85 protein-coding genes and 2 pseudogenes are annotated in these 95,043 nt (G+C 69.7%); 55 read left to right on the forward strand and 32 right to left on the reverse strand.

Annotated features, from left to right (window positions below; genetic code table 11):
* The 6 genes and pseudogenes from ABZS58_RS35395 to ABZS58_RS35420 form a co-directional block, all read left to right on the forward strand.
* Positions 1–171, forward strand: a pseudogene (locus ABZS58_RS35395) (ATPase); the annotation flags it as partial.
* Positions 172–323: 152 nt separating this feature from the next.
* Positions 324–1,304, forward strand: a complete 981-nt coding sequence (locus ABZS58_RS35400; RefSeq protein WP_354787624.1) for a sugar ABC transporter permease — start codon at positions 324–326, stop codon at positions 1,302–1,304.
* Positions 1,305–1,492: 188 nt separating this feature from the next.
* Positions 1,493–2,152, forward strand: a pseudogene (locus ABZS58_RS35405) (transposase); the annotation flags it as partial.
* 341 nt (positions 2,153–2,493) lie between these two features.
* Entirely contained in the window at positions 2,494–2,823 is a 330-nt protein-coding gene (locus tag ABZS58_RS35410) for a tyrosine-type recombinase/integrase (RefSeq protein WP_354787625.1), read from the forward strand.
* A gap of 1,393 nt (positions 2,824–4,216) precedes the next feature.
* Complete coding sequence (locus tag ABZS58_RS35415) at positions 4,217–5,344, forward strand: tryptophan dimethylallyltransferase family protein (RefSeq protein ID WP_354787626.1); 1,128 nt, start codon at positions 4,217–4,219, stop codon at positions 5,342–5,344.
* A gap of 17 nt (positions 5,345–5,361) precedes the next feature.
* Positions 5,362–6,750 carry a tryptophanase gene (locus ABZS58_RS35420; protein WP_354787627.1) on the forward strand — a complete coding sequence of 463 codons (1,389 nt, stop codon included), beginning with the start codon at positions 5,362–5,364 and terminating at the stop codon, positions 6,748–6,750.
* A gap of 19 nt (positions 6,751–6,769) precedes the next feature.
* Here the strand turns inward: ABZS58_RS35420 and ABZS58_RS35425 are convergent, their stop codons facing one another.
* The 7 genes from ABZS58_RS35425 to ABZS58_RS35455 all read right to left on the reverse strand — a co-directional run bounded on the left by ABZS58_RS35425 (position 6,770) and on the right by ABZS58_RS35455 (position 13,282).
* On the reverse strand, positions 6,770–7,345 hold the full coding sequence (locus tag ABZS58_RS35425; protein ID WP_354787628.1) for an ATP/GTP-binding protein: 576 nt from the start codon (positions 7,343–7,345) through the stop codon (positions 6,770–6,772).
* Between the two features lie 20 nt (positions 7,346–7,365).
* Entirely contained in the window at positions 7,366–7,731 is a 366-nt protein-coding gene (locus ABZS58_RS35430) for a DUF742 domain-containing protein (protein ID WP_354787629.1), read from the reverse strand.
* On the reverse strand, positions 7,721–8,158 hold the full coding sequence (locus ABZS58_RS35435; RefSeq protein WP_354787630.1) for a roadblock/LC7 domain-containing protein: 438 nt from the start codon (positions 8,156–8,158) through the stop codon (positions 7,721–7,723). Before ABZS58_RS35435 ends, ABZS58_RS35430 begins: the two co-directional genes overlap by 11 nt.
* Positions 8,155–10,701 carry a nitrate- and nitrite sensing domain-containing protein gene (locus tag ABZS58_RS35440; RefSeq protein WP_354787631.1) on the reverse strand — a complete coding sequence of 849 codons (2,547 nt, stop codon included), beginning with the start codon at positions 10,699–10,701 and terminating at the stop codon, positions 8,155–8,157. Before ABZS58_RS35440 ends, ABZS58_RS35435 begins: the two co-directional genes overlap by 4 nt.
* A 1,206-nt stretch (positions 10,702–11,907) precedes the next feature.
* Positions 11,908–12,042: a hypothetical protein gene (locus tag ABZS58_RS35445; protein ID WP_354787632.1), complete on the reverse strand. Its 135-nt coding sequence runs from the start codon at positions 12,040–12,042 to the stop codon at positions 11,908–11,910.
* A 5-nt stretch (positions 12,043–12,047) separates the two neighbouring features.
* Complete coding sequence (locus ABZS58_RS35450) at positions 12,048–12,968, reverse strand: hypothetical protein (RefSeq protein ID WP_354787633.1); 921 nt, start codon at positions 12,966–12,968, stop codon at positions 12,048–12,050.
* Positions 12,968–13,282: a PadR family transcriptional regulator gene (locus ABZS58_RS35455; RefSeq protein WP_354787634.1), complete on the reverse strand. Its 315-nt coding sequence runs from the start codon at positions 13,280–13,282 to the stop codon at positions 12,968–12,970. Before ABZS58_RS35455 ends, ABZS58_RS35450 begins: the two co-directional genes overlap by 1 nt.
* Positions 13,283–13,458: 176 nt before the next feature.
* On the opposite strand from ABZS58_RS35455, the gene ABZS58_RS35460 reads away from it, so the two are divergent.
* Entirely contained in the window at positions 13,459–13,659 is a 201-nt protein-coding gene (locus tag ABZS58_RS35460; protein ID WP_354787635.1) for a hypothetical protein, read from the forward strand.
* The gene (locus ABZS58_RS35465) at positions 13,602–14,834 is read left to right on the forward strand and encodes a hypothetical protein (protein WP_354787636.1); all 1,233 of its coding nucleotides are present in this window, start codon (positions 13,602–13,604) and stop codon (positions 14,832–14,834) included. Before ABZS58_RS35460 ends, ABZS58_RS35465 begins: the two co-directional genes overlap by 58 nt.
* A 244-nt stretch (positions 14,835–15,078) precedes the next feature.
* Here the strand turns inward: ABZS58_RS35465 and ABZS58_RS35470 are convergent, their stop codons facing one another.
* Entirely contained in the window at positions 15,079–15,726 is a 648-nt protein-coding gene (locus ABZS58_RS35470; RefSeq protein ID WP_354787637.1) for a hypothetical protein, read from the reverse strand.
* Between the two features lie 692 nt (positions 15,727–16,418).
* Between ABZS58_RS35470 and ABZS58_RS35475 the strand changes: the two genes are divergently transcribed.
* Positions 16,419–18,341, forward strand: coding sequence for an amino acid transporter (locus tag ABZS58_RS35475; RefSeq protein ID WP_354787638.1), 1,923 nt, complete (start codon positions 16,419–16,421; stop codon positions 18,339–18,341).
* Positions 18,342–18,350: 9 nt separating this feature from the next.
* Here ABZS58_RS35475 and ABZS58_RS35480 read toward each other — a convergent pair whose 3' ends face one another.
* Entirely contained in the window at positions 18,351–20,273 is a 1,923-nt protein-coding gene (locus ABZS58_RS35480) for an acyltransferase family protein (protein WP_354787639.1), read from the reverse strand.
* A 216-nt stretch (positions 20,274–20,489) separates the two neighbouring features.
* On the opposite strand from ABZS58_RS35480, the gene ABZS58_RS35485 reads away from it, so the two are divergent.
* From ABZS58_RS35485 to ABZS58_RS35515, 7 genes are all read left to right on the forward strand, one after another.
* Positions 20,490–22,382 carry a GAF domain-containing protein gene (locus ABZS58_RS35485; RefSeq protein ID WP_354787640.1) on the forward strand — a complete coding sequence of 631 codons (1,893 nt, stop codon included), beginning with the start codon at positions 20,490–20,492 and terminating at the stop codon, positions 22,380–22,382.
* Between the two features lie 236 nt (positions 22,383–22,618).
* Positions 22,619–23,599 (forward strand): hypothetical protein, encoded by a 981-nt coding sequence (locus ABZS58_RS35490; RefSeq protein ID WP_354787641.1) that lies wholly within the window; start codon positions 22,619–22,621, stop codon positions 23,597–23,599.
* A 479-nt stretch (positions 23,600–24,078) separates the two neighbouring features.
* Positions 24,079–25,116, forward strand: a complete 1,038-nt coding sequence (locus ABZS58_RS35495; RefSeq protein ID WP_354787642.1) for a membrane dipeptidase — start codon at positions 24,079–24,081, stop codon at positions 25,114–25,116.
* A gap of 31 nt (positions 25,117–25,147) precedes the next feature.
* Positions 25,148–26,761, forward strand: coding sequence for an ABC transporter substrate-binding protein (locus tag ABZS58_RS35500; RefSeq protein WP_354787643.1), 1,614 nt, complete (start codon positions 25,148–25,150; stop codon positions 26,759–26,761).
* Between the two features lie 64 nt (positions 26,762–26,825).
* Entirely contained in the window at positions 26,826–27,692 is an 867-nt protein-coding gene (locus tag ABZS58_RS35505) for a hypothetical protein (protein ID WP_354787644.1), read from the forward strand.
* Between the two features lie 5 nt (positions 27,693–27,697).
* Positions 27,698–27,901 carry a tautomerase family protein gene (locus tag ABZS58_RS35510; protein WP_190253310.1) on the forward strand — a complete coding sequence of 68 codons (204 nt, stop codon included), beginning with the start codon at positions 27,698–27,700 and terminating at the stop codon, positions 27,899–27,901.
* A complete protein-coding gene (locus ABZS58_RS35515; protein ID WP_354787645.1) occupies positions 27,898–28,866 on the forward strand; it encodes a D-2-hydroxyacid dehydrogenase in 969 nt (322 codons plus the stop codon). The genes ABZS58_RS35510 and ABZS58_RS35515 overlap by 4 nt, the downstream gene beginning before the upstream one ends.
* A gap of 65 nt (positions 28,867–28,931) precedes the next feature.
* On the opposite strand, the gene ABZS58_RS35520 is transcribed toward ABZS58_RS35515, so the two are convergent.
* From ABZS58_RS35520 to ABZS58_RS35535, 4 genes are all read right to left on the reverse strand, one after another.
* Positions 28,932–29,366 carry a hypothetical protein gene (locus tag ABZS58_RS35520; RefSeq protein WP_354787646.1) on the reverse strand — a complete coding sequence of 145 codons (435 nt, stop codon included), beginning with the start codon at positions 29,364–29,366 and terminating at the stop codon, positions 28,932–28,934.
* Between the two features lie 366 nt (positions 29,367–29,732).
* Positions 29,733–29,855 (reverse strand): hypothetical protein, encoded by a 123-nt coding sequence (locus tag ABZS58_RS35525; RefSeq protein WP_354787647.1) that lies wholly within the window; start codon positions 29,853–29,855, stop codon positions 29,733–29,735.
* Positions 29,856–29,942: 87 nt separating this feature from the next.
* Positions 29,943–30,803, reverse strand: coding sequence for a helix-turn-helix transcriptional regulator (locus ABZS58_RS35530; RefSeq protein WP_354787648.1), 861 nt, complete (start codon positions 30,801–30,803; stop codon positions 29,943–29,945).
* 5 nt (positions 30,804–30,808) lie between these two features.
* On the reverse strand, positions 30,809–31,375 hold the full coding sequence (locus ABZS58_RS35535; RefSeq protein ID WP_354787649.1) for a DUF6879 family protein: 567 nt from the start codon (positions 31,373–31,375) through the stop codon (positions 30,809–30,811).
* An 88-nt stretch (positions 31,376–31,463) separates the two neighbouring features.
* Between ABZS58_RS35535 and ABZS58_RS35540 the strand changes: the two genes are divergently transcribed.
* Positions 31,464–31,664 carry a DUF397 domain-containing protein gene (locus ABZS58_RS35540; protein WP_354787650.1) on the forward strand — a complete coding sequence of 67 codons (201 nt, stop codon included), beginning with the start codon at positions 31,464–31,466 and terminating at the stop codon, positions 31,662–31,664.
* A gap of 115 nt (positions 31,665–31,779) precedes the next feature.
* On the opposite strand, the gene ABZS58_RS35545 is transcribed toward ABZS58_RS35540, so the two are convergent.
* Both ABZS58_RS35545 and ABZS58_RS35550 read right to left on the reverse strand, forming a co-directional pair.
* On the reverse strand, positions 31,780–31,983 hold the full coding sequence (locus ABZS58_RS35545) for a DUF397 domain-containing protein (protein ID WP_354787651.1): 204 nt from the start codon (positions 31,981–31,983) through the stop codon (positions 31,780–31,782).
* The gene (locus ABZS58_RS35550) at positions 31,980–32,876 is read right to left on the reverse strand and encodes a helix-turn-helix transcriptional regulator (RefSeq protein ID WP_354787652.1); all 897 of its coding nucleotides are present in this window, start codon (positions 32,874–32,876) and stop codon (positions 31,980–31,982) included. The genes ABZS58_RS35545 and ABZS58_RS35550 overlap by 4 nt, the downstream gene beginning before the upstream one ends.
* A gap of 405 nt (positions 32,877–33,281) precedes the next feature.
* Here ABZS58_RS35550 and ABZS58_RS35555 point away from each other — a divergent pair, with 405 nt between their 5' ends.
* From ABZS58_RS35555 to ABZS58_RS35610, 12 genes are all read left to right on the forward strand, one after another.
* Positions 33,282–33,872, forward strand: coding sequence for a hypothetical protein (locus ABZS58_RS35555; RefSeq protein ID WP_354787653.1), 591 nt, complete (start codon positions 33,282–33,284; stop codon positions 33,870–33,872).
* 223 nt (positions 33,873–34,095) lie between these two features.
* Positions 34,096–35,463, forward strand: a complete 1,368-nt coding sequence (locus ABZS58_RS35560) for an APC family permease (RefSeq protein ID WP_354787654.1) — start codon at positions 34,096–34,098, stop codon at positions 35,461–35,463.
* Positions 35,460–36,464 (forward strand): acetamidase/formamidase family protein, encoded by a 1,005-nt coding sequence (locus ABZS58_RS35565; RefSeq protein ID WP_354787655.1) that lies wholly within the window; start codon positions 35,460–35,462, stop codon positions 36,462–36,464. Before ABZS58_RS35560 ends, ABZS58_RS35565 begins: the two co-directional genes overlap by 4 nt.
* Positions 36,465–36,470: 6 nt before the next feature.
* The gene (locus ABZS58_RS35570) at positions 36,471–37,208 is read left to right on the forward strand and encodes a GPP34 family phosphoprotein (protein ID WP_354787656.1); all 738 of its coding nucleotides are present in this window, start codon (positions 36,471–36,473) and stop codon (positions 37,206–37,208) included.
* 213 nt (positions 37,209–37,421) lie between these two features.
* Complete coding sequence (locus ABZS58_RS35575; RefSeq protein WP_354787657.1) at positions 37,422–37,652, forward strand: helix-turn-helix domain-containing protein; 231 nt, start codon at positions 37,422–37,424, stop codon at positions 37,650–37,652.
* 654 nt (positions 37,653–38,306) lie between these two features.
* Positions 38,307–38,630: a hypothetical protein gene (locus ABZS58_RS35580; protein ID WP_354787658.1), complete on the forward strand. Its 324-nt coding sequence runs from the start codon at positions 38,307–38,309 to the stop codon at positions 38,628–38,630.
* The gene (locus ABZS58_RS35585; protein ID WP_354787659.1) at positions 38,624–38,896 is read left to right on the forward strand and encodes a hypothetical protein; all 273 of its coding nucleotides are present in this window, start codon (positions 38,624–38,626) and stop codon (positions 38,894–38,896) included. Before ABZS58_RS35580 ends, ABZS58_RS35585 begins: the two co-directional genes overlap by 7 nt.
* Complete coding sequence (locus ABZS58_RS35590; protein WP_354787660.1) at positions 38,893–39,111, forward strand: hypothetical protein; 219 nt, start codon at positions 38,893–38,895, stop codon at positions 39,109–39,111. Before ABZS58_RS35585 ends, ABZS58_RS35590 begins: the two co-directional genes overlap by 4 nt.
* Before the next feature lie 56 nt (positions 39,112–39,167).
* Complete coding sequence (locus tag ABZS58_RS35595) at positions 39,168–40,289, forward strand: radical SAM protein (protein ID WP_354787661.1); 1,122 nt, start codon at positions 39,168–39,170, stop codon at positions 40,287–40,289.
* Positions 40,286–40,453 carry a hypothetical protein gene (locus tag ABZS58_RS35600; RefSeq protein ID WP_354787662.1) on the forward strand — a complete coding sequence of 56 codons (168 nt, stop codon included), beginning with the start codon at positions 40,286–40,288 and terminating at the stop codon, positions 40,451–40,453. Before ABZS58_RS35595 ends, ABZS58_RS35600 begins: the two co-directional genes overlap by 4 nt.
* 86 nt (positions 40,454–40,539) lie before the next feature.
* Positions 40,540–41,364, forward strand: coding sequence for a hypothetical protein (locus tag ABZS58_RS35605; protein ID WP_354787663.1), 825 nt, complete (start codon positions 40,540–40,542; stop codon positions 41,362–41,364).
* 135 nt (positions 41,365–41,499) lie between these two features.
* Positions 41,500–42,123: an inositol monophosphatase family protein gene (locus ABZS58_RS35610; RefSeq protein ID WP_354787705.1), complete on the forward strand. Its 624-nt coding sequence runs from the start codon at positions 41,500–41,502 to the stop codon at positions 42,121–42,123.
* A 302-nt stretch (positions 42,124–42,425) separates the two neighbouring features.
* Here the strand turns inward: ABZS58_RS35610 and ABZS58_RS35615 are convergent, their stop codons facing one another.
* From ABZS58_RS35615 to ABZS58_RS35630, 4 genes are read right to left on the reverse strand one after another with little or no spacing between them, the layout of a single operon-like run.
* Positions 42,426–44,621 (reverse strand): thiamine pyrophosphate-dependent enzyme, encoded by a 2,196-nt coding sequence (locus tag ABZS58_RS35615; RefSeq protein WP_354787664.1) that lies wholly within the window; start codon positions 44,619–44,621, stop codon positions 42,426–42,428.
* Positions 44,622–44,637: 16 nt separating this feature from the next.
* Positions 44,638–45,552, reverse strand: a complete 915-nt coding sequence (locus ABZS58_RS35620; protein WP_354787665.1) for an ABC transporter permease — start codon at positions 45,550–45,552, stop codon at positions 44,638–44,640.
* Entirely contained in the window at positions 45,542–46,489 is a 948-nt protein-coding gene (nikB, locus tag ABZS58_RS35625; RefSeq protein WP_354787666.1) for a nickel ABC transporter permease, read from the reverse strand. The genes ABZS58_RS35620 and nikB overlap by 11 nt, the downstream gene beginning before the upstream one ends.
* Before the next feature lie 18 nt (positions 46,490–46,507).
* The gene (locus tag ABZS58_RS35630) at positions 46,508–47,041 is read right to left on the reverse strand and encodes an Lrp/AsnC family transcriptional regulator (protein ID WP_354787667.1); all 534 of its coding nucleotides are present in this window, start codon (positions 47,039–47,041) and stop codon (positions 46,508–46,510) included.
* A gap of 123 nt (positions 47,042–47,164) precedes the next feature.
* Between ABZS58_RS35630 and ABZS58_RS35635 the strand changes: the two genes are divergently transcribed.
* Genes ABZS58_RS35635 through ABZS58_RS35655 form a run of 5 tightly spaced genes read left to right on the forward strand, consistent with a single transcriptional unit; the run spans position 47,165 to position 52,762 of the window.
* Complete coding sequence (locus ABZS58_RS35635) at positions 47,165–48,208, forward strand: ABC transporter ATP-binding protein (RefSeq protein WP_354787668.1); 1,044 nt, start codon at positions 47,165–47,167, stop codon at positions 48,206–48,208.
* Positions 48,205–49,212 carry an oligopeptide/dipeptide ABC transporter ATP-binding protein gene (locus ABZS58_RS35640; protein WP_354787669.1) on the forward strand — a complete coding sequence of 336 codons (1,008 nt, stop codon included), beginning with the start codon at positions 48,205–48,207 and terminating at the stop codon, positions 49,210–49,212. The genes ABZS58_RS35635 and ABZS58_RS35640 overlap by 4 nt, the downstream gene beginning before the upstream one ends.
* A gap of 2 nt (positions 49,213–49,214) precedes the next feature.
* The gene (locus tag ABZS58_RS35645) at positions 49,215–50,633 is read left to right on the forward strand and encodes an aldehyde dehydrogenase family protein (protein ID WP_354787670.1); all 1,419 of its coding nucleotides are present in this window, start codon (positions 49,215–49,217) and stop codon (positions 50,631–50,633) included.
* Positions 50,634–50,639: 6 nt separating this feature from the next.
* A complete protein-coding gene (locus ABZS58_RS35650; RefSeq protein ID WP_354787671.1) occupies positions 50,640–51,587 on the forward strand; it encodes an NAD(P)-dependent oxidoreductase in 948 nt (315 codons plus the stop codon).
* Positions 51,578–52,762: an acyl-CoA dehydrogenase family protein gene (locus ABZS58_RS35655; protein WP_354787706.1), complete on the forward strand. Its 1,185-nt coding sequence runs from the start codon at positions 51,578–51,580 to the stop codon at positions 52,760–52,762. The genes ABZS58_RS35650 and ABZS58_RS35655 overlap by 10 nt, the downstream gene beginning before the upstream one ends.
* A 69-nt stretch (positions 52,763–52,831) precedes the next feature.
* Here ABZS58_RS35655 and ABZS58_RS35660 read toward each other — a convergent pair whose 3' ends face one another.
* The 3 genes from ABZS58_RS35660 to ABZS58_RS35670 all read right to left on the reverse strand — a co-directional run bounded on the left by ABZS58_RS35660 (position 52,832) and on the right by ABZS58_RS35670 (position 54,277).
* Entirely contained in the window at positions 52,832–53,128 is a 297-nt protein-coding gene (locus ABZS58_RS35660; RefSeq protein ID WP_354787672.1) for a DUF1540 domain-containing protein, read from the reverse strand.
* Between the two features lie 296 nt (positions 53,129–53,424).
* Positions 53,425–53,580 (reverse strand): DUF6131 family protein, encoded by a 156-nt coding sequence (locus ABZS58_RS35665; RefSeq protein ID WP_354787673.1) that lies wholly within the window; start codon positions 53,578–53,580, stop codon positions 53,425–53,427.
* Between the two features lie 127 nt (positions 53,581–53,707).
* A complete protein-coding gene (locus ABZS58_RS35670; RefSeq protein ID WP_354787674.1) occupies positions 53,708–54,277 on the reverse strand; it encodes a hypothetical protein in 570 nt (189 codons plus the stop codon).
* A 326-nt stretch (positions 54,278–54,603) separates the two neighbouring features.
* Here ABZS58_RS35670 and ABZS58_RS35675 point away from each other — a divergent pair, with 326 nt between their 5' ends.
* The gene (locus ABZS58_RS35675) at positions 54,604–55,536 is read left to right on the forward strand and encodes a hypothetical protein (protein WP_354787675.1); all 933 of its coding nucleotides are present in this window, start codon (positions 54,604–54,606) and stop codon (positions 55,534–55,536) included.
* Between the two features lie 123 nt (positions 55,537–55,659).
* Positions 55,660–56,232, forward strand: coding sequence for a hypothetical protein (locus ABZS58_RS35680; RefSeq protein WP_354787676.1), 573 nt, complete (start codon positions 55,660–55,662; stop codon positions 56,230–56,232).
* A gap of 97 nt (positions 56,233–56,329) precedes the next feature.
* Here the strand turns inward: ABZS58_RS35680 and ABZS58_RS35685 are convergent, their stop codons facing one another.
* The 3 genes from ABZS58_RS35685 to ABZS58_RS35695 all read right to left on the reverse strand — a co-directional run bounded on the left by ABZS58_RS35685 (position 56,330) and on the right by ABZS58_RS35695 (position 58,970).
* Positions 56,330–57,535 (reverse strand): cation:proton antiporter, encoded by a 1,206-nt coding sequence (locus ABZS58_RS35685; protein ID WP_354787677.1) that lies wholly within the window; start codon positions 57,533–57,535, stop codon positions 56,330–56,332.
* Between the two features lie 7 nt (positions 57,536–57,542).
* The gene (locus ABZS58_RS35690; protein WP_354787678.1) at positions 57,543–58,043 is read right to left on the reverse strand and encodes a cation:proton antiporter regulatory subunit; all 501 of its coding nucleotides are present in this window, start codon (positions 58,041–58,043) and stop codon (positions 57,543–57,545) included.
* Positions 58,044–58,133: 90 nt separating this feature from the next.
* Positions 58,134–58,970, reverse strand: a complete 837-nt coding sequence (locus tag ABZS58_RS35695; protein ID WP_354787679.1) for a DeoR/GlpR family DNA-binding transcription regulator — start codon at positions 58,968–58,970, stop codon at positions 58,134–58,136.
* Between the two features lie 296 nt (positions 58,971–59,266).
* On the opposite strand from ABZS58_RS35695, the gene ABZS58_RS35700 reads away from it, so the two are divergent.
* From ABZS58_RS35700 to ABZS58_RS35725, 6 genes are read left to right on the forward strand one after another with little or no spacing between them, the layout of a single operon-like run.
* Positions 59,267–60,559 (forward strand): sugar ABC transporter substrate-binding protein, encoded by a 1,293-nt coding sequence (locus ABZS58_RS35700; RefSeq protein WP_354787680.1) that lies wholly within the window; start codon positions 59,267–59,269, stop codon positions 60,557–60,559.
* 55 nt (positions 60,560–60,614) lie between these two features.
* Positions 60,615–61,556: a sugar ABC transporter permease gene (locus ABZS58_RS35705; RefSeq protein WP_354787681.1), complete on the forward strand. Its 942-nt coding sequence runs from the start codon at positions 60,615–60,617 to the stop codon at positions 61,554–61,556.
* A gap of 5 nt (positions 61,557–61,561) precedes the next feature.
* Complete coding sequence (locus ABZS58_RS35710) at positions 61,562–62,407, forward strand: carbohydrate ABC transporter permease (protein ID WP_354787682.1); 846 nt, start codon at positions 61,562–61,564, stop codon at positions 62,405–62,407.
* Between the two features lie 48 nt (positions 62,408–62,455).
* Entirely contained in the window at positions 62,456–63,319 is an 864-nt protein-coding gene (locus tag ABZS58_RS35715; RefSeq protein WP_354787683.1) for a ketose-bisphosphate aldolase, read from the forward strand.
* Between the two features lies 1 nt (position 63,320).
* Entirely contained in the window at positions 63,321–64,517 is a 1,197-nt protein-coding gene (locus ABZS58_RS35720; RefSeq protein WP_354787684.1) for an ADP-dependent glucokinase/phosphofructokinase, read from the forward strand.
* Positions 64,514–65,464: a class I mannose-6-phosphate isomerase gene (locus ABZS58_RS35725; protein ID WP_354787685.1), complete on the forward strand. Its 951-nt coding sequence runs from the start codon at positions 64,514–64,516 to the stop codon at positions 65,462–65,464. Before ABZS58_RS35720 ends, ABZS58_RS35725 begins: the two co-directional genes overlap by 4 nt.
* A 13-nt stretch (positions 65,465–65,477) precedes the next feature.
* Here the strand turns inward: ABZS58_RS35725 and ABZS58_RS35730 are convergent, their stop codons facing one another.
* From ABZS58_RS35730 to ABZS58_RS35745, 4 genes are read right to left on the reverse strand one after another with little or no spacing between them, the layout of a single operon-like run.
* Entirely contained in the window at positions 65,478–65,807 is a 330-nt protein-coding gene (locus ABZS58_RS35730; protein ID WP_354787686.1) for a hypothetical protein, read from the reverse strand.
* The gene (locus ABZS58_RS35735; protein WP_354787687.1) at positions 65,798–68,308 is read right to left on the reverse strand and encodes a thiopeptide maturation pyridine synthase; all 2,511 of its coding nucleotides are present in this window, start codon (positions 68,306–68,308) and stop codon (positions 65,798–65,800) included. The genes ABZS58_RS35730 and ABZS58_RS35735 overlap by 10 nt, the downstream gene beginning before the upstream one ends.
* On the reverse strand, positions 68,305–69,249 hold the full coding sequence (locus tag ABZS58_RS35740; protein WP_354787688.1) for a lantibiotic dehydratase C-terminal domain-containing protein: 945 nt from the start codon (positions 69,247–69,249) through the stop codon (positions 68,305–68,307). Before ABZS58_RS35740 ends, ABZS58_RS35735 begins: the two co-directional genes overlap by 4 nt.
* Positions 69,246–71,579, reverse strand: a complete 2,334-nt coding sequence (locus ABZS58_RS35745; protein ID WP_354787689.1) for a lantibiotic dehydratase — start codon at positions 71,577–71,579, stop codon at positions 69,246–69,248. Before ABZS58_RS35745 ends, ABZS58_RS35740 begins: the two co-directional genes overlap by 4 nt.
* A 4-nt stretch (positions 71,580–71,583) precedes the next feature.
* Between ABZS58_RS35745 and ABZS58_RS35750 the strand changes: the two genes are divergently transcribed.
* The 4 genes from ABZS58_RS35750 (at position 71,584) to ABZS58_RS35765 (ending at position 77,562) form a co-directional block, all read left to right on the forward strand.
* A complete protein-coding gene (locus tag ABZS58_RS35750) occupies positions 71,584–73,068 on the forward strand; it encodes a TOMM precursor leader peptide-binding protein (protein WP_354787690.1) in 1,485 nt (494 codons plus the stop codon).
* Between the two features lie 88 nt (positions 73,069–73,156).
* Positions 73,157–73,966 carry an SAM-dependent methyltransferase gene (locus tag ABZS58_RS35755; RefSeq protein WP_354787691.1) on the forward strand — a complete coding sequence of 270 codons (810 nt, stop codon included), beginning with the start codon at positions 73,157–73,159 and terminating at the stop codon, positions 73,964–73,966.
* Between the two features lie 531 nt (positions 73,967–74,497).
* Positions 74,498–76,042: a bifunctional diguanylate cyclase/phosphodiesterase gene (locus tag ABZS58_RS35760; protein WP_354787692.1), complete on the forward strand. Its 1,545-nt coding sequence runs from the start codon at positions 74,498–74,500 to the stop codon at positions 76,040–76,042.
* Between the two features lie 272 nt (positions 76,043–76,314).
* On the forward strand, positions 76,315–77,562 hold the full coding sequence (locus tag ABZS58_RS35765) for an AI-2E family transporter (protein WP_354787693.1): 1,248 nt from the start codon (positions 76,315–76,317) through the stop codon (positions 77,560–77,562).
* Between the two features lie 69 nt (positions 77,563–77,631).
* Here the strand turns inward: ABZS58_RS35765 and ABZS58_RS35770 are convergent, their stop codons facing one another.
* Positions 77,632–79,116, reverse strand: coding sequence for a GAF domain-containing protein (locus tag ABZS58_RS35770; RefSeq protein WP_354787694.1), 1,485 nt, complete (start codon positions 79,114–79,116; stop codon positions 77,632–77,634).
* 453 nt (positions 79,117–79,569) lie between these two features.
* Between ABZS58_RS35770 and ABZS58_RS35775 the strand changes: the two genes are divergently transcribed.
* Positions 79,570–81,867 carry a LuxR C-terminal-related transcriptional regulator gene (locus tag ABZS58_RS35775; protein ID WP_354787695.1) on the forward strand — a complete coding sequence of 766 codons (2,298 nt, stop codon included), beginning with the start codon at positions 79,570–79,572 and terminating at the stop codon, positions 81,865–81,867.
* A 220-nt stretch (positions 81,868–82,087) separates the two neighbouring features.
* On the forward strand, positions 82,088–82,435 hold the full coding sequence (locus ABZS58_RS35780) for a hypothetical protein (protein ID WP_354787696.1): 348 nt from the start codon (positions 82,088–82,090) through the stop codon (positions 82,433–82,435).
* 73 nt (positions 82,436–82,508) lie between these two features.
* On the opposite strand, the gene ABZS58_RS35785 is transcribed toward ABZS58_RS35780, so the two are convergent.
* Entirely contained in the window at positions 82,509–83,390 is an 882-nt protein-coding gene (locus ABZS58_RS35785) for a LysR family transcriptional regulator (protein WP_354787697.1), read from the reverse strand.
* Between the two features lie 93 nt (positions 83,391–83,483).
* Here ABZS58_RS35785 and ABZS58_RS35790 point away from each other — a divergent pair, with 93 nt between their 5' ends.
* From ABZS58_RS35790 to ABZS58_RS35810, 5 genes are all read left to right on the forward strand, one after another.
* Positions 83,484–84,218 carry an SDR family oxidoreductase gene (locus ABZS58_RS35790; RefSeq protein ID WP_354787698.1) on the forward strand — a complete coding sequence of 245 codons (735 nt, stop codon included), beginning with the start codon at positions 83,484–83,486 and terminating at the stop codon, positions 84,216–84,218.
* Between the two features lie 128 nt (positions 84,219–84,346).
* On the forward strand, positions 84,347–84,787 hold the full coding sequence (locus ABZS58_RS35795; RefSeq protein ID WP_354787699.1) for an epoxide hydrolase N-terminal domain-containing protein: 441 nt from the start codon (positions 84,347–84,349) through the stop codon (positions 84,785–84,787).
* Between the two features lie 319 nt (positions 84,788–85,106).
* Entirely contained in the window at positions 85,107–85,643 is a 537-nt protein-coding gene (locus ABZS58_RS35800; protein ID WP_354787700.1) for a GAF domain-containing protein, read from the forward strand.
* Positions 85,644–85,820: 177 nt separating this feature from the next.
* On the forward strand, positions 85,821–87,632 hold the full coding sequence (locus tag ABZS58_RS35805) for a DUF4118 domain-containing protein (RefSeq protein ID WP_354787701.1): 1,812 nt from the start codon (positions 85,821–85,823) through the stop codon (positions 87,630–87,632).
* 382 nt (positions 87,633–88,014) lie between these two features.
* Positions 88,015–89,886 (forward strand): DUF4118 domain-containing protein, encoded by a 1,872-nt coding sequence (locus ABZS58_RS35810; RefSeq protein WP_354787702.1) that lies wholly within the window; start codon positions 88,015–88,017, stop codon positions 89,884–89,886.
* 251 nt (positions 89,887–90,137) lie between these two features.
* Here ABZS58_RS35810 and ABZS58_RS35815 read toward each other — a convergent pair whose 3' ends face one another.
* The gene (locus tag ABZS58_RS35815; protein ID WP_354787703.1) at positions 90,138–91,697 is read right to left on the reverse strand and encodes an alpha-L-arabinofuranosidase B; all 1,560 of its coding nucleotides are present in this window, start codon (positions 91,695–91,697) and stop codon (positions 90,138–90,140) included.
* A gap of 445 nt (positions 91,698–92,142) precedes the next feature.
* Here ABZS58_RS35815 and ABZS58_RS35820 point away from each other — a divergent pair, with 445 nt between their 5' ends.
* Positions 92,143–93,180: a LacI family DNA-binding transcriptional regulator gene (locus ABZS58_RS35820; protein WP_354787707.1), complete on the forward strand. Its 1,038-nt coding sequence runs from the start codon at positions 92,143–92,145 to the stop codon at positions 93,178–93,180.
* Positions 93,181–93,624: 444 nt separating this feature from the next.
* Positions 93,625–95,043, forward strand: a 1,419-nt coding sequence (locus ABZS58_RS35825; RefSeq protein ID WP_354787704.1) for an endo-1,4-beta-xylanase, incomplete at its 3' end; no start/stop codon positions are given.

Raw genomic sequence — 95,043 nt, forward strand, 5'->3', positions numbered from 1 at the left:
TACGGGCAGATCCTGTCGGCGCTCGGTGTGCTCACCTCCGGCCAGCTGGTCGAGGCGTCCCGGGCGGACCTCGTCGCGGAACACATCGGCGGGACGGCGGTGAAGACGACGCAGAAGTTCACGGAGGCGCTCGGCGGGGTGCTGTTCATCGACGAGGCGTACACGCTCAACCCGATCGAAGAGGGCGGCGGCGGGTCTGCGGCCACGTACGGAACTCGTCGATGTTCGCTCCGAACGGACCTGTCCCCAGGCGACGCCCAACACCTACCCTCGACGGATCCAAGTACGCCTGCCGACATTCCATCCGAGGACGGGTGACAACCATGCTCGACGTCGTCTTCACCGGCGAGCTGCGCAAGGTCGGGACCGCCCTGCTGTACGTGCTCGTCTTCCTGCTGGTCCTCGCCGTGGTCATGCACCGGCTCGACGCGGTGCTGGCGCACGGCCGCCGGTCACGGCGGTGGCACGTCGCGGTCTTCCTCGGCCCCGCGCTGCTGCTGCTGTGCCTGGGCCTGGCGTATCCGATGCTGCGAACGCTCTACCTGTCGTTCTTCGATGCGGCCGACCAACGGTTCGTCGCCCTGGACAACTACATCTGGATCTTCACCGACCCTGACACGCTGCTCATGCTGCGCAACACGCTGTTATGGGTCGTGTGCGTGCCGCTGGCGTCCACGGCGATCGGCATCGTGTACGCGGTGCTGGTCGACAACGCCCGCCATGAACGGATCGCCAACTCGCTGATTTTCCTGCCGATGGCGATCTCGTTCGTCGGCGCGGCCATCATCTGGAAGTTCATCTACGCCTACCGCGCCGCCGGGGAGGAGCAGATCGGCCTGCTCAACCAGGTGATCGTCGCGCTGGGCGGCGAGCCGCAGCAGTTCCTGAGCAACTCGCCGGGCAACACGTTCTACATGATCGTGATGCTGGTCTGGATCCAGGCCGGTTTCGCCGCGGTGGTCATCTCGGCCGCGATCAAGGGGATCCCGTCCGATGTCGCCGAGGCGGCCCGCCTCGACGGGGCCGACCCGCGGCAGATGTTCTGGTGGGTGACCATGCCCACGATCCGCCCGACCGTCGTGGTGGTGGTCATGACCATCACCGTCGCCACCCTGAAGGTCTTCGACATCGTCCGCACGTCGACCGGTGGACAGTTCACGAGCAGCGTGCTCGCCCTGGAGGTCTACAACCAGTCCTTCCGGGCCGACAACATCGGCCGGGGAGCAGCCCTCGCCGTGCTGCTGTTCGCGCTCGTGGTGCCGATCGCGGCGCTCCAGCTGCGCCGCCTGCGCCGCAACGCCTGACGGCGCGGGTGGCGCCCGCACGGGAGGCCGCCGCGTGGCACGACGGCAGGCAGCGGCCCGGGAGTTCTCATATAGCTTGTTGTTTAACCTGCGGCGTCCGGTGGTGACCCCGGTCGGTCGTGGAAACAGCCCTTGGTTGATCCTTCTTCTTGTCGAGGGAAGAAGATCAATGACCAAGGGCTGTCTCTGTGATCAGTGTGCCTGATGCTGCTGTGGCGGACGCGTTCGGGGAGTTGGGCAGGTTCCGGCTGGAGTTCTACCGGTGTCTGACGGGGCGGGCGGACGCGTTGTTCGAGCTGACTGACGCGCTGCTGTGTACCGATGCGCCGGTCAAGACCCTGGTGGGTCTGACGCTGGCGCCGGAGCATCAGCGTGGATACGGCGCCATGTATGACGGCCTCAACCAGGGCCGGATCGAGGTGCAACAGCTCCGGACCGCTGTGGCCGGTCTGCCGCTTGCCCGTTCGAGCGAAGGACGGCTCATGCTGGCGGTCGATGTCAGCCCATGGCTGCGTCCGGACGCGGTCACCAGCCCGGACCGGCTGTTCTGCCACGTCCACGGCCGTGGCCGTCATCAGGATCAGCTCATCCCGGGCTGGCCGTATTCCTTCGTAGCCGCGCTGGAACCCGGCCGGACCTCCTGGACCGCGGTGCTCGACGCGGTCCGGCTCGGACCCGACGATGACGTGGCAGAGGTGACCGCCGTGCAGGTCCGCGGGGTGCTGGCACGTCTGGTGCAGGCGGGGCAGTGGCGCCACGGCGACCCCGATGTGCTGGTCGTCTTCGACGCCGGCTACGACCTGGCCCGGTTGGCGTTCCTCCTCGTCGACCTGCCGGTCGAGATATTGAGCTCCACAGGTTGCCGGAGGCGTCCTGGACTTCCTTCTGCTGGCCGGTCGGGTAATACCGTAGATGGTCTCGTCGGCTGGGACGGTCGGGTTGTTACCGCGGTACTCCAGCATTCGGGTGGTTCGGCCGTCGAGGTCGGTGTAGATGGTGGTGGGGGTACCACCGCGGGGCGGGGTCATGTCGACGTGGTCGCCGTCGTAGGCCGTCTTGGTCCGCCACTGTTCGATGTCCTTGGCGTAGAAGACGGTGTCGGTGACCCGGCCGGCGCTGTCGAACTCGATGGTCGTGATCCCGGACCCGCTATGGGTGCGCCTCGAGCGGTACCTGCAACAGCGCTCGGATGTACGTCTCGGCCGGCTCCCGGTGCGAGCCGGCCGTGCCGGGGCGCGCGACCGCCGGCCGCTGTTCGTCACCTCGTCCGGAGCGGGGCGCGGTGGCGCGCCTGCTGTGCCGGTTCGGCCCCGGGATCGGTGTCGACGCGTGGCTGGGACTGCACGTGCTACGGCACACCTGCGCCACCCTCGCGCGCACCGCGGGCGTACCGCTGGAGGACATCCAAGACCAGCTCGGTCACGCCGACGGTCGCGCGGTCCGCCGCTACGACCACGGCGGTATCCGGCTCGACCGGGCCCCCGCCTACGCACTGATCGAGTACCACGCGGTCGTGTAGCCCTTCGGGTGCCAGCAGCACACAGAACGTGCGCGAGGTTCCCGGTGGACAGACCGACGTGTCATCGGGTGTGGGCTGCCCCAGAACCCTCGCGGCGGTGACCGTCCGCTCGTACGGTGTTGACCTGAACGGCGATCACCAGGCAGTCCCCGACCGGGGCTGCCGGCCGCTCATGCACATCCTGCACGCTCGGACCGGTCCCGGATCAGCCGGTCAGCCATGGCGCTGCCTTTGCCACCGCGTCATGGTCGGGGCGGCTGCGGACCATGGGGAGGAGCGCAGCGTTGCCTGATGGCGACGAAGGCACGACCCCGGCTGTCACACCGGCCGACTGGGGACCGACCGAGGACGGATTGGCGCCGACGACGCCGGCCCACCCGGCCGCGACCCGGACTTCGGTTGCGGCCGGCTCAACTTCATCAGAGCCATCACCGCCGACGTTCCCCCGACCGCCGTCAACCCCCGGCTTCCACGGCCTCGGCCACAGCCCCAGACCGGCATGGGCCTATCCAGCAGCGCGCTACCCACCGGCGCCCTGGATCGCGGCCTGGGTCGGTTGCCTGGCGAATGCCGGCGTCGTCGTCGTGTTCCGCCACCCCAATACCTGACGCCGTCGCATGGCGGCGGACCGCGACAGCACAAGCTGACCAGCTCCGCAAGCCTTCACCACACCGCAGTCGGGCGTCGAGGTCAGCGAGGCGGTCCCACGCCGCCGGAGCGCGGCACCGGACCCCGGCTGCCATCGCGATTGCGCTCGACCACACACCGGCCAGCCAGCCGGGCAGGACCCCCGAACCAGCCGAGGTCAGCGTCTCGTCCGATGGGTTCGCGCGGACAGAAACACCTCCGACGCAGGCGGCGTCGCCACCGCGGAACAGGCCGAGTGTTGTCGGCACCGTGTCACTTACTGCGCTGCCACCGCAACGCGCCACCGCCCTTGCCGTCCTGGTCCTGGTCCTGGTCCCGCCCGTGTCAGCGGACGGCCGTAAGTCCCAGACCTGCCGTGGACCGCGAGGCGTGCGTTGCGATCAGTGACCTTCGAGCGTCCGGATGTTCGCACGACCATAAGCATGCTGCACACTCCAGCACTTCATTTGAGATTAAGCAGCGATACATGCACATCAATCGTTGTTACTCTTCGAAGCTTACCATCTAATGTGATACATCTCTCACTCGACGTAACCGTATCGGATCGCTCACCATATGTGAAACAGATCGCCGTCACTGGATGCTTTGGGTTATCGCCTGAACACCTTGCGTGACCTCCATGGACCTCGACTTACATCAGCCGTCTGCACCGTCTTAGCGATTGGCCAGAAGCGAGCGACGTCGCGAAGCGTCGACTGGCCGTTGTTCACCGATTTGACTGAGTCAAGCATGGGGGGAACGGTTCATGGGTGGCTTGTCTGTCTTTGACCACTTACAGGGCCAGCTCACCCGCTTGTGCGAGGTCGCCGACATGGACCCGGGCGCACCCGTGCATCTGTTGAGGGATCTGCTCGGCGCCAACGGCGCTGCTGCACTGTCCGATCCGCCGGTGTGGCGATCCGACGTGTCCGACGACCATACGCCCATTGAGTTCTCAATTGCCTACAACGAGGGAGAGCCTCCCTCGCTACGCATTCTGGGTGAGGCGCTGGGCTCGCCTCCCGGCGCACAGACAAATCTGTCGGCAGCCTACCGATTCCTTGGTACGCAGATCCAGCGGTTCGGCCTGTCGACGTCCCGGCTGGACCGGGTGAAAGACCTGTTCGCCACCGAACATCCGCACGGGGAATTCGCGGTGTGGCATTCGCTGGTGCTTCGAGGCGGCCGGCCACCCGAGTTCAAGGCGTATTTCAATCCGGAGGTCAAGGGCGTGGCTCAGGCGCCCGACCTGGTGGCCGAGGCGCTGACCCGGCTCGGACTGAGCACGTCGTACCGGACGATGCTGGACCATGGCGTACGCCCAGGCGAGTTGGGCCGGTCTGATCGGCTGACGTTCTTCGCGCTGGACCTGCATGACGATCCGCAGGCTCGGGTCAAGCTGTACCTGAGTCACCACAACGCCGAGGTGCGCGACGTCCTGCAGGCGGCCGACGCGGTCGACGGCGTCGACGCGAGGCAACTCGCCGAGTTCTGCGAGGTGGCGGCCGGCGGCAGCGGCCCCTTCGAGGGTCGACCGCTGGTGGGCAGCTACACGCTCACCAGCGGTGCCGACAAGCCGGTCGGATACAGCCTCTACGTGCCGATCCGCAGTTACGTGAGCGACGACGCGGAGGCCCATGAGCGGGTCACGGCGTTGCTGGCTCGATACGGATTCGACAGGACAACATTCGACCGCGCCGTGTCCGCGGTGACCGGGCGGCCGCTCCGCGCGGGTGTCGGCCTGATCGCACATGTCTCACTGCGGCTGGGACCGCCGCGACCCGGGGTGACCGTCTACCTGTCCTCGGAGGCGTATCGGGTAGGCCCGCCACGACCGCGGCAGAACCCAGCGCCTCGGCATCGGGCCGCGCGTACCACGGCCGGACACTTCTGACCTTGAAGGAGCGAGTCATGTCGATCGACCCGAACACATTGCCTCCGCCGTACCGGATCAAGGTCGTGGAACCGATCCCGTTCCTCACCGCCGACGAACGTCGGCGCGCCCTCGCGGAGGCGGGCTACAACCCGTTCAACCTTCGTGCGGACCAGATCACCATCGACCTGCTGTCCGATTCCGGAACCGGTGCGACCTCGGCCGCGCAGGAGGCCGCCGCCGCGCTCGGCGACGAGTCCTACGCGGGTGCGCGATCGTGGTTCCGGTTCGTCGACGAGGTCCGCGACCTCACCGGCTATCCACACATCCTGCCGGTACACCAGGGGCGGGCGGGCGAACGCATCCTGTTCAGCACCCTGCTGAAGCCCGGCCAGATTTGCATCAGCAACACCCATTTCGACACCACCCACGCCAACGTCGAGTTGGCCGCCGCCGAGGCGCGCGATCTGCCGTGCCCCGAAGCGGCCGATCTTGACAGTGCGGAACCGTTCAAGGGCAACATCGACCTGGTTGCGCTGAAGCGGGTGTTGACCGGACCCGAACGGCAGCGGGTCGGGCTGGTCCTCATGACCATCACCAACAACGGTCTCGGTGCACAGCCGGTGTCCATGGCCAACCTCGAGGCCGTCAAGGAGTTGTGCGCGCGCCACCGCGTGCCGTTCTTCCTGGATGCGGCGCGGTTCGCCGAGAACGCCTGGCTGGTCAACCAGCGGGAACCCGGGTACCAGGACTGGACGCCGCGACAGATCGCCACGCGTGCGTTCGCCCTCGCCGACGGATGTGTGGTGAGCCTCAAGAAGGACGGACTCTCGGCGATCGGAGGGTTCATCGGGCTCCGCGACGACGACCTGCACGCCGGCTGCGAGGCGAACCTGATCGCCACCGAAGGGTTCTCGACCTACGGGGGGCTGGCCGGGCATGACCTTGAACGGCTGGCGCAGGGGGTACGGGAGGTCATGGACCCGGCGTACCTGCGAGCCCGTGCCGCATCGACGGCGCGGCTGGCCCGGATGATCAACGATGCCGGTGTCGACACTATCCAGCCGGCGGGCATCCATGCCCTGTACGTCAACGCCGGTCGACTGTTGCCGCACCTGGCGCCGCACGAGTTCCCTGGACACTCCCTCGGTTGCCAGCTGTTCCTCGACGGCGGAATCCGCTGCGCAGAGTTGGGATCGCTCTACCTGGGCCAGATGGACGACCAGCACCGGTTGCTGGCCCCCGCCCCGTTTGAACTCGTACGGCTGGCGATCCCCCGGCGGGTCTACACCGATTCGCACCTGGACTACGTGGCAAGCATTCTCGCCGGCATCGCCAAATCGCCTGAGCGGGTCCGCGGGTACCGGATCGTCTCCTCACCACGCCTGCTGCGGCACTTCAAGGTAAGGCTGGAGCCGCTGGAATGACCCCGCCGGGACCTCCGCATCAACTGCGCGGCTGACTCGCTGATCGAGCGACCAGCATGCGCGCCATGGCGTGCTGCACCAGCGCAATCAGTGCCTGCTTGCTGGAGGACCGATCCCTGGCGTCGCACCAGACCATCGGTACGATCGGCTGCAGTTCCAACGCGGAGCGGATTTCGTCCTCGCTGTACTGGCACTCGCCCCAGAATCGGTTGACAGCGGCGACAAACGGTATGTCTCGCCGTTCGAAGTAGTCGATGGCGGCGAAGCTGGACTCCAGCCGCCTGGTGTCGACCAGCACGACCGCACCGACGGCACCCTGCGCGAGCTCATCCCACATGAACCAGAACCGGTCCTGCCCCGGCGTGCCGAACAGGTAGAGAATCACGTCGTCGCTGATCGTGATGCGCCCGAAATCCAACGCGACCGTGGTGTTGGTCTTACCCTCCACGCCGGTCACGTCGTCGACGCCGACACTTGCCTGGGTCAGAACCTCCTCCGTGGTCAACGGCGGGATCTCGCTGACCGATCCGACCATGGTGGTCTTGCCGGTGCCGAAGCCCCCCGCCACAACGATCTTGACCGATGTGCGATCCACGTTGTATCAGTCCCTCTTGTCTAGAGTCTGTCAAGGCCGGCGAGCACCGTTTGCAGCACCTCGACATCTGCGATCTTCCGCTGCGCGGGAGCCCCAATGCCGAGGTACCGCTGTTCGAGAAGCACATCAACCATGATTTTGGTGATGGTGAGCGGCAGATGCAGGTAGGCGCCTATCTCCGCGATGGACATCCAGTTGGCGCATCGATTGATGATCTGCGCGTATTCCGGTTCGAGTCGTCGCGTATCAACCGGCATGGCGATTACCTGGGTGGCGAGGTCCAGGTTGACATTACGTGGACTTGTCCGTCCTTTGACCAGCATGTACAAGGGTACGAGCCGGCCGGCCTCCGTCTCGTCGTCGCCATCCCATTCGTCATACGCCATGGCCTGGGCCAAGTTGTGCCGTGGCTGCAGTTGCAGGAGGGCGTGTCGCGGTGCTCAGGTATTCGCCGATGCGGGTCACCAGGCGACCCATCTCGTAGGCGACCGTCCCCATGTCCACAGCCTGTTCGCAGACCACGGCCAGGCGGGCATTCCGCCCGGCGGCGGCGACGAACAGGGTCTTGCCGCGATACTCGACAACGACCTGGTCCACCGGTCCGCTGTTGAAGCCCCGGCCGGTACCGGCAGCGACGCTGTACAAGGAAGCTGCGCCGGCGGCCAGGGGGTCGGCTGCGTCCTGCGGCAGTGTCGAAGATTTCTGAACCACCAGACCATCGGTGGACAGGACAACCGCTGAAACGACATGCGGAACCTGCACAAGGTCGTCCAGCATCCAGGCCAGATCTTTCTGCGGTGTCGAGTTGGTCATGCTTCCCTGCCTTGATCAGCGCCGGTCACTGTGTCGTCGGTACCCGCGGTCAGCCCAGCTGCCCGGCCCCGCTGATAGTCCCTGTACCGCCGTTGAGCTTCCTCGGGGTCTCGAGCAGACACCTCCGGCGGCGTGTCGGCGCCTGGTGCGAGCTCATCGCGCAGCTCATGAGCAATGTGCTGCTGGGGTTGCCGGTGCGGCAGCGGCGGGCGACCGGCGACCTGCGGGCCGGGTGCGGCGGGGTTCATCGCATCCGCGACGGGCGACTCCGGAATCGACGGATAGCCGACGCCGCTGTTCGAGTTCTGACTCGGAAGCTGGTCTCCCATGGGGTCACCCGCAAGATTCGATCGTCGTCCGCCGGTGTGAAGAAGGGCCTGATACGAGGCGGATCCGTTCGTGCTCGTCATGCCTGCGGCGGCGACCGCCAGCAACTCGTGGCGACGGGGGTCCTGCGGCGCATCCGCCGAGGCGACGGTCGCCGGCACGCGGACGTCGACGTCCCGCCGATCGGTGGTCGGCTCCGTCGAATCGGCGGTGATCACCCGGTCGGGCAACAGCACGATCGCCAGCAGCCCGCCGTACGCCGACCTGCGCAGGGTTACCTGCACGCCTTCACGCTTGGCCAGTTCTGCTACGACGTGCAGACCGACCTGCGCACCGTCCTTGAGGTCCGTGATGTCCGGCGTTGGCGCGGTAGCCAGCAGTTCGTTCGCCTGTTCCACGGCCTCCGCATGCATCCCCATGCCGGCGTCCTCGATCTCCACCGCGACGCCGTGCCTGACCTCGTTGCACGTGACCCAGACCGTCGTCTCCGGCGAGGAGAACACCAGCGCGTTGTCGAGCAATTCGGCCAGCAGATGGACGGTCCCCGCGACCGCCGGTCCCACCAACGACACATCCGGTGCGCCGCGGAGCGTGATCCGCTGGTACTGCTGGGTCTCGGCAAACGCCGCCTGGAGCACCCGGTGCAGTGCCACCGGGTTCTTGAAACGCCGGCCGATCTGCCCGCCGGACAGGATCACCAGGTTCTCGAGAAAACGCCGGGTCTGGGTCAGCTGATGATTCACGTCGAACAGTTGGGCCAGCAGTTGTTCGTCGGCGACACGGTTCTGCATGTCCTCGACGACCTTGAGGCCGTGCTGGAGCGGGCGCTGAGGGCGGCGTGCAACACCCATCAGCATGGCGACACTGGCAGCCCGGGTCTTCGCCTCGTCGACGGCTGCTGCCGCCGCGGCTTGCAGTGACCTGTTGATGACGGCGGCGACCTGACCGATCTCGTCGTCGCCGAAGTCCCGGAAGGGCAGCTCAGCGGTGAGGTCAACTTGTTCGCGGCGGCGCAGGCGGTCCATCATCGCTGGCAGTCGCTTGTCCACCACCTCGGCGGCGTCGCTACCCAGCCGCGCCAGGCGCACAGACAACGCCTGGTCCACCAGAACCTGCGATTGGCGAATCGCCCACAGAATCGCGCCGATCGCGATCGACAGAGCGATCAGGCTGCCCACCGACGCGAACAGCATCTGATTGTTGCCGGTACGCAGCGCCTGCGTCGAAACCTCATCGGCCTGCACCACAGTCAGGTCGATCAACGCGTCGGAGACCTGGCGAGTCAGCGTCTCCCAGCGGACCTTGTCGGCGGGCAGACCGCGAGGCACTCCGCTGCGCCACGGGCCACCGGTGATGAGCGCGTTCTCGACGGCGACCAGTTCCTTCCAGGAGTCGCCCGCCGTGACCGCCTCGTAGCGCTGACGCCCCTTCGGCTGGAGGTGCGGCGCAACGCTTTCCAGGCCGGAATGGTAGGCGCCCACGAGACTCACGAACTGCAGGTATTCCTGCTGGCTGAATGCGCCGGACCCGAAAGCGCCGTCAATCGTCGAACCGGCTCGGGACATCAGGTCGCTGACTCGGAACACCTCGGTCGCTGCGATGCCGCCTTGCGTCGCCTTGACGTCTGGCACGACCCGGGCCTGGTTGTCGAACAGGCTGGTCGCAGCGTCGAGCAGTTCGTTGTAGAAGCCGTAAGCGCGCTGCTCGTCAGCGGATCTGGAATCGATCGTGCTCCGCACGCTCGGCAACTGGTCCAGATACTGCGTCAACGTCGTCCACCGCGTCACGATGGACTGCGGCGCAAGAGCCAACGCCGAGTCAGCCGCACTGCGTAGCGTTGTCAGCCGCCGATCGGTCTGTTGCCGCTGATCAAGCAACTGCTGCAGGCCTTTCGACGGCTGCACCAGATAGGCGATACTCAGTCGCCGCTCCTGCTGGATCGACGCCAACGCGGAGACGGCCGGAATCGACACCTGACGGACGCTGCTGGCGACGGCTCGGTTGTAGAAGCCCTGAAAGACCAGATATCCCGACGCCACAAGCCACAGCAGTACCGCGACGACGCTGGGGACCAGAACCAGCCGGATGACCCGACGTTTGATCGACCGCTTCCGATCCCTGCGCCGACCCGGCGCTTTCGGCGGATCACTGCGATCCGCGTCGGAACGCCTGCTGACGCGGTCGGCCTGTATATGCGCCACCTGTAATCCAATCATGGGCAGCCCAGGGGTACCAGCGGAGGAAAACTACTGGCCAACGCCGATGTGCACGCAAACCCTACCGGTGCGTGCCCGGCGACACTACACCGCATGCCACCAGAACCGCGACGTCTATCATTCGCGCAGGTAGAACAACGACGACGGCATCATCTGCGCCCCGACCGACTCGACGATCCAGCACGCAATCTATCTCAATACCGGCAGCAGCACGATCTTCGAACGGAGTTGCATGCTACCTACTCATTACATCGGTGTTTCGTGACCCGCGCTCGCCGGATCGCATGCACGCTCCGCGTCGCACGCGGCCAAACATATTGTTTGGTTCGTGGACCATTGATCGCATCGCGGTTTGGCGGGGACTGCGGTGCGGCCGGCAGCGGTAAGGGCCTGCGGTAACCGCTGAGCAGGACCCCGCGGACCTGCCGGCCAGCTGCGGCGGCGTCCGGCCGGCCTCAGGGAGGTGCCGGCTAGGGTGCCGGGTGCGGCGTGCGCGCGACACCGGTGAGCAGCCACCGCGTGGGGACGACGGTCGGCACACCGGCCCCCGTCCAGCCAGTACCGCCGCCGGAGGAGGTTCAGCCGCCGCCACCTGCCGGAGCCCGGCGCACCGACCGGCGCACCGGCTGCCGGGCCGTACGGGCCGGGACCGAACCGAAAGCGGTGCGCCCGCCGCGCGCGGGGCAGCCGCGCTGATCGCTGCCGCACTGTCCGCACTGTCCGTGCTGGTCCCGCAGCGGAGCTCACCGACGAATGGCCTGGCGGCCATGTCACACGCCGGCCGGATCTTGGCGAGTTGGGCACCGCGGCTCAGCATGGAAACCCCGCACAGCCGGCGGTGGGTGCGGCGGGGGCGAGACGGGCGACGGCGGCGAGCAGCTGTGGTGCGGGCCAGTCGGCTTCGTCGTCCGGTTCGGGGCGCCAGCGGTGCGCCGGGACGAGGCCGGGATCGACGAGGTGACGGCCCTTCGCAGCCTTCGATGGATCGGACAGAAATGTCCTGTGCCTGTTGATGGACAGCTAAATGTCCTGGGCGTGGACAGCTATGTATCCGCGCGTGGACAGTTCAATGTCCGTCTGCGCGTGGGTCTCTTGGCACCCTCGGGGTGCAGCTTGGCGGCTTCGGGCTGGTGGTCAACGCCGCCTCAGAGTGACCGTCGCTGGGAGGATGGCTGGCTGGGTGCCGGGTCGCGGCTGCCAGCCCGCTTAGCGGCTGCGGAGTTGGAGGCTGGCGGCGAGGGCGGTCAGGGCCGCGATGGCCAGGATGATCAGGGCGAGGCGGACGGCTCGGCGTCGTCGCGCCGTTGGGGTCGGCAGGTTGGTGGGGTCCGGTGTGGTCATCGGGTTCACACCTCCCCGATCGGGTCGGCGGCAGGTGTGGGTGTACGGCGCACCAGGTAGCCGGTGAGGGCGGCAGCGGCCCAGCCGATCAGAGCGATGAGCAGCGTCGTGACCGCGAGGTGGACGATGTTGTTGCCGAGGCGGTCGCTGACCGTGCCGCGCACGGTGAAGCCGCCGTCCTGGTCGGGTGGCCCGCCGCCGCCGAGGATGGCGACCGCGACGGTGGCGTAGAGCAGTTGCAGCAGCCCGGCGCTGAGGGCGGCCAGGCGGGCGACGCGGCGGCCCGCGGCCGGGTCGCGGCGCCACAAGGTGCCGGCGACGCCGATGGCTGCGGGGACCGCGAGTACGGTGACCCCCCGGTGCCAGCCGGTCGGGATGTAGGTGACCTGGTCGATCGCGGTGAACCCGGACAACGCGAGTCCGACCAGGGTTGCGAACAGACCGCCGATCAGGCCGGGCAGGGCGATCCCGGGTCGGCGTAGCAGCGCGCTGGCGCCGAGCAGGTACCCGACGCAGATGAGCAGGACGACCGCGAGGGCGATCCAGCCGCCAACACCGAACCAGCCACCAGCACCGAGCCGGTAGTGGACGGTGAGGCCGGCGTAGACGGCGAAGCTGGCAGCGGTGATGGCGACCATCGCACACAGGCCCGCCGCGGCCTGACCCCAGGGCGGCATGACCAGCGCGGCGCCGGCGCAGCCGGTGGCGAAGCGCATCCGTCGCCAGCGTCCGTCGAGGTGGGCGAGTTCGCCGAGCATGGCCTGGCCCCACTCCGCCCGCTGCGGGGACAGCAGGCTGATCGCCCAGCGCAGCAGCCGCAGCGGCGCGTCCTCGCTCGGGCCGTCGAGGAACCGGCGCGGGTTGCGGCGGTACAGCGCGATCGCCACGGCGATAGGCGCCAACAGGAAGACGAAAAAGAGCGGCATCACGCCTCACTCAGAAGATGACGGGGGTGGGTGGCGCTACGTTCGGAGCGCGCCGCGGCCAGGGCGGCTACGAAGTCGCGACCGGCGCCGGTCAGGCGGCACAGGTGCCGGGGCGGCCGGCTGTCGACGCCCGGCTCCCAGGCCGTCTCGAGCAGCCCGCGGTCGGCTAGCCGGACCAGGATCGGATACAGCGAACCCGATTTGAGGTTCACCTGGGTCCCGAGGTCGTAGCCGTATCGCCACCGGGCCGGGTCGGCGGCCAGTGCCCGCAGGACGTTGACGGTCTGCGGTGACGGGGGCCGGTTGCGCTGCACGAGCGTTAACTCTACTCATGTAGCTGTAACTATCAAGAGGCGCCAACTGCCTGTACATCTGCGGGTGCCGACAAATCATCCGGCCAGGTCACGGACTTGATCGACGATCTCTGGCATGACCGCCGGCCGCCCCCGCTGGCTTCACTTGGACAGGGGCGGACGGCATATGATCTGTCGTGCTGCTGCGCCTGGCCTACCTCGCCGCGACCAACGCCTTCGCCCTGCTGCGCTTGCTGCCGATGAGCGACCAGGACAAAAACATCGAGATCCTTGCCCTGCGGCATCAGCTACTCGTCCTGCAGCGCCAGGCGGCAAGCCCATGTTCACGAACGCCGACCGCGCTGTCCTCGCCGGCCTGCTCCACCGCCTGCCGGTGAAGCAGCTGCAGCAACTCCTGCTGCTGGTCCGCCCGGACACGATCCTGCGCTGGCACCGCGACCTGCTCAAGCGGCGCCACGCTGCGACCTGTGTGCCGAGGCGACGCGGGCGCCCACCCACCGTCCGCTCGATCCGCACCCTGGTCCTGCGCCTGGCCAGTGAGAATGCCTCGTGGGGCTACCGCCGCGTCCACGGCGAACTCGCCAACGGATACACCAACTTCCAGCGCGGCGCCAACGGGCACCTCCTGCGATACACCGCCGGACCGACCGTCATCGTCGCCACAGACGACTGGGGCGGCAGCGTCGCGAGCCAGCCGCTGGCCTACCAGGTCGGCCCGGACATCGACGTCTTCTTCCGCAGCACCGACAACCACCTGTGGAACTACCGGTGGTCGCCGACGAACGGCCTGACGAAGACCGACTGGGGCGCCGGCGCGACGGGCGGGGTGAGCGGTTTCGCCTACAACGGCGAACGACACGTCTTCACTCCCGCCGCAGACGGCAAGCTGCGGCACTGGTTCCAGAAACCCGGCCAGGCACCCGCATTCGAGACCTGGAACGGCGCACCCGCGGCCGACGGGACGCCGTCGGCGTTCCTGACCACCGACAACCGCTTCGAGGTCTTCGTCCGCGACACCACCAACCACCTGCTGTGGTGGGAGCAGCCACGCACGATGAGCACCGCGCCGGCGCCCGTCGCGTTCGCCAACGCACAGACGATCTACGGTGATCCCACCGCGGTCGCCGTCGCGAACCAGATCAACGTCTTCGCCCGGCTCGCCGCCGGCACCGGCAACGGCGGCAAGCCGATCCACCGCTGGTACTTCACCAGCACCGGACCGTCCAGCACGATCAGCAACGTGTCCTGGGGCGGCGACGCGCTCGACCAGCCGACCGCGGTGTCGTGGTCGACCAACGAGATCTGGGTCTACGCCGAGAGCCTTGACGGCCACGTCTGGCGCTGGAACGGCCGCAGCGGCAACCCGACGACGGTCACGTTCACGCAGCTCCCCGGCGCCACGATCTTCGGCCCACCGAGCGTGCACACCGACACCGGCGCCCAGCACTACATCTTCGCCAACGGCCAGAACGGCAACATGCATTTTTGGTACTGGCACTACGCCGGCCAGAGCGTCTGGGGCGACTGGGGCGCCGGTCTCGGCACGCCCTGACACGTTAGGGGCCGCCCGGCGACGGGCGGCCCCTAACGCTGCGCTGATGGGGATCCGACTGCCGGCGCCGGCGCGGTTCGGCGACGAGCTGGCCGCGCTCGGATGGGTCAGTGACCTGCTGGTGGCCGGGTCCCTCGGCACCGGCGCCCGCCGGGGTCGACTCCGCCTGGAGCTTCGTCGAACCCGGCGTGCACCGCCGCTTCGGCACCCTCCCCTGTGCCGGCCTGGAACCCCGGACGTCCGATCAGGCCTCCAGCAGCCACCATGCGATCGGCACCCCGCCGGCGGGGGCTGCGGCGTTGAGGTGCAGGCGCAGCTGGCCGGTCGCCGGGTTCGGCACCGCTGCCTTCACCCACACGGCGGTGTTGCGCTGCGCGACCGCGAGTGCCCGGGTGGAGGTGAAGACGTGCAGCCCGCTGACGGTCACGCTGCTGGCGCCGGCCGGCACGGTGGCGGTGCCGCTGCGGCTGAAGCGCGCCTGGCCGCGGACGTCGAGGGCGGTCTTGCTGAACTCGTCCGGTGCGGAGGCGACGACGCCGATACCGCCGAGGTCGCCGGCGGCACCGAAGACGCCGGTGCCGATGTCGCTGCGCCCGATGAGTCCGTTGCCGTTCGAGGAGTACCCGACGACACCCGCGTCGAAGCCGGTGGCGTCGACGGCGACGGTAGCGGTGTTGCGGACGTCGAGCGTGGCGGTGTCGGCCGTCGAACGCAGGACGGTGGACGCGGCGCCGGCGTTGTTGTCCGCACCCTGGACGACCGGGTCGCCGGATGCGGCGGCCGCCGGGCTGACGGTCGTGACAGCGGCGGCGATCGCCGCCACACCACCGGCGCCCGCTCCGGTGAGGATGCCGCGCCGGCTGAGTTTGTTCGCTGGCTTCTGCTGGGCCATGACTTTTGCTCCCCTCGTGTCGTGGTCATCGCGACCCGTCCAGCGTCAGGGCAGGCAACCCGGAATGCGAGCGGCTATCCGTCTTTTATAACGACGAATAACGATTGATTTACCCTTCAAGGAATTGAATTCCCTCCCAATTCATCCGGAGCAAAACCATCCCGCTCCAAACGATTATCTACTCCGCGCCGGCAGTGCGCGTACGCTTCCGCCCGGACTGCCGTCCGATGCGCTCGACCGCACGAAGTGCGGCGATGGCGGTTCGATCATCGAGGTGGGCGGCATTCCCGCCGGGATCGCCGCGGCCATCACCGATCTCCGATTGCGGCCGTCCCGCCCGCTGGAGCGCCTGAAAGAATCTTCACCAACCAACCTCTTCGTGACCGAGAAGTGCGGCGAGATCCTCACCCTGTCGTCCGCGAAACGCGATCATGTCGTCTCATTCTTCCGCCACGGAACCCGCACTTCTGAGAACCGTCCTGGTCCTGTGGACCAGGACGCAGCAGCCGGACCGTCGGCCCACCCGGACGCGGCACCACCCTGGGATTCACCACCCCGCCCGGCCGGGCCACCTCCCTCGACAGGGCGATGCCACCGGCCGGTACATCCAGGGCCAGCGGGTAGAGGCCCGCCGTGCAGACCCGTCACAGCGAAGCCCCCGCGTGCGCCGGCGGCGGCACGGCCGGCCCGCGATGACCAGGCTCCATGCCTGGCTCCTGTCGGGCATCAACGACCGTTCGCTGCAGCACGCCGGGCCGGGCGCGAAACCGGCCGCGGACCGCCGCCACCCGTGGTGGAAGGTGATGTGCCTGACCGGCGTGGACTACTTCTCCAGCCTGGGCTACCAGCCGGGGATCGCCGCGCTCGCCGCCGGGCTGCTGTCACCCGTCGCGACGGTGGTACTGGTGCTGGTCACCCTGCTCGGCGCGCTGCCGGTGTACCGGCGGGTCGCCGCGGAAAGCCCGCACGGTGAAGGCTCGATCGCGATGCTGGTGCGGCTGCTGCCGTTCTGGCAGGGCAAGCTGTTCGTCCTGGTCCTGCTCGGGTTCGCCGCCACCGACTTCGTCATCACGATGACCCTGTCCGCTGCCGACGCGACCGCACACCTGGACGAGAACCCGTACTGGCCGGCGGCGCTGCGCGACCACGAGGTCCCGGTGACCCTGGTCCTGCTCGGGCTGCTCGGCGCGGTGTTCCTCGTCGGGTTCACCGAGGCGATCGGTATCGCGGTCGCGATCGTCGGGGCCTACCTGACCTTGAACGTGATCGTCGTCGTCGACGGCCTGTGGCTGATCGCGACGCACCCGTCGACGTTCACCGGCTGGACGACGGCGTTGACGGCCCAGCACGGCAATCCGCTGCTGGTCGTGGCGATCGCGTTCATCGTGTTCCCGAAGCTGGCGCTGGGCCTGTCCGGATTCGAGACCGGCGTGGCGGTGATGCCGCACCTGCGCGGCGACCCGGCCGACAGCGAGGACCATCCGACCGGCCGGATCCGCGACACCAGGAAGCTGCTCACCACCGCGGCGCTGATCATGAGCGGCTTCCTCCTCACCAGCAGCGTCGTCACCACGGTCCTGATCCCGGCGCCCGAATTCGCCCCGGGCGGGAAGGCCAACGGCCGGGCGTTGGCGTACCTGGCGCACGAACAACTCGGTCCGGTCTTCGGCACCGCATATGACCTGTCCACCATCGCGATCCTCTGGTTCGCCGGCGCGTCCGCCATGGCCGGCCTGCTCAACCTGGTCCCCCGGTACCTGCCCCGCTACGGCATGGCGCCGCAGTGGGCCGGCGCGGTCCGGCCGCTGGTCCTGGTGTTCTTCGCCGTCGCGGTCCTGATCACCGTCGCCTTCGACGCCGACGTCAACGCCCAGGGCAGCGCCTACGCCACCGGCGTCCTCGTGCTCATGACCTCCGCCGCCGTCGCTGCCGCCCTGTCCGCGCGCCGGCACCACGAGCACCGCAAGTTCACCGCATTCGCAGTCATCGCCGCCGTCCTCACGTACACCACGATCGCCAACATCGCCGAACGCCCCGACGGCGTGAAGATCGCCGGGTGCTTCATCGCCGGCATCGTGCTGGTGTCGGTGCTGTCGCGGATCGGCCGGTCGTTCGAGCTCCGGGTCACCGACCTGCAGTTCGACGCCACCGCCCACACCTTCATCCAGGACTGCGCCCGGCGCACGATCCGGCTCGTCGCCAAGGAACCCGCGCACCGCTCGATCGTCGACTACCAGGACAAGACGCGGCAGGTCCGGGCGGACAACGACCTTCCTGACGACGCCGACGTGATCTTCGTCGAGGTGGCCATCACCGACGCCTCCGACTTCGCGTCCGCCGTCGTCGTCCGCGGCGAGGTCATGCACGGCCGCTACCGCGTCCTGATCCTGGAGAACCCGGCCGTCGCGAGCGCCATCGCCGCGCTGCTGCTCGGCATCCAGGACCGCACGGGCCGCCGCCCGCACATCTACTTCGAATGGACCGAAGGCAACCCGGCCGCCAACTTCCTCCGCTTCCTGATCTTCGGCCAGGGCGAGATCGCACCGGTCACCCGCGAAGTGCTGCGCCGCCACCAGCCCGACCGCAACCACCGGCCGCACGTCCACGTCGGATGAGCAAGGGGGTCACGTCGTGGCGAGCCGCAGCAGTTGCGGTGCCAGCCACGGCGCCACGACGCGTTGTACCCCGTCCGGGGTGAGGTGCAGGCCGTCGCTGCGGACCTGGACCCCGCCGACCCGCCAGGTGAAGGCGCCGTCCGGGCACAGCACCCGGTTAAGGTCCAGGACCACCGGTCGGGCCGGGTGGCTGTCGGCGACCTCGGTCAGCAGCCGGTTCCACGCGTCGACGCGGGCCGGGGTGTCCTCCGGCCACAGGCCGCCGTTCGGTCGTTCCTGGCGGCGGGTGTACGGCGCTGTCAGCAGCGCGACCCGGGCGCCCCGGGCGGCGGTGAGGTCGACCGCACGGCGCAGTTGCGCACTGAGGTACGTGTCGTAGGCCGGTTCACCGACGTGCGTCCACTGGCCGTCGAGTTTGCGGTCCATCAGTTCCCAGCGGTCCAGCAGGATGACCACGACGTCCGGGTCCTGGCTCGTGGTGGAGCCGCCCCACCGCGACTCCCACGTGGCGCAGTACGGGTAGTTGGTGTGCGGCGCGCCGCCGTACCGCAGCTCGGGCAGCACTGCGATGCCGCAGCCCTGCACGCCCTCGTTGGCCAGCGTGAGGCCGGCCGAGACGGACGCGTCGGCGGGCCAGTACGCACCGAGGGTCCACGACACGGAGTCGCCGATGACCATGACCCGCGGCGGTCCCGGCCGCCGACCGGCCCGGGCCGCCGGCGGCGTCGTGGACACCGTGGACGGCGCCGGGCCGGTCGAGGGCTGCGCGGCGGGCGCGGCCGTCAGCACGGGCGGCGCGACGGCCGGTGGCGGCGCCACGGCAGCGAGGGCGGCAGCAAGGGCGGCGGCCAGACCGGCCGCCAGACCGGCCGCCCAGCGGAGCCGGCCGGTTCCCGGCCGTCGCAGCGGCTGTTCGACAAGGTAGAAGCTGGCCGCGGCGACGGCGAGGGTCGCCGCGACCCGCAGCGCGAGCAGCCGCGGCCCGCTCAGGCCGGTCCGGGCGGCGTCGAGGACCGCGAACAACGGCCAGTGCCACAGGTAGCCGCCGTAGGAGATCCGCCCCACCCACACCAGCGGCGCCGCGCCGAGCAGCCGCGCCACCGGCGTGCCGGGCGCCGCGGCGAGCTCGGCAAGGACCGCCGCGGCGGCCACCGCGGTCAGCGCGAAACCACCCCGGTACAGCCACGCCCCGGCACCGCCCGGGAGGACCGCGAACGCGGCGAGCAGCACCATCCCGGCGACCGCCGCGCCCCGCCGTACCGTGGGATGCCGCGCCACGACCGCAGACGCGGCGGCGAGCGCACAGCCCGCGAGCAGCGCCGCGGCCCGGGTGTCGCTGCCGAAGTACGCCCGGCCCGGGTGCAGCGGGTCGTACAGCACCGCGGCGGCCACCGTCGACGCCACGAACCCGGCGGCGCACAGCGCGCCGATCAACGGCCGGGGCCGCCGCGCCCGCAGCGCGAAGAGGATCAGCACCGGCCACAGCAGGTAGAACTGTTCCTCGATGGCGAGCGACCAGGTGTGCTGCAGCGGCGAGGCCGCCGCCGTCTCGGTGAAGTAGTCACCACCGCGCAGCACCATCCGCCAGTTCGCCCAGTAGGTGAGCGCGGCGACCGCGTCGGTGCGCAACGCCCCCGGATCCTGCTCCGGCAGCAGGGAGGGAGCGGCGACGACGACCGCGAGGACCAGCAGTGTCAGGGCGGGCAGCAGCCGGCGGACCCGGCGCAGCCAGAACCCACCCAGCGACACCCGGCCGGTCAGCTCGGCCTCGCGCAGCAGCAGCGACGTGATCAGGAACCCGGACAGCACGAAGAACACGTCGACGCCCAGGAAACCACCGGGCACCCAGGCAGGCATCCCGTGCACGACCAGCACCGCGCACAGCGCGACGGCCCGCAGCCCGTCCAGCGGCGGCAGGTGGCGCAACGACACGCGCCGGACGCTGCCCGCCGTGCCCCGCCGCAAACTCCGGCGAAGGAGCAGATCCGGTGAGGAAACGTCGGCTGTGCGATGGTGCCGGCGCCGGGCGCCGCCGGTGGTGGCGAAGTGAGATCGGGGGTGGCGGGGGCGCCCCGGTGTGCGGGGTTTGCCGGGAGGGGTAGCCGCATCGCGATCCACCACCAGATCCGCTAGGAGGCGATCGTACCGATGCGCGGGCCGGGCAGATCCTCGTCGGTGCTCACCGCCGTGTTCGTGCTGGCGATCTGTGCCGCGCTCGGCACGATGCTCATCTCCTTCGACCAGCGACGGCGGGCCGAGCACACAGCCGAGGCCGAGGACCGGGCAAGATCCGCGGTGACAGCACTGGCGCTGCTCGTGACGGGCACCGAGGCAGCCCGGTGCGGTCTCGCCGTCACCGGCGACCAGCTGTTCCGCACCCGTCTGGCCGGCAGCCTGGACGTGATCCCGCGACGGGAACGGGAACTGCAACGAAGCGTCGCGCACGACCCCGTCAAAGTCATGCTGGTCCGGCAGATCACCCTGTACCTCAACGAGTACCTCAGCAACTACCTGTCACCCGCACTGGCGACGAGCCGCGCCGGTGGCCCGGCCACCGTGCCGAACGCGATCATGCTCGCAGCGCGGCGACACGCCGACCTGGTCGGATCGCACCTGGACCGGCTGCTGGAACTGGTGAACCGGTCCACCGTCAGGGCCCGGGCGAGAGCCGAGACGCACAGCAACACGGGCATCCTCGCCGGGGTCGTACTGCCGTTGTTCTCGCTGGTCGCCCTGGTCCTGATGCGCCGACACGCGACGGCGGTCGCGGGTTCGGTGCGCAAGCTCGAGACCGCCGCGGGCCAGGTCGCCGACGGCGAGCTCACCGTCAGGGTGCCCGAGGACGGTCCCGCGGAGACCGGCCGATTCCAACACGCGTTCAACAACATGGTCAGCACCCTGGCGCAGCACCGGCACACCCTGAACGAGAAGGTCGCCGAGCAGTCGGCACTGCGCAGCGCGGGAACCCCGGCCGCGGGTGGCCAGCCACCCGAAGCGGTGTTCGACGCGGTCACCGAGCAGGCCGGCATGCTCTTCCGCGCCGACCTGGCCGACCTGCTGCACTTCGACCGCGACGGCACCGCGAGTGTCGCGGCGACGTGGAGCCACGCGCAATGGGATCTGCCCGCTGACGACCAGGTCCGGCTCGAGCCGGAGGGCATGGCCGCCCAGGTGCTGCGCTCCGGCCGTGCGGTCCGCCTCACCCGCCCCGGGACCCCGGCACCCGCATGGCAGCGACCCGCCGATTTCGGCCTGCGGGCCGCGATCGGTGTGCCGGTCATCGTCGCCGGCCGCGCCTGGGGCGTATTGCGGCTGATGTCACGGCGCCCGGAGACACTGCCCGAGGACGTCATGTCCCGGGCCGTGCCGTTCACGGATCTCGTCGCGGTCGCGGTCGCCGGCCACCGGGCGCGCACGGACTCCGCCGAGGCACGCACGCGAATCATGTTCGCCGCCGACGAGACCCGCCGCACGATCGAGCGGAAGCTGCACGACGGGCCGCAGCAGCGGTTGACGGCGTCGCTGTGGGCGTTGCAGGCGCTGGACGCGCAGATACCGGCGAATCTCACCGAACTCCACGCCCAGGTGTCCGTGCTGACGGCCCGCATGAGCGGAGCGTTGGACGACCTCGCGAGCATCGCCCGCGACGTGCACCCGGCGATCCTCTCGCAGCGTGGCCTGCCATCGGCGATCCGATCGCTGGCCCGCCGCACGCAGGTCCCGGTCGAGACGAGTCTCGATCTGCCCGGCCGGCTCGACGAGCAGGTGGAGATCGGCATGTACCACATGGTTGCCGAAGCCCTCGCCCTCGCGGACAACCATCCGCACACGACCCTGGTGGACATCGAGGCGTCCGTGCACAACGGCCGGCTGCTGCTCCACATCGAGATCAACGGCATGCGGACCGGGGACGTCGCATCAGGTCCCGAACTGGTCAGCATCCGCGACCGGGTCGAGGCATTGGGCGGAGCGACGACACTCGAAAGCAGCCCGGAGCGCGACATCCGGCTCTTCATCGACGTGCCGTCCCCGACCCGCTGATGCCCGCGTGTTGCAACAACCGCCTCACCCGGGACGCTGACACAAGCCACGCCACCCCATGCCACCCCACGCCACCCCCATGGCTCATCCTCACCCGGCGCGGCCGCGACCGTCACCTCGGTCTCGAGCGCTTATCCCTTCCCGGGCGGGGCAGGTCGCACATCGACCGGTGAGCGGCCGAGCCCAGCACGGACCCGCCCACGAAGGTGAGTCTCTCGTGAAGGTGGGCCTTGGCCATGCGGGCTTTTTGGGATGCGCTGGTAGCCAGCATCGATCGTCTGACGTTGGCCGAGTGGATTCAGATCGTCTCAGCCATGGGCGCGGTCGCCGCAGCGGTTGCCGCCGCCTCGGCCGCCCGCTCGGGGCGCGGTGCGGCCCGGACCGCTGCCAAGCAGTTGCCGGAGTTGCAGAAGCAGGTCGAGCTCAACGCGGCTCAGGCGAAATCCGTCGACGAGCAGGTCGTCCTCGCTCAGGAAATGCTGAAGGCCACCACGGCGGCGGTCCGGGAAGCGGCACGCGCCAGGACGGACGAGCGGGCTCCCCTCGTCGTCGCGCTGTTCGAGACGCCGCAATGGCCCCCATTGATCGATGCGACGCGTGACCGGATGCCCTATGGCAACGAGTTGCGGCTGCTCGACCATCGTTCTGTGGAGCAGGCCGAAGCGGCCTCACCGGGGCGGCTCTTCGCGCGGGGCGCAGAGCGCAACCGGCTCATGTGGTTTCAGACCCGGGGTGTACTGATCAACGAAGGCGCGACCACCGCACGGGTGCGCCTCGATGAAGAGGCCCAGTTCGTGGAGGCGACCGCCGCGAAAAGGGAGCGCCTCCTGCGACCGGGAGAGGTGGCCCTGTTCGAATGGGGAGCGGGTCACACGATCGCGGAGTGGGCGGTCGCCCGCGAGAAACCCGACCCGCCCAACCCGCTCGGCGCCTGTTTCTTGACGATCACCGTATTCGACTCGTTCGAACACGGCATCTTCGACCACATCCACGCCGTCATGAGCGGCCGGCCGATCGTCCCGGTGGACGACTCCTTCGACGAGGTGCGGCTCGCTTCCCGGGAGTCCGAGGCGGAAATGGGCGTCACGGTCTTCCCCACCCGGCGCACGTACCGCTCCGACGGTGTGCGAAGGGAACCGCTCCCCTGGGACGGCACGTACGCGGCATGGTGGAGGGAAAACGGACGGCGCGCCACGGAGCTGGCGAAGAATACGTGATCGGGATCCGCGGGTGAACCGACCGGCAACACCCCCTGCGGGGCCGACCTCATAGCGGTGGTGCTCGGCCACCGCGGCCAATGCAGCCAAATAGTCCAGAATCGATGCGTCGTCAACCCGGCGGTCGGGCGACTTCGCCCGTCGGCGGAATACCCCTGCCTGCCGAAGGCGTCGTCGAACCCTTCCCGCAGGGACGTCACGAGCACCCCCTCGTGATCCTCGCCGCCCGGGCCCCGGGTCGTCGACCGTGCCGAGCCGCTCGACGTGCACACCGGCCGGGCGCCGGGTTTATCCCGGGCGCGGTTGTGCCGATTTGAGTGTTATCGGCGCCAGCTTCCGAGAAGCAACGTGGCGATCGCCGCCGAAGTGACGAAATTCGTCGCTTGGAAGCTCGAATATGACGAGTTCGTAAGATCTATGGACAGGAAACCGGCGGTGCTCGTAGAGTCGGGCATCTTCCGCTGATCCTGGAGATGACGTTGAACATTGCAGCCCAGGAAAGTCCCGCTCTTTCCGCGACCGAACTGCACGCCGCGTCCACCGTCGTGGAAGGCAGCACGGTCATCGAGCTGTCCGAGGCCCACCTCGACCGCATCCGCCGCGGTGGTGTCACCGCCGTCAACCACACCGTGACCAGGCCCTACGCGGACACTGTCACCGCACTGCGCGAGGTCAACCAGTGCCGCCGCTGGATCGACGCGCACGCCGACCGGGCGCTGCTCGCCACGAGCGTCGCCGACATCGAGCGGGCCAAGGCCGAGGGCAAGGAGGCCGTGATCCTCGGGCCGCAGGACACCGAGATGATCGGGGTCGACCTCGACCTGCTCGGCACGTTCTACGACCTCGGCGTGCGCATCCTCCAGCTGACCTACCAGCGGCAGAACCTGCTCGGCGCCGGCTGCGGGGAGAACGTCGACCCCGGCCTGACCCACAAGGGCCGCATCTTCGTCGAGGCGATGAACGAGATCGGCATCGTCGTCGACGTCTCGCACTGCGGGCAGCGCACCGGGCTCGACGCCATGGAGGCGTCCAGCACGCCCGTCGTCGTCACCCACTCGTTCTGCGACGCGATCTCGCCCCACATCCGGGCGAAGGACGACGCCTTCCTGCGCACCCTCGGCCAGCAGGGCGGCGTCATCGGCATCACCACCCTCTCAGGGTTCCTGTACTACCCGGACGAGCCGACCCGGCGTCCGGACCTGACCCGCTTCGTGGAGCACCTCACCCACGTCGTGGAGGTCGCCGGCATCGACCACGTCGCGATCGCCACCGACTACGACGAGACGCTCACCGAGGCGATGCGCGCCGAGCAGCTCAAGGACAAGGAGTTCAAGAGCCTGCTCGGCGACTGGAAATGGGAGGAGCGGCGGGCGATCGGCATGGACGACGCCGCCAACTTCCCGAACTTCACCGAGGCGCTCCTGGCCGGAGGGTTCTCTCCGGCCGACGTGACGAAGGTCCTCGGCGGCAACTGGCTGCGGGTGTTTGGGGAGGCATGGAGCCCGGCCGGCCGGTAGGCGCGAGTTGAGAGATCAGCCAAGGAGACCCATGAGAACGCGATTCATGACCAGAGTGCTGGCGGTGGGCGTCGTCGCGGCGCTCGCGGCCGGTTGCTCCGGCGGCGAGCCCCCGAACAGTGACAACGGCGCCAGCACCAACGACGGCCTGACCAAGAACATCCGCCTGGAGGACGAATCGCAGCCCTCCGGCACGCCGAAGTCCGGCGGCCGGATGCGGATCATGATCCGGCTGGACGCGAACGAGCTCGACCCCCACAAGATGTCCGAGACCTCGGCCTTCGTCATCAACGAACAGATCTACGAGTCGCTCGTGGAGTCCTACCGCGGCGAGATCAAGCCCTCCATCGCCGAGTCGTGGGAGCAGAGCGGCGACGGGCTCACCCTGACGTTCAAGCTGCGCGACAACGCGTACTTCCACAGCGGGCGCAAGGTCACGTCGGCCGACGTGAAGTACTCGATCGAGCGGATCAAGAACCCGGCGACCCGCGCCCCGCGCGCCCGCAGCTACGAGGGCATCAGCGCGGTCGAGACGCCCGACGAGCGCACGGCCGTGCTCAAGCTCAGCAAGCCCAACGCGGCCATCCTGACCCTGCTGTCCACCGCCGCCTCGTCCATCGTGGACAAGTCGGTGGTCGACGAGAAGGGCGGGCTCAACACCGCCGTCGACGGCGGCAGCGGCCCGTTCAAGATCGCGACGCGGACCGCCGGCCAGACCATCAAGCTCGACAAGCACACGCAGTACTGGCAGTCCGGCCTGCCGTACCTCGACGGCCTGGACTTCACGTTCAACCCGGACGACAACGCCCGCGCCGCCGCGGTGCGCAGCGGCACCGTCGACTTCCTCTGGCGGCCCGCGCCGGAGTTCATCGACGCGCTGAAGAAGGACGAGAAGCTCAAGTGGTACGGCGGCTCCGGCTCGCTGTCGCTGCACCTGCGGCTCAACACGTCCAAGGCGCCGTACGACAACGTGAAGGTCCGCCAGGCGATCTTCTACGCACTCGACCGGCAGGAGATCCTCGGCGTCGCCAACTCCGGCTTCGGCACCGCCCTCAACGCGGGCTACCTGCCGCCGGACCGCTACGGCGCGCTCACCGCGCCGGTCTACGGCAAGGCGGACATCGAAAAGGCCAAGCAGCTGCTCACCGAGGCGGGCTTCCCGAACGGCTTCGAGGCCAAGCTCATGGTCATCGCCACCTCGGCGTTCCAGGTGCGCTCGGCCGAGGTCGAGCAGCAGCAGCTGGCGAAGATCGGCATCAAGGTGACCATCGAGTCGGTCGAGTCGACGATCGCCGACACGAAGACCAAGTCGAGCGATTTCGACATGTACCAGTCCGGCTTCGGCCTCACCTACGACCCGGACGAGCGGTTCACCGCCAGCTTCCTCAAGGGCGGCGGCCTGAACTACGGCAACTGGAGCGACCCCGAATACGAGGCGCTCATCGTCCAGGCCCGCTCAGAGCTCGACAAGGACAAGCGCTCGACGCTCTACCAGCAGGCCGAGAAGATCCTGGCCGAGCGCGGCCCGGTCGCGATGACGTTCCTCAACGCCGACTTCGACGTCGTGCAGAAGGACGTCATGGGCTACCGCGGCGACCCGACCCCGACGTACCGCTTCTACCGCAGCCTCTGGCTCAACCGATGACGCACCGGAGGGGCGCCCGGCCCTGGGCGCCCCTCCGGAGCACCCCGCAACGAAAGGCACCGCCATGGAAGACGTCCCGCTGAGCCATCGCTACATCATCGCCGCCCGGCTCAAGGGCTACCTCAACAAGCACGCCGAGTCCGTCGCCCTGCTCACCGAGGCCCTGGAGCTGGAGCCGGGCGACCCGCGCCTGCTGCGCTTCCGCGGGCACCGGCGGATCTCCGTCCGCGACTACGCCGGCGCGATCGAGGACCTGCGGGCCGCCGCGGACCGTCTCGACGAGGTCGCGGACGAATACGAGATGTACCAGCCCGAGGTCGAGAAGGACGTCGTCAGCCTGATCCTCGGCCGGCCCGAGGCGGTGCGGCCGCAGCACCTCAGCGAGGCGATGGCGGCGGCCGACCCCGGCGCACTGGCCCGGTACAACACCACCCTGCACACGTCGGTCTGGTACCACCTGGGCGTGGCCCAGTACCTCGACGGCGACCTCGAGGGCTGCCTGGGAAGCTTCCACAACGCCGAGCGCTCAGCCCGCCACCAGGAGGGGGTCGTCGCATCGCAGGACTGGCAGTACATGGCGCTGCGCCGGCTCGGCCGGGCAGACGACGCCGATGCGGTGCTGGACCGGTTCCGGCGCATCGCCGTCGTCGATGAGGACCACCTGGTCGGCTACGAGGGCCGGATGCGCCTCTACACCGGCGAGCTGACGCCCGAGCAGCTGTGGGCGATGTGCGACGGCGACAGCCTCAAGACCGTGACCCAGGGCTACGGCCTGGGCAACTGGCACTACTACAACGGCGACGTCGCCCGGGCCCGCGAGGTCTTCGACGGCGTCCTGAAGACCGGCGTCACGCACGCCTTCGCCTACCTGGCGGTCACGTCCGAATACTCCCGCAACCCCGACTTCGCGACAGCGACGAAGGAGCACTGACCATCATGGCGATCATCCGGGCCGAGATCGGCCACCGCGACCAGGAGACCAAAGAGGCGATCATCGCCGAGCTGACCGACGTCCTGGTGAAGTACGGCTCGCCGCGGGAGAACACCCACGTCCTGCTCTACGAGGTCTCCTACGACAACTGGGCCAAGGGCGGCGTGACGTACAACAACCGGAAGAAGAAGGCCCAGGAGGGCTCGTGACCGGCCCGCACGTACTGCTCACCCCGAACCTCGCCGAGCTCGTCCCCGGACTGGCGGCCGACTACCCGCACTGCCGGTTCACGGCGATCCCCGACGACGGCACGGTCCGCGACGAGTGGCTCGACGCCGAGATCATCCTGCGCAGCGCGATGAACGAGGACACGTTCGAGGAGCTGCTGAGCAAGTGCGAGCGGCTGCGCTGGGTCCAGATCACCGCGGCCGGCTTCGACTGGGTCGGCGGCACCGTCTGGCAGCGGCGCCTCGACGAGGGCCTCGTCTACACCCGCTCGCCGAACTCCTACAACGTGCCGATCGCCGAATACGTCATCGGCGCCATGCTCATGCACGGCCGGGCGTTCCCGGCGCTGCGCGAGGCCCAGCTGCGGCACGAGTGGATCCGTCTCGTCGGCAAGGACGTCATCGGCAGCACGGCGCTGGTGTTCGGCACGGGTGGGATCGGCTCCGAGGTGGCGTGGCGCGCGAGCGCCCTGGGCGCCACCGTGATCGGCGTCAACCGCACGGGCTCCCCCGTCGACGGCTTCACACGGGTGGTGGCCTTCGCCGACCATTTCGCGCTCCTGTCCGAGGCGGATGCGGTGGTACTGGCAATGCCGCTCACCTCGGAGAACCGGTACTTCTTCGGAGCGGAACACTTCGCGGCCATGCGGGCGGACGCGGTGCTGGTCAACGTCGGCCGCGGCGCACTGGTCGTCGAGGACGCGCTCGTCGAGGCGATGCACGCCGGCCGGATCGGCGGCGCCGTGCTCGACGTGTTCGAGGAGGAGCCGCTGCCGGCGGAGCACCGGCTGTGGGACCTGCCGAACACGACGATCACCCCGCACACGTCGTTCCGGGGCTCGGGCAACCTGCAGCGCCTCGGCGCCGACTTCCGGGCCAACCTGGACCGCTACCTGTCCGGCGAGCCGCTCGCCGGCACGCATCGCCAGCCGGACCTCGGCTACTGACTCACTACCGCCGACGGCGGCCCGCCTTCGCTGCACCGAAGGCGGGCCGCCGTTTCTCCGTAGGTTCAGGGTTCGAGTCCCTGGCGGCTCAGGGAACCGGCGACGAACCGCAGCAGCTCCCCAAACGCGGCGAACATGGCGTCGTCGCCGCCGGCGAGGACCGCCTCCACCGCCCGCTCGTTCGGCCAGGCCGCCGCGGTCGCAGCCGGGACCGCACGCCCCTCGGCGGCGTAGAACGCGCCGAGCTGCACCGCTGGCACCAGCCGCTGCTCAAGCCGTCCGTCGATTCTGACCAGCTGCGGCAGCCGGAACGCCAGGACCGCAGCCGCCGCGCGTTCCTCATCGTCGCTGCCTGGCAGAGCCGGGCCGATCCGGATGGCGTGGGCGACGACCACGGGCGTATCTGCAGGCATCCGCGCGAGCAGCGCAGCCAGCTCGCCGGCGGTGCCGAACTCGACCGGCTCGCCACCGAGGACGTCGTGCACATCATCAAAGGTCATGATCGTTCCTCTGTCAGGGATCGTGTGATGATCGGCTGAGCGGTTGGGGACAATTTGGGTGGTCCCGGCCCACGCTCAGCTGGTCAGCAGTCCCGGGTGCGGTCCGTTGCGTTCTTGGCCGTCTCGTTCTTGGCCGTGGTGATGGCCTCGCGCATCCGGTTGCGGCGCCGGGCCTGGTCGTGAACACGGCGCCGGACGAGTCCAGTCCGAGCGAAGCCAGGCGCCGACCTCCTCAAGCACGGTGTATGCGCGGTCGAACTCGGCGTCGGCTTTGGCAAGCATCGCCCCACGGACGGGCAGCACACGGGGTGGTCTCCACCCGTCGTATTCGTCGTCGGTGTTGGGGCGCAGCCAGCCGGTGGCGCGTTACGCCTGCTCCAGTTCGTCGGCGGACTTCTCCAGCGCCGGACCGGCCATGTCCGGGTGCACCGCGGCGCGGACCGCCAGGTCTTCGGCGGCGTCGGTGCTGCTGCCCGCCGTGATGCCCACGGCGTACTCTCTACGACCTTGTCGGGAGTGGGCCAGTATCCCAGTCACTGCGGTGCGTCGGTCGCGTGATGGCGTCGGCTCCCGTCGTCAAAGATCCATGTCTCGTCGCGCCGCATTCATGGCCTCGCTTCGCAAGCCGATCAGTAGTTCACGAGCCTGCTGGTCGGCTGCCGAGTCCGCCAAGAGCGACTCGTACACCCGGGAGTAGACGCTGATCTCCTCTGGGTCAGTCAGTGTCAGCTCGCGGGTGTAGGTCTCAACGGTCGTGAACTGGGTTCCGTCGGGCAGTGTGTAGATCACGAAGGAATGCGCGTGGACCGTCGAGGGTGGTGCGCCAGTCGGCATGACTGCGACGTTCACCCCGGGAAGCGTGGAGACGGAGAGAATCTTGTCGTACTGGGCAGCGAGCGCATCGTAAGACACTGGGCGGAATCGCAGCGCGGCTTCAGAGATGAGGAAGTCGAACTGTCGGCCCTTCTCGTAGAGTGCCGACTGCCGTTCGATACGTGCCGCCGCCGCGCGTGCCGTATCACCGACGCCGAACACATCGGCAAGAGCCAGCACGCTGCGGGCGTACTCGGCTGTCTGAAGCAGGCCGGGCACCACCGCATGCTGGAAGACTTGCATACGCGTGGCGTCGGCAAGAAGGCGCGCGATGTTCCGTTGATGCGCAGCGCGCCCGCCACTCAGTGTCCTGTCCCAGATGATGGACGCGACCTGGATGGACTCCGCGACGTCTACCAGCTCGGCGGTGACCTCGTCCGAGGCGCCTGTGGTGGTCGCCCACGCCTGGACGTCGGCGACGGAAGGCTTCGTTCGACGGTTCTCAATCTTGGAGACCTTCGACTGTGACCAACTCAGGTCCGCGGCGAGCCGGGTGGTCGACAGGCCGGCGTCTTCGCGGAGTTCACGCAGTCGGGACGCGAGCGCGGCCCGGTCGTCAGCCACTGGACTCACCAGGATCTACGCAACTCGTCTTGGACCGTTGGGAGGTAGTCCAGGAGCGGGACCGAGTGTGCCATCGCGAGATTGCGTTGATCGACAAAGCCGCCTACGTCACGGGTTGGCTCCATGGACAGGCGTCGGCCGTCTCCGTCGTACTCAATGACCACCCCGAGTGCATCGTCGAGCAACCAGAAGTCGCGTGTAAGCGCGCTCAGCGTCTCGGGTGCGTCGGCTCGGTCGGCGATGCGGACGTCTTCGCCGGCCGCGACGTTTCCCTGGTAGCCCAGGATTTCGAACCGAAGGTAGTCCGTCAGCGGGCGGTCCAGCAGGTGGACCCTGCTCCAGTGTCTGCCGGCTTGCACGCTGTCGGCGAGCATCCGAAGCCATGGGTCGGTGTCAGGGCCGCGTGGCGGCATCGGGTGCCCATCGTTGAATGCGCGCAGCAGGTCTGCCTCGCCCGGTGCGGTGTAGGAGCTCAGCGTTTCGAGGCGGAACACTGACCGCTCGACCTTGCGCAGGATGCTCTGCAACTCGTCCATCTGCATCTGCATCGGCTCGTCCTGTTCTGTCGCCACGTACCGATCAAGTCTAGTCGAGCTTGAAGACTAGTCGTCGGCGCCGCCTTGTGGCAGTGTCGGTCTTAACGCAGTGAAGGGAGTCAACATGTCGGATGCGTCCGAGCGCCTGGTGTGGCGCAAGAGCACTGAGAGCCTCAGCGGCGACTGTGTGGAGGTCGCGCCCCTGCCCGACGGTGTTGCCGTGCGGGACTCCAAGAACCCGGATGGCCCGGTGCTCGAGTTCACGCACTCGGAATGGTGTGCGTTCCTCGCGGGCGCGAACAAGGGTGAGTTTGACGATCTGTGACCGAAACTCGCGAGGTTGCACACGTGAGTGTGGCGAGGGCGCCCGGCGCGGTGGCAGCATCGGGCCGGGCGTCCGGAGCTACACGCTGAGGTGTTCGCTGGCCGAGCCACGGGCCCTAGAGAAGATCGTCGAACTCGCCCTTCGCGGCGCCGTCGAGGAACGAGGCGAACTCCTCGACCGTGAACGCCAGTACTGGGCCATCTGGCTCCTTGGAGTCCCGCACGCCAATGACCCCGCCTACTCGCGCCAGTTCGACGCATTGGCCGTTTTGCTGGGATTTTGTACTCTTCCGCCACGTTGCACGGCTAAAGTCGATCACGCGAACTCCTTTGCAACATCCCGAATCATCGACGCCGAGTCATCCGGGCTGAGCGCCATCGCCCTCAGTCGATCAAATGCTTGCATCGCTCCCCGCACGTCGGCGTCAACTTCAGGATAGAGATCGCCGGCCATGGTCTCGATGTAGACGACGTCCCGATCGCCGGGGTCCGCGAAACCGAGCACGACGAACGCGCCGGGCGTGCCGGGATGCGCGCCCGCTGCGAACGGGATCACCTGGACGTCGACGTGCGGCAGGCTTGCGATGGTCACGAGGTGATCCATCTGCTCGGCCATGGTCTCGGCCCCGCCGACCTGCCGACGGATCGCGGCCTCATCGAGAACCACCCACAGTGCTGGAGGGTTCTCGCGATGAAGAAGCGCCTGACGACGCATGCGAACCTCAACCCGTCGTTCGATCTCCTCCTCTCCAAGGCGGGCGACGCCGCCTTGGAGGATTGAACGGGTGTACCGCTCGGTCTGCATCAACCCTGGAATCGAGATGACCTCGAAGTTCCATATGCGCGACGCATCGGACTCGAACCCGATGTAGGTCGCGTACTTGTCGGGGATGCTGCCCGCGTATCGATGCCACCAGCCACGCTGTGCAGCAGTCTGGGCGACCTCTACCAAGCTCGTGACCGTTGCGGCATTCGCGCCGTACGTCGCCAGCAGCGCTCGCACCGCCGGCACGCGGACGCCGACCAGCGCACGCTCAACCCGCGACAGGTGAGACGGCGAGATTCCCGCGCTCGCCGCAGCTTCCTCGATCGTCATGTCGATGGACTCACGCAAATTGCTCAGCTCGCGAGCGAGGCGCCTGCGTCTCAAAGTAGGCCAGTTCGGCACGAGGTCAGCATGCCATAGCGGGACGAGGAAGAAACTTCGCCACACAACTTGTCTGGATCTAGTCGCACCTGCGAGACTAGGCGCGCCTAAGACTAAACGGTGACGCTTTGGCGGTGATGTTGTGAGTCGGTCCGCAGGCCCAGCAACGAAGAGTGGTGGACCGGGCTCCGCCACATCCAAATCGGCGACGCCGGCTGCACACACTGCCTGCGTCGACGCGGCGCGCCGCTGGCGCAGTCACCAGCCGGACCGGGCATGGATCGAGTACGGGTTCCGCTGGCCGCCGTTCAGCGTGCGACGCCCAGGATGCCTGGCCTGCCAGCAGGCATGGCCGTGCCGCGATGCGCTGGCAGCCCACGAACACCTCACCGGGTGCGAGAAACACAGCCAGTCGCACCACGCCGCATCGGACGACCGATGACCTGTACCCGGGGCAACCAAGCGCGCCCAGTGCTCAGTGTCGAGGCCAGTCTCGCCGGAATCGCCAAAGGGAGAGGACGGAACGACGTGCCGGGAGCTTCCGTCAACGCCCGACTCGGCCAGATTGAATGGCGGGTTACCCCGGTCCGGCGGACCTCGCTGGCTGACAGCGCACAACGATCGGCGCGCAGCCCGCTCGGACTGCCGGCCACGATGGAGGGGTTCATGCTGACGGCTCGTCGCCCAGTATGCGGCTCGTCACCTGGTACAACGGCCGACGCGACGAGCGGACCAACCAACAACGCTCGTGGCACTCGTACGCACCAGAACGACGAACTAGCCCTCGGTTCGCTACTGGTGTGCGACGGCTGCGACCAGACGCTGCAACTGTCATGGGGGCCGAACGGTGACCGCCTGTACGTGTTCTTGTGCGGCTGCCGCCGCGATGGTGTTGACGCGCGGGTCGTGGAGCGGCTCGTGCGGGACCGCGTGGAGGGCGAGTCAGTCCTCCTGGTCGACGGGGTCGCGAACGAGGAGTTTCGTCGGGTGTTCCGGAATCTGTTCGCCGAGGTCCGCGTAGCGGCATCCGCAGACGACCTGGTGTTCGTCTGGCGGATCTAGAGCCCTGCCCGCCGTCGCCGCGCTGGCTGAGGCGGCGGGCAGTCCTAGAGCACTGTCGAACGACAACAACGAAATACAGCATCCGCGCGTCCGGCGGTGGCGCGCGTGATGAGCCATGCCTGCCAGCCCTCGTGGCTGGCGGCGAAGTTGACCAATGGGGAGGACAGCAGCGATGAGTACGGAACAGCGCCTACCGGTTGAGTACGGCAAGCCGGTACCGGCGATGGCAACCGGAAATGAGTCGGGGCTTCGGCGGACGCTGGGGTTGCGTGACCTGGTGTTCTACGGCCTGGTGTTCATGGTGCCGATCGCGCCCATGGGGATCTTCGGGTCGGTGTACAACGGCTCCGGTGGCATGGTCGCGCTTGCGTACCTGGTCGGGATGGTGGCGATGGTGTTCACCGCTGCCTCGTACGCCCAGATGGTGAAGGCGTTCCCGCTCGCTGGGTCGGTCTACAACTACGCCGGCAGGGGCATCGGTGCGCCGGTCGGGTTCCTGGCCGGGTGGGCGATCTTGCTGGACTACCTGCTGGTGCCGAGTCTGCTGTATTTGATCGCGGCGGTCGCGATGCACGCCACTGTCTCGGCGGTGCCGGTGTGGGCGTGGCTGCTCGGCTTCGTGGGGTTCAACACGGTCATCAACCTGCTCGGTATCCGGATGACTGCCTTGATCACCAGGATTATGTTGATCGGTGAACTCATCGTCCTGGCGGTCTTCCTCGTCATCGGTGTGAACGCGCTGCTGGACGGCCGCGGTCGCGGGTTCTCGTGGGAGCCGCTGTTCAACAGCAGCACCTTCACGTGGCCGTTGGTGTTCGGCGCCGTGTCGATCGCTGTGCTGTCGTTCCTCGGCTTCGACGGCATCTCCATGCTGGCCGAGGAGAACAAGGGCGGCCCAAGCCAGATCGGCCGAGCGATGGCCGCTGCGCTCGCCCTCGCTGGCGTGCTGTTCATCGTGCAGACCTGGGTCGCCGCGCTCCTCGTACCAGACCCGGCGGGGTTGCTGGCGAACGGTGACCCGGGAGGCACGGCCTTCTATGACGCCGCTCGGCAGGCGGGCGGGGCGTGGCTGGCGACGCTGTGCGCTGTCGCCACCGCCATCGCGTGGGGTGTCGCCAACTCGCTGGTGGCGCAGGTCGCGACCTCCAGGTTGTTGTTCGCGATGGCCCGTGACCGGCAGCTCCCGGCTTTCCTGCGGAAGATCTCGGTCCGGCATGGTGTCCCGGCCAACGCGATCACCCTCACTGGTGTCCTGTCGGTCGGGATCGGCCTGTACATGGCGTGGCGTTCCGACGGGATCGCGCTGCTCTCCAGCCTGATCAACTTCGGGGCGCTGACCGCGTTCCTCGTCCTGCACGTGGCCGTGGTCTGGCACTACCTGATCCGGAAACGGTCCCGGAACCTGTGGTCGCACCTGATCGTCCCAGCCGCCGGGTTCGCGATCCTCGGCTACGTCGTCATCAACGCCAACATCGCCGCCCAGCAGCTCGGGTTCATCTGGATCGGTGTCGGTGCCGTCGTCCTGATCGGCCTCTACGCGGCCGGTCGCCGCCCGACGCTGTCCGGTCTCGGCCAGGACGGCCGGCTATGACGCAGTCGATCAGCGTCGTGGACTATGCGCAGGACGAGCCGACGCTCTACACGTTCGGCGGCGCTGAACCGGTGACGATGCTCCGCCCCGGGCAGGTCCTGCGCACCGTCGCCGAGGATTGCTTCAGCGGTGCGGTGCTGACCGTGGATGACCTGCCGTCGAAGGTGTGCGAGCTGTTCAATCCTGTCGTCGGGCCGTTCTACGTCCAGGGCGCGGAGCCCGGCGACACGCTCGCCGTGCACCTGCTGTCGCTGGACCCGGCGCGGGACTGGGGCATGTCCGCGACGTTCCCGCACTTCGGCGCCCTGACCGCGACCCACACCACGGCGATGCTGCACCTGCCCCTCGAGGAGCGGGTCTGGCAGTACGACATCGACCGGCACGCCGGCGTGGTCCGCTACCACGCCCGCCGGTCGGAGTACACGGTCGAGTTGCCGCTCGATCCGATGCTCGGCACGGTCGGGGTCGCGCCGGCGGGCGGGGAGGTCCGCTACTCGATCGTCCCGGACGCGCACGGCGGGAACCTCGACGTCCCGGAGCTGCGGGCCGGGACCACCTTGTACCTCGGCGTCAACGTGCCCGGCGCATTGCTGGCGTTCGGGGATGGGCACGCCCGCCAAGGCCAGGGGGAGGTGTGTGGTGTCGGGGTCGAGTGCGCGATGCGGGTCACGCTTGCCGTCGACGTCATCAAGGGCGTTGCGACGCCGTGGCCGCGGATCGAGACCGACCACCAGCTGATGTCGATCGGTGCTGCCCGGCCGCTCGAGGACGCCTACCGCATCAGCCAGCGTGACCTGGTCGACTGGGTCGTGGAACTGACCGGCCTGGACGTCCTCGACGCGTACCAGCTCGTCTCACAGGCGGGGCGGGCGGCGCCGGGCAACGTCTGCGACCCGAACTACACGATGCACGCCGCGATCGACACCGCCGTCCTGCGCGGTGCGACCGGCTACGGCGGCGTGCACCGGCGGTTGCGTGCCCTCGCCGGGGCGGTGTGGTGACCGGTCATGGCCTATCCGATCGGCGAGGCACCACCACCGAACCTGCGGCAGCCGCTGCGGGTGGAGCTGTTCTTCCTCACCCACTCCGAGACCGGCGAACCCCTCGCCCACGCCGGCACCCTCGCCGTGGCCCTGGCCGGGGCGGTCATCATCGACCATCTGCTCAGGCCGCTGTGGCGGCAGGGCCAGGACAACCAGCTCCAGCCGCTCGAACGGCTCCGCGTGGTCGGTCCGCAGGTCATCGTGGTCAACCCGGACGTGTCCGGGGACCCGGTCGCGGACTGGGCGATCACCGCGCTCGGCGGCGGCCGGGTCAGGTCGGTGTCGGAACGGCAGCGGTCGATGGCGCTGCGGGAGGCGATCCGCGCCCTCGCCGTGCACGCCTATGAGCGCACCACGGCCGGCCTGTATGCCGGGGACCTCGCCCGCGAGGTCGTCAAGCGCGGTCTGGGCCGTGGACGACGCCTGTACCCGCCGACCGACCCGGGCAACATCGCCCGGGTACGCGGCCGGTTGTGCAGCGTCCTGACCGGCTACACCCACCCCGACACGCAGACAGACGCGCTCGGCGGCCTGATCCACGCACTGAACCTCACCTCCGTGCTGTATCTGGACCGACCCGACCTACGGGACCTGCTTGGACGGATGACCGCCCGGGTCGAGGAACACCACCCGGCGGTCCACCAGATCCTGACCGCCACCGACGACCTGATCGCCGAGACAGCGGTGGCGGTGTACGGATGACGGCACTTCACAGGCGGTGTGTGCACGTACCGGACCGTCCGCGTCCCCGGTCCGGGACGGGCGGCCGGGCAGCGGCGCCAACCCCTCTACCGCCGAGGGCGAGCCGCTGCCCTGCGGGGTGGCCCCACCCGAGCCTCCCCGGGCAACAGGGCCACCCCGCACCTACCGAACCCACCGGCATACCGCCCGCCTCACACCCCGAATGGACCCGCTATGACCGGCAGGGACGCCGTCCGCTCGACCACCACGGTGGTGGCGAAGTGGCGGACCGATCAGGTCCGCGACGAGATGCAACGCCGCTACCTCCGGCAAGGGCAGTCGTTGCGCCGGATCGCCCGTGCGATGGGGTGCGCGTACGGCACCGTCCACGGCGTGCTGACCACGGCAGGCGTCCGGCTCCGGCCGAAAGGCGGCGGCTATCGCCGCAAGCGGCGCACGCCATAACGGACAATGCGCCGCCGCAGCGCCGATACGGTCGAAACCGCCCCGACCATCCTGCACACCGGAACCAGACGAGGCAGCCAGCAGCGATCCTTCTTTTGCGGTGTCCACCCCGCGGCACCATCGACCTCGACTCGAACCGTCCAACCCCGCAGCGCCCGAGTGGTGGGCAGCCGCAGATGCCGGGCGGTCCGCTGCATCCCGCCGATCGTGGCGCCGTCTGGCAGGACCTCGTGCGATGAGCCGGACAACGACCATCACAGCCCGAGCGTGCTCGAACGGCCATGACGGTGCGGCGCGGGTCTGTTCGCTGGATGCGTGAAGGCGGAGCCGTGATGGCCCATGACGCGGGGTCTGATGCCGAAGGTGTGGGGCGGCTGGCCGCCACCGCCGCCGAGGTCGTCCGCGCGCACAGCGCGACACCGGACGGGCTGTGTGCCGGATGCATGGCCGATGCCGGTCGGCTCGCCTGGCATCCCTGTCCGCAAGCCGAGTGGGCGTCCTCGGTCCTGCACCAATACGGCCGTCCGCCTGTGGAGTGACCCTGCCGAGTGACGCGGCTGGGGAGGAAACCGTGAACCGATCAGTGAACGCCGCTGAGCATCGCCTGGAGTGCAGCGCCAGCAGCGCAGCGGACGAGTCAGGTGGGAGCAACTCGTGTTGACGTTGACCGATGGTCAAATGGCGCTCCTGCTCGCGATGGATGCCGGGATGCAGATGAAGATCAACCGGAATGTGGTCTGGATCCGCCGCCGCCCCTACGCCATGGCGGACCTGTACGCGTTGCGGGCGGCGGGGTTGGTCCGCTCGGCGGAGACCCCTGTCGGGATGCGCAGCGCCAAGAACTTCGAGCTGACCGACCGAGGCGTCACGCAGGCGCAGCGTCTGGCCGACCAGCACCCGCCAACAGCAACAGCGAGCCCGCCGACGCTGGCGGCGCAGCACCAGCCCAGTTGCCATGCGGGGACCGTCACATGTTGAGGCTCACCGACACGCAGGCCGAACTGTTGCTGGCGATGACCGGGGCGGTCAATACCTATGTCAGGGAGCACTTCGCGTGGGTTGCCCACCGCCAGTTCCCGCTGGCAGACCTCTATGCGCTTCGTGCGGCCGGACTCATCCGCGCCGTGAAATCCATCCAGGGCGCACGCGGACCCAGGCAATTCCAGGTCACCGAGCGGGGCGTGGCCGAGGCGCTGCGATTGAGTGGCGACGCGCCGAGCCGTCAGGAGGAGTTGCAGCCATGACCCCCGTCAAACCCAGCGACCTGACGGCCCTGCCGCACCTGCCGGACTTGGCCGATCAGGTCCGCATGGTCGTCGCCGTGCACGTTGCTCGTGACGGCATGTGCGGAGGCTGCCTGAGCACCTGGGCGCGGTTGGCTCCGCATCCCTGCCAGTGGATGCAGTGGGCGCGCGCCTGGCTCGCCGATCCGGCAAACAGCACGAGCGCACAGCCGTGAACAGTACCGATTCGCACACCAAGCCGCTTCCAGACGCAGAACCGAAAGGGGCACAGATGCCAGTGATCGTCAGCCCGCAGGAGGATATCTACGTTGCCGTACGGCCCGGTGCACAGACGGGAATGCAGCTTCCCGGAGCGAACTACGAGGAGCTTGCCGTGGCGGCGACGCACGGGCACCCGGTGCCGTCGTGGTTCGCTGACGCTGCCCGGCGAGCATGGCGGATCGACCTCGCCGGGCGCCCGACCGGCAGCGTCGTGACGGTACGCCGTCCCTCCACTTCACCCGTCACCTACAGCCGGGCATCCTGGGAGATCAACAAAGGCTGCAACTTCGCCTGCGAACACTGCTACCTGGAGCAACGACCGTTCGCCGGGTTACCGCTGAACGAGAAGCTGACGTTGATCGACATGTTGCGGGACATGGGCGTGCTCTGGTTCCAGATCACCGGCGGCGAGCCCCTCATCGACCCCGACTTCCCGCCGGCCTACGAACGCGCCCACGACGCCGGGATGATGGTCGAGATCCTCACCAACGGCTCGCGCCTCGCCCGCCGCGACCACCTCGCGATGTTCACAGCGCGACGACCGCACAAGATCACGGTCTCGATGTATGGGGCGAGCCCTGAGACCGCCGACGCCCTCACCCAGACCCGGGGCGCATTCACGAACATGTACCGCGGCTTGCAGGCAGCCGCAGTCGCAGACCTGCCCATCGAGGTGACGATCATCGTCACCAAACACAACGTCGCCGAGCTGGACGACATGCGCGCGTTGATCGACGAGATCGGCTTTCCCCGCAACGAGTACGGGTCCATCTCGCCGACGTACACCGGGAACGGTGCAACCCTCGGCACGCAGGCGCCGGGCTACCTCGACAAAAGCGCGATCTTCGCCGGCTGTCCCGCCGGGCACACGTCCTTCCACGTCGACCCGCACGGCTTCGCCACGATGTGCAAGGTCGGCCGCGACCACCCCATCAGCCTGATCGCGGAAGGCCCCGAAGGGCTGCTGCGTCTGCCCGCGATCGCAGACGCCCAAATGCTTCGCACCGGTGGATGCAGCGGCTGCACGCTCTCCTCCACCTGCCGGGTATGCCGACCCATGGCGCGCGTGTACCAGGCGGCGAAGGCACCACTGGAACACTACTGTCAGCACGGCGAGAGGAACCCAGCATGACCGTCACCGCTGTCCAGATCACCCGCCGCCCGGCACCGACCAGCACCACCCCGGTGCCCGCCGGCCGCGCCGCCGAACCCGTCGGCGTCGTCATCGTCGCCAACGTCGAGGCTCTCACCCGCACCAACCAGCCTGGCTGTGGCGACGACAATCCCTACCGCTGACCCCCGGACCGAGACGTAGGAGCCTCGGGCGGCAGCCGTGCCATGGCGGCGCCGCCCGGGGCACCGCATCCCTGCGAGGAACAACCTTGTCAACCATCCGTGTCCCGTACGAGAAGCTCCCACCGGCCGCGCTGGCGGCGATCGAAGCGACGACCGGACCTGTCCTGTCCACCGAGTCGCCGGCCGAGGGGTTGAACAGCGCCGTCGCGGCGAAGCTCCACACGGCAACCGGGACGTACTTCGTGAAGGCGCTCCCGATCGACCACCGCTGGGTCTGGACACAGCAGCGCGAGGCCGATGTCGCCTCCTACGTGCGCTCCGTTGCCCCCGCGCTGATCGCCCACACCGTGACCAGCGGATGGAACATCCTCATCTTCGAGGCCCTGCCCGGCCGCCACGCCGACTACCGGCCGGGCTCCGCAGACCTGCCCAAGGTCGCAGACCTCGTCCGCCGCGTCGGTGAGCTACCGGCACCGCGAATCGAGCTACGGGACGCGACACAACGCCTTGCCGCCTACGTCAGCCACGAAGCCGACCTCCAGCACTTCGCCGGTGACACTCTGCTGCACACCGACTGGAACAACAGCAACGTGATCATCGGCGACGACACCCGGATCGTGGACTGGGGCTGGGCCACACGAGGCGCGCCCTGGCTCGACACCGCGTACTGGACGATCTGGCTCATCGCCGCCGGACACAGCCCCGAATCCGCCGAGCAATACGCCACACACATTCCCTCCTGGCAAGCCGCAAGCACCGCCGGACTGAACACGTTCGCAGCCGCCAACGCACGACTCTGGACCGAGACCGGCGGCGACCACCCAGACCCATGGACCAAACGCATCATGACGGCCGCACAGGACTGGCACGAGTACCGGCAGTCCAGGCCATCGCGTCATACCGACAAATGACCTTGAACCCACGGCCGTGGGTAGGGTGACGCAAGCGCCGCGACGGCACCGTCCTCGTCCCAGCCGGTCCGGCGTCACCATTGTCAACGGTCATCTGGGGGTTTCGGCCGTCCTTGACACACTCGGGAGGACCTGATTCGCACGACGTTGCGTACCCAGTTCCCCGGCGACGGTTTTTACGGCGAGGAGACCGGAGCCGCACAGGGCACCAGCGGCCGCCGCTGGATCGTCGACCCGATCGACGGCACCGCGTACTTCGCCCACCGGGTACCGGTCTTCGCCCTGAACATCGCCTACGAGGACGAGCACGGCCCGGCGATCGGTATCCGCCACCACCCCATCGCCCGCCAGATGGTCTACGCCGGCCGCGGCCAAGGATGCCGTATACGCACGGGTGACAGCGAAGCGCCACCCGCCCTCCGCGACACCCCCGACCTCAGCCAGGCCCGGGTGGAAATGGTCAACTTCACCTACTGGCCCACCGACCTGGTCGTCGCCCTGCATCAGGCAACCCACGCCAGCGGCTACATCTTCGGCGTCGGCGCCCTCCTCACCGGCCTGACCGACGCGATCCTGATCGCCGGCGACGAGATGGGCTACGAAGACCTGGCCCCATTCCCGGTGATCTTCGCCGAGGCCGGCGCCCGAGCGACCGACCTTCAGGGTGCGCCACTGCTGTCCGGTCCCCGCAACGCTCTGCTGAGTACCGGCCGTTTCCACGACGAACTACTCGCCCTGATCGTGAAGGCGCTCAACTGACCGACGCATCGTTCGACGTGATCCCGCCCTACCGACCGATCTCCCCGCGCCAGACTGCGCTGTGCGCTGTGATTCTGGGGTACACCCCAACACCACACCAGGCGGCCGACCACCGTGAACGGCGCAGCGACCACCGCTTCGTCGACCACCGGCGGTGGCGGTACCGTCGGCACGGCCCGGGGCGAGGGCGTCGCGGCACGCCGTTGCACGTCACGGCGGGCCCGCCGGGTGGTCTTCGTCGCCGTGTCGGTGATCGCGCGCAGCTGCTCGACCGTGCGGAACAGGGCGTGGGCGGCGCCGGGTCAGGCGAGCAGGGTGCGGGCCGCGGCCAGGATGTCCGCCTCGCCGAGCAGCACCTGGTCGGCGGCCGGGCCCAGCGGGACGTAGCTGTCGACGCTGTTGACCCGGGCGATCCGGCCGGCGAAGCCGGCGTCGACCAGGGCCGCGACGACCGCCTCGGAGACGCCGCCGCCCGCGCGGGTCTCGTCGACGACGAGGACCCGGTCCACGCCGGCGAGCGCGGCGAGCAGCGCCGCCGCCGGCAGCGGCGCGAGCCACTGCAGGTCCACCACGCGGGTCTCGGCGCCCTCGCCGGCCAGCACTCCGGCCACCCGCAGGCTCATCGGCACGCCGTTGCCGAAGGTGACCACCGCCAGGTCGGCGCCGTCGCGGACGGTCCGCACCGCGCCGAACGGCGCCTCGGCCCAGTCCGACGGGGCCGCGTACGGGGCGAGCCAGCGGCCGTCGCCCTCGGTGTGCAGGTCGCGGGTGTGGTACAGGGCGATCGGCTCCAGCAGCACGCACACCCGACCCTCCGTCTCGGCCAGGGCGAGGCACTGGCGCAGCAGGTCGGGTGCGGTGGCGGGGTGCGACGCGACGGCGAACGCGAGGCCGGGGATGTCGCGCAGCACGGCGACCGAGTTGTCGTTGTGGAAGTGGCCGCCGAAGCCCTTCTGGTACGCCAGGCCGGCGATGCGCACGACCATGCCGTTCTGGTACTGCCCGGCGGAGAAGAACCGCAGCGACGCGGCCTCGCCCCGCAGCTGGTCCTCGGCGTTGTGCAGGTAGGCGAGGTACTGGATCTCGGGGATGGGCAGGGCGCCGGCCAGCGCGCCGCCGAGCGCCAGCCCGAGGATCGACTGCTCGTCGAGCAGCGTGTCGAAGACCCGGCCGGCGCCGAACGCCTTGCGCAGCCCGCGGGTGACGCCGTAGACGCCGCCCTTGCGGGCCACGTCCTCGCCGAAGACCTGGGCGCCCGGGTGGGTCAGCAGGGCGTCGTGCAGGGCGGCGTTGATCGACTGTGCGAGGGTGAGCGGCCCGCGCTCCTCCGGCAGCTTCCCGCCGAAGGCCGGTGCACGGTCGGCGCCGGCGCGGGCGGCGGCCGCGGTGACGGCGGCGGGGCGGCGGGCGGTCAGCGGCGCGGTGACGGCGTCCGGCGACGCGAGCCGCTCGACCGCGCCGACCAGGTGCCGCGCCTCGTCCATGACGAGCTTGCGGGCGTGCTCGTAGCCGGCCAGGCTCTCGGCCGGGCTCAGGATGCCGCGGCGGGCCAGCGCCGCGGCGGTGGCGAGGATCGGGTCGCGGGCGTAGTCGGCGAGGATCTCCGACCGGCCGCGGTAGGCCAGCTCGGCGTCGGAGCCGGCGTGGCCCATGAACCGCACGGTGCCCAGGTGCAGCACGACCGGCCGACGCTCGGCGCGGACCCGCCGCGCAGCGTCGGCCGCGACGGCCAGCAGGTCGGCGGGGTCGGTGCCGTCGGCCTGGACGTAGTCGATGCCGGGCAGCGACGACAGGACGCGCCGGACCCAGCCGTGCGGCGAGCGGGTGCTGATGCCGATGCCGTTGTCCTCGCAGACGAGCAGCAGCGGCAGCGGCAGGCCCTGGTGGGCGCTGTAGCCGGCGGCGTTGAGCGCGCCGGCGGCGGTGGAGTGGTTCAGCGACGCGTCGCCGAAGCTGCAGACGACGACGGCGTCGTCGGGGTACACCGAGCCGGCACCCCGGCCGACGTTGAAGGCCAGGCCCATCGCCCGCGGCAGGTGCGAGGCGATCGTCGAGGTCTGCGGGATGATGTTCAGCGCACGGTGGCCGAACACCTTGTGCCGGCCGCCGGAGATCGGGTCGCGCCGGGACGCCGCCGCCGAGTGCAGCACGTCGCTGATCGGGGTGGCGCCGGGCACCTGACCGGCCCGGGCCGCGTAGAACCCGCCGGAGCGGTAGTGCAGCAGCGCCGGGTCGCTCGGGCGCAGGGCGAGGGCGACGGCGGCGTTGCTCTCGTGGCCGCTGGAGCCGATCGTGTAGAAGCCCTCCTTCTGGGCCTGCAGCCAGCGCAGCGCAAGGTCCAGATGACGGGCCTGGACCTGGGCCTCCCAGTAGTCCAGCAGGACCGTGCGGTCGACCCCGGTGTCGTCGGCGTCGTCGGTGCCGCCGGAGGGGCCGGTGGGCGCTTCGGACGACCACTCGGTGAGCCGGCGGACGACGTGCTCGTCGATGGATTCCACGACGGAGGGCTCCAGTTCAGCGGTTGGCGCGGCCACGCAGCCGCGGGTCGAGGACGTCGCGGAGGGTGTCGCCGAGCAGGTTGAACCCGAGCACCGTGATCATGATGCAGACGCCCGGCACGACCGACGGCCAGATCGACAGCTCCATGAAGGCCTTGCCGTTGGCCAGCATCGAGCCCCAGGACGGCGCCGGCGGCTGGACGCCGAGGCCGAGGTAGCCCAGCGACGCCTCGATGAGGATGGCGTAGGCGATGCTCGTGGTGAACTGCACGGCGATCGGCGCGATCGAGTTGGGCAGCACGTACTTGAAGATGAGGCGGGCGTTGCTGAGCCCGGCCGCCTGCCCGGACTCCACGAACGGCTCGCGCCGCACCGACATCGCCGTGCCCCGCACGACCCTGGCGAAGCTGGGGATGAACACCAGCACCAGGGCGAAGATCAGGTTCTCGGTGCCCGGCCCGCGGGCGGCCACGACGGCGAGGGCGAGCAGCAGGGTCGGGAAGGCGAACATGACGTCGGTGACCGGGGTGATGATCGCGTCGAGGACCCCCCGGTAGAAGCCGGCGAGCAGGCCGAGCAGCACGCCGACGACGGCGGCACAGCCGACCACCACGAGGCCCACGGCGAGTGAGGTGCGCGCGCCGTAGAGGGCCCGGCTGAGCAGGTCGCGGCCGGCCTCGTCGGCGCCGAGCAGGAAGGTCCCGCCGGGCGTGGCGAGCCGCTGGTTGGACATCGCGGTCGGGTCGTAGGGCGCGATGACCGGGGCCAGGGCCGCGGCCGCACCCATGAGCAGGACGATGGTGAACCCCACGGCGCCGACCTTGTCCCGGGTCAGCTGCCGCAGCAGCGCGCCGCCACGCCCGCCGACCGTACGCAGCCGGCCGAGCCGGCGCGCCTGGACCTCCGTGACGGTATCGACTTCAGTGACCACTGCGCAGCCTCGGATCCAGGTAGGTGTAGACGAGGTCGACCAGGTAGTTGACCAGGACGTAGAAGAACGCGAGGAAGAGCAGGGTGCCCTGGACGACCGGGTAGTCGCGCTGGCTGATCCCGCGGATGACCATCGTGCCCAGGCCGGGCCAGGCGAAGACCTGCTCGACGATGACGGTGCCGCCGAGCAGCGCGCCGAGCTCGATGCCGAGCACGGTCACGACCGGGATGAGCGAGTTGCGCAGGGCGTGGCGGACCATGATGAGGGGCTCGGCCAGTCCCTTGGCGCGGGCGGTGCGCACGTAGTCCTGGTTGAGCACCTCCAGCATGCTGGATCGGGTCATCCGCATGTTGATGGCGGCGAGGCTGGCGCCCAGGGTGACGGCCGGGAGCACCAGGTACTTCAGGTTGTCGAGCAGCCCGCCGCCCTCGCTGGCGCCCTGCGAGGGCAGCCAGCCGAGGGAGACGGAGAAGACGTAGACGAGCAGGATGCCCAGCCAGAAGTTGGGCACCGACAGGCCGATGAGCGACACCACGCGGGCGACGGCGTCGAGCGGACCGTTGCGGCGGGTGGCGCTGAGGATCCCCAGCGGGATCGACAGCGCGATGGCGACGAGCAGCGCGGAGACGGCCAGCAGCAGCGTGGACGGGAGACGCTGCAGGATCTCCTCGAGCACCGGCTGGCCGGTGCGCATGGAGGTGCCGAGGTCGCCGCGCAGCAGGTCGCCGAACCAGGTGAAGAACTGTTCGTGCACGGGCATGTCGAGCCCGAAGTAGCGGCGCATCTCAGCCTCGACCACGGGGTCACCGAAGTCCTGGCCCATGATGGAGCTGATCACGTCACCCGGGATCATGCGGATGACCAGGAACGAGATGACCGAGATCCCGAGCAGGACGGGGATGACCGTCAGCGAGCGGATCAGCGTGATGCGCAACATGGTGGGCTCTCCTGCCGGTCAGTGCTCGTAGCCGGATAACCCGGGGTCGGTGCCGGTGTCCCAGCCCGGCTCCAGTTCGTCGTCGGCGCCGGCGAGGTCGCGCGCCCACTCGTGGGCCCGCTTGGCGACCCGCAGGACCATCACCGACCGGCTCTCCATGACGCCCTCCAGGTGACCCAGGCGCTCGGTCCAGAACCGGCGCATGGTGTTGGTGGAGGCGAAGTAGCCGACGGCGATGATGTCGAACTGGCCGGTCACGTGGTAGACGTAGGCCATCTCGGGCATGCCGGCGAGCTTGTCGATGAGCTGCTCGGTGGCGCCGGGGGCGCTCTGGATCTCGAAGAGCGTGTGCACCGGGCGGCCCATGAAGGGTGCGCTGGGGATCGCGGAGAACTGCAGCTTGCCCTCGGCGAGCAGGCGGTCGATCCGGCGCCGCACCGAACCCTCGGAGAGCCCGACCTTGGCCGCCAGTGCGACGTTGGTCTGCCTCGGGTCCTGCACGAGCTCCCGGATGATGTTGCGATCCTTCACGATCGAGGTTTTGGATGTCATCGGGCTCCAACTCTCAATCGACGTAATTCGTCGCTCGCCGGAGCCTAGACGACGAAGATCGCCTGTGCAACACTCCCGGTTGACGAATGGCGACGTTCGAGCACCGAGTTTTGGGGAGTTTCGATGGCCTTGTTGGAGGTGCGCGACCTGCGCACGGAATTCCGCGCGGCGCGGGGCTCGGTGACCGCCGTCGACGGCGTCTCGTTCACCGTCGACGCCGGCGAGATGGTCGCGCTCGTGGGCGAGTCCGGCTGCGGCAAGTCGGCGACCGCGCAGTCCGTCATGGGCCTGATCGTGCCGCCGGCCGGGCAGGTCACCGGCGGGCAGGTGCTCTTCGAGGGCCGCGACCTGCTCACGCTGAGCCGCCGCGAGCTGCGGGCCGTGCGCGGCAAGGGCATCGCGATGATCTTCCAGGATCCGATGACCTCGCTGAACCCGGTGCTCACCATCGGCAAGCAGATCACCGAGACCCTGCGGGCCCACCTCGGGCTGAGCCGCCGGGCCGCCCGGACCCGGGCCGTCGAGCTGCTGGAGATGGTGCGCATCCCGGCCGCGCAGACCCGCCTCGCCGCCTACCCGCACCAGCTCTCCGGCGGCATGCGGCAGCGCGTCATGATCGCGATGGCGCTGTCCTGCAACCCGCGGCTCATCCTCGCCGACGAGATCACCACCGCGCTCGACGTCACCATCCAGGCGCAGATCCTCGACCTGCTGCGCGACCTGGCCCGCGAGACCGCCACCGCCGTCCTGCTCATCACCCACGACCTCGGCGTCGTGGCCGGCATGGCAGAGCGGGTCAACGTCATGTACGCGGGACAGATCGTCGAGCGGGCCGAGACCGTCGACCTGTTCCACCGCCCGCAGATGCCCTACACCTGGGGCCTGCTCGGCTCGGTGCCGCGCCTCGACCTGGTCCGCGGCGGACGGCTGCGGCCGATCGCGGGCCGCCCGCCCGAGCTGACCGCGATGCCGCCCGGCTGCCGCTTCGCGCCGCGCTGCGCGCACGCCCGGGACACCTGCGCCGACGCCGTGCCCGACCTCGTCCTCACCCATCAGATCCCGGACCGGGGCCAGCTCAACCGCTGCTGGGGCATGCGCCCGGCGGACGCGGGCGGCTGGCTTTCGGACGAGGACCGCTTCGCCGAGCAGACCATGGAGGCGCGATGACAACGCCGGTGCCGACCCTGTTACAGGTGCGCGACCTCGCGGTCGACTTCAAGGTGCCCCGCCGCGGCTCCCTGCGGCCGGCCCGGCTGCGCGCGGTGGCCGGCGTCGACCTCGACATCCGCCGCGGCGAGATCCTCGGCGTGGTCGGCGAGTCCGGCTGCGGCAAGTCCACCACCGGGCGGGCCATCCTGCAGCTGCTGCGGCCCAGCCGGGGCAGCGTGACATTCGACGGCACCGAGCTGACCACGCTGGGCGGCCGCCGGATGCGGGCGATGCGCCGCCGGATGCAGATGATCTTCCAGGACCCGTACGCGTCGCTGAACCCGCGCATGACCATCGGCGAGCTCATCGAGGAGCCGCTCCTCGTGCACACCGACCTGTCCGCGGCCGGGCGGCGGGCGAAGGCGCAGGAGACCATGCGGCTGGTCGGGCTCAGCGACCGCTGGCACGACCGCTACCCGCACGAGTTCTCCGGCGGCCAGCGCCAGCGGGTCGGCATCGCACGGGCACTGGTCAGCGGCCCCGACTTCGTCGTGGCCGACGAGCCGGTCTCCGCCCTCGACGTCTCCGTCCAGGCGCAGATCGTCAACCTCCTCGAACAGCTGCAGGAGGAGCTGGGCCTGACGATGATGTTCATCGCGCACGACCTCGCCGTGGTCCGGCACCTGTGCGACCGGATCGCGGTGATGTACCTCGGGACCGTGGTCGAGGTGGGCGGGTGCGAGGAGCTGTACCAGTCCCCGCGGCACCCCTACACGAAGGCGCTGCTGTCGGCGGTGCCGATCCCGGACCCCCTCGTCGAGACCAAGCGGCAGCGCGTCATCCTCACCGGCGACGTGCCGAGCCCGCTCGACCCGCCCAGCGGCTGCCGCTTCCGTACACGATGCTGGAAGGCGCAGGAGGTGTGCGCGACGACCGTGCCCGTGCTGACCGACCCCGCGGACGGGCACCGCGTCGCCTGCCACTTCCCCGAGCCCGCGACCGTCGCGGCCGCGGGGGTGTGACCATGCTGCACCGCAGCCTCGTCGGCGGCGAATGGGTCGACGGCGACCGCCACCCGAACGTGAACCCGGCCCGGCCCGACGAGATCGTCAGCGAATACGCCGAAGCCGGCCCGGACACCGCCCGCGCCGCCGCCGACGCCGCCCGCGCCGCCCAGCCCGGCTGGGCCCGCACACCCGTCGCCGAGCGCATGGCCGTCCTCGACCGGATCGGCACCACGATCCTCGGCCGCGCCGAGGAACTCGCCGTGCTGCTCGCCCGCGAGGAGGGCAAACTGCTCGCCGAGGCGCGCGGCGAGGTCGTCCGAGCCGGGCAGACCTTCCGCTACTACGCCCACCAGCTGCTGCAGCCGCAGGGCGAGGTGTACGCGTCCACCAGGGACAACGTCCACGCCGAGGTGCGCCGCCGGCCGCTCGGCGTGGTCGCGGTCATCACGCCGTGGAACTACCCGATCGCGATCCCGGCCTGGAAGGTGGCGCCGGCGCTCGCCTACGGCAACGCGGTCGTGCTCAAGCCGGCCGAACTGGTGCCCGCCTCGGCCGGCGAGCTGGCCGGGATCATCGCCGGGTCGGGCCTGCCGCCAGGCGTGTTCAACCTGGTCCTCGGGGCCGGGCGGACAGCCGGCGAGGCGCTGCTCACCTCGCCCGCCGTCGACGGCGTGTCGTTCACCGGCGGCACCGGAACCGGCGCCCACGTCGCCCGCCAGTGCCTCGCCCACGGCAACAAGCGCTTCCAGCTGGAGATGGGCGGCAAGAACCCGCTCGTCGTGCTCGACGACGCCGACCTCGAGGTGGCCGTGCGCTGCGCCCTGGACGGGAGCTTCTTCAGCACCGGACAGCGCTGCACCGCGTCGAGCCGCCTCATCGTGCAGGACGGCATCCACGACCGGTTCGTGGCCGCGCTCGCCGACGCCGCCGGGGCGCTGACGGTCGGCGACCCCCTCGACCCGCGCAGCCAGGTCGGCCCGGTGGTCAGCCCGCAGCAGCTCGCCCAGAACCTCGGCTACGTCGCGATCGGCGCCGCCGAGGGCGCGACCGTGGCCGCCGGCGGCACCAGCGACGGGCAGTTCATGCGCCCGACGCTGCTCACCGGCGCGCACAACGGCATGCGGGTGGCCCGGGAGGAGATCTTCGGCCCGGTCTCCTGCGTCATCCGGGTCGGCGACCTCGACGAGGCGATCGCGGTCGCCGCCGACACCCGCTACGGGCTCTCCGCCGGCATCGTCACCACGTCCCTCGCCGCCGCCGAGCGCTTCAAGCGCGACGCGCGGGCCGGCATCGTCACCGTCAACCTGCCCACCGCCGGCACCGAGCTGCACCTGCCGTTCGGCGGCACCGGCTACTCCAACCACGGCCCGCGGGAGCAGGGCGGCTACGCCCGCGACTTCTACACGGTGCCGGTGACCTGCTACACGGGCTGGTGAGACCGCATGCCTGAGATCCTGCTGACCGAGCCGATCGCGGACGCCGGGATGGAGCTGCTGCGGACCGCCGGCGAGGTGCGCGTCGCCGGCGTCACCGACCCGGCCGCCCTCGCCGCCGGCCCGCTCGCCACCGCCGACGCCCTCGTCGTGCGCTCCTCCCCCGTCACCGCCGCGATGCTCGAGGCCGCGCCGCGGCTGCGGGTCGTCGGCCGCCACGGCGCCGGCCTCGACGGCATCGACCTCGACGCGGCGCAGCGGCTGGGCATCCCGGTGGTCAGCACGCCGGGCGCCAACGCCGAGTCGGTCGCCGAGTTCGTCGTCCTCGCCGCGCTGACCCTCGCCCGGCAGCTGCCGCCCGCCGTGGCGACCCTCGCGGGCGGCGGCTTCCCCGCCGGCCGGTCGCTGCCGTCGTCGGTCGTCGCCGCCGGGCTGACCGGCACCATGCTCGCCGGCCGCACGCTGGGCCTGGTCGGGCTGGGCGCGATCGGCCGCGGCGTGGCCGCCCGCGCCCTGGGCCTCGGGATGACGGTCCTCGCGTTCGACGTCGCGGCGGTGGCACCGCCACCAGGCGTCCGGCTGGCACCGCTGGACGAGGTGCTCCGGTCTGCCGACGTGCTGAGCCTGCACGTCCCGCAGACCCCGCAGACCGCCGGGCTGATCGGCGCCGCCGCGCTGGCGTCGATGCCGCCGGGCGCGCTGCTGGTCAACACCGCCCGCGCCGGGGTCGTCGACAACGCCGCCGTCCTCGCCGCGCTCGACGCCGGCCGGCTGCGCGGCTACGCCGTCGACGTGTTCGCCCCGGAGCCGCCCTCGCCCGACGATCCGCTGCTGCACCACCCGCGGGTCCTGGCGACGCCGCACATGGCGGCGATGACCTCCGACGCGCTCGACGCGATGGCCGTCGCCGTCGCCCGGGGCGTCCTCGATGTACTTGCGAAAGGACGATCACTGTGACCCCGCCCGCGACCCTGCCCGTGCTGGACTACTTCGGCGTCGACGCGCTGATCGACGAGGAGAGCCGCGCCCTGCGCGAGGCCGTGCGCGCCTACGTCGACCGGCGAGTCCGGCCGGACGTCGCCGGCTGGTACGAGCAGGGCAGCCTGCCGGTCCGCGACCTCGCCCGGGAACTCGGCTCGCTCGGCGTGCTCGGCATGCACCTGCAGGGCTACGGCTGCGCGGGCACCTCCGCCCTCGCCTACGGGCTGGCCTGCTTCGAACTGGAGGCCGGCGACTCGGGCCTGCGCTCGCTGGTGTCGGTGCAGGGCTCGCTGGCGATGTACGCCATCCACCGCTACGGCTCCGAAGCCCAGCGCGAGCAGTGGCTGCCGGCCATGGCGAGCGGCACGGCGATCGGCTGCTTCGGGCTGACCGAGCCGGACTTCGGCTCCGACCCGTCGGGCATGCGCACCCGGGCCCGCCGCGACGGCTCCGACTGGATCCTCGACGGCACCAAGATGTGGATCACCAACGGCTCGGTCGCCGACGTCGCCGTCGTCTGGGCCCGCACCGACGAGGGCATCCGCGGCTTCCTGGTGCCCGCCGGCACGCCCGGCTTCACCGCACCGGAGATCACCCGCAAGCTCTCCCTGCGCGCATCCGTCACCGCCGAGCTGGTCCTCGACGGGGTGCGGCTGCCCGCCGACGCGATGCTGCCCGGCGCGACCGGTCTGTCGGCCCCGCTGTCCTGCCTCAACGAGGCCCGCTTCGGCATCGTCTTCGGCGCCCTCGGCGCCGCGCACGACTGCCTGTCGACGACCATCGCGTACGCCGGCAGCCGCGAGATCTTCGACCGGCCCCTCGCGGCTTACCAGGCGACCCAGCTGAAACTCGCCGACATGACCCTGGAACTGGGCAAGGGCTTCCTGCTCGCGCTGCGGCTGGCGGCACTGAAGGACGCCGGCACCCTGGACCACCGCCAGATCAGCCTCGGCAAACTCAACAGCACCCGCGAGGCGATCGCCATCGCCCGCGAGTGCCGCACCATCCTCGGCGCCGCCGGCATCACACTGGACTACCCGGTCCTGCGCCACGCATCGAACCTGGAATCGGTCCTGACCTACGAGGGCACCTCGGAGGTCCACCAGCTCATCATCGGCCAGACCGTGACCGGCCACGCCGCCTTCCGCTGACGGTGCGATGCCGCCGGACAGCTCGACGTGCATCCTGAGGAGGCCGCCACCTCCGCAGGTCCGGCCAGGTCAGGCGGTCCGGTAGGTCAGGCAGTCGCTGACCGTGACATCCGGGCCGATCTGGACGGACGGCGCCGTGCAGGCCAGGCTGGTGTTGTGGACGCAGTCGGTGCGGGCGCACGCGCCGACACTGCCGATGATTCCCGCGGCGCCCCCACGCACCGACGACTCGACGAACGTCGCGCACGATGCGGCCGCACCGGCCGCCGCGACGGTCACGGCCGGAGCGTGACAGCCGCTGTCGTTGAAGCTGCACGCGACGGCAGCGCATTCACGTACGGCAGGCATCTCCAAAAGGGTCTTCAAGGTTCCTCCGCTCACCGATCAACCGACGTGCGATCAATTCAAAGAATAGTCAAAAGCATCGTCCGTAATCCCGTTTCCGCTGGTCACGCAGGATGACTGGACGAGGTAGATCCGCTGCTCACGCGAACGGAAGAAATGCACAGACTTTTTCTGAATCCGGCGGCGGTGCATCGATCCGGGCGCCTGACGCCACCAGGCCGGAGATCCTGGTGTGGCTGCGCCCAGGCAGCGGTGGCGTGCACGAGTGGCGCCGCCGCAGACCCGGTGCGCTGTCGCTGGACCAGTTCCGGTGCCGGCTACCAATAATGGCGCCGGCCGGCTACGGGCCGTCCGATCGAGCCGAGAATGAACAGCACCGCCCCGATCACGAGCAGGATCACGCCGATCGTGGTCAAGATCGTGATGTGGAGGAACCAGCCGAGCAGGAGCAGGATGATGCCGAGGATGAACATGCGTGCCTCCAACCCACATCGGTCAACGTTGCCCCGCTACCCTGCACGTTGACCGATAATCCTTTCTTGCCACATCGGGGCCTCGTCCGGCTGCCGCGGGCGTTCCGGCGTCACGGCTCCGTGCGGGCTATGCGTATCGCCGCCACGCCCTCCTGGCCGCCGCCCGCACGCCGCGGGTGCTCGGCCTCGACTTCTGCTGCTCGCCGGCCAGGGCACTGACCGCCAGCAGCGCACCGGTGAACACCGGGATCGACCACTGGGCCACCCGGAGCTTGCGCTGCGCATCGCTGATGTCGGGTGGCGTGCTCTGGTCCGGCTCGGTGACACCGGCGACCGACACCTCACCGGCCCGCTCGATCCTGCGCCCCAGGACACGGCTGTACGCGGTCGCGCCGAGAGCGGCGATGGTCAGACCGGTCTTGGCCGCGCTCATCACGGCGACACCCCGCTCGTTGGTGACCCGATCGGCGTTGGTGGCCAGCAGCCCGGCCGCACCGGCGAGATGGCTGCCGATCGCCGCGGCGTTGACCGGCCGCCACCGGCTCCAGCCGACCGATGCGACCTTCATCCGTTCGCGTGGATCGTGGACCTTGGCGGCCGCGCCGTTGAGCCCGACCGCGCCCATCAGGGACCCACCGAACCACGTGGCGAGTCCAGCGTCGTGCATCGACCGCAGAACCGTATTGCGCTCGGACATGCCCACTCCTTCGCGAGGTACAGCCGTTCCGGTTGACGGCCCGTCGGCTACCCGGCCGTCGCCGGGTCACGCCCCCCGATGCCCGCCGTACCCAACGAGATCACCCCCGCCGTCCCACACCCGCCCGGCGGTGGCGGGAAGGCTGTTTGCCGGGCCACGGTCCGGGTAGCGGGTGGGATCGAGCTTGGCACCAGCGATGTACGGATCAACGCGTCGTTGACGGACCCGCGCAGGTTGTCATGTCACTCCTGGTGGTCCTGACCGCTATCTGGCCGACAGCAGGATGCCACAGGTGAGGATCCGCCCGATTACTCCCGGAGGGGATCATGAGCAACAGCTACGACCCCGACTACGCCGACGACCGGAACCCATCCAGACTGCGTGACGCACGGCCTGCGGCGAGCGACCCCGACGCCCGCCGGCGTCCCGGTGGCCGCGGCGCCCGCGGGCCCGGCGCCCGGGACGACACCGACGCCCGGGCGTCGGACCTCGACGATCGTCGTGGCGTGGATCGGGAGTCAGTCGTCGACCACGAACCCTACGACGACCGGCCCGCACCTGATACACGAGATACACGAGACGACCGGTACGCAAGAGATGACCGGTATGCGGCGAGCGACCGTGACACCCGCCGGCGCGGCGATTGGGACGACCCCGAAGCCCGGTCGAGGGACCTGGACGACCGCCGCGGCGTGGATCGGGTGGATCGGGCGGCCGTCGTCGCCCGGGAGAGGGAGCGGTACGGAGGCGTCAAGATCGGCGCGGCGTTCTTCGGCTGGCTCACCGCCATCGGCATGGCGGTCCTGCTCACCGCGCTGCTCGGCGCCGCCGGAACCGCCATCAGTCTCGCGACCGGCACCAATCTCGGCAATGCCGCCACCCAGGGATCCCAGACGATCGGCGTCATCGGCGCGATCGCCTTGCTGATCATCACGTTCGTCGCCTACTACTGCGGCGGGTACGTCGCCGCTCGGATGGCCCGGTTCAACGGCGCCAAGCAAGGCCTCGCCGTGTGGATCTGGGCCGTGGTCATCGCCGCCGTCGTGGCCGTCCTCGGCCTGGTGGCCGGCGACCAGTACGACGTGCTCGCCAAACTCAACAGCATGCCCAGGGTGCCGGTCAACGAGGGCACCGTGACAACCGCAGGCGTCGTCGCGCTGATCGCCGTCGCCGCCGTCAGCCTCATCGGCGCCGTCCTCGGAGGACTCACCGGCATGCGGTTCCACCGCAACGTGGACCGTGCCGGCCTGGGACTCTGACACACCATGGAGCCGTCGGGCGATCACCGTCGGTGCTGATATTTGACTCTATCCGTCCGATTCATGTGGTTTATCGGGTGAGCACGGTGGTATCAACTCCTTCGGTCCGGCGAAGGAGGACTCATGATGCGCACCCGAATTGGCCTGGCAGTGAGCGCGGCCGCGCTCACCGTGCTCGGCGCGCTGGGGACACCGACGGTGGCAGGCGCCCAGCCGACCCCCGGGGTACCCGGTGGCGGCGTAGCCACCACCGAGCCCAGCCCAGCCCCGAGCGGCGGCGCGAACGGCTACGAGCACCACGGCATTCTCAGGAACATGCTGCACGGCGAAGGTGTCGTGCAAACCAAGAACGGCACCGAACGGGTAGCCCTGCAGAAGGGCACGATCACCTCGGTCACGACGTCGCAGATCGGGGTGAAGTCATCCGACGGCTGGAGCAAGACGTGGACGTTGGGCAACAACGTGCGGGTCTACGAGAACCAAGCCACCGTGCAGCCGAGCGCTCTGACGACCGGCAGTCTGATCACGGTCGCAGGAACGATCACCGGCACCGGGGCGAACGGCACGACGTACACCGCCCAAATGGTGCGGGTGCACTCCGGCCCCAGCGCACAGCCGGCGCCGTCAGGGACACCGGCGCCGTCAGGGGCACCGGCACCAGCAGAGACACCATCGGCAGGAGGAACTCCGTCATAACGCCCAGCGACACCCGACAGCAAGCAGCAGGCCACATGTCCATCCTTGGACCATGTGGCCCTGGTGCGGACAGGCACCTTCGGCCGACCGCCGGGTGCTACTCCTCGGCGGGGAGCGGCAGCGGTGGCGGCCCGACCGCCATGCGGCGGCGGACGAACGCCTTGAACCAGGCGTAGTCGGGTAGCCGGGCGAGGGCGGGACCGGTCACGACGGTGATGAGCACGTATGCGGTCGCCAGCGGTGCCAGGCCCGGTTCGACGCCGGAGGCCACGGCCAGACCGGCGATGACCACGGAGAACTCGCCGCGCGGCATCAGGGCGAGACCGGCGCGGAGTCGTCCGGGCGCAGCGACACCGACGCGTTTCGCCGCGAACCAGCCGGTGAGGACCTTCGTAGACATGGTGACGACGGCCAGGCCGAGCGCCGGGAGCAGGACCGGTGGCATGTCCGCCGGGTTGGTGGACAACCCGAAGAAGACGAAGAACACGGCCGCGAACAGGTCCCGCAACGGCGTCAGGATCTCGGTGGCGTGATGAGCGACCCGGCCACCGAGGGCGATGCCGACCAGGAACGCGCCCACGGCGGCGGAGACCTGGAGTTCGGCTGCCAGACCGGCGACGAACAAGGTCAGTCCCAGCACGCTGAGCAGCAGCGCCTCCGGGTCCTTCACGGACATGAACGTGCTGATGACGTGCCCGTAGCGGATCGCCACGACCAGCACCACGACGACGGTGACCACCGCGATCGCCAGCGCCTTCAGTCCGCCGACGAGGCCGATGCCGGCGAGGACGGCGGTGACCAGGGGCAGGTAGAACGCCATCGCCAGGTCTTCGATGACGAGCACGGACAGGATGACGGGGGTTTCGCGGTTGCCGAGACGTCCCAGGTCGCCGAGGACCTTGGCGATGACACCGGAGGACGAGACCCACGTGATGCCGGCGAGGACCAGCGCCGCCTCCCAGCCCCAGCCGAGCATGAACGCGAACCCCGCGCCGGGCACGGCGTTGAGGACAGCGTCGATCAGCCCGGCCGGTGCGGCGGAGCGCAGGTTACCGACGAGTTCCTTCGCCGAGTACTCCAGGCCCAGCATGACCAGCAGCAGAATGACGCCGATCTCGGCGCCGATCTCGATGAACTCCTCACTGGCCTGCAACGGCAGCAGACCACCGTGCCCGAACGCCAGGCCGGCCAGCAGGTACAACGGGATCGGGGACAACCCGAACCGGCGGCCGATACGCCCGAGCATGCCCAGGGCGAACAGCAGCGCGCCGACCTCGATCAGCAGGATTGTGGTGCTGTGCACGCGCGCCTCAGCCGCGCGTCTCGCCCGAGGCGAGGATCGCGGCAGCACCGTCGACACCCTGACGGGTACCGACGACGACCACCACGTCGTTCGCCACGAACACGAACGACGGCCCGGGCGAGGCGTTGACCTCCCCCTCACGCAGGACGGCCACGATCGACGCGCCGGTCAGGGTGCGGGTGCGGGTGTCGCCGAGGGTCCGCCCGACGAACGGCGATCCGGCATGCAGCGAGATCTGCTCGGTCAGCAGCCCGGCGGCCTGCTGCCGCAGTCCGGCCAGCTGGCTCAGCATCAGCGACGCACCGAGGACATCGGCGAGGGCCTCGGCCTCATCATCGGTGAGCGGGACCGATGCCAGGCACGCATCCGGGTCGTCGACGTCGTACAGCACGAGATCACGTCGCCCGTTGCGATGCGACACCACCCCCAGCGTCCGCCCCGACGAGGTCACGAGGTCATGCCGGACACCGATACCCGGCAGTTCTGTCTGCTCTACCCGTACACGCACCCCGATACCGTACGCGACCGGGCGCGGATCATCCGCTCGGCACCTTCCAGGATCAGGTGGCCGCAGAGCAGACGGCGAGGATCAAGGCGGTCACGCCTGCCGTGGAGCCGGGGCCTTGGCCGCGGGGGTGAGCAGCTCCACGCCGCTGGCCTTCAGGGCGTCCCGCAGGTCGGGCGGCGGCAAGGTGTCGGTGATCAGGTAGTCGGCGGCGCCGAGCTCCGACACCTGGGCGAACAGGCGGCGGCCGAACTTGGAGGAGTCGGCGAGGATCGCCACGCGGGCCGCCCGGGAGATCATCTCCTGCATCATCGCGGCCTCGGCGAGGTTGCTCGTCGTGTAGCCGGCGTCGGCGGCGATCGCGCCGACGCCGATCAGCGCCAGATCGCAGCTGATGTCCAGCTCGGCGCCGGTGTTGGCGCGGAAGCTGACCGGGCCGATCGTGGCGAGGGTGAGCGCGCGCACCGCCCCGCCGAAGATGTAGATGTCGCGGATGGCCGTGGGTGGGAGCGCGCCCGGCACCAGGAGATTGTTCGTCGCCACCGTGAGGTCGCGGTGCTGCCCGAGGTTGCGGGCGAACGCGAGGGTGGTCGTCCCGCCGTTGATCATGATGGTCGAGCCGTCCTGGACCAGCGCCGCGGCCAACGCCGCGATCTTCTCCTTCTCCTGCTCCTGCACGGCGAGCCGCTGGTCGACGGCACGGTCGGTGCGGGAGACCGTGGAGAGACTGACGGCGCCCCCGTAGGTGCGCACGAGGATGCCCTCGGCGGCCAGCTGATCGAGATCACGTCGCACGGTGTCGATCGAGACACCGAAGCGCTCGGCCAGCTCGCCCACCGTGACCTGGCCGGTGTCGGCAACGTACGCGGCCAGCTGGGCCTTGCGTCCGGCAGGTAGGTGGCGCTGCCGTTCGTCCCTGCCAACGCTCACTGATTCCCCCTTGTCAGTGCGGCAGTATGCCACATATGCGTGCCCACTGGGCACATCGCCGCGTAGGACCGCGAAGAGCCGCACGGACGTGCACGATTGGCTGCGAACCGGTACCGACTGGGCAAACTCCAGCTCGCAGGACTGCTGCGGAGGGCCATGTTCTGCCTCATGGCGCAACAGTATGCAGCACTCCGCAGTTTTCTGCCGTTCTTCTCTTGTCCTTGTCTGTAACACGCTGCTAACGTGACGCCAACGCAGCACAGAACAGAAGGACCTCGATATAGAAGGAGTCCGCCATGGCAGTTCGTGCAACCCGGCTGAAGCGAGTGTTAGGGGCGGTGACTGCGGCCGCGATGGTTGCGGTCGTGGCGGCGTGCGGCTCGAGCGACTCGGGCGGCACCGCATCGGACGGCAGCGTGACGCTGGAGTTCGCCCAGTGGTGGGGGGCCGAGCTTCCGGCCGGTGAGTTCGACAAGATCATCAGCGATTTCACGGCCCAGAACCCGAACATCAAGATCAAGCTGCTGAGTGCGCCGTACGCCTCGACCAAGCAGCAGCTGATCACCGGCGCCGCGTCGAAGACCCTGCCCGACGTGGTGGGCCTCGACGGCGCCTGGGTCAACGACTTCGCCAAGCAGGGCGCGATCACCGACATGTCCAAGCTGATGACCGACGCGAACTACGACGCCGGCCAGCTCGCCAGCCAGGTGCAGATCAAGGGCAAGACCTACATGATCCCGGTGGTCAACTTCGTCTACCCGCTCTTCGTCAACAAGGACCTGTTGACCAAGGCCGGCGTCGCCGAGGTGCCCACCACCCGCACGCAGTTCCTCGACGCCGCCAAGAAGATCAGCGCGACCGGCAGTGACACGAAGGGCTGGGCGCTCCCGCTCGACACCGCCGTCCCCAACGGCGTCCAGAACGACGTCATGTCCTGGCTCTGGGCGTCCGGCGGCAGCATGCTGACCGACGACGGCAAGCCCAACCTGACCAGCCCGCAGGTCAAGAGCACGATCGACTTCGTGAAGAGCCTGAACGACGCCGGCGTCATCGCCCCCGGCTCGCTCACCATGAAAGAGCAGGACAAGGTCGAGAAGTTCACCAACGGCCAGGTCGGCATGATGATCGACTCCCTCGCGCACATCAACCTGATCAAGAAGAACAAGCCGGACCTGAAGTTCGAGGTGGCGGCCCTGCCGGCGGTGGACGGCTACACCGGCAAGCGCGGCATCCCGTACGCGTCGTGGGGCATCGGCATCTCCAACTCCACCAAGCACAAGGCCGAGGCGTTCAAGTTCGTGTCCTACCTGCTCAGCCAGGAAGCCAACGCGAAGCTGAGCACGATCGCGAACGGCTTCCCGGGCAACAAGAACGCCCAGCCCGACTTCAGCAACAGTGACCCGCTGTTCAAGACCGCCTTCGACATCTACCAGCAGGGCTACCCCGCCAACGAGTTCGTCGGCCTGCCCAAGGCCGAGGACCTGATGCGCAGCTTCGACGAGCAGCTCCAGCTCGTGCTGACCGGCAAGACAACTGTCGACAACGCCCTCGCCAAGTCGCAGGAGTCCTGGTCCTCGGCAATCGAGTAGCCCGCCCGGGCGCCGCGCCGGTCCGCCGGCGCGGCGCCCGATCAAGGAGACAGCGATGACATCCATGACGGCACCGAAAACCACGGCGCCCACCGAGGAGCAGGGCACACCCGGACGGACCCGCTCCACCCTGGCCCGGCGCCTGATCCCGTACGGCTACCTGTCCCCCACGGTGCTGTTGATCGTGGTCCTGATGGTGATCCCCATCGTCATGGTGATCAGCTACTCGTTCCGGGACAACGTGATCGTCCAGGAGAACTCGGTGTTCGCCGGGTTCGCCAACTACACCAAGGTGCTCACCGACCCGGACTTCCTGACCGCGCTGAAGAACACCGCCGTTTTCATCTCGGTCAGCACCGTGGCCCACCTGGTCCTCGGCCTGGCCTTCGCGATGATGCTCAACACCCAGTTGCTCAGCGGGGTCACCAAGGCCATCTTCCGGATCGTCTACATCCTGCCCTGGCTGTTCACGATCGCGGTGATCGCCGTCGTCTGGCGGCTGCTGCTCGACCCGTCCGGCGTGGTCAACCACGTGCTGCAAACACTGGGCGTGATCCAGGAGGGCGTGAACTGGCTCGGCGACCCGGCCATGGCGCTCTGGGCGGTCACGCTCGTCAACATCTGGGCCGGCTACCCGTTCTTCATGATCAGCCTGCTCGCCGCGCTGCAGGGCATCCCCAACGACCTGTACGAGGCCGCCGCCGTGGACGGGACGAACTGGTTCCAGCGGTTTCTGCACGTGACGCTGCCCCAGCTCCGGCCGGTGATCGTCAGCATGGCGGTGCTCGACCTGATCTGGACGTCCCAGCAGTTCGCACTGATCTGGATGACGACCGGCGGCGGGCCGCTGCACGCCACCGAGATGCTCAGCACCTACACCTACAAACAGGCGTTCAGCGAGTACGAGTTCGCGACCGCGTCGGCCGCCGCCGTGATCGTGCTGCTGCTGACGATGGTCCTGACCTTCTTCTACGTACGCCAGCAAAGGGAGCGGTGAGACGCATGGCCATCACCGTCAAGACCCGGCGCGCCCTCGCCAAGGCCGCCGTCGTCACCGGGCTCGTCATCGGCGGGCTGTTCGCCGGCCTGCCGGTCCTGTGGTTGCTGTCCACCTCGTTCAAAAGCAACGGCGAGGTGTTCCAGAACCCGCCGAAGCTGATCACCGAGAGTTTCTCGTTCGACGCCTACCGGGAGATCCTGGGCAACGGTGCCCAGCTGCGGTTCTTCCTCAACAGCTACATCGTCGCCTTCGCGGTGACCGTCCTGACGCTGCTGGTGGCCATCCTGGCCGGGTTCGCGTTCAGCCGCTTCACATTTCCGTTCCAGAAGACCATCAACGCCGTGATCGTCAGCGTCCAGGCCGTGCCGCCGATCACGCTCGTCATTCCGTACTTCGGGCTCGTCGTCGCGCTCGGCCTGTACAACACCTATCCCGGCCTGATCCTCACGCACATGGTGTTCACCCTCCCGTACGCGATCATCATGATCACCGCGTACCTGAACACGATGCCACGAGAGCTGGACGAGTCCGTCAAGGTCGACGGCGGCACCAGCTGGACCGCACTGTGGCGGATCCTGGTGCCGATCTCGGTGCCCGGTCTGATCGCGGTCGGGGTCTACACGTTCATGATCTCGTGGAACGAGTACCTGTTCGCGCTCACGCTGACCCGGACCGACGACATGCGCACCGTGCCGATCGGCATTCAGCTGCTCATGGGCCAGCACTCGTACGAGTGGAACCAGATGATGGCGATGAGCGTCCTCGGCTCCATTCCGGTCCTCGTCCTCTTCCTCGTGTTCCAGCGACGGTTCATCGGCGGGCTCACCGCCGGCGCCGTCAAGGCCTGACACCTCTCAGCAACGCAAAAGGCAGTAACCCAAAGGAGAAATACAGAAATGCTGACGACCGGCAAGGCGATCCTGGATGTCGCAAACGAGCACAGCTTCGCCGTGCCCGCCTTCAACATCAGCGACTGGGCGATGTTCAAGGGGATCGTGGAGATCAGCGAGGAGACGAACGCCCCGCTGATCGTCGGGATCCACCCGGACGAGGTTCGGCACATCGGCCGCGAGATGATCGCCGGCATCGTCGAACGTTCGCACAACTCGAGCGTCCCGATCGCGATCCACTGGGACCACGGCGCCACCTACGAGCAGATCCTGCAGGCGGTCCAGTACGGCTTCACCTCCGTGATGATCGACGGCTCGCTGAAGCCGTTCGAGGAGAACATCGCGATCACCAAGAAGGTCACCGACTCCGCGCACGTCCTCGGCGTGTCCGTGGAGGGTGAGCTCGGCACCATCGGCGGCAACGACAGCTACGCCGAGGCCGGTGCCGCCGAGATCATCTACACCGACCCCGACGACGCCGTCACGTTCATCGAGCAGACCGGCGTGGACAGCCTCGCCGTGGCGATCGGCACGTTCCACGGCTTCTACCCGGCCCACCTCAAGCCGGAGCTGAAGCTCGACCTGCTCAAGGAGATCAAGAGCCGGGTGCAGATCCCGCTGGTGCTGCACGGCGGCTCCGGCAACCCGGACGACGAGATCCGCGAGGCCGCGCGGATCGGCATCAACAAAATCAACATCTCCACCGACATCAAGGTCGCCTACCACAACAAGATGCGCGAGGTGCTGGGCAACGACCCGAAGGTGCGCGAGCCGAACTCCATCCAGCCCGCCTGCATCGAGGCCATGAAGGTGGTCGCCGCCCAGAAGATCGAGCTGTTCGGCGCCGCCGGCAAGGGCTCGCTCTACTGACATGGCCGACGCGTCCCGTGTAGTCCTGGGCCTCGGCGGTTGCGTCGACTACGAGTTGCAGCTGACCGCCGGTGTCCTGGAACAGCTTGTCGCCGAGCACGGCATCGGCGCCGCGGAACTGACGTCGCCGGCCAGGGTGACCAGTGAGCGGGACCTCGTGGTGTCGATCCTCGGGTACGTGGCCCGGGGCGGAGGCGGCGAGCACTTCGTCGCCTCCGCCCCGGCGCTTTCGGCCTTCGCGAACCGGTTCCCGCATCGCGAGACCCTCGGCGGCACCTCCGTGCGGGCCGGGATCCTGATGAGCCGGCTCGGCGTGCCGTCGACGCTGCACCTGGTCAGCGTCAACGACACCTTCCGGCGGCTGCTGCCGGCGGACAGCGAGCACACCAACAGCGGCACCGGGGACACCTTCTATCCGCACCTGATCGTGCAGTACGGCAAGGGCCTGCGGGTCCGGGCCGGCGACATCGACATCACCGCGCCGTTCCCGAACCGCCTGATCTACGTCAACGACCCGGCGAACGGCGCCATGCTGCTCACCGACGACCTCGGCGACCGGCTGGCCGACGCGGACGTCTTCCTGATCTCCGGGCTCAACGCCATGCTCGACGAAGCGGAGCTCGACGAGCGGCTCACCGCCCTCAAGGAACACATGCGGCGGCTGCCGCCCGGGGCGGTGACCTACTTCGAGGACGCGGCGTACCACGAGCCCGCTTTCAGCCGCCGGGTCCGGGACGCCCTGCTCGACGAGATCGACGTGTACGGGATGAACGAGGACGAGCTCCAGTCGTACCTCGGGCGCCCGGTCGACCTGCTCTCGGCCGAGGACGTCGCGGACGCGCTCACGGCGGTGCACGCGCTCATCCCGGTGCCGACGCTGGTGCTGCACACGAAGTACTGGGCCGTGTCGCTCGGCGCGGGCGCCTACGCCGATGCCCTCGACACCGGCACCGTCATGGCCGCCACCCGCTACTGCCACGGCGACGACTTCACCGGCGAGGACGTCGAGCGCCTGCGCCGGCTGCCGCGACGGCCCGAGTCCGTCGCCTTCGCGGCGGCGCTGCGCTCGCGCATGGGCGGGAACGTCGACTGTGTCCCCGGCTTCGCGCTCGACGTCCAGAACCCCACCACCGTCGGGCTCGGCGACACGTTCGTCGGCGGCTTCCTCACCGAGCTGGCTCTGAAGGGACACCCATGACCGTCGAGGTACTGCCCGCCAACCAGCCCGAGACGTTCTACCGCGGCGCCGGCCGGATCGCCGGGTTCCGCAACGTGCCGGCGCTGCCCGACCGCCCCGAGGACTGGGTGGGCTCGGTGACCAGCCGGTTCGGGCTCGCCCCGTCCGGGTTGTCCACCCTGGCCGACGGCCGCGTGCTGGCCGAGGCGATCGACGCGGACCCCCGCTGGTGGCTCGGCCCGGACCGCGTCGACACCGGCGTGCTGGTGAAGCTGCTCGACGCCGGCCAGCGGCTGCCGTTGCACGTGCACCCGGACCGCCGCTTCGCCACCGCGCACCTCGCCTCGCCGTACGGCAAGACCGAAGCCTGGGTGATCGTCTCCGCGCGGCCCGACGCGTACGTCCATCTGGGTTTTGCCCGTGACGTGGCGGCCGCCGAACTGGCCGGCTGGGTGCACGGGCAGCAGACCGAGGCGATGCTCGCCGCCACCAACCAGGTCCCGGTCGCGGCCGGCGACGCGATCCTCTGCCCGGCCGGTCTGCCCCACGCGATCGGCGACGGCATCCTGCTGGTCGAGGTCCAGGAGCCCACCGACTTCTCCGTGCTGCTGGAGCACGAAGGTTTCGGCCTCGCCGACGGCCACCTGGGCCTCGGCTACGACCTGGCCCTGCAGTGCGTCGACCGCGGCGCCTGGACGCCGTCGCGCCTCGACGAGCTCCGCGGCACACCGGCGCGGCTGCTGCCCGAGGCCGCGGACGAGTTCTTCGCCGCCCGCCGCCTGCGCGGCGGCGACCGTCTGGAACGTGGCTGCGGCGTGCTCGTCGTCGTGGCCGGAGAGGGCAGGCTGATCGGCGAGAAGGACGACCTGTCGCTCCGGCGAGGGGACACGCTGCTGGTGCCGTACGCCGCCGGTCCGGTCCTGCTGGACGGCCAGGTCGAGGCGATCCACCTCTCGGCGGCCGCCTGACCGCCGCAGCCCCTCAGGCGTGCACGACACCGCCGTCGAGGAGCTTGGACCAGTCAGCGCCCGCCGCCACGGCCTCCAACGCGAAGACACTGACCGACGTGGGCTCGTAGCCGATGAGTTCGACCGCCCGGCTCGGCAGCCGCGCCGGGTCGGCGTGGGCCAGTGCGGACCACAGGTACACGGCACCCCAGATCTGGCGGGGCTCGTTGGAGAACCAGAACTTGCCCAGCATGCCGGGAAGGCCGGTGAACGCGTCCACGGCGTAACCACGCAGGTAGTCGCGCAGCGACGTGGTCGTCTGCTCGGAGCGGGCGAGGTCCCAGGCGACGATCATCAGGTACACGGTGGCTCCTCGGGCTTCGGCGCCGAGCCCAGGCAGAACTCGCCGACGCTCGACTCGGTCAGGCGGTCGTGGCCGGTGGCCTGTGCGAACGCATCGGTGTCGCCCGCTTCGACGGCGCACGGGGCCAGCCGCATGGCGGTCGCGACCGAGTACAGCGTGGAAGTGAGCACGCCGACGTGTTTCAGGGTCAGGGCAAGGGCCATCGACTCGTACTTCCACATCAGCCGGCCGAAGCGGGCGGCGATGACGATCAGCACCTGAGGCGGCTGCTCGGCGCCCATGGCGCGGGCGGCGGCCTGCAGGAGCCGCCGGCGTGGCGGTTCGGCGGCGTCGAGCGCCTCGAGCCGGTGATCGAAGGCGTCGTAGTGGTACATGCCGGGCTCCAGTCCGGCCGCCGAGCGGACCACGAGGTACAGCTCCAGTTCGTGGACGGCGCCACCGGCCGGATACGGGCGGTCCGACGTGTCCCATCCCTGGCTGTCGTCGGTGGAGCGCACCCGGGCGCAGCGGAACAGCAGCTCGCCGAGCTCATCGACGGTGACCGGCGACGACTCGTCGTATGCGCGGATCGAACGGCGCCCCTCAAGGACACCGGTGAGCGTCGGGTCGGTCTCGTGCAGCCGGGCCAGGTCGGGACGCACCAGCGCGACGGTGCGGGTGCTCATCGGCGCCGGCCGGCCGGGCACGGGCGGGAACCGGTCCTTGGCCCACAGGGTCGCGCCGAAGTGGGAGAACCGGGTCGATCCCGCGCGCTCGTACGACTGGCGGCTGCTGTCGTGGAACCACAGCTCGTGCGGGCTCCACTGGGCCTCTGCAAAGGACTCGGTGCCGGCGAGCAGCCCCGCCCGGTCGAGGTCGGCGGCGAGCCGGGCGCTCAACGGCGAATCCGCGGTGAGCGGGCCCGCGAGGAGCGCGGCGATCCGCGGTGCGTGGATGCGGACCACGACCGGTGAGCGGGGCGAGGTGAGCTGCAGGCCGTTGTGGTCGCGCCGCATCACCGCGAACCTGGACAGGGCCGGCGGCTCGGACCGTTCCACCGGCGGCAGTGGCCACCAGTTGCCTTTGGGGATCACCGTGTACTGGGCGACGCCGCCGTGCAGGACCGTGACGGCCAGCCAGCCCCGCTCACGCAGCCGGTCGACGAGCCCGTCCACCGGCGCGGCTGAGGCATGGTCGGCGGCGATCTCGGCCAGTACCGACGGATCGCAGCCGCCCGCGGACAGTCGCCACAGCACGGCCCGCTGGCCGTCGAGGACGCCGAGCGGCTCCGCCCGGGGCCAGCTCACCAGGTGGTGCCGGCCGTCCTCGCGGGTGACCCCGTGCACGCCGAGGCGGAGAGCGAGGCGTTCGGAGAGCTGTGCCGGTCCCTCGTCCGAGTCGTCCAGGGGCCGCAGCCCGGGGACGAGACGGCCCATCGAGGCACCGGTGGGGCTGCGCCGTGCCGTGTCGACCGCGGACACGCCGTGCAGGCGTTCGGCGGTGTTCGCCGCCACGTGGCACAGCAGGAAGCGTTCCGACGGGGTCAGGCCCACCCGGGTCAGGAACAGATACAGGTAGTTGAGCATCAGGCGGTGCTGGGCGAACCAGACGGTGTCCCGCACGTGCGCCTCGAACTCGGGACTGTCCGCGGTCGCCGCGTGGAACGCGCTGGCCTGGCCGAGCTGCGCGCTCAGCGCCGCGTGTTCGGCGCGCGCCTCCGGTGGCGGGTCCAGTGCGATCATGCCGGCGTCGACGAGGGCGCCCGCCCGGTCGCGGAACGGTGTGACGGTGCGGACCCAGCGTTGGACGAGGGCGTCGCCGTCGTCGTGGTGGACGGCGGCGGCGACCGCCTCGGCGCGTGCGGTGAGCCGGTCGGCGTTCGCCGCGAAGTAGCCGTCCCAGGCGGGGCGCAGCCCGCCGCCCTCGGGCCAGGTCGACAGGAACGCCTCGGCGTGGGACCGGAACGACACGAAGCTCCAGCTGAGGTCCGCCCCGCAGAGCGCCTCGGCGGTGGCGATCAGCAGGTCGAACGCGACCGCGGGGAGCTGGCGGCCCTCGCGGCGCAACCGCAGCACGTCGAAAGCGAGGCCGGTGGTCCGCAGGTGGAACTCCGCGAGCAGGTCGGCGGCCGCCACGCTGCCGAGCATGTGCAGCCGCCGGTCGTGGCGGGCGTGCAGGACGGTGTTGTTCGCCGGCCAGGGCAGGAGCGGACCGGGGTCCTGCTCCAGCTCGGCCAGGCGCCGGTGGCTGTCCAGCGCCGCGGCCGGGTCCAGGACCGTCCGGGACGGGTTGTCGCGCAGGTAGCCGCCGATGCGGTCGTGGACCAGCGGGGAGACGACGTCACGGAACACGTCGGCGGGTGCGCGGACGTGCAGCCGCAGGTGCGGGCCCTGCCGCCAGTGCGGCATGAAGTAGGCGTCGGCGTGCGGCGCGACCTGGGCGAGGAGCGGCTGCACGGCGTCGAGCAGCAGGTCACGCGGGTCGTCGTGGTAGTGGATGTGCACGCTCTGCCACCCGGTCACCGGGGCACCTCCAGCTCATGCACCGCCCGCACGGCCATGTCCCGCACGTACGCCTCCTGTCCGACCGTGAGTCCGAGCCGGTTGCAGAACAGATGCGCGCAGATGTCGAGGACCGGCAGCACACCGTTGCCGGCCGCGCCGGTGCCCTCCCAGCCGCGGGCGGGCGGCGTGAACCGGCCGGCGTGCAGCTCCGCGGTGAGGCCGTCGCGCAGCCGGGTCACCGAGGTGGCCCAGCCGCCGAGCACATGCTCCGGCGGAAGGGTGCCGGTGGCGGCGATGACCTGCCGCACCTGACCGGTGATCGCCATGAGGCGGTCGTGTTGCCGCGCGAAAGCGTCGTCGGGCGCGGGGACCGGGCCGGGCATGATCCGCAGCAACGGTGCCAGGGTCGCCGGATCCGGTTGGCAGACCAGCCAGGTGGTCAGGATCGCGCAGAGGGCGACCGTCACGCGCTGGGCCGGCGGCGTCCTGGGCAGCACCCGCAGCGCGAGCAGGCTGGACTCGACGAAGTGCCGCTCGACGGCGTCCATCGCGGCGCCCGTGCCGTAGCGTTCGGGTTCGCGGCGGTAGGGCACGAAGTGGGCCGTGTTCTCCGGCCGCAACCGGCGTGCGTAGCCGGAGCGGCCCTCCCACCGGGCGGCGAGCGCGGCCCGGTGCGCGTATGCGGCCTGGGTGTCCTCGCCGGTGAGCGGACGGCCGCCGAGATGGTCGCGGCACCGGCTGCCGAGGCGGGCCGCGAGCCGTCGACGCGACGCGCCGGGCGCCGGTCGGACGCGCAGCCGCAGGTGGTTGCCGCCCTCCCAGTACCGCAGGAAGAACACCTCCTCGGCGAGCTTCTCCTCACGCAGCTCGTCGAGCAGGGCGGGCACGAGGTCGACGAGCAGCGGGTCCAGGTCGCCGCGCTGGAACAGGTGGATGCTGAGCCAGTCGTGTCCGCTCACCCGGTACCCCCCGCCGCGGTCAGTTCGAACATGAGCTCGGTGACCCGCTCGGCGGCGTCCTGCGGGGCCGGCAGGGCCTCCTCGAAGGTGACCAGGCCGGACCAGTCCGCGAGGAGCCGGTCGAGGTTCTGCACGGCGTACCAGTTGGCGAGGTCGACGTACACCGGCTTGCGGGCCTTCGTGAACGCCCGCTGACCCCAGGCCTGCTCCGGGTCCCACAGCCGCACGTAGGAGGCGCGGGGGATGCCGGTGTCGCGTTGCCAGCCCAGCAGCCGTCGCAGGTGGCGGGCGGCGGTGTCGCCGGGACGTTGCCGGGGCACCGCGGCGGCGGGCACCAGCCAGCGGGCCCGCTGCAGCACGACCCGTCCGACCTCGACCCGGGGCAGGAGCGTCGGCGCGGTGACCGTCGCCGGGTCCAGCAGCGGGCCGAGCACCGGCCAGGCCGGGTGGACGAGGTATGCCGGGCCGAACGCGGCGAGCAGCAACCGCGCGGCGGGCGGCAGCAGGAGGTCGGCCATCATGCCCGCGTGGACGGGGATCACCTGGCGGCCGGTGCCGGCGTCGAAGAGCTGCGGCAGCCCGTTCTCCGGGTCCGGGCGGACCCGCAGCGCGCCGAGGGCGATCCGGTGCCGCGGCGGGCGGGTGTCCTCCGCGCCCGGGTACGAGATCTCGTGGGCCGACAGGGCGACATGAAGGTTGAGTGCCGACCCGAACAGCCCGGCCAGTTCCGCGACGATCGGCCCGTCGGGCTGGTCCGCGATCGGCGAGGCCGCGATCGGCGCGCCGCTCGCGCGCCCGGCGAGGTGCGCCCACCGGCCGCGGCCGCGGCCATGGCCGCCGGTGATGACGTTGACCGCCAGGCCGGGCCCGCCGGCACCGGGGACGGCCTGGCCGTAGCAGGTGATCGAGGCCGGCGCGGTCACCCAGGCCGGCCAGGTCTCTGTCAACCGCCGCACAACCTCGGGGTCCACCCACAGCGGTCCGGTGAGCGCCGCGATCGACTCGGTGAGCAGGGCGTGCAGCCGTGTGTGCCGCTCGACCGGGCTCGTCGCCAGTTCCGCGGCGCCGACCGTGTAGTCGCCGCGCAGGTACGCGGCGAGAGGGGTCTGCCCGGCGAGCTCCCGCTGGACACGCTCGTGCAGGTCCAGGAACGCGACGTCGGGGGCGGATCCGAACCACGGCGTCCAGCGGTCTGCGAGGGCGAGGCGGGTCGGCAGCATCGGGTCGTGCAGCCCGAGCCAGCGCCGGACGACGTCGAGGTCGTCCAGCACCGGCCGCCACACGCGGGACTCCAGGCGGGCCGGCGCCGCGGTCTCCACGACGTGTTCATGGCAGGCGAACCGGTCGAGCCGGTCGGCGTCCGGCCAGTCCGGCACGGCGAACTCGCGGCCGAGCCGCACGGTGTGCGCCACGGCGGTGGCGAGCCGTTCGCGGTGCGCGGCGAGCTCGGTGTCGCCCCCGAGCGGCGACGGGACGCTCATCAGCCGGTCCAGTTCGCGCAGCGGTCGCACGTCGGCACCTGTCGCGTCGAGCCAGTCGGCCAGGGCGCCGAGCGGCTCCGCGCCTTCGACCTGTGCCGGCGGACGGGCCTCCAGCAGGCCCACGGCGACGAGCCGGTCGACGAAGACGCCGACCTTCCCGGCCTGCGCTGTCCCGGCGGCCGCGAGGTGCCGCACCACGTCGGCGGTGGTGGCCTGCCGGTCGCGCACGACGTCGAGACAGGCCAGCACGGCGGGCGCGGCGCCCATGGTGACGATCGTTTCGCCCGTCCCCAGGAAGCGGAGCACCTCGCCGGCCCGGTGCAGGCTGGGGTTGACCCGCAGTACCAGCGTCGCCGCCAGCTCGGGACGGGCCGACAACGCCCGGACCAGCCGCGCGACGAGCACCCGGTCGAACTCCAGCACCGACGATGCCGGCACCGCATCGGCGCCGGCCGGCGGAGCGTCGTCGTCGAAGCGGGCCAGGCCGATCCGGGCGAACGAGCTGTACGGGCTGGTCTTCGCGGCGGCCCGGCCGAGGAACGCGACCAGTCCGCCGATGGCCCGGGTGCGGGGCCGGTGACCGTCACGGAGCCAGCGCCGCAACGCGGCCGACAGGTCGGGACTCGCCTGCGCCAACGCCCGGCGGAACTCCGGGCGGCCGGCCGCGTCCCGGATGCGGGTGGCGACCTCGCCGGCCTCGACGCCGAGGAGCGGATCGAGGTCGGCTTCCGCGCCGAGGCGGGCGGCCCGGTCCGCGTGCCAGGCATCGATCCGGCAGAGCAGGGGTGCGGGCAGGGCACCGCGGATCCGTGGGCTCTGCGCCGGGCTTCCGGCCGAGGAGCAGCGCACGCTGGTGCAGCTCGTCGCCCTGCTGCTGCGCCACGACTGCGCCCGCGACGCGGCACAGGACGACCGGGCCTCGCCGCCCGAGGACCCGGGCCGCAGCCGGGTCCTGCTGAGGAGCCGGTGGCCCGCGGCGGCGCCCATCGTGGCCGCGGCCGCTCGGACGTTGCTGCGCTCGGGGATGCCGGCGATCGACATCGCGGCAGACCTGCCCGGCAGCGACCGCGCCGCTCTCGAAGCCGAAGCTGCGACGGGCTGCCCGGCCACGCTCAGGTTCGTATCGGGGCAGACCGCCGGCCACGGGTACACAGCGGTCGTCACGGTCGAGCCGATCGGGGGTCCTCACGAGGACCCCGGCGAGGTGACGATCCCGGCCTTCGTCGGCGACGGCGTCGTGGTCATCGGCCCCGCCGCCGGTGCCGATGCCGGCCCCTGTCCGGCCTGTACGCGGCGGCGGCTGCTCGCGAACCGTGACCCCGGCGCCGCGGCCCCGGCCGCGCCGGACGTCGCGCGTGCCGCGATCGCGGGGACGCTGCTCGGCGCCGAGGTCCTGGCGACCGTCAGGGCCGGCCGGCCGCACCGGCCCTCCCCGGCGGTCCTGGTCCTCGACCTCGCCACCTGCGAGACCCACCGGGAGCGGCTGCTGCCGCACCCCGGCTGCGACCATCCCGGTGGCCTGGCCGGGTTCACCGACGACGCGACAGCGGCGGATCTCGTCGCGCCGCACGTCGGGGTCCTGGCCGGGTTCACCGACGACGCGGCGGCGCAACTGCCGCTGCGGGTCGGTGCCGTCCGCCTGGCACACCCCGCACAGACGGTCGTCGCCTACGACCCGTCCACAGTGGACGCGGCCCGGGACGCCGCCGTCCGGGCGGCGGTGGCCCGCTACGCCGAAGCGGTCCTGCCCGACCGGCCACTGCGGTGGACACCCGCCCGGACGCCGTTCACCGGTAGCCGGAACACCGCGCCCGAGGGCCCGTCCAGGGCAGGAGTCGGGGTCGGCGCCGGCCTCGCGGATGCGGTCACCGCCGGGCTGTGCCACGTCCTCGCGGACGACGCGGCACGAACCGGGCCCGGCCGTCCCGTCGAGCCGGTGGCGCTGTACGCGGGCGCGAGCCGGCCGGACACCCTGGAAATCCTGGTGCGCACCGCCGCGCGGGCCGGGTTGCCCGTCCGGCTGTCGGTGCCGGCCGACGCGGCGATCCCCGTCGTGGTGGCGCGGGCCCCACGGTCGACGCCGGCCGTGGGGTGGGGTGACGACCTCGCGGCGGCCGCGACACAGGCGTTGTTGTCACTGCTCGGCCCGCGGCAGCTCGCCGGCGACGGCTGGCCGCAGCCGGTGCTCGACACCGGCGCCCTGCTCCCGGCCGTCGAGCGGTGGTTGCGCGAACAGCACCGGGACGCCTGGTTCGCCGACATCACCCCGGTGGACATCGGCCGCACGGGCCTCACCGTCGTGCGGGCGCTCCTCATGTACCGTCGACCGGAATCTTGACGAGCAGCGCTGGCCCGTTCCCGGCGGACCGCCGATCTCGTACGGTTGTGCCAGGCTGGTGGCTTGACGGTGGCCGGAGAGGGGTTCAGTGGTGTTGCCGGAGTGGGTGCCTGACGGGGTTGACATCACCACACCGAACGCGGCGCGGGTCTACGACTACGCGCTCGGCGGGTTCCACAATTTCGAGGTCGACCGCAGGTTCGCCGAGGACGCCGAACGCGCCTGGCCCGGTGTCACCCAGCTCGCGCACGACAACCGCGCCTTCCTGGGCCGGACGGTGCGGCGGCTGGCCGGCACCGGGATCCGGCAGTTCCTGGACATCGGCTCGGGGATCCCGACGCTGGGCAACGTCCACGAGGTGGCGCAGCACGCCGCCGCGGACGCGAGAGTCGTCTATGTCGACATCGACCCGATCGCCGTCGCGCACAGCCGGCGGATCCTGACCGGCAACCGGTATGCCACCGCGATCCAGGGCGATCTGCGCCGGCCGCAGGACATCCTCACCCACCCCGAGGTGGCAGACCTGCTCGACCTCTCCGAACCGGTCGGGGTGCTGATGGTGGCGGTACTGCATTTCATCGGTGACACCGACAACCCGGCCGATGTCCTGCGGCAGTTCGCCGACGCCACCGTGACCGGTAGCTGCATCGCGTTTTCACACGCGGTGCCGGCCGTCGACGCGGCGGGACAGGAGAACGTGCGACGGCTGTACCAGCGCACCCCGACATCCCTGCACGTGCGCACCCCGTCCCAGGTGGCTGACCTGTTCGCCGGGTGGCAGATGCTGGATCCCGGCCTGGTGCCGATCAGTGACTGGCATCCGGATCCCGAGGACGCCGAAGATGCTCCGCAGCGTTCGGCGGTCGGTGGCGTGGCCCGCAGGGCCGTCACCGTCTGACGTGCGGCGGCTGCCCTCCCGCTCACCCGTTCGGCGGACGGGTCTGGTGCGCGATGGCCGCCGGGGTCGAGAATGCGAGACGGAGGCCCTCGCCGACTGCCGATCCGCCGCGGAATGGAAGGGCACACTTTTGCCGCAGTCGACCATGGATATCGCAGGCACCGGCGTAGCACGGGCCGTGGCCAGGCATCAGCGCGCTGCGTCGTCGCGATGCCGATCCGGCCGCAGTCCTCGCCGGAGGTCACGCCGCGAGCACCGCGACCTGTGACGGAGCCCCAGCCCAGCGCTTGGGCCGACCTGCCGCCGGGATCCGGACCAGAGCTCGCCTCGCCGGCAGCCGACGATCGGGTTGCCGCGTTCGCGGAGGCTTGGGAGCGCGGTCTTCCCAGGACGACCTTCGTGTCCGGCGGCCGGGCACGACGCATCGAGGTGCTCCGGGCCTTGACCCGGCAGGTGCTCACCGCATTGATCAGCCCTACGGCCGATCCGCAGGTCGGCTTCCGGGTCGGTGGAGACCTTGTCCGTAACGCCATGTCCGATCCGCAGGTCGTGGCAGCGAGCATGCGCGTCCTGCGCCAGCGGCTCCTGACCGACCTCCGGATCACCGGACAGACACCCGAGGCCCGGCTCACCGAGCTGATCGAACAGTTCGCGCTCGGATTCACCACCACGCTGCGCGACCATGTCCGCAAAGCGGTCGAGGGCATCAACCGGGACGAACGCGAGGCCTGGCGCACCCACCAGCAACAGTTGCAGCACCAGGTCCGGCGCGCGTTGCTGCACGACCCACTGACCGGCCTGCCGAACCGGTCGGCGCTCGCCACCTACCTCGACACCGTCATCGCCAGGAAACCGGCCACGCGCATCGGCTTGTGCCTGGTCAACCTCCAACGGTTCAGCGCGATCAACGACACCTACGGCACCGCCACCGCGGACCAGCTCCTCCAGGACTCGGCACGACAACTCCGGGGCCTGGCCACCGACCGCGACTACTACCTCGCCCATCTCGGCGGCGACACCTTCGTCCTCGTCGCCGAGGACACCACCGGACCGGACGACGCCGTGAAAGCCGCCGACGCGGCACTGCGGCTGCTCCGGCACCCACTACTGATCCGCGGACACACCCTTGCGATCACCGCGAAGGCCGGCATCGTCGAGCGCACCGCCGGCGAGAACAGCTCAGGAGACCTGATCCGCGCGGCAGCGATGGCGTTGACCTGGGCCCGGCACGACAACCCCGCGACATCCTGGGCCCTGTTCGAGCCGGCCCGCGAAGCGCTCGACATCCGCCGCCACCAGCTCACCCATGCCCTGCCAGATGCCATAAGGGGCGGCGAAGTCACCCTCGCCTACCAGCCGATCATCCGCCTGCGCGACAACACCATCACCGGCATACACGCACTGCCACGCTGGAACCACCCCACCATCGGGTCCGTGCCCGCCGACGAATTCCTCGGCCTCGCCGAACGCATCGGCATCCTGATCCCGCTCAGCACCCACCTCCTGCACGCGGCCTGCGCCCGAGCCGCGACGTGGCAGTCCACCCCGCAACCACCGATGCTCAGCATCGACTGCCCCACCACCCACCTCCGCGACCCGAACATCGTCACCACCGTCACCGCGGCACTCGACACCAGCGGCCTGCCTCCGAGCCGGCTGCAACTCGCCGTCGCGCAGGACGCCCTGCGCGACCCCAGCGACGGCATCGCCTTCATCCTCGACGGACTGGCCCGCACCGGCATCCACATCGCCGTCAACAACACCGGCGGCCCAGCCCACCTCGCTGAATCCCCGATCAGCACCGTCGTGCTCGACCCGCGCCTCCTCAACGGCATCGACGTCTACCTACCGACGTACATGTCGAGCACGACCACGCTCGCCTGGCTCATCGAAATGTTCCACGACCTCGCTCGTACCGTCACCGCCACCGACGTCCACAGACGCGACCAGCTCGAAGCCCTCAACGACCTCGGCTGCGACACCGCCCGCGGCGACTACCTCGCCCACCCCATGACCGGCGAAGCAGCCGACCAACTCTTCAACCCCGGAAACCGGCCACCTCCCCCACCGTCGTAGACCGCGACCACCACAGCCCGCGCCCGCCTACCAGCCGGAGGGACAACCGCCACCTCGACGACCGGCAGCCGCTGAGGTGGCCCGGCACACGCCGGCACACGCCGGTGCAGGGCGGCCATGCGCTGCCCAGCGCCACATGAAAGACGGCGTGGACCTGGGTGGTGACGGTTGGCGGTGCCGGCTGGGGGTAGCTGAGAAGCACCCCGTCCACCGGCGTCTGCGAGCAGCCGAGCTGCGAACGGGCTCGGGCGGCGAACCGGCCGAGCCGATCTGTGCCGGACCACGCAGGTCGAGCAGGCCGGACGTGTGGTTGTACGTTGTTCGGACAGGAGTGTTCCGCGGTGGAGGACCGTGACCGGAGCGTTCGTGATCCGTTGCCGCCCGAGGCCATGGGCACCGGCACGGAGGCCGAGGCCGACGAGGTGGTCGCTGATGCGCACGCGGAGGCGGAAACGCTGGTCAGCGACCGTCAGGTCCTGGGCACGCCCGGCCGGCCGGTCAGCCGCCGATCACCGTTCATGATGGGCCTGCTCGGGGCCGCCGGGGTCGCGGTGACCTACGCGTTGGTGCAGTTCCTGCTCGCCGCCAGTCCGGTGCTGGTGCTGATCGGGCTGGCGTTGTTCCTGGCGATCGGGTTCGAGCCGCTGGTCCATCGGCTGCTGCGCACCGGGATGCCGCGGGCCGGGGCGGTGGTGATCGTGGCGTTCGCCGTCCTGGGCGGGATCGGCGGGTTCCTCGCGGTCGCGATACCGCCGTTGGTGAGCCAGATCGAGGCGTTCAGCCGGCAGGTGCCGACGTATGTCAGGCAGATTCATGACCACAGCACCGCGTTGGGCCGGCTCGATGCCCAGTTCCACATCGAGCGTCAAGTGAGCACTGCGATCAGCGCCTCTCACGGCGCGCTGACCTCGGGACTGCTCGGCGCCGGTGAGCTGGTGCTGAGCGCGACCGCTTCGACGGTCACGGTGCTGGTCCTGGCCGTGTACCTCCTGGCCGACCTGCCCCGCATCCGGCGGCTGATCTACCGGCTCACTCCGGCGTCACGGCGCCCCCGGGTCATCCTGATCGGGGACGAGATCGGCGCCAAGGTGGGCCGGTATGTGCTGGGGAACCTGTTCACCAGCGTGATCGCCGGGTTCGGCACCTGCGTCTGGCTGTTCGTCTTCGGTGTGCCCTACCCGATCGTCCTCGGGCTGATGGTGGCCATCCTCGACCTGGTCCCGGTCGTCGGCTCGAGCATCGCCGGGGTCATCGTGTCGTTGATCGCCCTGACCGTGTCACTGCCGGTGGCGATCGCCACAGCCGCCTTCTACCTCCTGTACCGGCTGCTGGAGGACTACCTCATCGTCCCCCGCGTCATCGGACGCGCTGTCGACGTCCCCGCGACCGCTACCATCGTCGCCGTCCTCGTCGGTGGTGCGGCCTTCGGCCTGCTCGGCGCGCTGATCGCCATCCCGGCGGCCGCCGCGATCGACATCGTGCTCCGCGAAACCGTCTTTCCCGTCCTTGACCGCACGTGAACCAGGGCCACACGGACGACGCACTGGGCCAGGCTCACCGGCTCGAAGGCGCCGCACGCTGGGAGGCTCTCATGCGCCGGTGAGCGTGGTGAGCAGCTTCCGGGCGGTGCGGCGGCCGCGGATGAGGGCGTTGCGGCGGTGGGCGAGGACTGGGCTGGGGGCGGTTGGGTGGTGATGGGAGGCCATTCGTGCGGTGGCGAGCATCAGGTTGACGGTGAAGGGTTCCAGGATGTCGGTGTCGGTGACGCGGTGGCGGAGTTCGCGTCGTGCTTCGAGGTTGTGGGCGTTGGTGAGGTACAGGGTGGCGAGGTCGAGGCCAGTGAGGTACATGCCGGCGGCGCCGAAGTCGAGCAGGCCGAGCCGGCCGGAGGGCAGCTGCTGGATGTTGTGTGGCACGAGGTTGCCGTGGGCGAAGGTGCGGATGTCGCCGCATCGTTCCAGTAGGGCGAGGGTGTGGCGGGCGTCGTCGTCGGTGAGGTGCCCGGCGCGGTGGTGGGCGGTGATGCTGCGCTCGTAGTCGACGTGCCAGAGTTGCATCGCATCACCGGGCGGTCGCCAGGTGGACAGCAGCGCGGCGGTGTGGATGATCCGGCGGACCTGCTCGACGTCGAGGTCACCGACGGTGTCCGGCCCGTCGTGGAGGGGGTCTCCGATGGCGCGGGTGAGGATGAGGACGCGGTCGTCGTCGCTCCAGCGATACGCACCGACGACGACGGGCGGCCGGTGACGATCGAACGCCCTGGCCACGTCGATGTGGTGGCGCAGGCTGCGGCGTGCCGCGGTGGTGTCGACGAGGCGGATGCCGACGGCGACGGGCTCGCCGTGCAGCCGGGCGGAGCTGACCAGGAAGGTGGCCGTGGTCCGTAGCGGCGGCCGGCCGTCGAAGACCAGGCCGCTGGGCAGGCCCGCGGTTGACCACAGCCCGTCGCGTGCCTCGACGTCCTGCCCGGTGTCGCTGCCGCAGCCGTGGATGTCGAGATGCTCGTTCGGCAGTGGTGCTGGGCGGTGCGTCGACGCGGCATGGGTGAGCGCGTGCAGGGCCGCGCTGCAGTCGGTGGCCAGTGCATCGAGATCGGCGAGCTCCGCCGAGGTCCAGTCTCTGGGCTGGTCGTCGATGACGCACAGTGCGCCCAGGACCTGCCCGTCGCTGGAGGTGAGCGGGGCACCGGCGTAGGCGACGACACCCAGGTCGCGGATTGCGTCGTTGGTGTGCAGCAGCGGGTGGCAGCGGGCGTCGCGCACGACCAGACGGTCGTTGGTGCCGACGACGTACTGGCAGAACGAGTGCGTCAGCGGTGTCTGGCGGCTGCGTTGCCACTGCTCGGGGAGACCGGCCGCGCCAGGGAAGAGCTGACGATCCGCCTCGACGAGCACCACCAGCGCGACCGGCGCGCGGAGCTTGGCACGGACCTGCTCGGCGATCATGTCGAACCGGCGGTGCGGCGCACTGCTCAGACCGGTCGCCACGACGGCCTGGAGCCGGTCGCGGTCTCGGACTCTGGCGGCCGACCGGACCGAGTCGATCGTTGGCGGAAGGGACCACCGCTCAGTCATTGTGGTCCTTCCTTCCCGCCGTTCAACCTCGCCGTCGTCGGGAGTATGAGGGGGCATACCCGACATCCGGAAGGTGTAACAACCGGTGAGCACCGTCGTGTAGCGCAACGTTCGTGGGTGGTCCACACTGAGTGCTCACAGTCTGCAACAGAGTGGACACCCGTGGCGATGTCGGGCATCGTCGATGCACTGATGTCGAGGCTTCTGTAACTGCTGTTACCGCGGCCGCATGGTCAACCGTGGGGTGGATATCGATATGTCGTTGCGAGCCCGGCCGGTCCACGCGGTTGTCCTGCCGTGCGACGCCGGGGCCTGCGGCCGGAACTGCCCGGTTGGTTCGCGGTGCCGGCGCGGCTGACGAGCGGTGATGCGGCCCCGCTCCCGCCGCCAGGACTACTGCCGCGGGTGCGGCTGCAGAATATCCTCAACGAGTTCGCCGTCGGCAATCAACCAGTGGGGACAGTCTACGCTCCTGCCGGATCCGGCAAGACCACCGTGATACTGGACTGGATCACGGCGACCGCTGCGGAGCGCAGCATCGTCTACATCGACCTCGCCCGCTGCGACCAGCAACGGTGGTGGCGCGCGAGCCAGCTGCCCGCGCCCTGGTGGCCCGTCGGCGCGGCCACCGTCGACGAGCTCCGCTCGACACTGCGCGCCGTTCAAGGCCCTGCCGATTCGGCGCCGGCGATCGTAGTGCTGGACGGCACCGAGACCGTCACCGACACCACCTTCAGCCAACAGATCCACGGCCTCACCGCAGACCCCGGACTGCTGCGGATCATCCTCGTCGGCCGGTGCGGCCCAGCCGAGACGCAGCCTGGCATGCCCGCGGTCCGCGCGGTCCTCGACGTCACGCACCTGGTGTTCACCGATCTTGAGACCGCCGAACTGTGCGCCCGCCGCGGCCTGTCCGTATCGTCCGCTGTCAGCCGGCGGCTGTATGCGATCACCGGCGGCTGGGCCGTCGGTCTCGCGCTCGCCACCGACGAGCTCGCCGACCACCCGTACGACCCCGAGCCGGTGATCGACCGGCTGCTGCGCACCGGCGCGAACCTCGAGGAGTACCTGCACAACGATGTCCTGCGCAGCTTCCCGGGGCACTGGCGCGAAGCGGTCCGTGACGGCAGCGTCGTCGAGTCGGTGAACCCGGAACTCTTCGAAGCGCTGACCGGCCGCGACGACATCGACGCGGTCCTCGTCGGCCTTGCCCGCGAGGCGATGTTCGCCGTCCCGGTGCACGCCGAATCGGGCTGGTTCCAGTACCGCCGTCTGTGGCGCAGCAGCCTGTACGCCACACTGACCCGCGACGATCCGATCCGGGCACGGGATCTGCACCGGACCGCCGCCGCCTGGTACCGCACCCACGACCAGCCGGCCGAGGCCCTGCGGCACGCCCTGGCCGGCCGCGACCGCGACCTCGCCATCGCGATAAGCCGGACGCACGAGACAGCGATCCGGGCCGAGCACGGCCGGGCCATCGTCACAGCGGCGATATCGCAGCCCTGGTCCGGACTGCGCCGCGACGCCGATCTCGCCGCGGCCTTCGATCTGCACATCAACCGATCCCGTGGCCAAGCCTCACCCGATCGCCGATTCGCCACCTCACCGCCGCGGCCGCTCCCCGCCACAGACCCGGACATCAACGTCGGCAGCTACCTCTGCCGACTCCAGCAGGCGCTGGAACGCGGCGACTCCACGGCAGCCCAGGCGTCGCTGACGCACTACCTCGCTGCCGCCGGCGCCGACCCTGCCGGCGGCGCCGCGCTGCGCTACCACGCCGTCATCGACTACCTCGACGGACGGCTCCGCCAGGCGGCCGGCCACGCGACCGCCGCCCGTGCCCACGTCCGCCGGCACGGCATCACCGGCTCGCACGACGAGGGCTGGGCGTTGCTGATCCTCGCTGGAACCGCGGTCCAGCAAGGTCACCTCGACGTAGCCACCCGCCACCTCGACACCCTCGCCGTCGAGCTGTGGCAGTCCGACCCAGCGCTGCTGGCCGCCGAACGGCTGCACCATGCCCTGGTGCTGCATCAGCGGCACCAGGATGACGCCGCCCTCGCCGGCGTGGAGCAGCTCATCGCCGACGACGCCGACACCCTGCTCGTGCCGCGGTACGCCGCCCGGACGTTGCGCATCGACCTGCTGCTCGCGATCGGGCACACCGCCGACGCGGAGCGGCGCTGGGCCACCGACAACGAGCATGTCGCGGCCCTCAACCCGGCCGCCGCCGCCATCACCACGGCGAAACTGCGGGCGGCCCGCCCCCTCCCAGACCGCGTCGAGGATCTCCTGCGCCCGTTGCTGCACGCCCCCGCGCTACCCCTGTATCACCAGGTCGAGGCGCTGCTCGTGCTGGCCGGTCACGCGGCACGTGCCGGCACACACACCACCGCCGGCCAGCTGATCCAGCAGGCGACCGCTCTCGCCGCTCCCGAGCATCTCCGGCACCCGTTCCTGACCCGCCATCTGCATCAACCTTCCGCAGCCGTCCCCGCCACTGCTCCGGTTTCCGCACCACCACCGAACGCGGCAGGCCTGCGGCAGCTCACACCGACTGCCCTGACGCCCGCAGAACTCGCGGTCCTCCGACTGCTCCCCGGGTTCATGACCGTTACCGAAATCGCCGCCGAACTCTATCTGTCCGGCAACACCGTCAAATCCCACCTGACGGCCATCTACCGCAAACTCGATGTCCGCCGCCGCCGCGACGCCATACGCAAGGGCCATGAACTCGGACTGCTGTAACGGCGGCCGGCGAACACCGGCCCGCTGACGGCCTACCACCGGCTCATCCTCCATCTCGGCATCCCCGGCCTCAGCAAACTCCCCACGGTCGCGACGGCGATGGGTATGTCCGCCGGCGAGGTGCTGAAGTTCAGGTCGAGAACGCCGGAAAGTGCGGCTCGATGGCGTCACGCCCTGTAACCATAGGGCATGCACCACCGTGGTGCGGGGAGGTAAGTCGATGACGACAACGGACAGCCGGGTCGATGAACTGCACGCCCGGTTCGCTGCCACGCGCGAGGATCTCGACGGAGCAGCGCGGCCATTCACCGGGCAGAGCGACGTGAAGACCCGGGCGGGCGAGGCGGTGCGGTATGCCGCGACCGCGGCACGAAACGGCCGGCAACAGGTATCGCAAGTGCGGGAATCGGTGCAGCAGCGGCCAGGTCGCTGGGCCGGCGCCGGCGTGGGGGTGCTCGTCCTCGCTGCGGCGATCATCGGTGCCACGGCCTGGCACCGCAGCCGGCAGCGGCCTCCGCGCCGGGCCACGCGTGCGTTGCGGAACGTCGCCGGCCGCCGTGCGCGATGACCGGGCTGCCCGCTCGCAGCGGGCGGGCGGTCTGCGTGACCGTGATGGGGCGGTCGTCGTCACGCAGCAGTGATCATGGCCTCAAGGGCGGCGCTGCGGCGGATCGTCCCAGCCGGCTTGCCATGCGGGCGAGTCCGGCGACGGCCTTGGAGCGGCTGTGCGAGGGCCACGCGAGCACGGTGGTGACGTGTGGTGCGTCGATCAGGGTGACGGCGGTGTGCGCATTCCACAGCCAGGACCTCGAGGAGGCGCACAGCACCGCCGTTGTGCGGCCGAGGGCGATCAGCTGCGCCAGTTGCGCCAGATCGTGGATCTCCGGGCCCGGTCCGGGCTCGTAGGTGCCGTCATGGCGGGGCCAGCGAGCGATCGGCAGGTCCGGCAGGTCGCTGACGTCGGCCGTCGTCAGCGACGTCCGCCCGGCGAGCGGGTGCCCGGAGGGCAGGATCGCGACCTGCTGTTCGGTCAGCAGGTCTTCGGTGTCGAACCCGGCCAGGACGTCGAAGGGCCGCTGCATGAGGGCCACGTCGGCGCGACCGTCGCGCAGCATCCGCGCCTGCTCCCCCATGCCGCACAGCAGCACCTCGATCTCCGCCGCGCCGGGTTCGGCGGCGTTCGCGTCGAGGAGTCCGCGCAGCAGTTCGTGGTTCGTGCTGGCCTTCGTGGCGAGGGTCAGCCGGGAGGTGGGGGACGCGGCGCGCTGGGTGCGGCGGGCCGCCGCCGCAGTGGCGGCGATGATCACCTGCGCCTCGTCGAAGAGGACCTGGCCCGCGCGGGTGAGCGCGACGCCGCGACGGTCACGGTCGAGCAGGGTCACGCCCAGGCGACGTTCGAGCTGCTGGATCGCCCTGGACAGCGGCGGCTGGGCCATACCGAGCCGCTCCGCCGCCCGGCTGAAGTGCAGTTCCTCGGCGACGGTCACGAAATACCTGAGCTCGCGGAGCTCTAGCGGGTCCACGGGTTCGACGATACGTCGCTGATACCGGCCGGGTATCACAGCGTACTCAAACGGTGTAACGACACCACCGGTGACCGCGCCAGGCTGGGCGTCATGAATGACACGAAGACGGCGCTGGTGACCGGCGCGAACAAGGGGCTCGGATTCGAGATCGCGGCGGGACTGGGCGCACGCGGCTACCGCATCGCAGTCGGGTCACGTGACGACGCCCGTGGCGAGGCCGCGGTGAAGCTGCTGCACGCCGCCGGGATCGACGCGTACGCGGTGCCGCTCGATGTCACCGGCGAGCGCAGCGTCACCGAGGCCGCGGACCTGATCGAACGGCGGAGCGGACAGCTGGACGTCCTGGTCAACAACGCCGGCATCTCGGGGCCGACGGGCCCGGGATGGGTGCAGGACCCGACGACGCTCGACCTCGACGTCGTCCGCGAGGTCGTGGACACCAACGTGTACGGCGTGATCAGGGTGACCAACGCGATGCTCCCGCTGCTGCGGCGCTCGGCGTCGCCGCGCATCGTCAACATCTCCAGCAGCGTGGGGTCGATGACCTGGCAGTCGGACCCCGCCGTCGAAGTCGGCCCGATCATGGCGGCATATTCGCCGACGAAGTCCTACCTCAACGCCGTCACCGTGCACTACGCGCGGCAGTTCGCCGGCACCGGCATCCTCATCAACGCCGCCTGCCCAGGCCTGGTGGCGACCGACTTCACCGGCTTCTACGGCCGTCCCGCCCAGGAGGCGGCCGCCACCCCGATCCGGCTGGCGACGCTGCCCGACGACGGCCCGACCGGCGCCTTCTTCAATGACGAAGGCCCCATCCCCTGGTAGCTCGGCTGCCGCCGGGCGGGTATGCCAGCCACATAGCGCAGGACGACGGCCACACCGGTGCCTCACGATTCCTGTGGCCTGCTGTGGATTTGTCCGTGGCGGTCCGATCATCCCGTAGCGTACCGATCATGATCGCGCCGTTCACCACGAACACTGCGCCCGCCGACCTCGAAGACCTTCGCGCGCGGCTCAGGGCAACGCGATGGCCGGACGCCCCCGAGGACGCCGGATGGTCACAGGGCACCGACGTCGAACGCGCCTTCACCCGCGACGAAATCCTCACCAACCTCACCATCTATTGGCTCACCGGCACCATCGGCTCAGCGATGCGGATGTACCGCGCCAACGGCGCCATCCCGCCGCAACAGCACGCCCGCCGCGTGGAGGTGCCGTCCGGCTTCTCGTTGTTCCCCGCTGACCTGGTGCGTCCACCCCGGGCCTGGCTCGACCGGGTCGCCCACACCGTGCGGGTGACCGAGCACGCGAGCGGTGGACACTTCGCCCCGCTGGAGCAGCCACAGGTGTACGCGGAGGAACTGCGTGAGTTCTTCCGGCCGTACCGTCCGTAGAGGCGCCCTCGGGACGGCAGCGCCTCACTCGCAGCGGAGGACCCGGTAAAGACCATCCGGAAAGGATGAGAACATCTCGCGAAGGGCGGGACAACCTGGCCGTATCCATGGAACTCGAGACGGCCCGACCCGGCCACCCGGTTCACCTGATGCGCTGTGGAGGCCGCCGGCTCCACACGGTCACCGAACGTTGTCAGCGACGTCGGAACGTCGGACGTTTGAACCGAATGGTGAGGTCAGACGAGCTCCTCGGAAGGGACGCGTGTCGTACGCAGGGTCGTCCCACTAGGTGTGCACATTGTGATGGGACGGATATTCAATGAGGGGCGCATCCGAGCTGCTGTACACCGCTGTTAGCGACCTGGCCCTGGTACAGGACCTGGAGCAGTGTCAACAGATCATCCGTGGCACCGCCAGGCGTTTGGCCAACGCTCACGGGTCCACCGTGGTGCTGCTGGACGACGGGTATTGTTTCTACGCTGATGAGGACACGGTGAGCCCGCTGTGGAAGGGCCAGCGATTTCCTGTGCAGCAGTGCATCAGCGGGTGGGCGATCCTCAATCGTCAGCCGGCCATCGTGCCGGACATCCAGGTCGACGAGCGGGTCCCGCAGGAGGCGTACCGGCCGACGTTCGTGAAGAGCCTCGTCATCGTCCCGATGCGCGTCGACGATCCGCTCGGGGCGATCGGCGCCTACTGGATCCAGCCACACCATGTCACCGATGAGGAACTGGCCCGACTCCAGTCACTGGCCGAGGCGGCTGGCGCAGCGCTGACACGCCTGATGACGCCGGCAGACACCACGCGGCGGCCGAGCAGGCCGGTGAGCTCGGGGGCGACGGGCACGCCGGCATAGCGGGACTGCCCGCCCAGCGGGATCAAACCGTTGTTTTTGCGGTAAAATACCCTTGCGTGAGGGCGCGTCAGCACGCCTGGCGATTCACGGTGGCTTCCCGGGGTGATGGGTGAGCGCAGGCGTCGCGTGTTGACGCAAGGTCAAGGACGGTAGCCGGTGCGCGCAAACCGAGTTTCGTTGCTGCTGAGGCCGAAGCCGCCGCCGCTTTGGCTCGGGCTGGTGGTCGCCGTGGCGTTTGTCGCGGCGGAGACCATCGTGCTGTTTCCCCTCAGGGGAGACTCTCCAGCGGGCGCCCCAGCCGTGATCTACCTCTGCGGCATCCTGGTCGTCTCGATGGTGTGGGGGGCCGGGCCCGGCATCGTGACAGCGGTGGCCAGCGCCATCGCCTTGAACTATTTCCACGTCCCGCCCTTCTGGGCGTTCGATTTCACCGCACGTCGGGACCTGCAGACCCTCGTGGTGTTCATCGCCACTGGGCTGGTGGCCAGCCGCCTTGCCGACGTGGTCCGCTCCCGAGCCGCCGAGGCGTCGCAACACCGCCAGGAAGCCGACCTCACCGCCGAGCTGGCCAAACGCATGTTGTGCGCAGACGACCTGCGCGCGGCGCTCGGCCCGACGGCACAGCAGCTCGCGCACGTGCTCGAGCTGCAGTTCGCGGCAATCGAGCTCGATGCGGTTCCCGGGGACGAGCGGCGGGCCGCGTTCCCGCTGTGTGACGGTACGACGCGCCTGGGCACCCTGCTGGTTCCGGCCGACCTCCCCGAACAGACCCGCGAGCGCCTGCAGCAACGGGTGGTGCCGTCGCTGGAGACGCTGTTGTGCACTGCACTTGACCGCGAGGCGATCACCGCCTCGCTGAAAGCGAGCCGCGAAAGGTCCACCGTGCTCATGGAAGAACAAGCCGCGTTGCGGCGCGTGGCCACACTGGTCGCACGTGAGGCCTCACCAACCGACGTGTTCGACGCGATAACGGCAGAGCTCTGCCGGACCCTCGGGCCGGTCCGCACAGCACTGATGCGCTACGAGCCGGACTGCACCGTCACCCGCCTTGCAGGTCTCAGTGAGCCGAACGGCCCGACGTCCGTACCGCTCGAGGTGGACGATCTCGTCGGGACGGTATTCCGCACCAGGCGTCCGACCCGGATCAACAGCCATGAGAATGCCACGGGCCTGGCCGCGGCGCCCGCGCGCGGGCTGGGTATGCGCTCAGCGGTGGGCATTCCCGTTATGGCTCAGGGCCGTCTCTGGGGCGTACTCGCTGTGGTGTCGTTCACGGCCGAGCCCATACCGCCCGCCACCGAGGCGCGCCTGGCCGACTTCACCGACCTCATCGCGACCGCGATCGCCAACGCCTGGGGTCGTGCGCGGATCGCCGCCTCTCGCGCCCGCATCGTCACCGCCGCCGACCACGCTCGACGACAGCTCGAACGAGAGCTGCACGATGGAGCGCTGCAAGGTCTCGCCTCGGTCGGGCTCGATCTGGGCATGCTCGAGGCATCAATGCCGCCCGAGCTGAACAGGTACAAAGAGCAGCTGTCACGGACGACGCAGCGCCTGAACGGCGTATTCGCGTGCGTGCAGGAGGTCTCGCGGGGAATCCATCCGGCGATCATGTCCAAGGGCGGGCTCGGCCCCTCGATCAAGTCACTCGCCCGCCGCAGCGCGATCCCGGTGGAACTCCATCTGAACATCGACCGGCGGCTGCCCGAACTTGCCGAGGTGGCCGCGTACTATGTCGTGTCCGAAGCGCTCTCCAACGCCGCCAAGCATGCCCGAGCAACTGTGGTGCACGTTGACGCCGAGGCGGAGGATGCGGTCTTCCGGCTCTCGATACAGGACGACGGTATCGGCGGAGCCTGCCCCGGCGAGGAATCCGGGCTGATCGGCCTGCAGGACCGCATCGAGGTCCTCGGCGGCCACATGGAAGTCCTGAGCCCCGTCGGACACGGCACAGCACTGCTGGTCAAGATCCCAATCGACAAGGCATGAACGCCGCCGACTGTTTCAATGTCCGCTAAGAGGAATACCAGGACCGCGCCGCGGTGGTGCATCCGTCGTCGCGGCCTGCCGGTCTGCGCCGCTGTCGTGCGGGCCATCGTGCGATTGTCTCGGCCGTCGGCAGCGCCGCAGCCCCTGCTGACACTGGGCCTCGATCGCGGCAGTTGTGCGGCCAACGCTGCGTTCCGGCCAGCTGGCGCCTCAGCTGATCACTCATGGGCGCCGCCTGTTCGTCACGGAGCAGGTCGCTGGTTCGGGCTATCGTTAAGGGACGACGCAAAGTACGTCGGGGTGCCGTCACGGGTCGATGTGGGCGGTATTGAGCCAGATGCAGCCGCCCCGTGTTGACGTAAGGCGTGGAGGGCGGTCGCTGATGTCGGCGCGCCTGATGGCGCTGTTGCTGTCGCAGAAGCGGCCGCCGTTCGAGGTCGGGCTGATCACCGCAATGGTTCTCATTGCGGTGCAGACGGTCGCGCTGCTTCCCTTCAGGGGAGGCTCTGGAGACGACGCCCGAAGTGTGGCCTATCTGTGCGGCGTTCTGGTGGTCTCGAGCGTGTGGGGCGCCTGGCTCGGCGTGTTGACGTCGGTGGCCAGTGCCATTGCATTTAACTATTTCTATGTCACCCCCTTCTGGTCGCTGAACCTCACCACCCGCCATGACCTGCAGACGGTAGCGGCGTTCATCGCAGCTGGGCTGTTCACCACCTTCGTCGCAAACCTGGCCCGATCCCGCGCAGCCGAGGCGTCTGAGCGCCGTCAGGAGGCAGACCTCGCCGCCGAACTGGCGCACCGCATGTTGCGCGCCGACGATCTGCGTTCGACGCTTGGCCCTGCGTCGCAGCGGCTCGCGGAAGCGTTCGAGCTGCAGTCTGCGGCAATCAACCTCCAGGCGGTTCCCGGGGACGAGCAGTGGACCGCATTCCCCTTGTGGGACGGCGTGACGCACCTGGGCACGCTGCTGATCCCTGCTGACGTCCCCGACCGGACCCGGGAGCGTTTGCGGCAGCGGGTGGTGCCATCCCTGGAGTCGCTGCTGGGCGCGGCACGTGAACGTAAGGAGATCACCGACTCGCTGAGAGCGGCCCGCGAAGAGGCTACCGGACTGGTAACGGAACAGGCCTCGTTGCGGCGGGTGGCGACCCTGGTCGCGCACGGAGCCTCACCGGCCGAGGTGTTCAACGCGGTGACCACCGAACTGTGCCAGCTCCTCGGCCCGTACAGCACGGGGCTCATCCGCTACGAGCCGGACTACACGGGCACCCTCGTTTCGGGCCGCAACGAGCCCGGCATGGTCGAGATGCCGGCCGGGACGTGCCTCCGGCTTGAGGACGACTGCCTTTCCGGGATGATCAGGCGCACCGGCCGCTCGGCCGGGGCGAACTACGACAACGCCGAAGGCTCCACCGCCGCGGTCCTGCGAGAACTAGGCATACGTTCGGGGGTCGGCGTGCCGGTCGTGGTCGAAGGTCGGCTCTGGGGCGCAGCCGTCGTTTCAACTACGAGGTCCACACCGATACCGGCTGCGGTGAGAGCACGGCTGGCCGACTTCACCGAGTTGGTTGCGACCGCCATCGCCAACGCCGACAGCCGTGCGCAGCTCACTGCCTCCCGTGCCCGCATCGTCGCCGCCACCGACGAAGCCCGTCGGCGGCTCGAACGCGACCTGCACGACGGCGCGCAGCAACATCTCATTTCGCTTGGCCTCCAGGCACGCATGTTGCAGGCCACACTGCCAACCGGATGTGACACGACGCACGAGGGACTGACACAAATCGCGACCGGTCTGACCAGCGTCTGCGAGGATCTCCGGGAAATCTCACGGGGCATCCATCCGGCGATGCTGTCCAAGGGCGGACTCGGCCCGGCGCTCAGAAGCCTCGCCCGCCGCTGTGCGCTTCCTGTCGAGCTCGCCCTGGACATCGACCGACGGTTGCCCGAGCGAATCGAGGTGGCGGCGTACTACGTGGTGTCCGAAGCGCTGACGAACGCAACCAAACACGCCCAGGCGACCGTGGTGCATGTCGATGCCGCGGCGAGGGATGCGATCCTCCGACTCTCGATCAAGGACGACGGCATCGGAGGTGCCAGCACCGGCCGGGGGTCCGGACTGATCGGGCTCCAGGACCGCATCGAGACCGTCGGCGGCCACCTGGAGATCGTGAGCCCGGCCGGCAGCGGCACAACCCTCCTGGTCAAGATCCCGATCGACACGACCAGACCGCCGGCCGCCGGTTCCTCGCGGTGAGCCTCGTCGATCCTTCGCAACACCACCGGATGCTCGAGCCCATAGGCGGGTGCTGTGGTGCCGCGCGGGCCGCCACTCACGGCCGTGACGACGGCCGCCAGGACGACGAGTGCCACGATTGCTGCGACACGGAACGGGAATCGACGTCTCACCATCACTGCAACTTCTGCCCCTGGTCCGATCGACAGGGACAGTCGCCCCACGCACCCGCGGGGCGACCGCTCAACCTTGATGCCGGTGTCGCAGGGCAATTACGCCCAAGAGGTGCTGACCACCCAGCTGACGTCGTCGGACCATGCTGCGGTGGCGTCGAAGGTATTCGAGCCGCCGTTGCTGGCGATGTAGACGTTGTTGCTGTAGTGGCGGATGTACCGGCTGGCGAAGTTGGCCGAGGCGAACGAGTTGCCCTGGCCGTTCCGCCCGGCCTGCGGGCAGAACGTCGCGTCGGAGGCGAACAACGAGCTGCCGTCGTTGGCGTTCAGGTACAGCTGGTAGTTCTGGTGCCGTAGGTAGCTGCCGGCGGCGTTGCGGGATTCGAAGGAGACGCAGGAGCTGTTCGCCAGCCCGGCCCGCACGGTCCAGGAGGCGTTGCCCTTGTCGGTGGCCGAGCTGGCGGCGGTGATCACCGAGGTGGCCACGGTGCTGCCGGTGTGGCTGATGTACCGGGTCGTGCAGCAGGCGGTGGTGGCGCGCAGCGAGATGGCTGAGCCCGGTGTCAGTGAGCCCGGGTCGGGGTTGCCCGACGCGCCGTACCCGGCGGCGTTGATGTTGGCCTGGACGGCGTCCTCGGTGGCGTTGGACGGGTAGCCCGACGTCATCACGCCCTCGTAGAAGGTGCCGGCGGCGCCGTGGCTGTTGTCACCGCCGATGCCGAGGATGATGGCGCCTTCCTTCTTCATCGGGTTGTAGCCGGAGGCGTTGGGACGCTTCCCGTCGTAGTACGTCGAAAGGCCGCCGGACTGGGCGTTGCCGGCCCGGATGGCCCAGTGGTTGGGCTCGCCCTTGAGGACGGCGGTGAGGAACCGGTGACTGACGCTGGGGTTGCCGGCGTTGTTGCCGGGGTTCACGCCGGAGAACAGTCCGTTCTCGAGGTCGGCCATGACCCATGGGCCGTTGCCCGCGCCGGTGCCCCAGACCTTGTTGTTGCCGAAGTAGATCGCTTCCATGGTGCCGTTGCCGTTGTCGCGGCTGTTGGTCTCGGCGTTGCCGTAGTCGAAGCAGCAGCCGCCGTTGTAGTGGGTGCCGTCGAAGATGGCGTACATGCCTTCCGGCTGGTCACCCTTGGCGATGCCGTTGGTGGTGTTGTTGCGGTAGCCGGTGCCGGGTGCCACGAAAACGCCGTAGGCCTTGTGTCCGGCGATGGTGATCGGCGCCGCTTTGGCGTCGGCGAGGTTGTCGTAGCCGCCGGGGGCCGGGCCCTGGAACCCACCGGGCGGCGCCTGGGTGAGCCGGTTGTTGCGGCCGGACTGGTCGTAGATGATCGTGATGACACAGCTGGTGTTGGCGCAGAACGTGTCCTGAGCGGCGGCGTCGGCGTAGCCGCCCGCGCTGAGCAGGCCGATGTCCCGGGTGGTGCTGTCCGAGGATCGGCGGACCTGGTAGAGCGGTCCGTTGTACGCGCCCAACAGGGCCCGGGTGGTGCTGTGCGCCGCGACGCACGGCGTGCCGCCCGCGGCGTAGATGTCGCACGGCTGGGTGGTCGCCGCCTGCGAGGTGCCGCTGCCGACGAGGACGCCGGCGACAAGTGCGCACGCGGCGGCAACAGCCAGCAGTGCGCTACGGATGCGTCGACTTCGTGGCCGTAGGGCCACGGTTGACCTTCTTCCTGACGGTGTCCGGGGTGTGGCTGCGTGACCGCCGCCGAGCGGACCGGTCGGGCGACGCTCGGACGGGGACGATCCGCGGCAGGGGAGCCGGCGGCGGCGCTGCACGGCTCCTCTCGACAAGGCGACGCCGACGCCCACGCAAACCCAATGGCGGAGAGTTTGCGATGTGAGCGCTAACATAGCGCCATCCATCGATGCGGGCAACTACTGAAAGCAAGAGAAGGCAGGTGCGGAAAACTGTTATGAGGAGTCCCGGTCCAAAGTCCACAGATCCCTGACCCTTCGCACGAAACGAGCCGAGAAGGCCCGCGTGCGCGCCGGGTCCCTAGCATTCAGAAATCATCTCGGCAATATATGAAGTCAGTCGTGGCATCGCTAACATGAGCGCCAACGAAGGGGGCGCTTCATGAATTACGGTCGCGCAGCGGTGATGAATGACGTCGCGCGGCTTGCGGGAGTCTCGCATCAGACGGTGTCACGGGTGCTCAACAACCGCCCGGAGGTCAGCGAATCCACGCGCGAGCGGGTGCTCGACGCGATGCGGCAGTTGAACTATCGCCCGAACGCCATGGCGCGCGGCCTGGCGAACCGCCGCTCCCGCCTCATCGGAGTGGTCACCCTGGAGACGATCCTGTACGGTCCCGCGGCGACGTTGCTCGGCATCGAACGAGCCGCCGGTGTCGAGGGCTACGGCGTCAGCATCTCGACGCTGGAGCGGATCGACCACGACGGCGTGCTCTCGGCCCTCGAATCCCTCACGGATCAGTCCGTCGCCGGCGTGGTGGTGATCGCGCCGCACGGAGCCGTCGCGCGCGCGTTGCACCGGCTGCCGTCGAGCGTCGCCGCCGTCGCCGTGGAGGCCGAGATCGGTGGCGCGGTGCCGACGATCTTCGTCGACCAGGTCGCCGGTGCGCGGAAGGCCGTGGAGCACCTCATCCAGCTCGGCCATCGCAAGGTGTGGCACGTGTCAGGGCCACCGGACTGGCTGGAGACACGGGGCCGCATCGAAGGCTGGCGCACGGCGCTCGCAGACGCGGGCCTGCACGCGCCCGCGGTCATCGCCGGCGACTGGAGCGCCCGGTCCGGATACGCTGCCGGGCTGCAGCTCGCCGCACAAGGCAACACCACCGCGGTGTTCGCCGGCAACGACCAGATGGCGCTAGGCATGATCCGCGCCTTCCACGAGCGGGGCATCCGTGTGCCGGACGACGTCAGCATCGTGGGGTTCGACGACATCCCCGAGGCGATGTACCTCTGCCCGCCGCTCACCACGATCCGGCAGGACTTCGACGAGGTCGGCAGGCGGTGCATCGCCGCCCTGGTGCGGCTCATCGAGACCGACCCGCGCGACCGGCTCAGCCCGTCGGAGCCGGTGCCGAGCGTGACACCGACCCTGATCGTCCGCGAAAGCACCGCTGAGCCCTGCGCGGCGGGGCATTCGGCACACAACTCTCCGCGAACACAATGAGCAGGGAACTGCTCGCCAAAAAGTGTTACGCGGCGATGTCACCTCAAGTCGCGTACCGCCCGGCCGACCTGCATCCCGGCGAATCCGCCGGGTGAAACCCGATCCGAGGCGCAACATCCGGCGCTGAGTTCCCGAAAGTTTCAGAGCTGGGCCCCCCAGGTCGTGGCCGATTTACGGGAAAAAATCCTGTAAAACGCACAAATCGCCACCGGACGCGGCGGACCCGGCTTTGCCCGTGAGCCCGGATTTCGCCACCCCGCTCCGAAAGAGTTTCGGAAAGTATTGTCCCCTCGAAATTGCCGTGTGAGCATGGCGATGCATTGAAGCCCACCGTTCACCGGTCCGGGTCGTGCGACATCACCGACACCCCTTTGCGCGCGGCGGCTACGGCCTGCCGTGCGTGCGATGGTCGGCGTCCCGGACAGAACCGACAAGGAGTCCACAGTGGCAGCCAGACCTCTTCACGCCGCCGACACCCCACGGAGACGAACGCTCCGGGTCCGGGTGGCGATCGCCGCCGTCGTCGCCGCGGTAGCGTCGACGGGTGCGGTGATGATGATCCCCGCCGCCAATGCGGCCGCGAGCACCCTGGGCGCGGCGGCGGCGCAGTCGGGCCGGTACTTCGGCACCGCGGTCGCCGCCAGCAGGCTCGGTGATTCGACGTACTCGACGATCGCCGGACGCGAGTTCAACATGATCACCGCCGAGAACGAGATGAAGCCCGACGCGACCGAGCCCTCGCGGGGCCAGTTCAACTTCAGCGCGGGCGACCAGATCTACAACTGGGCCACCCAGCGCGGCCTGAAGGTGCGCGGCCACACCCTGGCCTGGCACTCCCAGCAGCCGAGCTGGTGGGGCGGGATCAGCGGCAGCACCCTGCGGCAGGCGATGATCGACCACATCAACGGCGTGATGGGCCACTACAAGGGCAAGCTCGCGGCCTGGGACGTGGTCAACGAGGCCTTCAACGAGGACGGCAGCCGCCGGCAGTCCAACCTGCAGGCCACCGGCAACGACTGGATCGAGGCCGCGTTCCGCGCGGCGCGCAACGCCGACCCGTCCGTGAAGCTGTGCTACAACGACTACAACATCGAGAACTGGTCGTACGGCAAGACCCAGGGCGTCTACCGCATGATCCAGGACTTCAAGTCCCGCGGCGTGCCGATCGACTGCGTGGGCCTGCAGACGCACTTCACCGGCGGCAGCTCACTGCCGGGCAACTTCCAGACCACGCTGTCGAGCTTCGCGGCCCTGGGCGTGGACGTCGCGCTGACCGAGGTCGACGTCACGAACTCCGCGACCAGCCAGTACGCCGGGCTGACCCAGGCGTGCATCAACGTGCCCCGCTGCATCGGCATCACCGTGTGGGGCGTGCGGGACAGCGACTCGTGGCGGTCCAACGAGAGCCCGCTGCTGTTCGACGGCGGCGGCAACAAGAAGTCCGCCTACAACTCGGTGCTCAACGTCCTCAACGGCGCCGGCCCGACCACGTCACCGACCGCGAGCGGCACGACGTCCACATCGCCGTCGACCCCGCCGGGCGGCGCGAAGCGGATCGTCGGCGCACAGTCCGGCCGGTGCGTCGACGTGCCGAACGCCTCGCAGAACAACGGCACGCGGGTCCAGCTGTACGACTGCCACGGGCAGAGCAACCAGCAGTGGACCGCCACGTCGAGCCGGCAGCTGACCGTCTACGGCAACGTGTGCCTGGACGCCGCCGGCTCCGGCAACGGCGCCGCGGTGCAGATCTACAGCTGCAACGGACAGTCCAACCAGCAGTGGAACGTCAACAGCAACGGCACCATCACCGGCGTGCAGTCCGGACGCTGCCTGGACGTCTGGGGCACCGGCAACGGCCAGCAG

It is taken from the genome of Dactylosporangium sp. NPDC005555, assembly GCF_040605635.1.
Lineage (GTDB): Bacteria > Actinomycetota > Actinomycetes > Mycobacteriales > Micromonosporaceae > Dactylosporangium.

Bases quoted from the DNA above. Each gene is read 5' to 3' on its own strand.
- ABZS58_RS35400 (WP_354787624.1), top strand. From the start codon at position 324: ATGCTCGACGTCGTCTTCACCGGCGAGCTGCGCAAGGTCGGGACCGCC.
- ABZS58_RS35410 (WP_354787625.1), top strand. From the start codon at position 2,494: ATGTACGTCTCGGCCGGCTCCCGGTGCGAGCCGGCCGTGCCGGGGCGC.
- ABZS58_RS35415 (WP_354787626.1), top strand. From the start codon at position 4,217: ATGGGTGGCTTGTCTGTCTTTGACCACTTACAGGGCCAGCTCACCCGC.
- ABZS58_RS35420 (WP_354787627.1), top strand. From the start codon at position 5,362: ATGTCGATCGACCCGAACACATTGCCTCCGCCGTACCGGATCAAGGTC.
- ABZS58_RS35430 (WP_354787629.1), bottom strand. From the start codon at position 7,731: ATGGCGTATGACGAATGGGATGGCGACGACGAGACGGAGGCCGGCCGG.
- ABZS58_RS35435 (WP_354787630.1), bottom strand. From the start codon at position 8,158: ATGACCAACTCGACACCGCAGAAAGATCTGGCCTGGATGCTGGACGAC.
- ABZS58_RS35440 (WP_354787631.1), bottom strand. From the start codon at position 10,701: ATGATTGGATTACAGGTGGCGCATATACAGGCCGACCGCGTCAGCAGG.
- ABZS58_RS35445 (WP_354787632.1), bottom strand. From the start codon at position 12,042: ATGACCACACCGGACCCCACCAACCTGCCGACCCCAACGGCGCGACGA.
- ABZS58_RS35450 (WP_354787633.1), bottom strand. From the start codon at position 12,968: ATGCCGCTCTTTTTCGTCTTCCTGTTGGCGCCTATCGCCGTGGCGATC.
- ABZS58_RS35465 (WP_354787636.1), top strand. From the start codon at position 13,602: ATGTTCACGAACGCCGACCGCGCTGTCCTCGCCGGCCTGCTCCACCGC.
- ABZS58_RS35470 (WP_354787637.1), bottom strand. From the start codon at position 15,726: ATGGCCCAGCAGAAGCCAGCGAACAAACTCAGCCGGCGCGGCATCCTC.
- ABZS58_RS35475 (WP_354787638.1), top strand. From the start codon at position 16,419: ATGACCAGGCTCCATGCCTGGCTCCTGTCGGGCATCAACGACCGTTCG.
- ABZS58_RS35485 (WP_354787640.1), top strand. From the start codon at position 20,490: ATGCGCGGGCCGGGCAGATCCTCGTCGGTGCTCACCGCCGTGTTCGTG.
- ABZS58_RS35490 (WP_354787641.1), top strand. From the start codon at position 22,619: ATGCGGGCTTTTTGGGATGCGCTGGTAGCCAGCATCGATCGTCTGACG.
- ABZS58_RS35500 (WP_354787643.1), top strand. From the start codon at position 25,148: ATGAGAACGCGATTCATGACCAGAGTGCTGGCGGTGGGCGTCGTCGCG.
- ABZS58_RS35505 (WP_354787644.1), top strand. From the start codon at position 26,826: ATGGAAGACGTCCCGCTGAGCCATCGCTACATCATCGCCGCCCGGCTC.
- ABZS58_RS35510 (WP_190253310.1), top strand. From the start codon at position 27,698: ATGGCGATCATCCGGGCCGAGATCGGCCACCGCGACCAGGAGACCAAA.
- ABZS58_RS35520 (WP_354787646.1), bottom strand. From the start codon at position 29,366: ATGACCTTTGATGATGTGCACGACGTCCTCGGTGGCGAGCCGGTCGAG.
- ABZS58_RS35540 (WP_354787650.1), top strand. From the start codon at position 31,464: ATGTCGGATGCGTCCGAGCGCCTGGTGTGGCGCAAGAGCACTGAGAGC.
- ABZS58_RS35560 (WP_354787654.1), top strand. From the start codon at position 34,096: ATGGCAACCGGAAATGAGTCGGGGCTTCGGCGGACGCTGGGGTTGCGT.
- ABZS58_RS35565 (WP_354787655.1), top strand. From the start codon at position 35,460: ATGACGCAGTCGATCAGCGTCGTGGACTATGCGCAGGACGAGCCGACG.
- ABZS58_RS35570 (WP_354787656.1), top strand. From the start codon at position 36,471: ATGGCCTATCCGATCGGCGAGGCACCACCACCGAACCTGCGGCAGCCG.
- ABZS58_RS35575 (WP_354787657.1), top strand. From the start codon at position 37,422: ATGACCGGCAGGGACGCCGTCCGCTCGACCACCACGGTGGTGGCGAAG.
- ABZS58_RS35585 (WP_354787659.1), top strand. From the start codon at position 38,624: ATGTTGAGGCTCACCGACACGCAGGCCGAACTGTTGCTGGCGATGACC.
- ABZS58_RS35590 (WP_354787660.1), top strand. From the start codon at position 38,893: ATGACCCCCGTCAAACCCAGCGACCTGACGGCCCTGCCGCACCTGCCG.
- ABZS58_RS35595 (WP_354787661.1), top strand. From the start codon at position 39,168: ATGCCAGTGATCGTCAGCCCGCAGGAGGATATCTACGTTGCCGTACGG.
- ABZS58_RS35600 (WP_354787662.1), top strand. From the start codon at position 40,286: ATGACCGTCACCGCTGTCCAGATCACCCGCCGCCCGGCACCGACCAGC.
- nikB (WP_354787666.1), bottom strand. From the start codon at position 46,489: ATGTTGCGCATCACGCTGATCCGCTCGCTGACGGTCATCCCCGTCCTG.
- ABZS58_RS35630 (WP_354787667.1), bottom strand. From the start codon at position 47,041: ATGACATCCAAAACCTCGATCGTGAAGGATCGCAACATCATCCGGGAG.
- ABZS58_RS35635 (WP_354787668.1), top strand. From the start codon at position 47,165: ATGGCCTTGTTGGAGGTGCGCGACCTGCGCACGGAATTCCGCGCGGCG.
- ABZS58_RS35640 (WP_354787669.1), top strand. From the start codon at position 48,205: ATGACAACGCCGGTGCCGACCCTGTTACAGGTGCGCGACCTCGCGGTC.
- ABZS58_RS35645 (WP_354787670.1), top strand. From the start codon at position 49,215: ATGCTGCACCGCAGCCTCGTCGGCGGCGAATGGGTCGACGGCGACCGC.
- ABZS58_RS35650 (WP_354787671.1), top strand. From the start codon at position 50,640: ATGCCTGAGATCCTGCTGACCGAGCCGATCGCGGACGCCGGGATGGAG.
- ABZS58_RS35665 (WP_354787673.1), bottom strand. From the start codon at position 53,580: ATGTTCATCCTCGGCATCATCCTGCTCCTGCTCGGCTGGTTCCTCCAC.
- ABZS58_RS35670 (WP_354787674.1), bottom strand. From the start codon at position 54,277: ATGTCCGAGCGCAATACGGTTCTGCGGTCGATGCACGACGCTGGACTC.
- ABZS58_RS35675 (WP_354787675.1), top strand. From the start codon at position 54,604: ATGAGCAACAGCTACGACCCCGACTACGCCGACGACCGGAACCCATCC.
- ABZS58_RS35680 (WP_354787676.1), top strand. From the start codon at position 55,660: ATGATGCGCACCCGAATTGGCCTGGCAGTGAGCGCGGCCGCGCTCACC.
- ABZS58_RS35700 (WP_354787680.1), top strand. From the start codon at position 59,267: ATGGCAGTTCGTGCAACCCGGCTGAAGCGAGTGTTAGGGGCGGTGACT.
- ABZS58_RS35705 (WP_354787681.1), top strand. From the start codon at position 60,615: ATGACATCCATGACGGCACCGAAAACCACGGCGCCCACCGAGGAGCAG.
- ABZS58_RS35710 (WP_354787682.1), top strand. From the start codon at position 61,562: ATGGCCATCACCGTCAAGACCCGGCGCGCCCTCGCCAAGGCCGCCGTC.
- ABZS58_RS35715 (WP_354787683.1), top strand. From the start codon at position 62,456: ATGCTGACGACCGGCAAGGCGATCCTGGATGTCGCAAACGAGCACAGC.
- ABZS58_RS35720 (WP_354787684.1), top strand. From the start codon at position 63,321: ATGGCCGACGCGTCCCGTGTAGTCCTGGGCCTCGGCGGTTGCGTCGAC.
- ABZS58_RS35725 (WP_354787685.1), top strand. From the start codon at position 64,514: ATGACCGTCGAGGTACTGCCCGCCAACCAGCCCGAGACGTTCTACCGC.
- ABZS58_RS35760 (WP_354787692.1), top strand. From the start codon at position 74,498: ATGTCCGATCCGCAGGTCGTGGCAGCGAGCATGCGCGTCCTGCGCCAG.
- ABZS58_RS35770 (WP_354787694.1), bottom strand. From the start codon at position 79,116: ATGACTGAGCGGTGGTCCCTTCCGCCAACGATCGACTCGGTCCGGTCG.
- ABZS58_RS35780 (WP_354787696.1), top strand. From the start codon at position 82,088: ATGACGACAACGGACAGCCGGGTCGATGAACTGCACGCCCGGTTCGCT.
- ABZS58_RS35790 (WP_354787698.1), top strand. From the start codon at position 83,484: ATGAATGACACGAAGACGGCGCTGGTGACCGGCGCGAACAAGGGGCTC.
- ABZS58_RS35795 (WP_354787699.1), top strand. From the start codon at position 84,347: ATGATCGCGCCGTTCACCACGAACACTGCGCCCGCCGACCTCGAAGAC.
- ABZS58_RS35800 (WP_354787700.1), top strand. From the start codon at position 85,107: ATGAGGGGCGCATCCGAGCTGCTGTACACCGCTGTTAGCGACCTGGCC.
- ABZS58_RS35810 (WP_354787702.1), top strand. From the start codon at position 88,015: ATGTCGGCGCGCCTGATGGCGCTGTTGCTGTCGCAGAAGCGGCCGCCG.
- ABZS58_RS35820 (WP_354787707.1), top strand. From the start codon at position 92,143: ATGAATGACGTCGCGCGGCTTGCGGGAGTCTCGCATCAGACGGTGTCA.